The following is an 82,990-nucleotide window of genomic DNA, read 5'->3' on the forward strand; positions in this document are numbered from 1 at the left end:
TCGTCCGGGTCTGAGCCCGCCCGGACCGGGCGCCGTCCCGCGGCCGCGTCGGGGACGGCGCCCGGCTCAGGCGCCGGCCGGTTCCTCCGCGTCCAGGTCGCGGGCGAGGAGGGCGGTGAGCGCGTCCAGTGCCGCGTCGGCGCCGGGCCCGTCGTCGGCCTCCAGCGTGACCTCGGCACCGTGCCCCGCGCCGAGGGCGAGGACGGCGAGGATGCTGTCGGCGGGCGCGGACCGGTCGCCGGCCCGGATCCGGACCGGGACGTCCTGCGCGGCGGCGGCCTGGACGAACAGGTTCGCGGGCCGCGCGTGCAGGCCGGTGCGGGAGGCGATCGTCACGGTGCGCTGGGGCATGTCGGCTCCTGTCAGGGCTCGATGGTGACCTTGATCGCGGCGCCGCGGGCGACGGTCTCGATGCCGTCGAGGACGCTCGCGAGCGGCAGCCGGTGGGTGATCAGATCGGCGACCGGCACCGCGCCGGTCGCGATCAGCCGCAGGGCGCGGGCGTTGTGCGCGGGGCTGGACCCGTTGGCGCCCACGATGGTCAGCTCCCGGTAGTGCACCAGGTTGGAGTCGCAGGCGATGACCGGGTCGTCCTTCGGCAGGCCGCCGAAGAAGCTGATCCGGCCCTGCCGGGCGGCCATCTGGAGCGCCTGCTCCTGGGCGGCGCCCGAGGCCGCGGCGGTCACGACGACGTCGGCGCCGCGCCCGTCGGTCAGCTTCATCACCTGGTCGACCAGGTCCGGGCCGGTGAGCGCGGCGTCGGGGCGGACCCGCTCGGCCGACATCTCCAGGCGCTCGGCGTTGATGTCGGCGAGGAACACGCGCGCCGCGCCGCGCGAGCGCGCCAACCGGACGTGCAGGCAGCCGATCGGACCGGCGCCGATCACGACGACGTCGTCGCCGTCCCCGACCCGTGCGAGCTCCTGGCCGTTGAGGACGCAGGCGAGCGGTTCGGCCACGGACGCCTCGGCGAACCCGACCCCGTCCGGGATCCGGTTGAGCCCGCCGACGGCGAGCACCTTGGCGGGCACGACGGTGTACTCGGCGAAGCCGCCGTCGTAGTGGTACCCCATCGACTCCTGGTTCGGGCACACGGTCAGGTGCCCGCGCCGGCACTCCTCGCACCGCCCGCACGGGATGGCGGCGATCACCTGGACCCGGTCGCCCGGCGCCCAGCCGGTCACGTCCGCGCCGGTCGCGACGACCTCGCCGGCGATCTCGTGCCCCATGACGCGGGGCGGCCGGATGTGGTGGTGGCCGAACCGGGAGATCTTGACGTCGGTGCCGCAGGTGGAGCAGTTCCGCACCCTGATCTCGACGTCGCCGGGGCCGGGGACGGGCTCGGCGGCGTCCTCGACGCGGATGTCCCCGGGGGCGTGGAAGCGGGCGACCTTCACTGGGCGATCTCCTCTCCGTCCGGCCGCAGGAGCCGGATCACTTCGTCGGCGTCCGCGGCCTCGCGCAGCCTCCGCGCGCGGCCGGGGTCCAGCAGGATCTGCGCGAGCTCGGACAGGATCCGCACGTGGCCGTCGCCCCGGGCGGCGATGCCGACGCACAGGGCGACCCGTTCGCCGTTCCAGTCCACCCCGCTGGGGAAGCGCAGGACGCACAGCGCGTCGTGGTGCACCAGCTCCTTCCCGGCCAGGGTGCCGTGCGGGATCGCCACGCCCTCGCCCACGTACGTCGAGACGGTCCGCTCGCGGGCGAGCATCGCGTCGATGTAGCCGGGCTCGGCCGCGCCGGCCGAGACGAGCGCCCGCCCGCACTGCCGGACGGCGTCGTCCCGGTCGGCCGCGGCCGCGTCGAGGCGGACGGCGGAGCGGGCCAGCAGGTCAGGCACCGATCTCGCCGCCGTCCTTGATGGCCGCCACCAGGCGGGTCACCGCGGGGTCGCCGAGGAACACCTGGAAGGTGACGAGCGGCTTGTCCGGCGCGCTGGTCCGCGCGCGGGCGCCGAGGCCCTCGTGGCAGACGACGACGTCGGCGTCGCCCGGGATGGAGTTCACCGGGGTGTGCTCGACCGCGACGCCCGCCTTCCGCAGTTCCTTGCGGAGGCTGCTCGCGAGCATGACGCTGCTGCCCATGCCGGCGTCGCACGCCACGACGATCTTGCGGATGTCCTTGCCGTTCATGTGGTCACGCCTCCTGGGGTGAGGGGCTGGCGGTCTTCGCGGGCGGGACGCCGGCGCCGGCGGCGGGGTCGCCCGCGCCGGCGGCCGGATCCTCCGCGCCGGCGCCGGACGCCTCCGCGCCGGCCTCGCCGGGCTTCTTCTCGGCGAACCTCCCGAACCCGAGCAGCGCCGCGCCGACCGCGAACGAGACGGCCGCGGCGACGAGGACGCCCAGGTAGACGCCGACCCAGCCGTGCCTCGGGGTCTCGGCGACGTAGGCGAAGATGCTGCCGGGCGACGGCGTGGCGACCAGGCCCGCGTCCGTGGCCATGAAGGTGGCGATGCCGGCCGCGCCGCCGGCCATGGTCGCGAGGATGAGCCGGGGCTTCATCAGGATGTAGGGGAAGTAGATCTCGTGGATGCCGCCGAGGAAGTGGATGATGATCGCGGCCGGCACGCTCGGCCGCAGCGACCTCGGTCCGAACATCAGGTAGGCCAGCAGGACGCCGAGCCCCGGGCCCGGGTTCGACTCGAGCATGAACAGGATCGACCTGCCGTTCTTCGCCGCCTCCGCGAAGCCCAGCGGGGCGAGCACGCCGTGGTTCACCGCGTTGTTGAGGAACAGCACCTTCGCCGGTTCGATCAGCACCGAGGCCAGCGGCAGCAGGTGGTGGTGGATCAGCCACTCGACGCCGTTGCCGGCGCCCTTGGTCACCTGCCGGACGATCGGGCCGACGCCCCACACGCCGAACACGGCGACGGCGCCGCCGACGATCCCGGCGGTGAAGTTGTCGACCAGCATCTCGAACCCGGTTCGGGTCCGCTCCTGGATGTAGCCGTCGACCTTCTTGAGCAGGTAGGCGGCGAGCGGCCCGACGATCATCGCGCCGAGGAACATGGGGATCTTGGAGCCCACCACGACGCCCATGGTGGCGACCGCGCCGACGACCGCCCCCCGCTGGCCGTGCACCATCCGGCCGCCGGTGTAGCCGATGAGGATGGGCAGCAGGTAGGTGATCGTCGGGTCGACCAGCTCCCCGAAGTGCTTGTTCGGGAGCCATCCGGTCGGGATGAACAGCGCGGTGACGAGGCCCCACGCGATGAACGCGCCGATGTTGGGCATCACCATCCCGGCCAGATGGCCGCCCAGGCGCTGGACTCCGGCTTTCAGCCCGCTTCCGCTGACGGCTGGTGTGTACGCAGCGGCCATCTCGGCCTCCTCAGGGTTCGGGGGTCTGCGTGAGGATCAGGCGATGAGCGAACGGCCGAGGTCCGGCCGGGCGTCGATGCGGACGATGTCGCGCCGGATGTCGTCCGGGCGCGGCATCCGGCTGGCCGGCAGGCGCACGGCGGCGGCTCCCCAGGCCAGCCCTTCGGCCAGCGCCGGGGCGCCTCGCGCGCCCGCCGCGAGGAACCCGGCGAGCAGCGCGTCGCCCGCGCCCACCGTGCTCCTCGGTTCGGAGACGGGCGCCGTCCCGATCGTGACACCGTCCTCGTCGACGAGGACGGCGCCGTCGGCGCCCAGGCTGGCGAGCACGGTCCCCGCACCGCGCTCGCGCAGTTCCCGGGCGGCCTCGACCGCGTCGCCGACGCTGGCGACCGGCCGCCCGACGGCCTCGGCCAGCTCGTCCCGGTTCGGCTTGACCAGGTGCGGTCCCGCGCCGACGGCGGCCAGCAGCGCCGGGCCGCTGGCGTCGACGGCGACCCGCACCCCGGCGGAGGTGAAGAACTCGCACAGCCGGGCGTAGATGTCGGCGGGCACCCCCGGCGGGAGGCTGCCGCAGGTCACCGCCCAGCTGGCGCCCTCGGCCTCGTCGAGCACGACGTCGGCGACCGCGTCCAGCTCCTCGCGCGACAGCGGTTCGCCGGGCTCGTTGAGCTTGGTGACGACGCCGTCGGGCTCCACGATCGTCACGTTCGAGCGGGTCCGCCCGGCCACCGGCACGGCGTGGACGGCGATGCCGTCGCCCTCCAGCAGCCGGACGAGCTGCTCGCCGTCCGCGCCGCCGGAGGTGACCACCGCGACCGTCGGCACGCGGTTGGCCAGCAGCGCGCGGGACACGTTCACGCCCTTGCCGCCGGGGTCGATGCGCACCGACCTCGCCCGGGTCATCGTGCCCTTGACGAGCCGGTCGACGTCGATCGTGCGGTCGAGGCTCGGGTTCAGCGTCAGCGTGACGATCATCACGTGCCGCCTCGGCGCCGTTCGCAGCTCACTGTGGGTTCACCGCCGTTTCGCGTCTGTTTCCATTTGTTTACGCCTACATGTGTGGGAACGTCAAGAGATCGCCGCGAACCGGATGCGGGCGACGGACCCGGCGCCGTCCGGCGCCGGCGGGTTCCGAAGAGAGGGCGGCGGCTCGCCGATCACGCGCCGGCGGGCGCCAGGACGATGTCGAACCCGGTCCTCGACCAGGTGCCGTCGACGGCGCGGCCGTCGGGGGTGGGCGTGCCGGCCGGCAGCCGCTCGAAGTCCTTGACCAGCGATTCCCTGACGCCGAACACGGTGTCGGCGTCCAGCAGCGCGTCGCCGCGCACGAAGATGTGGGTCACCAGGGTGCGGTGGCCGGGGGCGGACACCCTGAAGTGCAGGTGGGAGGCGCGCATGGGAGAGCGGCCGACGGCGGCGAGCATCGCGCCGACCGGCCCGTCGTCCGGGATGGGGTAGGGCGTGGGCGTGACGGCCCAGAACCGGTAGTCCCCGTCCGGCCCGGTGAACAGGTGGGCCCGTCCGGCGGTGCGGTCGTCGCCGTACTGGACGTCGTAGCGGCCGTCGGCGTCGGCCTCCCACACGTCGACGCGGGCGCCGGGGACGGGGGCGCCGGCGGTGTCGCGCACCGTCCCCTCGACCCAGCAGGGCTCGCCGGGCGCACCGCCGCCGATGTCGCCGCCGAGCTCGATCCGGGGAGCGCCGTCGACGAAGAACGGCCCGAACACGGTCGCCTCGGTGGCGTCGCGGTGGGCCCGGTTGTTGATCGTGATGGTCTGCATCGAGGCGCCGAGGGTGTCGGAGAGCAGGACGAACTCCTGCCGCCGGTCGTCGGTGACGTGGCCCGTCCGGGTGAGGAACTCGATGGCCTTCCACCATTCGTCCTCGGTGAGCCGGACCTCGCGGAGGAAGGCGTGCAGGTGCCGCACGAGCGCGCGCATCAGCTCCCTGAGCCGGGGGTCGGCGCAGCCGTCGAACGAGCGCAGCACCCGTCCGAGGAGCTCCTCCTCGCGCCGGTCCTGCTCTGCGGCGGTGGCGTCGGGCGCGGTGCGGTCCGGGGTGCGGTCCTGGGTCATCGGGGCTCGGTCCCTTCCCATGCCGCCCGCAGCAGGGCGGTGAGGTCGTCGGCGGTGACGGGGCGCGGGTTGTTCGCGGGGACGGCGTCGAGGACGGCCGGGACGGCGGTCGCGATCCCGTCTTCGGGCATGCCCAGGTCGCGCAGGGCCGCCGGGGCGTGCAGCCGGGCGCGCAGCCGGCCCAGCCCGGCGAGCGCGGTGCCGCCGCCGAAGGCGGCGGCGATCCGGGCCTCGGCGTCCGGGGCTGCGGGCGCGTTGAAGGCGAGCACGTGCGGCAGGACGACCGCGTGGGTCTGCGCGTGCGGCAGGTCGAACATCCCGCCCAGCACGTGGCAGATCTTGTGGTGCAGACCGGAGCCCGCGGACGCGAACGCGACCGCGGCGAGATAGGCGCCGTAGAGGGAGTGCTCGCGGCCCGGGAGCCCGGCCGGGTCGGCCACCACCCGGGGCAGGCCGATCCGCAGGGCCCGGATGCCCTCGCCGGCCAGCGCCCGGTCGATCGGGTCGGCGCGCGGGCCCCACATCGCGTCCACGCAGTGCGCCAGCGCGTTGAGCCCGGACGCGGCGCTGAGGTCCACCGGGAGCGTGAGCGTGAGCGAGGCGTCGTAGACGATCGCACGGGGGAGGACCCGGTCGTCGGCGCCGGTGGTCTTGCGGCCGTTCTCGGTGATCCCCCAGACGTCGGTGGCCTCGGAGCCGGCGTAGGTCGTCGGGACCGCGACGATCGGCAGCCCGGTCGTGAGCGCGACCGCCTTGGCGAGCCCGGTGGTGGATCCGCCGCCGACGCAGACGAGCGCGTCGGCCCGGTGCTCGCGGGCCGCCGCGCGGGCGCGTTCGGCGACCGGCAGCGGCACGTGCATGGCGGTCTCGTGGTGCCAGTGCGCGACGGGCAGGCCGCCCGCGACCTGCCGGGCGACCTCCGCCTTGCCCGCCGCGGCGACCGCCATCACGCGGGACGCGCCGAGCGCGGTGATCTCCTCGGCGAGCGCGGCGGCGGCGTCGCCCGGGGCGAACCGGACCCGCTGGGGCAGGGTGCGGTGCTCGAAGCGCATCCGCTCGTCGGAACCGGGCGTGGTCGTCATAGGGGCGATCGTCTCCGCTAGGCGTCGTCAGGGTCGTACCCAAAGATCCGGCCGCCGGCCCAGCGGGCTCGCCTCGGGCAAATTTGGACAATTCTTGTAGGAAATATCAGCTAGGCTCAGGGGCATGTCCGACCATGTCGCTGACAGCGGAGACGAGCCACTGATCGCCGTGGTCGGCGGCGGTGCGAGCGCGACGCTGGTGGCCTCGCACCTCCTGCGGCGCACCGGGCCGGTGCCGCGGCTCCTCCTCATCGACGGACGGGGCCTGCACGGGCGCGGCCAGGCGTACTCCACCGAGGACCCGAACCACCTGCTGAACGCCCGCGCGGCGAACATGAGCGGCGTCGAGGGCGACCCCGGCCACCTGCTGGACTGGACGCGCGCCCAGGGGATCGAGGCGTCCGGAGAGGACTTCCTCCCGCGCTCCCTGTACGGCCGCTACCTGCGCGATCTTCTCGACACCTCGGCCGAGGCGCGGCCCGGCCACCTGACCGAGCTGACCGGCACCGTGCTCTCCCTCGACGCCGGGCCCGCCGCCCCGGGATGGACGCTCCGCCTCGCCGACGGCTCGTCCCGCGCGGCCGACGCCGTCGTCCTGGCCGTCGGCAACCAGGCGCCGGGCCACCTGCCCTGGGCACCGCCCGCGCCCCGGTACATCGCCGATCCGTGGCGGCGCGGAGCGCTGGACGCCATCGACGACGACGCGCCCGTCCTGATCGTCGGTACCGGGCTGACCATGGTCGACCTGGCCATCAGCCTGAGCGGCAGGTCTCCGGGCCGCGTCGTCCACGCCGTGTCCCGGCACGGGCTGCTGCCCCAGGCGCACCATCCGCCGCCGCGCCCGCCGGAGGCGGACCTCGTCCTGCCCGCCGAACCGATGAGCCTGCGGGAGCTGCTGCGCTGGGCCAGGCTCGCCGTCCGCGGCAACGGCGGGGAGTGGCACGGCTTCGTCGACGCCGTCCGGCCGCACGTCCCCGCCCTGTGGGGGCGGCTGTCGGACGCCGACCGGCGGCGCTTCCTCGCCCTGGTCGCCCGGCACTGGGAGGTGCACCGCCACCGGATCCCGCCGGCCTCCGCCGCCCGGATCGAGGCGCTGCGCGCCGAGGGCCGCCTGCGCGTTCACCGGGGCCGCGTCGACGACGTCCGGGCGGGTGCCGCTCACGGGCTCAGCGTGCGCGTCGGGACCGAAGGCGGGACCTCGGACCTGGAGGTCGGCTGGCTGGTCAACGGCACCGGACCGGCGGGCGCCCCGGGGACCGACCCGTTCCTGTCGGGCCTCGTCACCGCGGGGGTCGCCCGTCCCGGACCGCTCGGTCTCGGGCTGGACGCGGACCCCGACGGCGCCGTCCGCGACGCGGCGGGGCGGCCCCACGGCGACCTGTTCGCCCTGGGGCCGCCCCTGCGCGGCGTCCGCTACGAGACCACGGCCATCCCCGAGATCCGGGCCCAGGCCGCCGTCCTCGCCGGCCGCCTCGCGGCCCTCGGCCGCTCCCGCCGCCGGCGGATCGAACGGGTCCGCTGAGGCCCGCCGTCGGCTTCCGGGAACGTCCTCGTGTCAGCCGGCCGCGGCGGGAGCCGCGCCGCGCGCCAGGTCGCCGAGGAGCCGCCACGTCCGGGCCTGGTCCGCCGGGCCCGTGATGCCGGTCTGGGTGAGGACGACCTCGGTCGCACCGGCGTCGAAGTAGCGCCGGACCTCGGCGGCGACGGTCTCCTCGTCGCCCGCGACGAGCAGATCCGCCGCCTTGGAGGCGCCTTCCAGAGCGACGACCCGCTGGTAGGAGGGGACCCGGTCGTAGAAGGCGAGCTGCTCGGCGGCGGCCGTCCGCGCGGCCTCGACGTCGCCGGTCACCACCCCGGGGACCAGGGCGACGACGCGGGGAGCGGGGCGTCCGGCGCGTGCGGCGGCCGCGGTGATGGCCGGGACGATGTGCTCGCCGAGCGTCCGCGGACCGGCCAGGAACGGGAGCGTGCCGTCGCCCAGCTCGCCGGTGACGCGCAGGGCCTGCGGGCCCATCGCGGCGACCAGCAGCGGGACCGCCGGCTCCGCGCCCGGCAGCGCGGCGGGCATCGGCGGCGCGGCGGTCAGCGTCTCGCCGCGGAAGTCCGCGGTGCCGGTCTCGGTCAGGGAGCGCAGCACGGTGAGGAACTCGGCCAGCCGCGTGACGGGCCGCTCGTAGGGCACGCCGAACACGGGCTCGACGAACGCCCTGGCCCCGAGCGCGAGGCCCAGGTGGAACCGGCCGTGCGTCGCGGCCTGCGAGGTCTGCGCCTGGCTCGCGACCAGGATCGGGTGCCGGCCGAAGATCGGCACGGCCGACGTCCCCACGGCCAGTCCGGGCGCCTCCCGGCCGACCAGCCCCGCGAGCCCCACCGCGTCGTAGTCGAACCGCTGCCCGAGCCAGACGGAGCCCAGCCCCGCCGCTTCGGCCTCCTTCGCCGCCGCCACCACCTCGTCGACCGCGTTGCCGGACCCGCCTGGATGAAGCACTGCTCCGATCGTCATGCCGGCGGCAACCCGAGGCGGAGACCCATCATTCCCGTCGAGAAACTCGAAATCTCGCCGGGGCGGCGCGCTCCCCGGAGGCCGCGTCGGCGATGATCCGGCCGAGCAGCGGCGCGAACTTGGCGCCGTGCCCCGAGCAGGGCGAGGCGACGGTGATCCCGTCCACGCCGTCGATGACGAAGTCCTCGGTGGGGGTGTTGGTGAAGAGGCAGGTCGTCTCGGCGTACGGCTCGGGGACGAGGCCCGGCAGGGTCCGGCGGACGTACGCCGTGACCCGCGCGCGGTTGGCGGGGTCGATCTCCCCGCTCTGCGCCGCCGCGCCGCGGATCGGCCGGCCGCCGTTGTACTCGGCGACCTTCAGCCCGGTCCGGCCGCCGGGAAGGGCGGCGTCGCGCCCGCCGGGCAGGCCGTAGACCAGCATGGACGGGATCCCGTGGATGAACGTCGGCCACGATCCGTCCGAGCCGGCGCGGTAGGGGAAGTGGTAGGCGTTCTCCTGCATCACCTGCAACGGCGGGAACGCCGCCAGGAAGGACTCGGGCAGGGCCAGGTCGCCGAGCAGGCCGGGGAGCCAGCCGCCGGCGGTGACGACGACCTTCTCGGCCTCCTCGGCGCGCCCGTCCGCTCCGACCGCCCGGAGGCCGGCGCCGGCGCGCTCGACCGAGGCCACCGGCCGCCCGGTCTCGACGCGGGCGCCGCCGGCCCGCGCCAGCCGCAGCATGGCCGCGACCGCGGCCTCCGCGTCGATCACCCCGGCGTCCGGATGCCACAGCACGTCCGCGCCGCGGTCGCCGAAGTCGAACTGCGGCCAGCGCGCGGCCGCCTCGGCGCCGGTGAGCAGTTCGTGGTCGACGCCGACCTCCTCGAACACGGCCGCCAGCGCCGCCGGGTCCCGGTCGGCCCCGAAGTCCACCGACCCCGTCGAGGTGACGAGGCGTTCGCCGGCGAGGCGTTCCAGCTCGTCCCATTCGCGCCGCGCGTCGACGACCAGCCGGGCGTAGAACGGGTCGGGGTAGGCGTACCGGAGGATGCGCGCGGACCCGTGCGAGCTGCCCTCGCCGTTGGCCGGCGTGGAGCGTTCCAGCACGGTCACGTCGTGACCGCGCCGGGCCAGCTGCCAGGCGGTCGCGGCACCGGCGAGGCCGGCTCCGACGACGATGCAGGTGCTCATCGGGCTTCCTCCTCCGCGGCGAGGGCGCGCGCCGGTCGGTCCCGTGCCGGCGAGCCGCCGGACCGATCAAGGACACGATCTCAGAAGTCGGCGCCGGCCGCGCGACCGCCCGGCGCCGGCGGCCTACCGGGGTGCCCGGACCAGCACGAGCAGGACGCCCGCACCCGAGACCGCCATACCGGCGATCACGCTCGCGGTGATGCCCTGCCCGAGGATCGGCACCGCGAGCACGGCGGTCACCGGCGGCACCAGGTACAGCAGGCTGGTCGCCGCGCCGCCCGTGCCGCGCCGCAGCAGGACGAACAGCAGGACGAGCGCGCCGATCGAGTTGACGACCGCCAGCCACGCCAGCGAGCCGAGCGCCTGCCCGGTCAGCGGGACGCGCAGCCCGCCGTGCGCCATCGCCAGCGGGAACGTGGTGAGGGTCGCGCCGAGGAGCTGCACGGTGGTCCCCGTCCGCAGGTCCACCGCGCCTCCGAACCGCTTCTGGTAGAGCGTCCCGGCGGCGAGTCCGGCCAGGGCCAGGCCGGTGTAGGCGTACCCGGCGGTCCGTGCTCCGCCCGACAGGTTCCCGCTGACGCAGACGACGACTCCCGCCAGCCCCAGGGCGAGGCCGGCCCACTGCCGGCCGGTCAGCCGCTCGGAGAACATCGGCACCGCGGCCGCCGCGACGATGAGCGGGCAGGCGCTCAGGATCAGCGACGACAGCCCCGCCGGCACCCCGTGCGCCAGGCCGAAGAACACGCCGCCGAGCTGCACCGTCTGCAGCAGCACGCCCGTCACGAGCAGGTGCGCGTACGTGCGCCGCTCCTTCGGCCACGGCGCGCGGGTGGCGACGGAGACCGATCCCAGGACGGCGAACGCGACGAGGAACCGCCAGGCGACCAGGGCGAGCGACGCCCCGCTGCGCGCCCCGAGCGTCCCGGCGAGGTAGCCGCTGCTCCAGATCGGCACGAACACGACCGGCAGGGCGGCGGCCGCGAGCCTCCCGCCCGCACGCCGCCGGGCCGTGGCGGCGGGCTCCCTGCACTCGGGTGGCGCGGCCGCCGGTCCGGCGCTCACGCGTCGCGGCCGTCGGCCGGAAGGACAGGCGCCGCGACCGGCTCCGTCCCGGGGCGCCCGCCGGCCCGGGCCAGGGCCTCCTCGGCCTGCGCGGCGAGGGCGCCGACCAGGTCGGCGGCGGACGGCAGGTCCTCGATGAGGTCGACGCCTTCGCCGGCCCACCGCGGCAGGGCGGGGATCTCGCCTCGCGCCACGGCGTCCCGGTACGCCTGCCCGGCGTTGGGATCCGCTGCGAGCTCGTCCTCCCGGCCCCGCCATGCGTCCAGGAAGGGATGGCCGAGGGTGCGCGCGGTGTATTGCGCCGGCCACCGGGAGCCCCGGGCGATGTCCAGCACCCTGTTGCGCTCGGTGTCCTCCGCGCGCGCCTCGACGATCGCCTTGGCGGTCGCGGTGTCGACGAGGGCCTCGGTGGTGGCCTGGAAGCGGGTGCCCAGCAGCGCCCCGGCGGCCCCCAGCGCCAGGGCGGCCGCCACGCCGCGGCCGTCGGCGATCCCGCCGGCCGCCAGCACCGGCACCGGTGCCGCCAGGTCCACCACGACGGGGACGAACGGCAGCGTGGACCGCCCGTGCCGGGCGCCGTGCCCGCCGGCCTCGGTGCCCTGCGCCACGATCACGTCCGCGCCCAGGTCGGCCGCCCGGCGGGCCTCCTCCAGGTCGGTCACCTGGACGATCAGCACCGTGCCGGCGGCGCGGACGCGCTCCGCGAACGGTCCGGGGTCGCCGAACGACAGCATCACCGCGCTCGGGCGGTGCTCCAGCGCCCGCGCGATCGCCCCGTCGTCGATCGCCCACGTCTGGAAGCCGATCCCCCACGGGCTCCCGGCGGCCTCCTCGGCCAGGACCGGCAGTTCGCGGGCCAGCCAGTCCGAATCCCCGTTCCCGCCGCCCAGCAGTCCGAGGCCGCCGCCGCGCGAGACCGCCGCCGTCAGCGCGCCGCCGGCCGACCCGCCCATCGGGGCCGAGGCGATCGGGTGCCGCACACCGAACATGTCCGTGAACGCCGTCGACAATGCCATGTCCCGATCATCGCCCACCCGCGGCACCGGTCGCGACGCGACGGCTCCCTGCCGGGTGGACGCGTGACCTCGTCACCGGCCTGGGAATGGCGCGGCTCCTCGATCGGGCTAGAAGACGAACTCGATGCTGGACAGGGCGATTCCGAACTCGACGAGGGCGCATACTCCCAGCCCCAGCGTGCCGGACAGGAAGCCCAACGCGGTGGCCAGGGCGGCCGGTCTGGAAGGCGCCGCCAACGGCCCCCACACCCAGCCGAGGGCGGCGCCCAGCGGAGGCAGTCCGCCGATCACGAACGCGCGGAGCAGCAGGTGCACCTTGGTCCGGTGGTTGCCCTGCCAGTCGGTGGCGCTCAGGTGATGCGCGGCCGAGTAGGCGGCCTCGGCCCACCACGCGACGAACACCGCCCAGATGATCAGTGCGACGACCGCGAGGCCGACGGCGCCCTTCCGTGAACTGTCCACCGGCGAATCCCTGGTGCGGAACGGATGCTCGGGGGCGGCGACCGGTCTCGGCCGCCTCCGTTCACTACAGTTCAGCACGCTCCTTCCTTGATCGCGAGGAGGCCGTGCCGGACCGGCGGCCCGCCGGCGCCGGCGCCCGTTCCCGGCGCGGGGACCGGTTTCGACCCAGCCGCCCCGCAGTCGCAGAGCACCTTCGCAGGTGGGACCGGTCAGGCGGCGAGCCGGGCGGCGATGCGGGCCGCCGCTTCGGCGATCAGGGCGTCCTTGTACGGCGCGCCGTAACCGCGGCGGTCGGTCATGACGGCCATCACCAGCGGGGCGGCGCCCGGCGGCCACACGACGCCGACGTCGTTGACGCGGCCCCAGTCGCCGTTGCCGGTCTTGTCGGCGACCGTCCATCCTTTCGGCAGCCCGGCGCGGATGCGCGTGGCACCGGTCATGCTGCGCAGCATCCAGTCCTTGAGCAGGGCGCGTTTGTCCGCTGGCAGCGCGTCCCCGAGGACGAGTGCGCGGTAGTCGGCGGCGATGGCGCGGGGCGTGGTGGTGTCGCGCGGGTCGCCCGGGCCGATCTTGTTGAGTTCGGGCTCGTAGTCGTCCATGCGGCTCACGGTGTCGCCGAGGCCGCGCAGGTAGGAGGTCAGCCGGGCGGGGCCGCCGATGTCGCGCATCAGCAGGTTGCCGGCGGTGCCGTCGCTGTACCGGATGGCGGCGTCGCACAGCTGCCTGATCGTCATCCCCGTCGCGATGTGGTCCTTGGCGATCGGCGAGATCGAGTCGACGTCGGCCTTGGTGTAGGTGACGCGCTCGTCGAGATGGCCGAGCGGGTTGCCGTGCAGCACCGCCGCGGCGGCGAGCGCTTTGAAGGTGGAGCAGAACGCGAACCGCTCGTCCGCGCGGTAGGTCACCGCAGCGCCGGTGCCCGTGGCCACGGCGTAGACGCCAAGGCGGGCGCCGTGCTTGCGCTCCAGTGCGGCGAACCGCGCATCGTCCGGGGGAGCCGTCGTACGGCGCTGCGACGCCGCCGGCCTCGGGCTCGGACGGTGCCGGTCGTCGCATCCCGCCAGCGGCAGGAGCGCCGCGCCGATGAGCAGGGCGCGCCTGGACGGTCCGGACCGCTCGAAGGGCGTCAGGTGGCGGCCGCCATCGGATTCGCGAGAGGGGCGCAGGCTGGGCATGGCGGCCATGACAGCACGGCCGTTCCGGCGACGTCCAAGTCCGATATCGATCATCAACCGATAGCCGGACGCATATCTCCGCAGGTGGCCGAGAGGCGAGGGGCATTCCCGGGTTGGGACATCGCCCGTCTTTCTGGTGTGCTGCCGTGGATGATCGTCGATACTCCCGCCCCGGCAGGGGCTCGCTCCGCCGGGCGGCCGTCCGACCGCCGGCTGATCACGACCGTGGTCGCGATCCAGCTCGCCTCCAGCCTGGGCTTCTTCGCGGTGATGGCGCACCTGGTCGCCTATCTGCGGCACGACCTGGGGCTGCTCGCCGGTGCGGTCGGGCTGATCCTCGGCGTCCGGGTGGGCCTGCAGTCCGCGCTGCTGCTGCCGGTCGGCGCGATCACCGATCTGCTCGGGGCCCGCCGTACCGGCGCGATCGCCTGCGTCCTGCGCGCGCTGGGGTTCGTCCTGCTCGGCACGGTCGACGGCGTCGGGCCGCTGCTGTGCGCGGCGGTCGTCCTCGCCGCCGGGGGCGCGCTCTACAACCCCGCGGCGCAGTGTCTGCTGGCCGGGGTCGGCCCCGACCGGCGGTCGCGCGGGTTCGCCGGCTATGTCGCGACGCAGCACGTCGCAACGGTGTTCGGCCCGGTCATGGGCCTTGCCGTCCTCTCCGGCGGGCGAGGCTTCACCCCTCTGGCCGCAACGGCGGCCGCTCTCTGGACGATCGGCGGCGTGCTGTTCCTCCTCGTGCCCCATGGCGGACGGCGGCCCGCGGTGAGACGCCGGCGAGAGCTCTCCGCGGGCGTGCGCGCGGTGTTCGGCGACCGCTCCTTCCTGCTCTTCGCGCTGGCGGCCTCGCCGACGACGCTGCTGGCCAACGGCATGCTCACCGCCGTCCCGCTGCTGGACTTCACTCCGGCGGCGGCGACGCTGTGCTTCTGCGTCCTCGCGGCGGTCGCCGCGGCCGCGCAGCCCTTCGTGGCCGCCGGCCACCGCGGCGAACGTCCGTGGGTGCTGCGCCTCGGCCTGCTGTGCGCCGCCGCGGCGTTCTGCGTCCTCGCGCCCCTGGACGGCACCCAGACGGTCCCGCTGCTGATCGCGGCCGTCCTCAACGGCGTGTCGAACGGGCTGATCCAGCCGGCGGTCTTCCAGCGCACCGCCCGTCACGCTCCGGCCGGGCACTTCGGCGCCTACTACGGCGTCCTGCAGTCCGCCGCCGGGCTGTTCTCCTTCGCGGGCGAACTGCTCATCGGCCGGCTCTTCGACCTGGGCGCGGTCGCCGCGACCGCGGCCCTGACCGGCCTCGGCGCGTTCGCGCTCGCGGCCGCGATCGGCGTCCGCGACCCGTGAGGAGCAGCGCGCACGCCGCCGCGGGCCGCCGTGACGGCCGCGCCGCCACGCGGAACTGGCCCGGCTCGCCACCAGCATCGGACGGCTGGTCGACGAGGCGGAGCGTGCGCTGGCGGACGGCCGCCTCCGGGAGGCCCGCGAGCTCCTCACCAGTGCCTGCGCGGTCCCCGGCCACGAGCGGGCGCCCCGCGTCCTCGACGCCTGGTGGGCCCTGTCCCGCCGGACCGGCCGGACGCGGCCGCGCGGCGGGTGGGCCGCGCGCATCCTTCCTCGGACGAGCGCGCCCGGGACGGGCGCCCGGACCGTCCGTTCGGTCGGCCTGTCCCGAGACGGCAGGATCGCCGCGTACGGGAGCGGCATCGGCCGCCGCGTCGGCGCCCTGGCCGTCGCGCCCGGCGGACGGTACGCGCTCTCCGGGAGCGACGACGGAACGGCCCGCCTGTGGGGACCGGACTGGGAACTCGCCCCGCACGAGCCGGAGGAGCGCGGACCGAGGTAGCGGGCGGGACGGCCAGGTGGCCATCCGGGCATCGACCGTCGGCCGATTCGGCGTGCGGGTGCCCGTTCCTAGGCTCGCGAGCATGTTCCGTTCCGAGCGCCGCCGCGGGCTCCTGCCCGCCCTGGCGCTGTTCCTGCTCGCGCCTCTGGTGGGGGAGTTCCTGCTCGGCAACCAGCCGATCACCGAACTGCCCGGCCTGGTCATGCTGGCCCCGCTGTACGGCGGCGGCGCGCTGCTCGTGCGCGAGACGGCCCGGCGGACCGGGCGCGGCTGGCCGACGATGGTCGTCCTCGCCGTCGCCTACGCGCTGATCGAGGAGGGCCCGGTCGACCAGATGCTCTGGAACCCGCACTACGGCGGGTTCGACATGGGCTCGGCGTACGCGTCGACGCACGTCCCGCTGCTCGGCACCAGCGTCGAGATGCTGGAGGACGTCGTGTCGATGCACACGATCTGGAGCATCTGCGTCCCGATCGCGCTCGTCGAGGCGTTCGCGCGCGATCCGCGCCGGCCGTGGCTCGGGCGGGCCGGGCCGCCGGCCACCGGGCTGCTCTTCGTGGCCGCCTCGCTCCTGCTGAGCGTCTCGCAGGCGCAGTCGGAGCACTTCGTCGCCGCGCCGCGCCAGTTCGCCGTCGCGGGCGTCGCGATCGCCGGGCTGATCGTCCTGGGGTTCGTCCTCGGCCGCCGTCCGGAGGCAAGGCCGAGGGCGGACGCGGACGCGCCGAGCTCCTGGACGGTCGGCGCCGCGGCCTTCGCCGTCACGAGCCTCTACTGGTTGCGCGACCGGCTGCCCGAGGGACTCCCGGTCTGGTGGCCGGTGGCGGCGTGGTTCGTCGTGCTCGGCGCGGCCGTCGCGCTGTGCGCGCGCTGGTCGCGGAGCCGTGGCTGGAGCGCGTCCCATCGTCTGGCGCTGGCGGGCGGCGCGCTGCTCACCTACGTATGGGTGGGCTTCACGCACGCCAAGGAAATGGGCGTCCCCGTAGCGACGGCTCTCACCGGCAACGTCGTCTTCGGGGCGGGGGCGGTCCTCCTCCTGCTGGTCGCGGCCGCCCGCACCGGCGGCGCCCGCCGCCCGACGTGAGAGGGCCGGGGCTACCGGGTGGTGGGAGCGGGCAGGCTGCGGATCACGACGCCGACGAGCCGGTCTCCGGAGACGTACCCGTAGTGCCGGGAGTCCCAGCTCGTCGGCCGGTTGTCGCCCAGCACCACCAGGGAGCCGCGCGGCACGGTGGTGCCGGCGATCCCTTCCACGTCCGGCTCGGCCCATCCGGCGGGGAGCGTGTCGCCCTGCACGGCTACCACCCGCTTGAGGAGCAGGGTTCCGCTCCGGCCGGTCGCAGGCCCGTCCCCGTCCGGCCCGTCCGTGGCCCAGAAGAGCACCACCTGTCCGCGGCGGGCGCGCCTCGTCCTGCGGACGAGCACGCGGCCGCCGGACCGCAGGCCCGGTTCCATGCTCGCGCCGTCCACGGTCGTGACGACGAGGACGCGGCGGACCGCCAGCGCCAGCAGCCCCGCGGCCATCAGCGTTCCCGCGGCGGACCGCGCGAGCATCACGGCACCTCCTGCTGGTAGCCGGCGGCTTGCAGGCGGAACAGCCGGGCGTAGCCGCCGTCCGCCGCGAGCAGCGCGTCGTGCGTCCCGTGCTCGACGATCCGCCCGTCCCGCAGGACCGCGATGCGGTCGGCGTCGCGGACGGCGCTGAGCCGGTGGGAGATCAGCAGGCTGGTCCGGCCGTCGCGGTGCTCCCGCATGCGGGCGTGGACCTCCTGCTCCGCCTCGGGGTCGAGACCGGAGCCGGGCTCGTCGAGGATCATCAGATCCCGGCCCTCCCGCACCAGGGCGCGGGCCAGCGCGAGCCGCTGCCACTGCCCGCCGGACAGCACGACGCCGGTCACGGGGTCCTCCTGGTCCGACCCGAGCACGAACATCCGGGTGAGCGGCGTGTCGTAGCCGCGGGGCAGCGAGGAGAGCTTGCCGTCGATGCCCGCGCTGACGGCCGCCCGCCGGAGCCGGTCCCGGTCGCCGAGGGCGGTCAGGTCACCGAGCGCGATGTTCTCGCCGGCCGTCATGTCGTAGTTCATGTGGTCCTGGAACACCGCGCTGATGCGCTCGCGCAGCCGCGCGGGCGGGATGTCGCGCAGGTCGACGCCGTCCCAGAGGATCCGGCCCTTGGACGGGTCGTACATCCGGCAGAGCAGCTTGACGAGCGTGCTCTTCCCGGCGCCGTTGAGGCCGACGAGCGCGACGGCGCGTCCCTGCGGGATCGTCAGGTCGACGCCGCGCAGCACCCACGGATGGTCGTCGCTGTAGCGGAACCAGACGTCCTGCAGCTCGATGCCCCTCCGCAGCGGCGGCGCCTCCCCGTCCAGCGCCCTCGGAAGGTCGGGCTCGGCGTCGGTGACGGCGATGAAGTGGGTGAAGGCCAGCAGCCGGGCCTGCCCTCCCGAGATCGCCGCGGTGAGCGTGCCGAGCGCTCCCTGCACGCCGACGACCGCCGCGAGGAACATGGACACGTCCCCGATGCCGATCTCGCCGCGCCGCGCCGCCGTGACCGCCCACCACAGCCCGGCCCCGGCCGCCGCCGCGCTCATGACCGTGAGCCCGCCCTGCGTCCGGAGTTCGCGCAGGTCCATCCGGCGGCTCTCGGCGTTGGCGCTCCGCCGCTCCCGCATCATCAGGCCGCGCAGGAACGCGCCGATGCCGAAGAGGCGGATCTCGGTGGCGGCGGCGGTCCCGGTGAGGAGCTGCCCGTAGAAGTACTCGCGCCGGTGGTACCGCTCGATGCTCCACTCCATCGCCGACCGGCGCCGGGTCAGCAGGATCTCGGCGGCGAGCGCGGGAACCGCGGCCGCGAGGACGACGGCGGTCATCGCCGGGCTGATCAGGAGCAGCGAGCCGAGGAAGCCGAGCAGGGACGCCGCGCCGCCGAGGCCGCCGCCGATGCCGTCCACGATCTCGGGGACCCGGCCGACCCCCTCCTGGGCGAGCCTGAGCCGGTCCTGGTAGGCGGGGTCCTCGAAGTTGCGCAGCCCGACCTGGCGCTCGGCCGCGGCGAACAGCCGGTCGGTCCCCGCCAGGCCGGCGGACCGGCCGATCTGCGCCCTCAGGTAGTGGACGCCCACCGGCAGGGCCGCCGCGGCGAGCCCGGTGGCGGCCAGCCCGAGCGCCGGCCCGCCGACCGCGCCGTGCGGGGTCGTCAGCCGGTCGATCACCGTCTTGGTCAGCCACGCGGTCGCGATCGGCGCCGCGGACGCGGCGAGCGTCAGGGCGATGAAGACCGGCACGCCGGCCCTGGCCGACCGCCAGATGAGCGCGACGGCCCGCACGGCGGCGGCCCACAGGCCGGCGGCGCCGACGCGCATGCCGCCGGCGGGGGAGTCGCCCACCGCTCAGCCCCTGCCGGCGGCCTGACCGGACGGCCGCCGGGCGCCCGGCGGGTCGGGCAGGTCGCCGGCCCGCGCCGCCGTGGCGAGGATCCGCCGGTCGTCGACCAGGTACAGCGCCGGGGTCCAGGTGTTGCGGAACGCCCGCGCCACCGGCCCGCCGTCGGCCTCGGCCGCGACGACCCGCGCCACCGGGGTCAGCGCCCGCACGGTCTCCGGGTCGTCCCCGCCGACCACCACCAGCACGTCGTCGCGGTCGAGCCGGCGGGCCCGCTCGACGAGCTCGGGCAGCAGGTCGTGGCAGGACGGGCAGTCGGCGGACAGGAACGCCACGACCCCGCCGAGGACGTCGTGGTCCACCGGCTCGCCGTCCGTGGTCACGGCGGCGAACTCCCCGATGGACGCGCCCGGCCCCAGCTCGAACGGCAGGTCCGGTGCGGCGGGCCGGCCGGCGTCGGCCCGCATCCGCCGCAGGATCCCCATCGTGAGCAGCATGTTCAGCAGGCAGGCCACGCCGAGCAACACCACGGCCGCCACCAGGTAGGGCATCGGGAACTCCTCGCGAACAGGTCGATCGATCTCGTCGAAGGGGCGGACGGGAGCCCGCGTGCGCTCCGCGCGGACGGGAGCCCGCGGCCGCTCTGTGCCCCTTCCTTCCGGACGCCGGACGCCGCGCGTCGGGCCCGGGGCGCCGGGCGGCGGCGGTCCGCGGTGCGCGCCGCCGCCGCCCGGGCTCGTGCCGGGGTCGGGTCAGCAGGAGCTGCGGATCTTGGTCCACTGGCAGCCGCTGTCCAGGCAGCAGAAGCGGTACCAGTAGCCCGGGTGGCCGGCGGCGTTGCAGAAGTAGCCGCCGCTGCAGGCGGACGCGGTCGCCTTGGGCGCGATCCGGTCGAGAATCCGGTCGACGAGACGGTTCACGGTTTTCTCCCTTTCTTCGGGCATGCTGGGGACACGCATTGAAGCAATGGCTGAAACGGCTTTATCGAAACCGGCTGACCTGCGGCATCACGTCCCTTCGTAGGGAAGGCCCGGCGGGGGGCGGGAATGGAACCCGGCGACCAGTATCGCTCCAACCGTCACGCTCCCCGCAAGACCTTGATAATCAGAATTCGATCGGTTGTGAACTTTCGATGACGAACGCCTCGCCCATGATCGACTTTTCTCAGGTTTAGGGCCGGCCGGCTGCGATCGGGCCGCCGGGCGGTGCCCGACCGCACCCGGGGGAACGCGTTCCGTCATAGGCCGCCCGGAACGGGCCCGCCGGACGCGGCAGGGCAGAACCGCGCGCTCGTTTCCGGCGTCGTACGGCGTATGCGGCGGATCTTGCTCGGCGCGGCGGCGGCCTGCCTCGCGCTCCTCTTCCTCGCCCCGGCGGCGTCGGCGGCGCCCGCGCAGGAGCGCATCCGGTCGTACGCGGTCGAACTGACGGTGGACCGGGACGGCGCCCTCCACGTCCACGAAAGGATCGTCTACGACTTCGGGAACGCGCGCCGGCACGGCATCGAGCGGCACGTCCCGACCGGCCGCACGTCGATCGGGAACGTGCGCACCGCCAGCCCCGACGCGCCGGCCGGGCGGTCCGTCACCCGCTCCAAGGGGGCCGTGGACGTGCGGATCGGCGACCCGTCCACGCTGGTGACCGGCGTGCACACCTACACGCTCGACTACACCGCGAAGCACGCCGTCCGGTCGGACGTCCTGGACTGGAACGCGGTCGGCACCGAATGGGACGTCCCGATCGACGTGGCGACCGTCCTGCTCCAGGCGCCGGCCGCCTACCGGTCCCTGGCCTGCTACGCCGGTCCCCGCGGTTCGACCGCGCCCTGCGCCCTGGCGCGGAACACCGGCCAGGGCAACGCGGTCTTCGGGCAGCGGCTGGAAGCGGGGCAGGGCATCACCGTGCGCGCGACGCTGCCGCACGGCGCGGTGCGGCGGCAGCCGTCCGGCGAGGGCGGCCGGCGGGTCGGTGCGCTCGGCTGGCTCGCGGTCCCGGCGGCGCTGCTCGCCGTCGCGGCCGAGGTGGCGGTGTTCCTGCGCCCTCGCCCCTGGGCGGGCATGGACCCCGCCGCGCCGGTCCCCGCGGCCGTGCCCGCGGAACTGACCGTCCTGTGCCCCGACTGGGCCGATGACGCCGACGCCGACCTCGGCGCGATCGTCGCCCTGGACCTCGCCGCCCGCGGGCACCTGAGGATCAGCAGGCCGGCCGGGGACGGGCCGCGGCTCCGGCTGACCGGCCCCCGCGACGCCGCGGACCTGCGGCCCTACGAGAGGGCGTTCGTGGACGAGGTGTTCGCCGGCGGCGATGACGCCACCGCCGAGGACGTCGACGGTCTCGGGCTCGCCCGGCGCCTGCGTCCGCTGGTGGTGGAGGCCGCCGATGCGCACGGCTGGCGGCGGCCCTGGTCGGCGGGCGTGCCCCTGCTGCGGTTCGCGTCGGTGCTGCTGGGCGTGGCGGGCGTCCTGTGCGCGGTGTACGGCCCGGTCGCCGAAGGCGCGGTGACGGACGCGACGGCCTGGGGTGCGGCCCTGCTCGTGGCGGCCCCGGTCGTCTGGGTGCGCTCGCGGCGCATCGACCCCTTCACCCGAGGCGCGCAGCTGCTCAGGCACGAGGCGGAGCGCTACACCGGAGGTCTCGTGATGAAGGACGTGCCGGACGCCGAGGACCTCCCGTACGCGGTGGCGCGGGGATACTCGGGAATCCTGCGCAAATACATCGCGGCGCGGGGCGGCCCGCCCGAGTGGTACACCGACGACGGCCCGGACGAGGGACTCCAGGACCGCTTCGTCGAAGTCGCGACCATGTTCGTCGACGCGTCCGCGCGGAAGGCGAGGCGCGCGCAGGGGACGCTGCGCCGGACGCACTCCCCGACCCGGCGGACCACGTCCGGATGGGGCGGGTCGGGCCACGGCGGTTTCGGCGGTTTCGGCGGCGACGGAGGCGGGGGAGGAGTCGGCGGCGGTGACGGCGGCGGGGGAGGCGGCTCCTGGTGAACCGCCGCGCCGCCCGGCGCCGCGGCCGCCGGCTGACGGTGGTCAGCGTGGCGAGGCGCCGTAGACGACGCCGACGACGAACGGGTACGACGCGCCGGCGGCGTCCACGTTCACCGTCAGGACCGCCGGTTCCCGTACGTGGTACTCCGCGGGCAAGGGGCGGAACATCGCATCGCTCGCCCATGGCCTGTAGAGCCTGCCGACGGTCGCGCCGTAGTGCGGATGCATGAAGTCGAGCCCGCCGGACGGCATCGGCTCCAGGGCCATCCCCTCCGGCAGCGCGATCGTGAACCCGAACCGGGTCGGAGCGCCTGGCCCGTGGGCGACCGCGAGCCATGCCGCGCCGTCGGCGGTCGTGAAGGCGACGACGTCGGTGTCGGCGGCGGCACCGGTGAACACCCGTGCGGTGGGACGCGGCATCCGGGCGCCGGCGGCGGAGCCCGGCAGATCCATGCGCACGTGGATCGGCTGCCCGGTCTTCGCCGATACCCACACCCCCTCGTGAATGGACGCCCCGAGGACGACGTCGGGATTCCCCGCTTCCCGTGGCCGGCCGCCACGTCCCTCTATCGTCAGCGACGCGATTTGCTCCGCGGTGAGATTCGCCTGTTCACCGCCGTATTCACGACCCAGCATGTCTTTCCCCCCGCCGCGCGAATTCGTGGTCGTCGTGCCCGCTCCCGAGAGCCGGGGAAGTCCCCCGCCGCCGTGCGGTTCTCGCGGCAATGCGACTGTAACCCGGCATTCATCGCACTTCTGGGGCCTTTTCCTTGTTTCGGTATTTCTACCGAGCCGGGTCAGGGCGAGCCGGGAGGACCGTCGCCCTCGGTACGTTGACCGACGCGGGTGCTCCCGCCGTCACGACCGGCCGGAGTGGGGCCAGGTCCGGAGCGCCGTGTCGGCGATCTGCTCCAGGTCGCTCCGCGATGCGCCGTCACGGGCCTGGGCGGACATGCCTTGCAGGACGGCGGCATAGAAGGTGGCGAGGGCGCGGGCGTCGGTATGCGCGGGGAGTTCGCCGGCCAGGACGGCTGCCTGCAAGGTGTCTTCGAGCGCGCGGGCGCCCGCGTTGCGCAGCTCGCGCAGGTGGGCGGCGACGTCGGCGGACTGCGGGGAGCAGTTGGTGGCCGCGCTGATCAGCATGCAGCCGTGCGGGAGGCCGGGCCGGGTGTAGGCGGCGGCCGCCTCGTGCAGCAGGCGCCGGACGGCGTCGCGGGCGCCGGCCTCCTCGGCCAGCGCGCGCCGGGTGAACGCGGCGTAGGTGCCCAGGTACCGGTCGAGGGCCTCGACGAACAGGGCGCGCTTGTCGCCGAAGGCCGCGTACAGGCTGGGCGCGCCGATGCCGAGCGCCTTGGTGAGCATGGAGACCGAGGTCGCGTCGTAGCCGTGCTCCCAGAACACGGCGATCGCGTCGTCCAGTGCCCGGTCGCGGTCGAACGACCGGGGGCGTCCCGTTCTCATGCCACGCATTCTATAGCGATCGATACAGATGTGGAGTAGCGTACTTTTTAAACGATCACTACAGAAGTAAGGGGTGCTCCGATGGTCACCGTGGGACTGTTCATCCGCGTCGAGGCCCGGCCGGACAAGGCCGACGAGGTGGAGGAGAGGTTCAAGGACGTGGTGGAGATCGTGCGGAAGGAGGGGAAGGCCGTCGTCTGGTTCGCGCTACGGCTCGGGCCGACGACGTTCGCGATCTACGACGCGTTCGCCGACGACGCCGACCGCCGGGCCCACCTGGAGGCCAACCTGCCGGCCCTGCGCGCCGCCGGCGCGGACCTGTTCGCCGAGCCGCCCACCATCGAGCACATCGACGTCGTCGCCAGCCTGATTCCTGGTCCCTGACCCGTCAGGACGAACTCGGCGCGCGTCAACGGCCGCAGGCCCCATCTCCCTGCCGGGTGATGGGGCTCGTGGGGGCCGGGTCGCGGACGCGGCATTCCCGGGGTGTCAGCGGGTGCGGGCGGCGGGCAGGCGGCCGGCGACGAGCGGGACGACGATCGCCGCGGCCACCAGGTGGGTCAGCATGAGGAGCGCCCGGGTCGACGGTGCCGCCGAGACGAGGAGGTCGGGCACGACCGACAGCGCCGTGAGAGCGGCGGTGACCGCCAGGAACGTGCGCTTGGGGGTCGCGGCCCAGCGCCGCAGCGCCACGGCCAGGACGATGCCGATCGCTGAGCACAGAAGGGTCATCTGGGTGAAGCCGAGCAGCGGGATCGGTTCGCCGCTGATGTCCAGGGACATCCCCGCGCCGTCGGCGACGGCGGCGATGCTCGTCGTGGCCAGCGCGGCGGCGACGGCGGCGAGCCCGCCGGTGCGCCACAGCGGGACGGTGCGGGACGAGGTCGTGGCGGTCGTCGACGGAGCGGTGGTGTAGCCGGAGATGGTCATGCGCTTGCCCTTTCTCTTCGTACGAGGCGCGGTGTTCGTAAGGAGAGACCGGGCGGGCCGAGCGAACTCATCGCTCGGATCGGAGCGATCTGAGAATGTTCCCGGCCGCGGCGCACGTGCTCGCTCCGCGTGCGGCGCCGCCGCGGGCTCGGGCGAGACGCGGACGCACGTCGTCACCGGTGGCGCGGGCTGGGCCGGGCTGGGCCGGGCTGCGCCGGGCTGTGCCGTGCCCCTCCGGAGTCAGGCGGCGGCGGTGCGCATGGCCGCGCGCCTCAGTTCGCCCCGCAGCGCCGCGAGCGACACCGCCCCGACGAGGACGGTTCCGTCGGGGAAGCGGAAGACCGGCACTCGCGGGCCGGGCGGCGCGGGTTCCGGGTGGGGCCGATCAGCGTTCTTCCCGGCGTCCCAGGGCACGCCGAGGGCGGACGCCAGGTCCCGCAGCACGCTCGCGTCCGCGATGTCCAGGCCGTCGGTGAAGTGGGCGCGGTACAGGCGGGCGGCCATGTCCTCCGCCCTGCCGTGCGCGGCCGCCCGTGCGATGAGCCGGTGGGCGCGGGAGGTGTCGGCGGGCACGATCCGGTCCGGTCTCATCACCAGCCCGTCGGCCGCCGCCGCCCGCACGGTCTGCTGGGCGCGCGCGGTGGACGCGAGCGGAGACGGGCCGCCGTTCTGCGGCGTCCCCGCTGAGCGGGCCGCCGTCTGGTACGGCCTGAAGACCACCGTCAGCGCGCCGCCGCCGGCCCGGTGCTCCTCGGCCGCCCGGCGGAAGCGGGCGAAGCCGAGCGCGGACCAGCTGCAGGCGATGTCGTGGGTGATCTCAACCTTCATCGGCCCTTGTTCCTTTTCCGGCGGCACGGACCGTTCCGTGCCGCTTCAGCATGACGGGGCCCGTGGACCAAGTCAACACGGAACGTTCCGTATCGCCTGTTCGGTATGCTGGGCCCATGTCCCCCAGACGTCCCGATCGCCGCAGCGAAGAGGCGGCAAAAGCCGTCGTCCAGGCCGCCATGGAGCTGTGCCGGGAGGTGGGGTACCGCAAGCTCAGCATCGAGGGCATCGCCGCCCGCGCCGGCGTCGGCAAGAACACGATCTACCGCTGGTGGCCGTCCAAGGCCGCCGTGCTGCTGGACGGGCTGCTGACCACCTGGCGGACGGACGCGACCTTCCCCGACACCGGCGACTTCGTCGCCGACATCAAGACCCAGATGGCGGCGGCCTCGCGCATCCTCGGGGACCCGGACGTCTTCCCCCATTACCGCGCGCTGATCGGCGAGGCCCAGCACGATCCCGAGATCCACCGGGCCCTGTGGGACAGCTTCATCGGTCACCTGGCGGGCGCCGCCGCCGACCGGATCAGGATCGCGCAGCGCGAAGGCCAGGTCCGCGCCGACGCCGATCCGGACCTCGTCACCGAACTGCTCTACGGCGCCGCCTACTACCGGCGGCTGCTCACTCCCCGCACGGCCGACACCGACCACATCAACGCCATCGTCGACCTCGCCTTCACCGGCCTCGCCCCGCCCGCCGAGTAGACGCGGAGACCGTCGCGTCCAGCGGCACCCGGCATAGTGGGGAGGGACGGGGCCGTTCAGCGAGGACCCGATGGGAGCGAACGATGTCCGGACCGGGATCGCCGTCGCCTGTGCGGCATCCGATCTTCGCGCGCTTCTATGCGCGCATGTCACCGCTGATGGAGCACGGCCTCGCCCGGTACAGGACGAGGCTGCTGCACGGCCTGTCCGGACGCGTTCTGGAGGTCGGGGCCGGGGCCGGCGCCAACTTCGATCACTATCCCGCCGAGGTCACCGGCGTCCTGGCCGTCGAGCCGGAGGCCCACCTGCGCCGCGTCGCCACGGCCGCCGCGAGGCGGGCGCCGGTGCCGGTCGAGGTCGTCGACGGCCTCGCCGACCGGCTGCCCGCCGGCGACGGGTCCTGCGACGCCGTCGTGGCCTGCCTGGTGCTGTGCACGGTGCCCGACCCGGCGACCGCCCTCGCCGAGCTCTTCCGCGTCGTGCGCCCCGGCGGGCAACTCCGGTTCTTCGAGCACGTCCGGGCCGACGAGGCCGCCCGCCGGCGCATGCAGCGCCTCGCGGACGCCACCGTATGGCCGATCGTCAGCGGCGGTTGCCACGCGAGCCGCGACACCGCCGCGGCGATCGCCGACGCCGGGTTCGTCATCGACGACATCGCGATGCTCCAGCGGTCGGACACCGGCATGCCGTTCCCCGCCACTCCGCAGATTCTCGGCACCGCCCACCGGCCGGTCGGCGGATGACCGCGCTGCCCGGCACCGGCCGGGCAGCGCGGCCCGGCGGTGCCGGGTGCCGTTGATGGCGGCAGTGGCGGGTCAGGGGCGCGATGCGGCGGGCCGTGCCGCGGGTTGGAACACCTCGACGAGATTGCCGGCGGGGTCGCTGAGCAGGATCTGGCGCCCGCCCGGGCCGGAGACGACGTCGCCGCGGAACGCGACGCCGGCCGCGCGCAGGCGGGCGATCTCGGTGTCCAGGTCGTCGACGATCAGGTGGATGCGGTTGCGGCCGGCGCCGGCGTAGTCGGCGGGGGTGGCGCGGGCGCCGGAACTGGCGGGGCCGGACAGCAGCAGACGCAGCGGTCCGCGGACCACGTCGGCGAAGGCCGGCGCGGCGCTGTGGTGGAGGGTGAAGCCGAGGTGGCCGGTGTAGAAGTCGATGGCCGCTTGGACGTCGTCGACGAGGTAGCGGACGCCGGCGTACTGGTCGGGTGTCGTCATGGGCGAGCCTCCGATGCGAGAGCGAGGACGGGCAGCAGGTAGCGGACGCGCGTGTCTATGTCGGCGGCCGTGCGGGCGAAGGCGGCCTCCTCGGCCTCTTCCTCGGCCTCGCGGCCCCGGCCGTCCGGGCCGGGGGGATCGGACGGGGCGGCGGGGTCGGGGACGCTCCAGTGGATCCGCCGCGTAGGGCCGTCGAACTCGGGACAGACCTCCCGGGCCTTGTCGCACAGGGTGATCACGTAGTCGAACCGGCGGCCGTCCAGGGTGTCCAGATGGCGGGGCCGCCGGCCGGCGATGTCGATGCCGTACGTCTCGCGCAGGACCTGCACCGCGCCGGGATGCAGGGCGGGTTTGGGACGGGTGCCGGCGCTGATCGCGTCCACGCGTCCCTCGGAGTGGTGGCGGAGCAGCGCCTCGGCGATCGGTGAGCGCGCGCTGTTGCCCGTGCACACCACCAGCACCCCGCACCGGGGGCGGCGCGGCCCGGCGTCCGGGAGCGCCGGGGACGCGGCGAGGCCGCGCAGCGCCGGGTGCAGGGCCGCCCCGGTCGCGGCGAGGGTCTGCGCGCAGCGGTCCAGGTCGAGGCGGTAGTAGCTGTCGCGGCCGTCGAAGCTGCTGCGGGTGGCGGCGACGAGGCCGCCCTCGCGCAGCAGCCGCAGGTGGTACGACACCAGGTTCTGCGGTGCGTCGACCCGCGCCATCAGTTCCCGAACCCGCAGGTCGCCGGCGCTGAGAGCGGTCAGCAGCCGCCAGCGCACCGGATGGGCTGCCAGGCGCACGAACTCCGGTACGTCGTGACCCGTTCCGGCGGCCCGGCCCGCGCCGGGTGCGCCGTGGCCCGGGGCGGCTTGACTCGGTGGCACCACGCTCGAGACGATACATCAAACCAGTTTGATGGAATAGCGGGGGAGTGGCGATGCCGTCTGGACCACGCCCGGAACCCGGCGCCGCCGGGACGGCGGCGCCACCGCCCGGCGGCGAGGCCCTCGCGCGCCGGCTGGGGACCGGCGACGCGGTGGTGATCGGGCTCGGGTCGATGATCGGGGCGGGGGTGTTCGCCGCGTTCGGCCCGGCCGCGCGCGCCGCCGGGACGGGCCTGCTGCTCGGGCTGGTGATCGCCGCCGTGATCGCCTACTGCAACGCGGTCGCCTCCGCGCAGCTGGCGGCCGCCTACCCGACGTCCGGCGGCACCTACGTCTACGGCCGCGAACGGCTCGGCGACTGGTGGGGCTTCACCGCCGGATGGGGCTTCGTGGTCGGCAAGACGGCCTCGTGCGCCGCGATGGCGCTCACCTTCGCCTCCTACGCCGTGCCCGGGCCCTGGTGGGCGCAGCGCGCCGTGGCCGTCGCGGCCGTGCTGGGGCTGGCCGCGCTCAACTACCGCGGAGTGACCAAGACCGTCCTGCTCACCCGCGTGCTCGTCTCCGCCAGCCTGATCGCCCTGGCCGTCGTGGTCGCGGGCATCGCGGCGGGCGGCCACGCCGGCACCGCGCGGCTGGGCGGCTGGTCGTCGCTCGGCACCGGCGGCGCCTACGGCGTCCTGCAGGCCGCCGGCCTCCTGTTCTTCGCGTTCGCCGGGTACGCCCGCATCGCCACCATGGGCGAGGAGGTCCGCGACCCGCGCCGCACCATTCCCCGCGCGATCCCGATCGCGCTGTTCATCACCGTGGTGGTCTACCTGGTCGTCGGGATCGCGGCGCTGCTGGCCGCCGGGCCGCACCGGCTCGCCTCCGCGACCGCGCCGCTGGCCACCGCCCTCGACGCCGCGGGCGCCGGCGCCCTGACGCCGGTGGTGCGGGCGGGCGGCGCGCTGGCGGCGCTGGGCGCGCTGCTGGCGCTGATCGCGGGCATCGGGCGCACCGGCCTGGCCATGGCCCGCCGCCGCGACCTGCCGGGCCGGCTCGCCGCCGTCCATCCCCGCCACCGGGTCCCGCACCGCGCCGAGATCGCCGTGGCGGTCGTGGTCAGCGCGCTCGCGGCCACCGTCGACCTGCGCGGCGTGATCGGCTTCTCCTCGTTCGGCGTCCTCGTCTACTACGCCATCGCCAACGCCTCGGCGTTCACCCAGCCCGCGTCCGACCGCCGCTGGCCGCGCCCGCTCAACCTGCTCGGTGCCGGCGGATGCCTCGTCCTGGTCGCCACCCTGCCCTGGCCGTCGGTCGTGGCCGGGGTGGCCATGTTCGCGATCGGCCTGGCAGGACGATGGCTGATCCTGCGCCGCCGCACCGCCGCCCAGCCGCCTCCCGGGTAGGCGCGGCGTCCGGGCAGATCGGGAGCATCCGCTTCAGGGCCTTTCCCGGAGCCGCTTCATCGTCTATCGTCGATTAACGATGAATGAGGCGAAAGGGCCGCTCGACCGGCCGACGGCGACCGAGTACGCGTCCTGGTTCAAGGCGCTGGCGGACCCGACCCGCGTCCAGATCGTGTCCCTGCTCGCCCGGCAGGGACGGGCGATGAGCGTCGGCGAGATCGTCGACGCCGTCCACGTCGGGCAGTCGACCGTGTCCGCGCACCTCAAGGTGCTGGCCGAGGTCCGGTTCGTGCTGGTCGACCAGCACGGGACCTCCCGCTTCTACCGGATCAACACCGCGTGCGTGGAGTGCTTCCCCACGGCCGCCGACCTCGTCATGGGACGTCCCGCGCCGGCCGCGCCGACCTGCCCGTCCGAAGGAGACGACTGATGCCCGACTCCGGCACCGGCGGCACGCCCGCCACCGACGCCATCATCGCCCGCTACTCCGCCCGCGCCCGCGCCGCCCTGGCCGGCGACGCGCCGCGGAACGACGGCGGGGACGGCGATTCGTGCTTCGGCGCCGCCGCCTACCGGGCCGAGGACGAGGTGCCCGAGGCGGCGCTGCGCGCGAGCCTGGGCTGCGGCAACCCCCTCGCCGTCGCCGACCTGCGACCCGGCGAGACCGTGCTCGACCTCGGGTCGGGCGGCGGCCTGGACGTGCTGCTGTCGGCCCGCCGCGTCGGCCCGTCCGGGACCGCCTACGGCCTGGACGCCAGCGAGGACATGCTCGCCCTCGCCCGCGCCAACGCCGGCAAGGCCGGCGTTGGAAACGCCCGCTTCCTGCACGGGCGCATCGAGCACGTCCCGCTCGACGACGCCACCGTGGACGTGGTCATCTCCAACTGCGTCATCAACCTCGCCGCCGACAAGGCCCGCGTGCTCGCCGAGGCCTTCCGCGTCCTGCGCCCCGGCGGCCGCTTCGGCGTCAGTGACATCGTCGCCGAGGCCGGCCTCGACCCCGGCATGCGCGCGGCCGTCGAAAAGGACGCCGGCTGCCCCGCCGGCACCCTCACCGTCGAGGAGTACCGCCGCCACCTGCTCGCCGCGGGATTCACCACCGCCACCGTCACGGCGAACCACCAAGCGGCGCCCGGTCTGCACTCGGCGATCGTGCAGGCCGCGAAGCCGGCGTCCCCGCCCGGCACGCTCATCCGGCCCATGCGCTCCGAGGACGCCGCCCGCGTCCTGGAGATCTACCAGGCCGGCCTCGACACCGGCGATGCGAGCTTCGAGACCAGCGCACCGAGCTGGGAGCGGTTCGACCGCGCCAGACTGCCCGGCCACCGGTACGTCATCACCGACGCGGAGACGGGGACGGTGCTGGGATGGATCGCCGCCTCCGCCGTCTCCGACCGGTGCGTGTACGCCGGGGTCGTCGAGCACAGCGTCTACGTCCACCCCGGCCACCACGGCCGCGGCCTCGCCTCGGCGCTGCTGCGCGCCTTCATCGACTCCACCGAGACCGCCGGCATCTGGACCGTCCAGTCCGGCGTCTTCCCCGACAACGCCGCCAGCCTCCGCCTGCACGCCCGGGCCGGCTTCCGCACCGTCGGCACCCGCGAGAGGATCGGCCGCCACCACGGCCGCTGGCGCGACGTCGTCCTCCTCGAACGCCGCAGCCCGGACCGCGCCGACGCGTGCACCGCCGCGGGCGGTCAGGGTTCGAGGTCGACCACGCCCTTGCCGGTCGAGACGTCGAGCGGCACCGAGACCTGATCGTGCACGATCAGCCAGACCCCGTCGATCTTCTGGAGGCAGTAGGTGACCCGGACCCACATGCCGTCCACCGCCGTCCCGTCCTTGAGCGTGCCGCCGAGACGGGCGAAGGCGTGCCCGAACGCCACCCCGTCGCCGACGGTGAGCGCCAGGTCGCGAACCTCGTACGTGACATCGTCGAAGACCGCGAACACTCTCGCCCAGTTCCCGAGTTTCGCGTCCAGCCCCTCATGCCGCAGCGGCGGCTCGATGTCGAAGGACACGATGCCCGGCGCGTAGGGCCGCTTCAGCGCATCGAGATCCTTCGCGCGGAGCCCGTCGACGATCTTGTCGATCTGCCCGCGGATCTCGGCCTCTTCGGCCTCGCGCAGCGTGGGTGTCAGCACGTCGACCCCTCCTTCACGCTCGATGTGCGTCTCTCGCACAAGGGAACGCTATGACGTGCGAGGCATCATGTCGAAGATCAATATTGCTATGTCGCTATGACTTTCCAGGCATCGTGCCCTCGGTCCCGCGGCTCTTCGGGGCCCGGCCCCCGATTACGGGTGGTGCCAGGGGAGCCGGGTGGGCTCGCTGCCGCCGGGGCCGGTGAGCAGGGCGGTGAGCAAGGCGGCCAGCCGCAGCGGGTAGACGGGTTCGGGCGCGTTCTCCAGTTCGGCGATAGGCCACCAGCGGTACTCGCTGATGGCGCGGCGCTCCACGGCGGTGAACCCGGTGGTGTCGATGTCGGTCGCGGCCGTCCGGTACAGGAAGTAGTCGTCGCGGAACATGCCGCGCATCCATCCGGGGAAGTCGGCGTACCCGGACGAGAAGGCGACGGTGGGGCCCAGGTCGGCGGGCGCGGCCACCAGGCCGGTCTCCTCGAGGAGTTCGCGGGCGGCGGCCTCCGCGAGGGTCTCGCCGCCATCGACGCCGCCGCCGGGGGTGATCCAGCAGTGGCCCGCCTTAGGCTTGCGGTGGACGCGCGGGAACCGGAACAGCAGGACGCGCTCGGCGGCGTCCACGAGCAGGACCCGCGCCGTGCGCCGCCGGTACCGGCCGGTGCCGTCCTCGCCGGTGCCGTCGGCGGCCGTCGGTGATCGCATGCTGCCATCTTCCCGCATACCGGACAGAGGGGCGCCGGCACCGGGACCCGCGCTCGTCCCCGTCCCGGTGCCGATCACGACGGCCCCTCGCTCCCGCCCGGCCGCCGTCCGGCGGGATCAGCCGCCCGGGTTCTCCGATTCGCGCCGGGTGAGCACCAGGGGAGCGTCCTCGGTGATGGCGACCGTGTGCTCGGAGTGGGCCGTGCGCGAGCCGTCGGCCGACCGGATGGTCCAGCCGTCGGGGTCGTAGACGATCCGGTCGGTCGTCCGGGCGAGCCAGGGCTCGAGCGCGAGGGTCAGCCCCGGGCGGAGCGTCATGCCGCGGCCCGCCCGGCCCTTGTTGGAGACGTGGGGCTCCTCGTGCATGGTGCGGCCGATGCCGTGGCCGCCGAACTCGGTGTTGACCGGGTAGCCGTAGCCGCTGACCACCTCCCAGATGGCCGCCGAGATGTCGCCCAGGCGGTTGCCCGGACGCGCCGCCTCGATCCCCGCCTCCAGCGCCTCCTCGGTGGCGCGGACGATCCGCAGGTCCTCCTCGGCGGGGGTGCCGACGATGACCGTGCGCGCGGAGTCGGCCACCCAGCCGTCGACGCCGACGGCGATGTCCGCGCTGAGCACGTCCCCGTCGCGCAGCGTGTAGTCGTGGGGGAGGCCGTGGAGGACGGCGTCGTTGACCGACAGGCAGATGACGTTGCGGAACGGGCCGCGGCCGAACGACGGCGCGTAGTCCCAGTAGCACGACTCCGCGCCGCGCCGTTTGATCATGCCGCGCGCGTGGTGCTCCAGGTCCAGCAGGTTCACGCCGACGTCGGCGACGCGGCCGATCTCGGAGAGCACCTCGGCGACGAAACGCCCGGCCGCGTGCATGCGTTCGATCTCCGCCGGCGTCTTCAGTTCGATCACGAGTACCTCACGTCACAGGGTGCTGGTATTACTATACCGCGACCTTAGCACTTGCCGGTATAGTAATACCAACCCTATCCTGGGGGCATGGTCCGCCAACCGCTCACACCGGAGCAGATCGAGGCCGGCAGGCGCCTCGGCGCCCTGCTGCGCCGCGCGCGAGGAGGACGCGACCTCGCGGAGGTCGCGGACGCGGCCGGCATCTCGCCGGAGACCCTGCGCAAGATCGAGACCGGACGGCTGCCGTCCCCCGGATTCGGCACGATCGTCTGCCTCGGCGAGGCGCTCGACGTGCCGATCGAGGAACTGGCGGCCACCTGGCGCGGCACCGGCCTGCCGCTGGAAGCCGTCTCCTAGCCACTGCCGCGCCGGGTCGCCGGCCATGATGCCCAGGGCATCTACACCGTTCGGTCAGGGGCGGCGCGGGAGATGGGCATGTAGGTCGGGGCGGGGTCGGTGGCCAGGAAGGTCCGGACCATGGCGCGCACCGTTTCGGGGTGCTCCATCAACAGCAGGTGGCTGGCGTTGGGCACGATGGCCAGTTCGGCGGTGGGCAGCGCCCGGTAGAGCGCGATCGTGTGGTCGAGCGTGACGAGGTCGTCGTCGCCCCGCCAGGACCAGGGTGCGGGCCGTCACCGCGCGCAGGTCGGACGGGTCGGGGGCCGGCTCGGTCGCGGCCGCGTCCGCGATCTTCCGGACGACGACGGGGAAGTGGTCGCGGCCGTCGGGGGACACCTCGGCGTAGGCGTCGACGATCGGTGGCGGCATCGGCCCGTCCGCCGACGGTTTGAAGATCATCCCGTCGACGTCGTAGGCCGTGCTGATCAGGACGAGGCGTTCGACCAGGTCGGGACGGAGTATCGCGGCCCGCAGGGCCACGCTGCCGCCGGCGCTGTAGCCCACCAGGCGGGCGGGGCCGCCGACCACCCGGTCCAGGAACGCGATCGTGTCGCGCGCCATGACATCGATGGTGATCGGGCCGGGCGCGTCGGGCGTGCGCCCGTGGCCGCGCCGGTCGGGCCGGTAGACGCGGAAGGCGTCGGCGAGGCCGTCGAGGTTGCCGGTGAAGCAGCGGCCGTCGGTCATCCCGCCGTGCAGCAGCACCACGGGTGAGCCTGTGCCGTGCTCGGCATGCCACATGTGAACGGTGTCGGTCATGCACTACATACGGGACGGCGGCTCCGGAGTCATCGGCAGTCCGAACATCGGGAACAGCGAGGTGTCGAGATAGGTGGTGATGGCGGTGACCAGCCCGTCACGGACGTCGATGAGGACCAGGCCGAACGCCCGCCCGTCCCGGTACTGCGCGAAGGCGGCCGACCCGTTGGCCGCGGTGCGGACCAGCCGGTCGCGGGCGCACGCTCCGCCCGCGCCGAGCAGGGCCGTGCGGATCGCCTCCCGGCCGCGGAGCCACCAGGCGAACGGCGGCATCGACATGGTGGCGTCCCGGTGGAGCAGCGCCACCAGGCCGTCGACGTCGTACGAGGTGAACGCCGTCACGTACCGGTCGAGCAGGTCCTCGTCGATCTCACCGCCCCCGGCCGCTGCGCGCCGTCCGGACATGGTCGCGCGTGCGCGTTGCAGGGCGCTGTTGACCGCCGCGGGGCTGCTGCCGAGCAGCGCGGCCGTCTCCTCGGCCGACCAGCTCAGCACCTCGCGCAGGATGAGGACCGCCCGCTGGCGCGGCGGCAGGGACTGCAGGGCGGCGACGAACGCCAGCCTGACCGTGTCGCGCCGGACGGCGAGCTCGGCCGGGTCGCCGTCGGACGGCAGCACGAGCCGGTCGGGGACCGGCCGCACGAACGCGCCGGGGTCCAGCGGCGCGCCGAGCGCGCTCCCGACGGACGCGGCCGGGCCGAGATCCATCGCGAGCGCGCGCCGCTGGACGGCGCGGGCCATGTCGAGGCAGACGTTGGTGGCGATCCGGTACAGCCAGGTGCGCAGCCCGGCCCGGCCCTCGTCGAACCGGTCGGCGTTCTTCCAGGCCCGCACGAAGGTCTCCTGGACGGCGTCTTCGGCCTCGGCCGCGCAGGCGAGCATCCGGTAGCAGTGGGCGGTCAGCTCGACCCGGTGCGCCTCCAAGCGATCCTCGAACCCCATCCGGCCACCTTAGGACCGTCCGCAAGTCGGTCAGGCGATCCGTCGGCGGCTCGCCGGGGGCGGGCCTTCCGCCGCGTCGATGTCAGTGATTCGCCGGCTTGGCCGCCGGGAGGGCGAGGGCGGGGACGACCGCGGCGACGGTGATGCCGATCGCCCACCAGAAGGCGCCGTGGAAGGCGGCGGTCGCGCCGCGGCCGAGGAGCGACTGGAGGGCGACGGCGACGATCGCGGTGCCGAACGAGGCGCCGACCTGCTGGGCGATGCGGGTGTTCATGGTGGCGTGCGGGACGTCCGCCGGCCGGGTGTCCTGGTAGGCGACGGACATCGGCGGGATCAGCACCGCCCCGATGCCCAGGCCGCGGACCAGCAGCACGGCTCCCAGCCACCACGGGTCCGTGTGCGGCCCGGCGAGCGCGAACGGGACGGTGGCGACGGCGGCGAGGAGGAAGCCCGCGATGGTCGCGGCGCGCGCTCCGAACCGGTCGACCAGCCCGCCGACGGCGAAGCGCGAGGCGAGCGCGCCGACGCCTTGCGGGATCAGCAGCAGCCCGGCGTCCAGCACGCTGCCGCCGCGCAGCTGCTGGTAGTAGAGCGGCAGCAGGAACATGCCCGCGTACATCGCCGCGCCGGCGGTGAACAGCACCGTGGAGGCGCTGCCGAGCGACCGCAGGCGCAGCAGCCGGATGTCGACGATCGTCTGCCGCCCGTCCGGCCGGGCGGCCCAGGCGATGAACGCGGCCAGCAGGACGGCCCCGGCCGACAGCGGCGCCAGCACCCCGGCGTGGCCGATCCCGCCGTCCTCGGACAGCCGCGAGAGGCCGAGCAGGATGCCCGCCAGCGCCGGCGCGAGAAGCGCCAGCCCGATCCAGTCCAGGCGGGCGCGGCCGTCCGGGGACGCGGGGCGGTCGTCGGGCAGGAAGCGCCGCGCCAGCAGCAGCCCGGCGGCGATCAGCGGCACGTTGATGAGGAACAGCCAGCGCCAACTCAGCCAGTTGAGGACGACCCCGCCGATCACCGGGCCGAGGATCGGGCCGAGCGCGATCGGCAGGCTGACGGCCGCCATCAGCCGGCTGCCGACCCGCCCGCCCGCCGCTCGCACCGCGAGCGTCTGCATCAGGGGGAAGATCAGCCCGGCGCCGAAGCCCTGCAGCGCCCGGAAGCCGATCAGGGCGGCGTCGTTCCACGCCACCGCGCACAGCACCGAGGCGAGCACGAACAGCATCAGCGCGGCCATCCACACCCGTTTGCCGCCCCAGCGGCGCTCGGCCCACCCGGTGACCGGGATCGCGACGGCCATCGCCAGCAGGAAGCCGGTGGTGACCCACTGGATCGTGCCGGCGGTCGAGTGCAGTTTCACCGCCAGCGTGCGGATCGCCAGCGTCACCATCGTCGAGTCGAGGATCGCGGCGATCCCGCCGACGAGCAGCGCCAGCAGCGCGGCCCTCGTCTGCGGTGACAGCGTCGCTTCGGGGGTCTCCACCATCGTCTCGTTAAGAGAGGTATTCATCTCTTAAGACGGTACGCGCGGTTCGCTAAGGAATGCAAACCTTCCTTATACTGGAGGCGTGACCACAACCGGCGGCACGCCCTCGCGCCAACGCCGGCGCGGGCCCGCGCTCGAGGCCGCGCTGCTGGACGCGGCCTGGGCCGAGCTGGCCGAGGCCGGCTACGCGAAGCTGACCATGGAGTCCGTCGCCTCCCGCGCCGGGACCGGCATCGCCGTGCTGTACCGCCGCTGGGCCAACAAGGACGAGCTCGTGCTCGCCGCGCTGGAGCACTACCGGAACAGTCACCCGGTCGATGTCCCCGACACCGGCACCCTGCGCGGCGACCTCCTCGCCGCGCTGACCGGCATGGGCGAGGCCCGTGCCGCCTTCTTCGCCGTCACCGCGGCCGCGGCCTTCTCGGGGCTGCTGGCCGGCACCAGCCTCACCCCCGCCCAGGCGCGCGACCGCATCCTGGGCGACCAGCGGGTCTCCCGCGTCCAGGCCCTCTACCAGCGCGCCCACGACCGCGGCGAGATCGACCTGGAACGGATCCCTCCCGCCGTGCTCGCCATGCCGTTCGATCTGGTGCGCCACGACCTGCTCATGGACCTGGAGCCGGTGAGGCCCGCACGCATCCGGTCGATCGTCGACGAGCTCTTCCTGCCCCTCGTCGCGGGGGTCACCTCCCGCTGAGGAAGATCCTCTCCACGGCGCGCTCCGCCGCGCGGCCGTCGTCCCAGGGGCAGAACCGGGCGCGGAAGGCGTCGCGGGCCTTGGCCGCCGTGTCGCTCCACGGCGCGCCGGTCCGGAACGCCTCGATCAGCTCGTCCTCGGTGCGGGCGAGGACGCCGGGCGGAGCGGCGGTGATGTCCAGGTTGACGCCCCTGGTGAGCCGGTAGGTCTCCCAGTCGTTGGCGAGGACGGCGATCGGGCGGTCCTCCAGGACGGCGTAGTCGAACATGATCGAGGAGTAGTCGGTCAGCAGCGCGTCGGAGGCGATGCAGAGGTCCTCGACCGACGGGTGGCCGGAGACGTCCATGACCCGGTCGTCGTCCTGACCGTCGTCCGCCGCCGGATAGTAGTAGTGCGGGCGGAGGAGCAGGACGTACTCGTCGCCGAGTTCGCGCGCGAACCGGTCGACGTCGAACATGGGCCGGTAGCCGTTGCGGTACTCCCGGTGCGTCGGGGCGTACAAGACCGCCTTCTTGCCCTCGGGGACGCCGAGCCGGGCGCGCAGCCGGGCCCGCTCGTCCGGGGTCGCCGCCGCGAGCCGGTCGTTGCGCGGGTAGCCGATCTCCAGCATCTCGTAGCGGCAGGGGAACCCGCGATGCCAGGCCTCGCTGGACAGCGGGTTGGACGACAGCAGAAAGTCCCAGCGGTCCGCGCGGGCGATCTGCGCCTTGAAGTCGAGGCCCTTGGCGCCGACGGGGAAGTCCATCTGGTCCAGCCCCATCTTCTTCAGCGGGGTGCCGTGCTGCGTCATCACGTGCACCTGCCCGGGACGCTTGATGACCGCGTTCGGGAACGTGACGTTGTTGACGAGGTACTTGGCCCGCGCCAGCACCCTCAGATACCGCAGCGTGCCGGGCGCCACGGTGTCCACGCCGTCCGGGACGGGGCCCCGGGCTCCGGGCTTCACCACCCAGACGCCGCGCAGGTGCGGCGCCATCTCCGCGGCCTTCTCGTAGATGGCGGCCGGGTTGCAGGCGACGCCGCGGTACCAGTACGCGGCGTACACCACCAGGTTCTCGTCGATGGGCATGCGCAGTTGCACGCGGTAGTAGAGGCGGCCTGCCAGCCGCCTGCCCGTGCGCCCGCCGCGCCGCGCGAACCTCACGGCCGTCCGCGGCAGCGCGCCGGCGCGCCGCCGGACCTTGGTCAGCGTGACGGCCAGCCGGTACGGCGCGTAGGCGCCCCGGTCGATCAGCCGGTACTTCACGGCCTTCAGCCGCCCGCCGGGAACGCCGTGCCCGGACGGCCGGCGGCGCCGGGAGAACGCGGTGATCCGGCCGAAGAACTCGCGGCGGTCGGGCCGGGAGATCCGGTCCTCCCGTTCCAGGATCATCAGCGCGTGGCCGATCACCCGGTCGAACATCAGGCCGCGGAACGGCTCGGTGCCGGGATGGGCGTCCATGAACGCGAAGATCCGCTCGTACTGGTCGAAGGCGTCGAAGTGGCGGCGGCTCGCGCTGCGGGTGATGCCGCCCGAGCGGCGCTGCCGGTAGACGTAGCAGACCCGGTCCAGCAGGCTCAGCCGTCCGGCCGCCATCAGCAGCGGGAACGTGACGTTGAGGTCCTCGTAGTAGCCGGGGCTGAAGCGGAGCCCGAGCCCGAGCAGGTACTCGCGGCGGATCACCTTGTTCCAGGCCGCCATCATGATCCGCAGGACGTCCGGGCGCTCCGCGCAGGTGAACACCGGGGGCGCCGGCGGCTCCCGGAAGTGGCGGCCGCCGGAGTTCGGCACGCGCGTGCCGTCCCACAGCTCTCGCTCGTGGTCGACGAGCAGCACGTCGGGCCGGGTCTTCGCCAGCCGGTCCAGGACCGCGCGGACGGCGCCCTCGGTGGCGTGGTCGTCGCTGTCGAAGAACCAGACGTACTCTCCCGCCGCCATATCGAGCCCGGTGTTGCGGGCCTGCCCCAGCCCGGTGTTGCGGTCCAGGTGGCGGACGCGGAGCCGGGGGTCCGCCGCGGCCATCTCATCCAGGATCGCGCCGCAGTTGTCGGGCGAGCGGTCGTCTACGGCGATGACCTCGAGGTCGGCGGCGGACGGGTCGAGGATCGACTCGAGGCACTGGCGGACGTAACCCTCGACCCCGTAGACGGGCACGATGATGCTGAGGAGAGGGGAGTCGGAGCGGGGGAGGTTCTCAGGTGAGGGCATCGCCGGTCCCTGGTGACGACGGTCGTCCGGCCGGCTCTCCGGCCGGACGCGGTCGGCCGGCGGATCGTCTGCACGCTGGGAGTCCTCTGCGTTCACAGCCTGGATATGCGCTGCTCAGCCGGGTGCAAACGTGTCCTGCCGACCGTTCACGACAATCTACTATAGCGATAGTAGATTGTCCCGCCCGCGGGCGCGGCCGGCGCGGCATCGCCGCGGCGGCCGGTGGTGCGCCGGTCACGAGGGGCCGGTGAAGCCGCTCATCCAGGTGCTGGGGGAGGGGTCTGCGAATCGCGGTCCCGCCGCAGCCGGGCGTTGATGCGCTGGGCCTCGGCGAGCTGGTCTTCGAGGATGATGATGCGGCAGGCGGCGTCCAGCGGGGTGCCCTCGTCGACCAGGTCGCGGGCGCGCTGCGCCAGCCGCAGCTGGTAGCGGGAGTAGCGGCGGTGCCCGCCGGGGGAGCGCTGCGGGACGATCAGCCGGGCGTTGTCGAGGCTGCGCAGGAACGCGGGGGTGACGCCCAGCATCTCGGCGGCGCGGCCCATGCTGTAGGCGGGGTAGTCCTCGTCGTCGAACTTGTCCTCGAGTCCGGCGGAGGCGTCCTGCCCGGTCGCTCGCGGGTCGTGCTGGTCGTGCCGGTCGCCGGCCTTGGCCGGCTGGGATGACTTCATGAACCTTCCGTACTGCCCTTGGTCGGCAGCGACGACAAACGGGGGCCCCGGCGCCAGACTGCGGCGCCGGGGCCCGAAGGTACAACACCATCTACCGGCTCTGAAGAGCCGGTCTTCCGCGTGAACCACTCAGATCTCCGTGGAACCGCGGGGATCGCGGATGCGTGACCGTAGACCACCTTCCAATCCGTGGAACTGCGGTACCCGCGCGGCGTGACTGGAGCCTGCAGCGGGCGATCCCGATGGCGTCGAACCCTCCTTTCCTCGACATCACTACCTGTACTGCGTTTCTCGGTACTGCGTGTTTCCTTGCGTACTGCTGTTTCCTGCGTTGTATCGCTCCCGGCGGCCCGTTGGCCACCGGGTCGGCCGGCTGCCGGAGCCCCTTGCACTGCGTTGGCCCCGGCACGCCCGGCCGGTGTCATCCATACCTTCCGGCAGTTCGTCCTCTGCCGCTTCTCATGGACTCGTCTCTCTTCGATGACAGGAACAATACCCGCCGCTCTCTCGAAAATCTACCTCGGTCACTACAGAGTTTCGTAGATCACAAAGCGGGCTTCTCTGCGCCGACCGCGAGTGCCCCGGTCGCCGCCGGGTAGACCGCCGGGCGACACGCGCTTCGCAGCGACCCCGGGGAGTGACGGCCGTGGGTTTGATCATGGAGAGCCGGTTCGCGCCGGCGGGCGGCGGCCTGGCCATCGTGACCCTGACGGGGGAGCTGGACGTCGCCTCCGCGGCCGAGTTGCGCGGTCACCTGGCCGCACTGATCGGCGACGGCGCCGGCCACCTCATCCTGGACTTCGCCCGGGTCGAGTTCGTCGACTCCAACGGCCTCAGCGTGCTGGCCGGCGTTCACCACCTCCTGAGACACCCGCGCCGGCCGGGAGCGGACGAGCACGCCGCCGACGCGGGCGCACTCGCCGTCGCGTCGGTGAACCAGCGCGTCCGCCAGGTCCTGCGGACCAGCGGCTTCACCCGGATCATCCCGATCTACCCCTCGGTGGAGACGGCGATCGTGGTCCACGAGGCAGGGCCGCACCACCGGCCCGCACCGGGGGAGCGATGAGCGGTCAGGCCGCCACGCTCACGCCGGCCAGCACGATGCCCGCGGCGGCTGCGGCCGTCAGCGCGCCGGCCGCCACCAGCAGCGCGTACTCCTGGCAGACGAACGCGAACGCCTGCCCGCGGGTCGTCCCGATCCTGCGGAGCAGGACCAGTTCACCGCGCCGGCCCGAGATCGCCGTGGCGGCCGTGGTGACGGCGCCGATCGCGCCGTAGGCGGCGGCGATGCCGATCATCACCAGCAGGCCGACGCGGGTCTGTTCCGCCTGCCGGTCGGTGACGGCGCCGGCCCACCGGGCGGCGGGGACGACCGTGGCCTCGGCGGCGGACCGCTGATCAGGACCCAGCGCGGCCGTCACGGCGGCGAGCGCGGTGGCGTCGCCGCGCACGTAGGCGCGGGCGGGCCGGGCCCGGCCGCCGCGGTGCGGGCCGAGGACGAGTCGCGGGCCGCCGGGTTCGGCGTCGAACACGGCGGTGATCCGCAGGGTCGCCGGGGTGCCGTCGGCGAGCCACAGGCGGACGGTCTGCCCGACGTGCCTGTGCCACGAGCGGTCGAGCGCCACGGTCGCGTCGTTCAAGCCGTCCAGGGAGCCCTGGCGAATGCGCAGTCCGAGCACCGCCGGGGAGTCGACGGCGATGGCGGGGAACGGGACCGGCGCCGGCGCCTCCAGGTGAAACGGTGTCAGGGCGGGTTCGCGGGCGAGCACGCTGGTGTCGGTGACTGCGGTCGCCGCCGCGCCCGGCACGGCGCGGACGCGGGCGACCAGCGATGCGGGCAGCCCGGAGGCCCCGGACGGCAGGACGACCAGGTCGGCGGGCGCGGCCTGGTGACGCAGGCCGCGGTCCTCGGCCGCCTGGACGGTGCCCGTCGCGCCGAGGACGGCCAGCGCGAGGCCCAGCGTGATCATCACGGGGGCGACCGTGGCGGCGGCCTGGCGGGAGCCGGCGGCCACCCGTTCGCGGGCCAGCAGGCCGCCCGGCCCGGCACCGCGGGTGAGCGGCCAGGCGAGCACCCTGATCAGCGGTGGGAGGAGGGCGGGGGCCAGCAGCACCGCGCCGCCGACGATCAGCAGCGCCATCTCGACGTCGGTCTTGGGGTCCAGGGCGGCGTCCGGCATCACCACCGCCACCCCGAGCAGCAGCACCGCGCCGGAGCCGAGCGCGGCCAGGCCCAGCAGTCGCCGGGGCAGCCCCGTCCCGCGAGGTTCGGCGTCCGCCGCGCGCAGTGCCTCGGCCGGACGGATGGCCGCGGCCCGGACGGAGGCGGCGACCACCGCCAGCACCGCCACCGCGACACCGGCGGCGAACGCGAGCGTCAGCGGCACCGTGCACGCGGTGGTGCGCGGGACGGTGAACCAGGACGGGGCCATGGCGTGCCGGGCGAGCCAGCGTGCGAGCAGCGGCCCGCCGCCCAGGCCGAGCACGCATCCGGCGGCCGATCCCGCCACACCGATCAGCACCGCCTCGACACCGACCGACCGGACGACCTGCAGCGGCGTCGCGCCGAGGGTCCGCAGCAGCGCCAGTTCGCGCCGGCGGCGCGCGACCGACAACCCGAAGGCACTGGCGGTGACGTACAGCGACACCGAGGCCGACAGCAGAGCGGCGATGCCGAGGAAGGAGGTCAGCGAGACCAGGTCCGCGCGGTCGCGGAGCGCTCCGGGATCGGCCAAGGCCCGGTCGCGGCCGGTCAGGACCCGCACGCCGGGGAGGGCGGCGGCGCGCCGGGCGGCGGCCGGGCCGGCGGGCACCAGCGCGTCGACCGGGGGCGACAGCCGGGCGGCCTCGGCGTCGGAGAAGAAGACGGCGTGCTCGACCTCGGCCGCGCCCGCGGGAGCCCGCGCGGTCCCCACGACGGTGTAGAGGCCGTCCCGGTCGGCGGCGTGCACGAGGACCCGCTGCCCCGGCCGCCCGCCGGCGGTCGTGACGATCTCGCCGGGACGTGCGGGGGCACGGCCGGAGGTCAGGGCGTAGGGGGCGAAGGCGGCCGAGGACCAGCCGTGGCCGACCTGGTCGGACGGCCCGCCGGGCAGCCGGGCGGGGAAGGTGCGGTCGAGCGCGGCGCCGGGGAAGGCGGCCAGGGCCGCGGCGGGCAGGGCGGGCTGCTCGGCGAACGGGACGGCGGTCGGCGTCCCGTAGCGGTCCCGCAGCCGCAGGTCCGGGTCGGCCTGGACGACGGCGGGGGCGGCGGCGAACCGCCGCGGCAGCCGGTGCGGGTCGTCGGAGGCGGCCCCGAGCACCAGCGCCATCGTGGCGATCACCGCGACGCCGAGGGTGAGCGCGGCCAGCGGTCCGGCGAGGCAGGCCCAGCGGGCGCGCAGGCCCGCGGCGGCGACGCTCAGCATGCCGCCGCCTCCCCGGCCGCCGCGCCCGCCGCGCCCTCCAGCCGGGCCAGCCGCCCGGCGACGGTCACCGCGTCGGGACCGTCCAGTGTGCCGGCGATGCGGCCGTCGGCCAGGAACACGACGCGGTCGGCGTGCGCGGCGGCGACCGGGTCGTGGCTGACCATGACGATCGTCTGGCCGTGCTCGGCGACCAGCGTCCGCAGGACGCCGAGCACGGTGCGCGATGCCGCGCTGTCCAGGGCTCCGGTCGGCTCGTCGGCGAACAGCACGCGCGGCGCGGTGACGAGGGCGCGGGCGATCGCGACGCGCTGCTGCTGACCGCCCGACAGTTCGGCGGGCCGGTGCCGCGCTCGGTCGCCGAGGCCGACGGCGTCCAGCGCGGCCCGCACCGCGCGCTTGTCGGGGCGGTGCCCGGCCAGCCGCAGCGGCAGCCCGACGTTCTGCTCGGCGGTCAGCGCGGGCAGCAGGTTGTAGGACTGGAAGACGAACCCGATGGTCTCGCGCCGCAACCTGGTCAGCGCGGACTCGCGCAGCCGCGACAGGTCCCTGCCGTCCAGCGAGACCGCGCCCGCCGTCGGCCTCTCCAGCCCCGCGGCGCATTGCAGCAGCGTCGACTTGCCCGACCCCGACGCGCCCATGACGGCGGTGAACGAACCTTCCGCCAAGCCCAGCGTGACCCCGTCCAGGGCGGTGACGGCGCCGGGCCCCGTCCCGTAGGTCTTGCTCACCGCGGTGAGCCGAACGATGTCCATGCCCCCAGGCAACCGGTCCGGCGGCGGTCGGGTCGATCAGCCGTGCCACCGTGTTGGGGGTAGGCCCAGCCTTACCCCCGGCCCTCACCCCTGCCGGATGGGCGGCTCCCGGAAACCGCCCCTATCCTGGCGCGATGGAGGCGATCACGGCACTGCGGCGGCGGGGTCTCGCACTGCGGCGGCGGAGCCTCCTGGCGTCGGCCCGGCCGTGGCGGAGCCTGGCGTACCTGGTGACCAGCTCGGTGCCCGGCGCGCTCGTGCTGACCGTCGTCGCGGCGGTGCTGCTCGTCGGCGGGACGCTCGCCTCGGCCGTCATCGGGCTGCCGATGCTGGCGGCGCTGGCCTTCGCGGGCGTGCCCGTCGCCGCGTTCGAGCGGTGGCGGCTGCGCCTGGTGGACTCCGGGCCGATCGCCGACCCGCACCGTCCCCCGGACCGTCCGGGCGTGGGCGGCTGGCTGGCCACCCGGGTGCGCGAGGCCGCGACCTGGCGGGAACTGGGCTTCGCGGTCCTGCTGGCCACCGTGCTGTGGCCGCTCGACCTGGCCGTGGCCGCCGTCGGGGTCGCGCTGCCCGTCGCGCTGCTCACCGCGTGGATGCCCGTGCTGTCGGGCGGCCGCCGCGGGCTGTGGCCGGGCGTCGCGATCCACACCCCCGCCCAGGCGCTGGTGGCACTGCCCGCCGGCATCGTGCTGCTGGTGGCCGGCGCCTACCTGATCACTTTGGCGGCGGCCGCGCGGGCGGCGCTGACCTGGCGCCTGCTCGAGCCGCGTCCGGACGAGGCCGCGCGGCTTCTGGCGGAGGTGGCCGGGTCCCGCGCCCGGCTCGTCGACGCCTTCGAGGCCGAGCGCCGTCGCATCGAGCGCGACCTGCACGACGGTGCGCAGCAGCGGCTGGTCGCGGTCGCCACCAGCCTCGGGCTGGCGCTGCTCGACCTGCCGCCGGGACCCGCCGCCGACCACGTCGCGCACGCCCACGGCCAGGCCCGGCTGGCGCTCACCGAGCTGCGCGAGCTGATCCACGGCATCCATCCGCAGGTCCTCACCCAGCACGGGCTGGCCGCCGCGGTACAGGACGCCGCGGACCGCTCGCCGGTACCGGTGGACCTCGACCTGGGCCTCACCGGCCGGCTGCCCGCACCGGTGGAGGCCACCGGGTACTTCGTGGTCTGCGAGGCGCTGGCCAACATCGTCCGGCACAGCGAGGCCGGCCGCGCCTGGATCACCGGCGACCGCCGCGGCGACACCCTGCTCCTGGAGATCGGCGATGACGGCGCCGGCGGCGCCGACCCGGCCGCCGGCAGCGGGCTGACCGGCCTGTCGGACCGCCTCGCGGTCGTCGGCGGCACCCTCACCCTGTCCAGCCCGCCCGGGGGCCCGACCCTGCTGACCGTGGAGATGCCATGCTGCGAGACCGTCACCTCCGCGTCGTCCTCGCCGAGGACGGCGCCCTGATGCGTGACGGTCTGGTCGCCGTGCTCACCCGGTTCGGGCACCAGGTCGTCGAGGCGGTCGCGGACGCGCCCGCGCTCACCGCCGCGGTCGAGGCGCACGGGCCCGACATCGTCGTCACCGACGTGCGCATGCCGCCGACCCAGACCGACGACGGCCTGCGCGCCGCCATCGCCCTGCGCGAGCGCGACCCGGATCTGCCCGTGCTGGTGCTCAGCCAGTACATCGAGACGGCCTCGGCCGGCGAGCTGCTCGACTCCACCGACGCCCGAGCGGTCGGCTACCTGCTGAAGGACCGCGTCATCGACGTCACCGACTTCGCCGGGGCCGTGCGGCAGGTCGCCGAGGGCGGCACCGTCATCGACCCCGAGGTGATCCGCCACCTCCTGGGCCGCCGCCGCAACCCGCTGCGCCGCCTCACCCCGCGCGAACGCGAGGTGCTGGCCCTCATGGCCCAAGGCCACTCCAACGCCGCCATCGCCCAGGCGCTCACGGTGTCGCCCGCCGCCGTCGGCAAGCACATCAACGGCCTCCTGGCCAAGCTCGACCTCCCGCCCGACGCCGACGTGCACCGCCGCGTCCTGGCGGTCCTCACCTACCTCCGCTCCTGACCCCGGCGAACGCCATCGCCGCCGAAATGTCGTCGGGCTTCTCTACACTCGCCGCATGGGACGTGACGCGTCGCCGCATGGGGCAATGGCAATTGCGGTAGAGAAACAATTCTAGACGGAAATGGTCGCCGACCTTTCTGTGGATCCTCCGCATACGCTGTCGCCGCGCGGGCGGACCGTCGTGCTGTTGACCTGCTGCCTGAGCGTGGTCGTGGCGGGGCTGGACACGACGATCGCCAATGTGGCGCTGCCCTCGATCCAGAAGGCCTTGCACGCTCCCGTCAGCGGCCTGCAATGGGTGGTCGACGCCTACACGCTGGTCATCGCGTGCCTTCTGATGTTCTCGGGTTCGCTGGCCGACCGGTTCGGCCGGCGCCGGGTGTTCCAGATCGGACTAGGATTCTTCTCGCTCGGTTCGCTGCTGTGCGGCGTCGCGCCGTCCCTCGGGGCCCTGGTCGCCTTCCGCGCGCTCCAGGCGGTGGGCGGCTCGATGCTGAACCCGGTCGCGATGTCGATCATCGCCACCACCTTCACCGACCCGAAGGAGCGCGCCCGCGCCGTGGGCGCGTGGGGAGCGGTGGCGGGACTGGGCGGGGCGAGCGGTCCCGTGCTCGGCGGCCTGCTGGTCAGCGGCCTCGGATGGCGGTCCATCTTCTGGGTCGACGTGCCGATCGGCGTCCTGGCCGTCTGCCTGGCCCAGAGGTTCGTCCCCGAGTCCAGGGCGGCGCGCGGCAAGCGGTTCGATCCCCTCGGCCAGTTGCTCGTCGTCACCTTCCTCGGGCCGGTCACGGCCGCCGTCATCGAGGGCCCCCGGCACGGCTGGAGTTCGCCGTTCATCATCGGGCTGCTCGTCCTGGCCGCCGTCTCGCTCGTCGCGCTGGTCGTGACCGAGTCCCGACGCGCCCAGCCGCTGGTGGACGTCCGGCTCTTCCGCAGCCCGGCGTTCTCGGGCGCGGCGGTCATCGCGCTGGCCGCCTTCATGACCCTGGGCGGGTTCCTGTTCCTCAACACCCTCTACCTGCAGGACGTCCGCGGCTACAGCGCCCTGCACGCGGGGCTGCTCACCATCCCGATGGCCGCCGCGCTGGCTGCCTGCGCGATGGTCTCGGGGCGCATCGTGGCCGTCCGGGGTCCCAGACCGGCGCTCGTGCTGGCCGGACTGCTGCTGGCGGCAGGAGCGGGCCTGCTCCTCGGGGCCGGGCGCGAGACGGGGGCCTGGTACCTCGTGCTCGCCTATCTGCTCTTCGGCGCGGGGTTCGGCCTGGTCGGCACCCCGACCACCAACACCGCCCTCTCCGGGATGCCGCGCGATCAGGCGGGGGTCGCCGGAGCGATCGCCTCGACCTGCCGCCAGACCGGCGCCGCGATCGGCGTGGCGGTGTGCGGCTCGATCGTCGCGGCCGGCTCGGCCGGGTTCGTCGCGTCGAGTCGCATCGCCCTGGCCGTTCTGGCCGGCTGCGGAATCGCGACCGTGCTGCTCGGCCTGATCTCGACCGGGCGCTGGGCCCGAGCCCAGGCCGAACGCAGCGGCCGGCAGCTCGGCACGCACGCTGTGGAGGCGACTCCATGAACCCTCTCCGAGCACGTGATGCCCTGGTCATAGCCTCGACCGCCAAGAATGGCTCCCGCTTCCACCGGCGCGGGCCGCACGGGGCGATGCAAAGGACCGGCCAGAGCCCAAGCGGTTTCGCGCCGATACGTCGCCCCGCACGGAGTGATCCTGTATCTTTGACTCGGTCAATGAATCCTTCGCCGGAGTCAGCGATGCCCGAGCCGAAGCGCGAACATCGGCAGCCGGCTTGCGGAGCCGCCCCGCGGAGCACGGCTCCGGATCAGCGAGTCATTTCGAGGTCCAGGTGAGATTGCGGAGCTCTGATGTGCCGCCGGCCGATCGGGTCGACTGGTGGCGCGAGATCACCTCTCGCGATCTCGTTCCCACCGCGATCACCGTCGGTGACGCGGGGGGCTTCCAGGCGGCGGCGGACCATCTGCAGCTGGGAGCGGCAGGGATGTCCGCTCTCGAGTTCACGTCGCTGCGGTCGGATCGGACCCGCCGTCTGATCCGCAGCTCGGACCCCGAATGGTGGGAGTTCGGGTTCGTGCGGGCCGGGACGATGCTGCTGGAGCGCGACCGCACCCGGACGGTCGCGGGAGCCGGTGACATGCTCCTCTTCGGCACTTCCCACCCCTACGAGGCGCATGCGTTCGCCGATGCGGAGCCGGCCCGCCTGTTGCTGCTGCACATTCCCAGGAGCTGCGTCCCGTTCCCGGAGAGGCGACTGCTCGGTTCGGCGTCGAGGCCGTTCCCCTCGCAGTCCGGGCCGGGAGCGCTTCTCGCCCGCTTCATGGCCGGGTGCGCCGAGCAGATGGCAAGCCTGGACGCGTCCGTCGCCCGCCATCTGGAGCCCGCGGCGATCGGGCTCGCGACGGCCTTCGCCGCGAGCCTGATGGGCGAGGAGGACCGGATGCCTCCGACGCGGCAGGAGGCTCTCGCGCTCCAGGTCAGGACGTTCGTGCTCGACCACCTCCACGAGCCCGGCCTCTCTCCCGCGGTGATCGCCGCCGCGCACGGGATCTCCGTGAGATATCTGCACCATCTCTTCCACGGGAGCGGCGAAAGCGTCGGCGAATTCATCCGGTCCCGACGACTCCGGAAGTGTTGCGCGGACCTGCTCGACCCCGCGCTCAAGAACGTGACCGTCTCGGAGGTGGGAGCCCGGTGGGGCTTCCAGGACGGCTCCTCCTTCAACAGGGCGTTCAAGGCCAGATACGGCATCCCTCCAGGCGAACACCGCCGCCTGGGGGGCCCGAGGCCGCACAACGGCGGCTGACGGCCAAGCCCGCCGGCACCGCCGGCACCGGCACGCATGGACGTCGGCCGGGGTGCTACTGGAGCGGGATGTCGATCCCGCGTTCGTCCTCGGGACGGGGGCCGTGGATGCGCCTGTCGGCTTCGGCGATGGCGACGTCGTTGATGCTCGCCTCGCGGCGTCGCATGAGGCCGTGCTCGTCGAACTCCCAGAGTTCGTTGCCGTAGCTGCGCCACCACTGGCCTTCCGCGTCGTGCCACTCGTACTGGAACCGGACGGCCATGCGGTTCTCGCGGAATCCCCAGAGGCTCTTGCGCAGCGCGTAGTCCAGCTCGCGCTCCCATTTGCGGGTCAGGAACGCGACGATCTCGTCGCGGCCGCTGATGAAGGCGTCCCGGTTCCGCCAGACCGAGTCCGGTGTGTAGGCCGACGCCACGCGTTCGGGATCACGGGTGTTCCAGGCGTCCTCGGCCGCCTGGACTTTCTGCAGGGCGGTCTCCCGCGTGAAGGGCGGGTAGGGCGGGCGATCTTCCGGCATGGTGGCCTCCTCGCGTTGAGAACGGTCGTTCTCTGTCGATGGGCGCTACGCTAGAGAACCATCGTTCTCAATGTCAAGGAGGCGCGGTGCCCGCCCCGATCACCGAGGAGCAGACGCGGTCGGACCGTGAGGCCCTGCTCGACGCGGCGGAGAAGCTCTTCTACGAACGAGGGATCCAGGCGGTCGGCATGGACGACGTCCGCGCCGCCTCCGGCCTGCCGCTCAAGCGGATCTACCGGATCTTCGCCGCCAAGGAGGATCTCGTCGTCGCGATGCTCCGGCGGCGCGACCGGCGGTGGAGAGGAACCCTGGCCGCCCACGTGGACCAGGTCCCCGATCCGCGCGACCGGGTCCTCGCGGTCTTCGACTGGCTCGCCGAGTGGTTCGCCGAGCCGGGCTTCCGCGGGTGCGCCTGGATCAACGCCCACGGCGAGCTCGGCCCCTCGTCCCCGGCGGTGCTCGCCGAGGTCCGAACGCACAAGCAGGCGTTCCACGACCAGATCGCCGCGTGGGTCCGGGCCGCCGGATCGTCGGCGGTCGAACCGGTCTTCCTGCTCGCCGAAGGAGCCATCGTGACCGCCGGCATCACCGGCGACCCCGCCCCCGCCCGCCACGCGCGCACGGCCGCCGCGATGCTGCTCAGGACGTAGGTCCCCACCGCGCCAGACGACTGGTCAGCGCCCTTTTCCTTCGCAGCGGGTAGGACCATCGGCCACAGCGGCCCCACCGGAATAACGCCGGCGCGATGCCCGCTGTAACCATCGACAGAGGACACGAGGGAGAGAACATGGCAACCGAGAGGGCCCTGCTCGCGGGCGGCTGCTTCTGGGGGATGGAAGAGCTGTTCCGCCGGCAGCCCGGAGTGGTCTCCACGCGGGTGGGCTACAGCGGCGGCGACGTGCCCAACGCCACGTACCGCAACCATGGGTCCCACGCCGAGACGATCGAGGTCGTCTACGACCCCGACCGGACCGACTTCCGGGCGCTGCTCGAATTCTTCTTCCAGATCCACGACCCCACGACCCTGAACCGGCAGGGCAACGACATCGGGACGAGCTACCGCTCCGCGATCTTCTACACGTCGGACGAGCAGCGGAAGGTCGCCGAGGACACCATCGCCGACGTCGACGCGTCCGGCCTGTGGCCGGGCGAGGTCGTCACCGAGGTGACCGCCGCTGGCGACTTCTGGGAAGCCGAGCCGGAGCACCAGGACTACCTGCAGAAGTATCCGAACGGCTACACGTGCCACTTCCCCCGCCCCGGCTGGAAGCTGCCGAAGCGGACCGAAGTCTGACACCACGGGACGGCGCGGGCGTCAGCCCGCGCCGTTCTCGCATGCGACAGCGGACATCCTCCGACCGCGAACGAGATCGCCTCCGCGTGCGTCATAGCGAGGGCCGGGGCTCCCCTCGCATGAAGGACACGCATGTCACAGCGGAGAATGAGCCTTGCCGGCGCCCTCGTCACGATCGTGGGCTGGCTCGCCGTCGCCCTCCTGCCCCTGCTCTTCGGCCTTTCCGACGCCCGCCTGGCGTTCGGTCTCACCGGCACGCCCGGTACGGCGACGGTGGAGCGGTGCGTCGACTACGGCTCGGGAGACGACGAGCGGACCGAGTGCCGCGGACGCTTCGTCCCCGACGACCGCGGGACGGCCGCCCGCACCGTGGGGCTGCCCCCCGAGTCGGACGAGGGCGAGAGCTTCCCGGCCCGGCTGCAGCCCGATGGCGAGCGGGCTCGGCCCGCCGACCTCAAGGGCCGCCTGTCCGCGCTGATCCTGCCCGCTCTGGGCCTGCTCTTCCTGATCCCCATGCCCCTGGGGCTGAACTACCTGCTCGCCGACCGCCGGCCGGGGCGGCTCCTGCGCTACCTGACGGCGGGCGCGGCGGCGGTGCTGGGCGGCGTCTGCCTGGCGGGCCTCGTCGCCTCCAACCTCTGAAGGCGAACGGGTGACCCTCCCATGGGAGGACACGCGTTTTCGTCATGATCGGACTTGCCCATCTCCATGACTGAGGTAATGCGCGGCTTCCCGGGCGAATTCGTGGTCACATGATGACGGTGGCAGGGGCGGCGGTGTGAACCTCGCACAGGGGAGTCGGCGATATGAGAAATGGGGCGCTTCGCGTCGTGGCGTCGATCGCGGTCGCCATGACCGCGACGGCCGCCGCGTCGGCCGGACACGTCTCGGCGGCCCACCGGAAGCCGGGATCGCTACTGGTGGGCGAGTCGTTCACCGGCGCGCGCGCCGACCCGCGTTTCATCGGGTACGGGGCGGCGTGCCTGACGGGCGCGCCGCGCGGGAAGGCGCCGGCGGAGGCCACGAACCATCCTCTGGGAGGGTGCCGCCGGGATCCGGCCGGCCCCGTGCCCCCGGGCGGCGCGGCGCGGCACGGGTACCTGCAGCTCACCGATGCCCATGTCGAGCAGACCGGCGCCGTGCTGTTCGACTCGCCGATCCCGGCGAGGGAGGGGCTGGAGGTGACCTTCGAGCAGTGGCAGTACGGGAACACCACGCGTGCGCCCGCGGACGGGATCTCGTTCTTCCTCACCGACGGCGCGGCGCGGCTCACCACGCCGGGCGCCTTCGGCGGAAGCCTCGGCTACGCCCAGAAACTGCCGGACGATAGCAGCGATGGCCAATTCGTCCCTGGCGTCAACGGCGGATACCTCGGTATCGGGCTCGACGTGCTGGGGGATTACTTCGGCGACGGAGAAAGGCGCGGAAACGGCTGCGAGCGGCGTTCTCCGGCCGGAACGGCGCTCCGCCGGCCCGCTCCGGGACCCAATGTCGTGAGCGCCCGCGGCCCCGGTAGCGGGAACGACGGCTACTGCCTGCTCGCCGCCACGACGGGGAACGCGACGACCGAGGGCCGCTGGCCGTCGACGCTTCCCGGCCGGCTCCACGGCGATCTGAAGAGGATGCCTTCCGGTGCGACGCCCGGACGGGCCGAACGGCTGCTGGAACCGGTGAAGAGGACCGTCCGTGTCAGCGTGTCGTCCTCGCCGGAGCCGATGGCGACGGTCGACGTCGACTTCCGGGACGGACGGGGCTTCCGGCGGGTGCTCCGATTCCCCGCACCCCGGCCTGTCCCGGACACCGTGAAGCTCGGGTTCGCCGCGTCCACGGGACCGCTCACCGACGTGCAGCTGATCCGGCGCCTCACCGTGCGGACGAGCCGCTCGAACTGAGGCCCGGGCGGAAGCACGAGCCGAGCCGCCCGCGTGCCGACCGGCCCTGCGCGCGGGCCCACAGGCCCGCTGCTCGTGCCGGTACGACCGGCACGAGCAGCGGAGGCGGCGTGGCCGTGTCACGCGACGGCGGTCCCCTCGAGCTCGACCATGAGGTCGGGGACCGCCAGCCGTGTCACCCCGAGCATCGTGGTGGACGGTGCCGCCCCGGCGGCGCCCAACCGCGACGCCAGCACGCCGTAGTGCTGGAACAGGAGATCGACGTCGGTGGTGTAGACGTTCACCCGGACGAGGTTCACGAGCGACATGCCGGCCTCGCCGAGAACGGCCTCCAGGTTGTCGAGGCTCAGCGCCAGCTGCGCCGCCATGTCACCGGGGTGCCGGGGCCTGCCGTCGCCGCTCATGGCGGCCTGCCCCGAGCAGTACAGAGTCCGGGTGTGCCCGGAGACGATCTCGCCCTGGTGGTATCCCATCTCCACCGACCACGCCCACGGGTTGACCGCCGTTCGTTCCACTGCCACATCGGCTCCGTTCGACTCGTCGAGTGCGCGGACGCCGACCGGCTCGGTGGCCGCCCGGCGCCGGCGCCGTGCCGATGACCCTCCCAACGAATCACGACATCCTGTGTCGTGTATTTCAGTAGGGTTCACGCATGCGCGCCGACCGGTTGGTCTCGCTGGTGCTGCTGCTGCGCCAGCGCGGTCGGCTGTCCGCGGCCACGCTGGCCCGCGAGCTGGAGGTGTCCACCCGCACCGTCCTGCGCGACATCGAGGCGCTCTCGGCGGCCGGCGTCCCGGTCTACGCCGAACGCGGCCGGCACGGCGGGTTCGCGTTGCTGCCCGGTTTCCGGACGGAGCTCACCGGACTGAACCACGACGAGGCCCTCGCCCTGCTGATCGCCGGATCACGGCGCGGCGCGCAGGCGTTCGGGCTCGGCTCGGCGCTCGCGTCGGCCATGCTCAAGGTGGTCGACGCGCTCCCCGAAGGCCATCGGGACGCCGCGGCCGGAGCGGTCCGGCGACTGCTCATCGAGCCGGAGACCGACCTCCTCTCGCGCCGGCTGGCCGCCGAGGAGGTGCCCGACGCCGTCGTCGCCGAGGTCCGGCGCGCGGTGTTCGCCGGGCACAGGCTGCGCATCCACTACGCGGCCGTGGGCCAGGCCCCGAAGTGGCGCACGGTGGACCCGATCGGCCTGGTCACCGTGCGCGGCCAGGGCTACCTGCTGGCCACGAGGTCCGGCGAGGACCGTACCTACCGGCTGTCCCGGGTCCTGGCGGCCGAGGAACTCGCCGAACCCGCGCAGCGATCGGACCGGGTCGATCTGGACCGGGCCTGGCAGGAACGCAGCACGCGGTTCCGGACCGGCGGCGACCAGGTCGCCGTCCTGGTGCGGGTGGATCCGGCGCGGCGAGAGGAGTTGGCGGCCACCGCGCTGACCGTCCGCGCCGAGGAGGCCGACTCGGACGGCCGGCTGCGCATGGAGGTGACCTTCCAAGATCCGAGGCACGCCGAATGGGCGTTGTGGCAGCTCGCCACGGACGCGGAGACCCTGGCCCCGCGGTGGTTGCGGAACTCCCTGCGCGACCGCGCCGCCGCGATCGCCGCATGCCACGGAGCATAGGAGACTCGTGACCGGGACCGACACCGAGAAGCACCCATGGGATCCTTTCGGCACGCTCCGCCGGGTCCTGTGGATCAGCGGCGGGCAATGGGCCGGTAAGTCCACCGTCGCCCGGCTGCTGGCCCTCCGGTACGGGCTGACCGTCTACCACTACGACCACCACGACGCCCGCGGCCACAACGACCGACGGATCGCTCGCCGCGTCAGGCTCGGCCAGTCTCCCGCCGGCCCGGACCCCGACCGGATGTGGGTGAACACCACCCCGGAGGACATGGCCGCCGAGACACTGGCCGGCTTTCCGATCCGGTTCGAATGGGCCTTGGACGACCTCCGCTGCCTGGTGTCCGGGCGCCCCATCATCGCCGAAGGCTGGGGGCTCCGCCCCGAACTGGTCGCCCCGATCGTCGGCTCTCCCCGGCAGATGGTCGTCATGGTGCCCACTCACGCTTTCCGCGACCGCCAGCTCCACGAGCTCCCGCGAGCCGCCACCATGGGCAGTGGCGTCAGCGACCCCGTACGAGCCCAACGCAACCGGCTGGAGCGGGACCGTCTCGTCGCCGACGACGCCGTCCGCTCCGCCCAACGCCTCGGGATCCGCGTGATCGAGGTCGACGGATCCCGCGACGCCGCGGCCATTGCCGACATCGTCGCCGACCACTTCAGCCCCTACCTGCCGCCGCCCGAGGACCACAGCGCTTGAGAGCACGCGCAGGGCCGGGGGAGGGTGCGCCCGAGCCGTGTTCACCGACGAGCGGCCAGCACTGCCGCGAGGCCTTCTTGGAGGTCCTTGACGAAGAACTCGGGGACCTCGAGCGACGGGAAATGCCCCCCGCTCTCGGGTGACCTCCACCGGACGATCTGTCGGTACCGCTCCCGTGCCCACGGGCGCGGACACTTCTCGATGTCGCGGGGATACATGCTGATCGCCGACGGGACGTCGACCCGGAGTTCGGGGTCGAGTGAGTTGTGGCTCTCGTAGTAGATGCGGGCCGCCGACGCGCCGGTCCGCGTCAGCCAATAGAGGGTGACGTCGTCGAGAACGCGGTCCCTGGACACCGTCTCGAACGGGCCGTCCTCGGTGTCCGACCATTCGGCGAACTTGTCGAGGATCCAGGCGAGAAGCCCGACCGGTGAGTCGACGAGCGAGTAGCCGATGGTCTGCGGTCGGGTGGCCTGCTGCTTCGCGTACGCCGCGCGGTGCCGCCAGAAACCGCGGGTCTCCTCGGTCCACCTGCGCTCGGCCGCCGTCAGCCCGTCCGTCGTCACCCCGGGCGGTGCCTCCGCGAACGTCGTGTGGATACCGAGGACATGCGCCGGGAACCTGCCGCCGAGAACCGTCGTGATGTTGCCTCCCCAGTCGCCGCCGTGGGCTACGAACGTTCCGTAGCCGAGCCTTCCCATCAGTTCCACCCATGCGGCCGCGATCTTTTCGGTTCCCCATCCGGTGGCGGCCGGCTTGTCGCTGTAGCCGAAGCCGGGTAGCGAGGGGGCCACGACGTGGAACGCCGGGGCGTCCGCATCCTCCGGATCCGCCAGTTCGTCGATGACGTCGACGAACTCGGCAATGCTGCCCGGCCAGCCGTGCGTCATGATCAGAGGAGTGGCGTCCGCACGCGCGGATCGACGGTGCAGGAAGTGGATCCCCAGGTCATCGATGGTCGTGCGGAACTGGCCGAGACGGTCGAGGCGCTCTTCGAACGACCGCCACTCGTACCCGGTGCGCCAGTAGTCCACGACGTCGACGAGGTCGGCGAGAGGAACGCCCTGGTCCCATCGGCCAGGGCCCGGCGCGGCGCCACGGACCGTCTCGGCCTCCGGTAGCCGCGCAGCGGCCAGTCGCGCGCGGAGATCGTCGAGGTCGGCGTCGGTCGCATGGGCTTCGAATGCGTGCACGTCGCTGGTCGGACGGGACATCGAACCTCCTGGACATAACGGAACCGTCTAAGACGGTTCTACATGCGCTCGCGCCGACGTGCAACCGGCTAAGGTGGTTCCATGCGTGCTGGGTTCCCTGACTTCCGCCTCGGCAGCGTGCTGGCGACCAGCTTCACGGCGACGCTGACGGAGCGCCGCGGCGACGCCGTCGAGCGCATTCCCACACCGCAGCGACTCGTCGACTGGCTGGCGGTGAACGGCCTCGCCGTGGACTCCTGCACCACTGCCCAGCTCGACCTCGCCCGGGAACTGAGGGAATCGATTCACCTCGCAGCGACGGCGGCGGCGATCCAGGAGGCTCTCCCCGCGTCTGCCGTCCACGTCATCAATGACTGCAGCGTTCAGGGCCGGGCCGCTGCGATCCTGACGCCCGAGGGGAAGCGGCGGTGGCGGCTCAGCTCGGCTTCCCGGGTGGAGGATGCGCTCGGCGTGATCGCCGCCGACGCGATCGACATCATCGCAGGTGAACGAGACGGGAAGTTGGCTCTGTGCGCATCACCGACCTGCCGGGCCGCCTTCTTCGACACCAGTCAGAGCCGCACCCGCAAATGGTGCGACATGAACACGTGCGGAAATCGCCAGAAGAAGGCGCGCTTCAACGCAAAGCAGCGGAAGCTCCCCGGCTCGGCGGAGTAGCGTCCACGGCAGGCCGATCGGCCAGGGTCACGCCACGGTGGTCGCCGGGGCACGGAAGGGCCGGTCCCCACCCGGCACCGCGGGGAACGTCCGCCGCGGTCCTCCCTCCAGATCACCCATGTGGCCAGTGTGTCCGGACCAGTGGCCGAAGTCGTGATCATCGCCGCGTGTCCTTCGATCACCTTCGGTGAGACCGTGCTGTCCAGCCGGTCGAGCTGTGCGGCGACCTGCGGCAGCGTTCCCGTCGCCTGGTGGCTCAGCCGACGGAGAAGGTGGCCCCGGGCGCGGCGTATTCGATCGGACCGTCGAAGCGTGTCGAGGCACGCGCCACGGCCTGCTGCGGGGTGAGGAAACGCCCGACGTGCGTGACGACCAACCGTCCCGCCTTGGCCTCGCGGGCCGTGTCGCCCGCCTCCTCCGGCGTGTGGTGGACCTGTTCGCCCGAAGCCGGGGCCCGGACGCTTTCGGCCTCGCACAGCAGCACGTCGCACCCCTCGGCCAGACTCGTCAGGCCGGCGCAGGGGGCCGTGTCCCCGGAGTAGACCAGCGACCGGCCTTCGGCCTCCACGCGCAGGCCGAAAGCCGGGATGCCGTGCGCGACCGCCCGGCTGGTCAGCGTGAGCGCACCGACCCGCACCTCATGCCCGTCGTGCAGTTCCTCGATGGCGAAGGCGGATTCGACCGGGCTGCGGGTGGAGGTGTTGGTGAGGAAGTGCGCCAGCCGGTCGGCGATGCCCGGCGGACCGTAGAGGGGGATCGGATCGGCGAGTTCGATGTCGGCGTAGAGCGCGCCGTAGTAGGCGGTGAGCAGGTCCGCGCTGTGATCGGCGTGCAGATGCGAGATCCAGATCGCGTCCAGCTCGTCCAGCCGGGCGTGCCGCTGCAACTGAGCCAGCGTCCCGCTGCCCGCGTCCACCCACACCCGTGTGCCTCCGCCGGACACCAGGTAACCCGAACAAGGATTGTCCACGGTCGGGTACGGCGTCGCACAGCCAAGGACCGTGAAACAGAGAGGATCGCTGGTCATCCGCGAAGTCTAGGACGCGTGATCCGCAGGTCTCGACGAGCGCTCCCGCAGCTCTCATTGACGCGGCGCTTTCGGCGCCGTCGGTGACGAAGGTGTGATGTCGCCCGGCGTAGCGCGATCATCGAGATGGGTGCAGCATTTCGATCATGCAGGACGTCTACGAACAGGGCGAGGCCCTGTACTTCGGCGGGGAGTACGCCGAGGCGGAACCCTTGCTCCGCCGCGCTGCCGAGGAGGGGCACGCGCACGCCCCGTACCGGCTGGGCCGCTGCTGTCAGGAACTCGGCCGCCTGGAGGAGGCCGTGCGCTGGCTGCGTGTCGCCGCCGAGCACGGCGACACCCTTGCGATGAACGATCTGGCGCTCTGCCTGGAGGATGGGAACCGAGCCGAAGCCGTCGTCTGGATGCGCCGTGCAGCCGAAACGGGATCCCAGGCCACCGCCGCCTACAACCTGGGCATCTTCCTTGAGGAGGACGGGAATCTGCAGGAGGCGGAGCGCTGGTACCGAGAGGGCGCCGATTGCCTCTACTTTCCGGCGGCCCGCAACCGGCTGGCGTTGCTGTTGGAACTGACGGGCCGTGACGATGAGGCGGAGACCTGGTATCGGACGGCCCTGGAAGAAATGGCCGCGCACGAGGATCCCGACGAGCAGGACGACGACTACCAGGCCAACACGCAGATCCTGCTCGACCTCGCCGGCCTTCTGGAACGCACCGGCTGGCCCGGCGAAGCCCGCGATCTGCGCTGGCAGGCCGCCGGGCGCTCCTGAAGGATCAGCGGGCGGGCGGCTCAGGTCTCGCGGACGAAGGTCGCGCAGTCCGGGCAGTCGTCGAGGTAGCGATGCCGGCACTCGGCGGTGTGCCGCAGGAAGGTGATCGCCCGCTGCCGCTGGACGACTTCGCTCTCGAGTTCGGCGATCTTCGCCTCGACGACCGCCTGCGCCGCCGATTTCGTCGGCGCCATGGCGGCGGTTACCTCGGGCAATGAGAGCCCGACGCGCCGCAGCTTCAGGACCGTGCGCGCCTGCTCCACGGCGTTGTCGTCGTAGACGCGGTAGCCGTTGCCGTCGCGGCGCACGGTGAGCGCCCCGACGTCCTCCCAGTGCCGCAGCACGTGGGCTTCGATCCCGAGTTCCGCGGCCACTTCTCCGATCGTCTTCACCACGCGCGCCTTGCCTTCATGTCGACCTGAACCCCTAGCGTCTCGATCATGCCTGACACCACCGGCCCGACGGGCCCCGCACGCCGTTCATCGATCCTGGTCACCGGCGCGGCCGGCAACCTCGGCCGTGAGGTCGTCGCACGTCTCCGAGCACGCGGTGCGCGCGTACGAGGCCTTGTACGGGACCAGGGCGGACCGCGCCCCGGAGCCGAGTGGGCGGTCGGCGACCTCACGGACCCCGCTGCCATGCGCGCGGCGCTCGCAGGCGTCGACGCCGTCTTTCTGATCTGGCCCCTGCTCGACTCCGCGCCCGCCCAGGACATGGTCGCGGAACTCGGCGCGGCGGCACCCCGCGTCGTCTACCTGTCCTCGACGGCGATCGACGACCGAGCCGTACGCCAGAGTGATCCCATCGTTCAGGTGCACGCGGACATGGAAGCCCTGCTCCGCGAGGCCGGCCTGCGGCCCGTGGTGCTGCGGAGCGACACGCTGGCGTCCAACGCCCGCGGCTGGGCGCCGCAGGTGCGGGCGGGCGACGTGGTGTCGGGCCCGGAGATCGCGCGCACGGCCGTCGTCGACGAGCGCGATGTCGCCGATGCTGCGGCGGCCGCGTTGCTCGGGCACCACGACCGGCACGAGCCGTACCTGCTGACGGGGCCCGAGGTACTGAGCCGCGCCGACCAGGTCGCTCTCCTCGGTGCCGCGCTCGGGCGCCGGCTGCGCTTCCGAGCGGTCACCGCCGACCTCGCGCGGTCACGGATGCTCGCGGACGGTCGTCCCGAGCGGCTGGTGGAAGCGCTGGTCGCCGCCTCGCTGCGCCGGCCGGAGTCGGACCGCGTCACCGATCACGTCGAGCGCCTCACCGGCCGGCCCGCCGGCACCTTCGCGAGGTGGGCCGTCGACCATGCCGCCGAGTTCGGGTGACGAGGAGCCGCGGTACGGCCCGCCCGCCGATCACGGAAGGGACGGCGCGGCCTATGGGGTGGTGATGGGAGGCGGAGGGCTCCACCGGCCGGTGGCGGGGACGCCGTGGGCGGGTTCGAGGTCTTCGGGGAGGGCGTAGTGCATGACCCGGCCGCGCGTCAGGGAGGTCAGTTCCAGGCGGGTGATCAGGCGTCCGAGCCGGTCGGAGACCTGGGCGGCCCAGGGGCCGCGGTCCTCGAAGCGTTCGAGGACGCCGAGCAGCGCGGGGGCGATCTTGATGATGTCGTCCCAGCGGGACCGGGGGACCTGGAGCCAGTCGGCGGCGGTGTCGCCGACCAGGAACCGGATCAGGGCCGGCACCACGGGGTCGAGCAGGGTGCCCGGGACGACCTCTTCGTACAGCTCGATCAGCTGGCGGGTCAGGTGCGCGCCCTCGTCGGAGGGGCCCATGTGGCGCAGCATGTAGCGGTCGGAGAACTCGCGGGCGGCCCGCAGGTCGGGCGGGATGACGGCCGGGTCGCAGCCCAGGATCGCGCCGACCACGTACCAGGCGTAGTAGTAGGCCTCGGCGCCCTGCTGCGTCATGTGGACGCCGAGGCGGTCCAGGGCGTCCAGGACCTGGATGCTGAACATCATCAGCCCGCCGAGCATGTCCTCCTGGCAGATCGCCACGGGCTCCGGCCAGCGGCCGGCCTCGCGCAGGTGGCGGCGGATGGAGGCGTGCAGCAGCCGCACCTTCTGCGCGGACGGCAGGAACCGCCCGCCCGCCTCGAAGGCGTCCGGCTGCATGAGGTAGATGGTGAACTGCCCGGTCTCGGCCATCCGGCGCGACGGGTAGTCCAGCGAGTGCGTCGCCGACAGCAGCCTCGCCACGTGCGGGACCATATAGCAGGCCGGCATCGACGCGAACGACAGCGCGGTGGAGATGTGCACGTCGTTGTCGATGAAGAACCGCCGGGCCTCTTCCATCACCGTCCAGTCGACCCAGTCGGGCGCGGTGGCGGTGGCGCGCAGGTAGTCGCGGGCGGGCTCGGGCAGCCCGTCGGGGAGCGGCTGCCCGGACGTGGTGAACCAGCGCATCAGCGTGTTGAACCGCGCGACGTGGCCGCCGGTGAACAGCGCCTCCACGGTCGCGTCGGCCGGCTCGTCGCCCTGGAGCCGCAGGGCGTCCATGAAGGCGTCGTCGTAGCGGCCGGTGCCCGGCAGGTCGGGGGAGGCCGGAGCGTCAGGCATCCGCGGTCACCTCATCGATCAGAAGGGTCAGGGCAAGGGTGGTCTCGGGCGCGAGCCGGACGCGGGCCAGCGCCGTCCGCGCGGCGCCGGCCCGTTCGCCGATCATCCGCCGCACCTGGTCGGCGGCACCGGAACGGCGCATGATCTGCCGGACCCGGTCGGCCTCGGCGCCGCCGACCGCCCCGCGCAGCAACTCCCGCAGCTCGTCGCGGTCGGCTCGGCCGGCGCGTTCGAGGGTGAGGGCCAGCAGCGCGGTCGGCTTGCGGCCCGCCAGGTCGTCGAGGTCGGACTTGCCGGTGACGTCGGGGTCGCCGAACACGCCCCACAGGTCGTCGCGGAGCTGGAACGCCTCGCCCAGCGGGCGCGTGTACCCGGCCAGCGCCTCCAGCGTCGCCGGGGCGGCGCCGCCCAGCACCGCGCCGATCCGCAGCGGCCACTCCACGGTGTAGGAGGCGGTCTTGAACCGGACGATCCGCAGCGACCGCCGGACGTCGGCGGGCCCGCCGGTGCTCAGCAGCTCCAGGCACTCGCCGGCGATCAGCTCCCGGCCCATCGCCGTCCACATCGACACCGCCCGCGCCAGGAACGCGCGCGGCAGTCCGGAGGCGTGGAACAGATGCCCGGCCCAGCCCAGCAGCAGGTCGCCGACCATGATCGCCAGGCCGTCGCCGAGCCGCTCGTGGGCCGTGGTGCGGCCCCGCCGCAGCGAGCTGCGGTCGATGACGTCGTCGTGGACGATCGCCGCCGCGTGCACCAGCTCCAGCGCCGCGGCGGCCCGCACCATCGACTCGGCGTCGGGCTGCCCGGCCGCCCGCCACCCCCAGTAGCAGAACGCGGGACGGATCCGCTTGCCGCCCGCCACCGACACGCGCGCCTGCTCGGCGACCGGCGCCAGGTCCGCGTCCAGCGCCACCAGTTCGGCGACCTCGGCATCGAGGAACGTCTCCAGCGCCAGGTCGACCCGGGTCCGGAGCTCGTTCATCGGCTTCGGTCAGGGGCCGCGTCCCGGTCGCCGGGAGCACCGCGTTCGCCGACCCGCCGGGCCAGGACCTCCATGTGGGACTCGGACCTCGGCGCCGCCCGGCCCCACGCCAGCTCGCCGCGCGCCCGCAGCTCCCGGCGGACCTCGCCCAGCCCCGGCAGCCGCCGCAGGACGCTCCGCGCGCCGTCCAGCACCACGTCGGCGACCCCCGCGACCAGATACACCACCTCGTCGCGCGATTCGGCGGTCTCATCACGACTCATCGGCACTCACCGTTCCGTTGACGACACCGAAAGTAGTAACACGAGGTCGTCGGGCACGTCCCCGGAACGGTCACTCAGGAACAAGCGGCTGTCCCCGAGGCGATATGGGCCGGACCGCGGCCCGGTCCGCCGCGCTAGCTCGCGACGAGGCGGCTGAGCGGGACGCCGTCGAGCTGCTTGCGCGAGGTCACGTTCAGCTTGGTGAAGACCTTGCTCAGGTGGTACTCCACGGTCCGGGGGCTGATGAACAGCTGGGCGGCGATCTCGGGGTTGGACAGGCCGTCGCGGGCCAGCCGGGCGATCTGCGCCTCCTGGGCGGTGAGCTCGCCGGCGGCGTCCGCGCCGCGCCCGCGAGCGGTCGCCCCGGTGGCCAGCAGCTCGCGGCCGGCCCGCCGGGCGAACGCCCGCATGCCGATGTCGGTGAACATGTCGTGGGCCTCGCGCAGGTGCGTCCGCGCGTCGGTGCGCCGCCCCTCGCGGCGCAGCCACTCGCCGTACAGCAGGTGCGCGCGGGCCAGCTCGGACCGGAAGCCGGTACGGCGGAGCCGGTCGACCGCCTCGCGGTACCCGCGCTCGGCGTCCTCGCCCTCGCTGAGCAGCGCCCGGGACCGCGCGTAGATCCCCTGCGCCCAGTCGGTCCGGGCGATGGCGGTCACCTCGGTGAGCCGGCCGAGCGCGTCCATGGCCGGCCCGGTCCGCCCGCTCCTGCAGGCCGCCTCGATCAGCTCGGGGAGGGCCCACATGGAGACGTACAGTTCAGGTGCCTGCTCCGCGGCCTGACGTGCCTTCACCAGCGCTTCCTCGTAGGAGCCGAGCCCGTTGAGGAGGACGGCGGATATCCACTGCGCCATCTGGACCCCGCTCCCTTGGCCCGCGGCCTGGGCGGCGGCGGCCACGGCCTCGATCGTCGAGGGGTCCTCGGCCTCGTCCCCCCGGTAGCCGGCAAGGATCAGGGCCGCGTGGCGGACGAAGCCCGCACCCGTCGCCGCCGCGAGCTCCTTCTCCTCAGCGGCCAGCGAGACGGCCGCCGCGAAATCGCCCCGCCAGATCGCCATCAGGGCCATCGGACCCAGGTAGAGCGCCAGCTGCGTGAGCATGCCGGTCTCCCGGCAGAGCTGGACGTCGCGGGCCAGGATCGCGCGCCAGTGCTCCTCGTCCCACACCAGTGCCGCGGCGGCCAGGGCCACCCGGCTGCACTGAAGGCGCTCCGCCAGGGGGATGTCGTCTTCGGCGACGACCCGCGCCGCCTCCCTCAACGCCGGTGCCGCCTCCGCGCGTCCCTCGGTGACCAGCAGGGACAGCCCGTCCACCAGCAGGTCCAGCGGACGGGGCCCGCCCGCGGGCGAGGGGGCGGACTGCGCGGCCCGGGAGACTTCGTGCAGGTCGCCGGCGCCCGCGGACCGGCCGGCGTAGACGGCGGCGAACCACGCGTCGAGGTAGGTCTGGCGTGCGAGCGCGACGTCCAGCGTCTCCAGCTGCTTGGCCGCCTTCAGCAGCAGCCCCGGGGCATCGCTGCCCCGGCCGGAGGCGAACGCGAGCCGTCCGCGCAGCAGGGCGGCGCGGGCTTGCTGGAGTTCGTCCAAGGGACCGGCCGTCGTGAGGGCGAGCAGCTCCGCCGTGACGTCCAGCGCACCGGCCTGGAAACTCGCCTGTGCCGCCTCCAGGGCGCGTTCGGCCCGCGGGGCGGGCTCCTCCGTCAGCTCGACCGCGCGCCGCAGGAACGACGCCGCCGCGGCGACGCCGCCGCGGGCCCGTGCCCGGTCCGCCGACCGCTCGAGCTCCGCGGCCACGTCCTCGTCGGAACCGGACGTGGCCGCCGCCCGGTGCCATGCCCACCGGTCGGGATCGCGGTCGCGGTCCGTCACCTCGGCCAGCGCCCGGTGCGCCGCCCGCCGCTCCGACGGCGACGCCGCCGAGTACACCGCCGACCGCACCAGCGGATGCCGGAAACGGACCAGCGTCCCGGCCTGCAGCAGCCCGTCGGCCTCGGCGGGCTCCACGGCGGACGCCGGGACGCCGAGGCGCTCGGCCGCCCGCCGGATCAGCGCCGGATCGCCGGCCGCCTCCACCGCCGCGACCAGCATCAGCGACCGCGTGTCGGCCGGCAGCGCCTCCAGCCGGCGGCGGAAGCCCCGCTCGATCCGCTCCGGTACCGGCTGGGCCCCGGCCGGCCCGAGCGCGCCCGCCAGCTGCGCCGGGTCCAGCCCCCGCGGCAGCTCCAGCAGCGCCAGCGGGTTGCCCTTCGTCTCGGCCAGGATCCGGTCCTGGACCGGCTCGTCGAGCCGGAAGCGGACGACCGACCGCAGCAGCACGCGGGCGTGCTGGTCCGGAAGCCCCCGCACCTCCAGGTCGGTGAGCCCCCGGTACTCCTCGCCCGGCTCGCGGGCGGCGAAGATCAGGCCCACCGGCTCGGCCAGCAGCCGCCGCGCCGCGAATCCCAGTGCCTGCGCCGACGCCTGATCCAGCCAGTGCACGTCATCGATCACGCACAGCAGCGGTCGCTCCTCGGCCGCCTCCGCCAGCAGCGTCAGCACCGCCAGGCCGACGAGGAACCGCGCCGGCGCAGGGCCCTCCCGCAGCCCGAACGCGACGCTCAGCGCGTCACGCTGCGGACCCGGGAGGGCGTCGAGCCGGTCCAGCAGCGGAACGCACAGCAGATGCAGCCCGGCGTACGTCAGCTCCATCTCCGATTCCAGCCCCGCCGCCCGGGCGACCCGCATGTCCGCCGCCGCGCCGACCGCGTACTCCAGCAGCGCCGACTTGCCGACCCCCGCCTCGCCCCGCATCACCAGCGCCCGGCCGCGTCCCGACCGGAGATCCTCCAGCAGGCCGTCGAGGGCCGCGCGCTCAGGCAGCCTGTCCAACAGCGCCGGCGCCGGCTCAGGTCCCGTCCGCATGCCGTTCTCCCTACGCAGTTCAGAGTCGGCCCGTCAGGTGGCCGAACAGAGGAGGCCCTCCGGCGGTCGGGGCTGCACGCGTTGGCGCGTCCGTGCAGGCCAAACCACCCGGAACAAGTTATAGCCCCTGATGTCACCGTTGCCTGGAGACGACCCGGCGGCTCCTCAGAACCGGCGGGGCATGACCGGCGTGCGCCGCCGGCCTCGCGGACGGCACTCGGGCAGATCTTGGGTGGTCGGCTGCCGGTCGCCGGCTCAGGGGAGGAGGCCCTGCCTCCTGGAGATGACCACTGCCTCGTGCCGGGTCCCGGCCCCGAGCTTGGACATGATGGACTTCATGTAGCTCTTGACCGTGTAGGTCGTGAGGCCGAGCGCCGCGGCGATCTGCGGGTTCGCCAGGCCGCCGGCGACCAGGGCCAGGACGTCGGCCTCGCGGCCGGTCAGCGCGACCCGCGGTCCGGATGCGGCCGGGTCGCGGCCGGAGAGGCGCTCGGCCTCGCGCAGGAGTTCCTCCCGCATCCACGGGTCGGCCGTCCGGGCGGCGAGGAGCCGGAGGCGGGCATAGGCGTCGCGGGCGGACGCGCGCAGCCGCCGGTTCTCCTCGCGGACCTCCTCGCCGGTCCGGGGCTCCTCGGCCGCGTCGATCACCTCGGCGGCGACGAGGGCGTGTTCGAGGGAGCGGGTCTCGCCGACGACGGCGTCGTAGATCCGGTCGCCGATGATCCGGTCCCCGCGGAACGCGGCGTAGACGACGGCGACGGTCCGTCCGGCCACCACGACGGGCACCGCCGCCATGGAGCGCAGCCCTTCGGCCTGGATGATGCGGTCGTAGTCATGGGTGATCTGCGGGGTCCGGCAGTAGTCGTTGACGACGATCGGCCGGCGGATCGAGGCGGCCTTGCCGCCGAGCCCGTGCCCGACCGCCAGCTTCACGCCCGCCAGCGGTCCCACCAGGGGACCGTCGAAGTGCTTCAGCAGAACACCGGCCTGATCGACGCGCCCGCCGAAGGCCAGGGACACCCCGGTGGCGGACCTGACCCGGGCCACGGTCGCCTGGAGCCGCTCGGCCAGCGGCCTTCCCGCAAGCATCAATGCCCTCTTCGGAGGGTAGGCGTGTCGCGCACCACAGCGCAGAGTATGGCTCATGCCCACCTCGGATGACACATCACGGACCGCCGCGGACCCCGCGGGCGCCGCCGCACGGACGGCCGCGCAGATCGAGTCCTGGCTGGCCGACTTCGACGCGGCCGGGGCGTGCGCCGCGCATCTGCTGTGCGACCGCCATGACCCGTCCGCCATCGCGTTCACCTTCGTCGAGCCCGATCTGAGCGCCCGCGATCTCACCTACGGGGACCTGGCCGAGGCGTCAAAGCGCCTGGCCGCGGCGCTCGCGGCGCGCGGGGTGGCCGCCGGCGACAACGTCGCGGTGCTGATGGGCAAGCGGTTCGAGCTGGTGGTGACGCTGCTGGCGATCTGGCGGCTGGGCGCGGTGCACGTGCCCCTGTTCACCGCGTTCGCCACTCCGGCGATCGAGATGCGGGTCAGGGCCGCCGGCGTCCGGCTCGTCGTCACCGAGCCGAGCCAGCACGGCAAGATCGAACGCCTGCTCCGGGACGGCGTGACCGCGCTCGTCACCGGACCGGACTTCGACGCGCTCGTCACCGGCGGCGCGCCGCCGGCCGAGGACGCGGCGGTCGGCGGGAGCGGAACCCTGATCCGGCTGTTCACCAGCGGCACCACCGGCGAGCCCAAGGGGGTCCCGGTGCCGCTCAAGGCGCTGGCCGCCTTCTCCTGCTACATGCACTACGGGCTCGACGTCACCGCCGAGGACGTGTTCTGGAACGCCGCCGACCCGGGCTGGGCCTACGGGCTGTACTACGGCATCGTCGGACCGCTGGCGCTCGGGCGGCGCAACCTGCTGCTGAACGCCGGATTCACCGCCGAGAGCACGATCGCGGTGCTCAGGGCGTTCGGGGTGACGAACTTCGCCGCGGCACCGACCGTGTACCGGGCCCTGCGCCGGGAGAGCACCGACGGTGTCCGCCTGCGCCGCGCCTCCTCGGCCGGGGAGCCGCTGACCCCCGACGTCCCGGCCTGGGCGGCCGGCGCGCTCGGCGCCGAGGTCCGCGACCACTACGGGCAGACCGAGCACGGCATGGTGATCGCCAACGCCTGGCACCCCGACCTGGCCGCGCCCGTCAAGCCCGGCTCCATGGGCAGGCCGCTGCCGGGGTTCACCGCCGGCGTCGTCGGCGACACGATCGCCCTCGACGCCACCGCCAGCCCGCTGATGTGGTTCGGGGGCTACGACGGCGCGCCGGAGAAGACCGCCGAGCGGTTCACGCCCGACGGCCGCTGGTACCTGACCGGCGACGTCGGCACCGCGGACGCGGACGGGCACTACTTCTTCTCCGCCCGCGACGACGACCTCATCCTGATGGCCGGCTACCGGATCTCCCCGCTCGACGTCGAGAGCGCGCTGATCACCCACCCGGCCGTCGCCGACGTGGCCGTGGTCGGACGCCCTGACGAGCTGCGCGGAGAGGTCGTGGAGGCCTTCGTCGTCCTGGCCGGCGGCGCCGCGGGCTCTCCCGACCTCGTCGCCGACCTGCAGCAGCGGGTCCGCACCGGCTACTCCGCCCACGCCTACCCCCGCCGCGTCCACTTCGTGGACTCCCTGCCCAAGACCCCCAGCGGCAAGGTCCAGCGGTTCCTCCTCCGCCGCCTCGACGGCTGACGCACGAAGGCGGCTATCGGGTGACAGAGGGGTCGTCGGCGACCGGGAGCGAGGAGATGGCGGGTCCTTGCAGGACCGACCCGTCCGGGGCGAACCGGCAGCCGTGGCAGGGGCACTCCCAGACCCGTTCGGTGTCGTTGAAGCGCACCAGGCAGCCCGAGTGCGGACAGTGCGGCGACAGGACGTGCGCGTTGCCCTTGTCGTCCTTGTAGATCGCCTGGAGCCGGCCGTCGTGGCGAATGACGGCGCCCGACCCCCTCCGGAGGTCGTCGGCGGACCTGGTCATGGCGTGCAGATGATCGATCACCGTCCGCTTCGCCTTGGTCGCCACGGTCTGGGAGACCGTGCTCACCTCTTGCCGGGGGTGGTCCCGAGTGGGGGAGTAGAGGTCCGCCCACGGGGAGTCCTCTCCGCAGATGAGACGCGTGAGCAGACGACCCGACATGACCCCGTGGCTCATGCCCGAGCGGGCGTATCCCGTGGCGACGTACAGGTGGTCCTCGACCCGCCCCACGTAAGGGATCTTGTCGGCGGTGTCCAGGTCCTGCGCCGACCACCAGTAGGCGACGTCGTCGATCCGGAAGTGCCGGCGGGTCCACTCGACCAGGCGCCGCTGCCGGTCGGCGACGTCGGTGGTGCCCGGCGGGAACGACTCGCCGGTGACCAGCAGCAGCCGCCGCCCGTCCCGGTACGGCGCGGTCCGCACCGATCGCGTGTTCTCCTCCCGGGTGATGTACAGGGCCCCCGGGTCGGATTCGGCCGCGATCGGTGCGGCGACCACCAGCTCGCGAAGCGGCGTCAGCCGCGAGTCGAGCGCCCGCGTGCCCAGCGCCGGGAAGAGGGTCGCCACCACCACGTCGCGGGCCCGTACCGTCGCGCCCGTATCGGTCGCCACCCGTGACGGCTGGCCCTGGGCCAGCTCGACTGCGCGGCTGCGTTCGTAGATCCGTCCGCCCGCTTTCGTGAACCTTTCGGCCAGGGCCAGGAGGTAGCGCCGCGGATGGAACTGCACCTGGTCCTCCACCCGCAGCGCGCCGGCCACCGGGTAGGGCAGGTCGGTGCTGGTCACGAAGGATGCCGGCAACCCCGCCTCCCGCGCGGCCTCCGCCTCGGCCCTCAGGTCCTCGACCCGGTCCGGACGTTCCACATAGACGTGGGACGGGCGCCGCTCGATGTCGGCTTCGATTCCCAGCCGCTCCGCGGTGGCGACCACGTGGTCGACCGCCTCCTGCTGCGAACGGGCGTACAGCCGCGCGGTGTCCGCGCCGTGAGCGTCGCGCAACTGCGCGAAGATCCAGGGGTGCGCCGCCGACAACCGGCCGGTGGTGTAGCCCGTGACGCCCGCCGCGATCCGGTCGGCCTCCAGCAGGACGACCGATCGGCCGGCCTCGACCAGTTCCCAGGCGGTGGCGATTCCGGCGATCCCTCCGCCGATGACCGCCACGTCCGCGTCGACGTCCTCGTCGAGCACCGGGTAGGACCTCGGGCGTGTCGACGCCATCCAGTACGACTGAGCGGTTCCCTCGACCATGCGGCTCCCTCGTCTTCGACGTGCAGAACTTTGCCCTGCCATTGCTCGTCAAACACGGGAAGGTGAAACCGGCGGCATCGAGATGGCGCTTACCGGCCCGGCCGTTACGGAACGGTCGCTCAGGTGCGGCGGGCGGTGATCCAGGTGAAGGGCTGCACGCCGCCCGCCGGAGTGCGGTGCTCGTGACGGCGGCTGTGCAGGAGGGTGAAGCCGCCGCCGAGTTCGGCGGCCAGTTCCTCAGCGGTCCAGCGGGTGACGGGCAGTCCGGAGCAGTGGGTGGGGCCGTCGGCGGCGAAGGTGCCCAGCACCACGATGCCGCCGGGTTCGGTGGCCTGGCGCAGGGCGGCAAGGTAGGCGGCCCGGCCGGCGGGATCGGCGAGGAAGTGGAACACCGCCCGGTCATGCCACACCGTCCACGTGCGTGCGGGCTGCCAGGCCAGCAGGTCGGCGCGGACCCAGGTGACGGCTCGCGGTGCGGCCCCCAAGGCCGTCTCGGCGGCGCGGCGGGAGGCGTCCAGTGCCCGGCCGGACACGTCCAGCACCGTGATGTCGCCGAAGCCGGCCTCGACCAGCCGGACCGCCAGCGGGGACGCGCCGCCGCCCACGTCGATCACCCCGGCGCGCCGGTCGCCGGCGGCCTGCAGGATCAGGTCCAGGGACGGCTGCGGCTGCCGCTGGAACCAGCTCACCCGGTCCGCGCCGCGGTCGCGGTACACGTCCTCCCAACGCGCGGCGGATCCGGGATCCGTGCTCAATGTCCGCCTCCGATGGTGATCCGTGACGGCCCGCACCGTCCTCACTGGCTACGATATTCCAAGAAGTATTGGAATAGCCTGGTGGGGTGGGTATGTCGAGCGCGAAGGCGCGGGTGTACGCGGGGTTCGCGAGGATCGGGAAGGCGCTGTCCAATCCGGCCCGGCTGGAACTGCTGGACCTGCTGGCCCAGGGGGAGCGCGGCGTGGAGGAGCTGGCGGCCGCCGCCGGGATGAAGGTGTCCAACACCTCCGCCCAGCTCAAGGAACTCGCCGGGGCCGGGTTGGTGGCCTCGCGCCGGTCCGGCACCCGGGTCGTCTACCGCTTGGCCGACGCCCAGGTCGGGGTGTTCGTCGAGCAGGCCAAGCAGCTCGCGCACGCGCGACTGCCCGAGGTCCGCGACGCCGCCCGCGCCTGGCTGGGCGAGGTCGACCATCTGGAGCCGGTCACCCGCGACGAACTGGCCCGCCTCGTGGACGGCATCGGCGGAGGGGAGGGGGACGGTGGCGGGGTGGTGGTGCTGGACGTCCGCCCGTCCGCCGAATACGCCGCCGCGCACCTGCCCGGCGCGCGCAGTATCCCGGTCGACCAGCTCGCCGACCGGCTGGACGAACTCCCCGCCGAGGCCGAGATCGTGGCCTACTGCCGGGGACGCTACTGCCTGATGTCGCTGGAGGCGGTCCGGCTGCTGCGCAGCCACGGCCGCAGGGCCCGTCCGCTGCTGTCCGGCGTGACCGAATGGCGCGCCGACGGCCGCCCCGTCGCCGCCGGTGCCCCAGCCGGTGCCGGCGATCCGGTCGGTGGATCCTGATCCGGTGCGCGATCCCGCATTCCTCTCGCGAGGTGTCGGATCGGGGGCGTCGCCGTTCGTCTTGGTGGTGACACGAGATCCGCCTACGCAAAGGAGCCGGAGATGCCTCCGACGCTGAACACGATCGACGTCATCGTGTCCGACATCGACGCGGCGATCGCCTTCTACCGCCGTCTCGGCGTGGACTTCACCGTCGACCCCGCCCACCCCGACCACGCGGGCTGCGACCTGCCGAACGGGCTGCACCTCATGCTGGACACCGAGAAGTTCCGCGCCTCGGCCCAGACCTCGGGCTGGACGCGTCCCGAGGGCGACCCCCGCGCCTTCCTGGCCTTCCAGTTCCCCGCGCCCGCCGACGTCGACGCCGTGTACGCCGAGCTGACCGGCGCCGGCCACCGGGGGATCCAGGAGCCCTGGGACGCGTTCTGGGGAATGCGGTACGCCACCGTCGCCGACCCCGACGGCAACGGCGTCGACCTGTACTGCCCCCTGTCCGCCGGCCGGTAGCCGCCGGACGAGCCGAGACCAGCGGCCACCGGGAAGGATCGAGACCGTGAAGTACGTGCTGATGTTCGTCGAGACCGAGCAGTTCGCGCGCGAACTGGAGGCGATGACCGAGAGCGAGCGGCAGGCGGCGTTCGAGCGGGTCGGGCGGTGGTTCGCCGATCACGCCGCCCACATCACCCACCACGCCCACCTGCGACCGGCCGAGACCGCGACCACGGTGCGGCTCGAAGGCGCCGGGCCGATCGTCACCGACGGGCCGTTCGTGGAGGGCAAGGAGGTCGTCTCCGGCTACGCCGAGGTCGACGTCGAGGACCTCGACCAGGCGCTGGCCATCGCCCGCGACTGGCCGGCCTGCCCCGTCGTCGAGATCCGTCCCATCGACTGACCGCCGTGCCCGAAGACCGTCCCGGCCCGCGCCGCCAGGCGCATGACGATGCGCACGGCGATGCGCGCGACGAGCTGGCCCGCGTGGTGCGCGAGCACGCGGGCCGGCTCACCGCCTGCCTGGTGCGGGTGCTGGGCGACTTCGCCGCCGCCGAGGACGTCGTCGCCGACGCGGTGGAGACCGCGCTGCGCCGCTGGCCCGCCGAGGGCGTCCCCGACCATCCCGACGCATGGCTGCTGACGGTCGCGCGGCGGCGCGGCATCGACGTGCTGCGCCGCCAGGCGAACTACCGCGACAAGCTCGCCCGGCTGCGGTGGCCGCCGCAGCCCGATCCCGACGACCGGCTGAAGCTGATCTTCACCTGCTGCCATCCCGCCCTGCCCCGGGAGGCGCAGATCGCGCTGACGCTGCGGACCGTGTGCGGCCTGACCACCGCCCAGATCGCCGCCGCGCTCGTGGTCGGCGAATCGGCGGTCGCCCAGCGCATCTCCCGCGCCAAACGCAAGATCGCCGCCGCCGGCATCCCCTACCGGATCCCCGGCGACACCGAACTGCCCGACCGGTTGGACCAGGTGCTGACCGTGGTCTACCTGCTGTTCAACGAGGGCTATCTGACCACCGCCGGCGACCGGCCCCAGGCCGCCCACCTGGCGGACGACGCCGAATGGCTCGCCGCCCAGCTCGCCTGGCTGATGCCGAAGCAGCCCGAGGTCCTCGGCCTGCTCGCCCTCGTCCGCCTCCACCAGGCCCGCGCCGCCGCCCGCTTCACCTCCGCCGGCGACCTGGTCCCGCTCCGCGACCAGGACCGGAGCCGCTGGGACCACGCCGCCATCGGCGAGGCCATCGGCCTGCTGGAACGCGCCGCCACCGCCAAGCGCCCCGGCCCCCACCAGGTGCGGGCCGCGATCGTCGCCTGCCATGCCGAAGCCCCCACCTGGGACGACACGGACTGGGCCCAGATCCTGGTGCTCTACGACATCCTCCTCGCGCTGGCCCCGTCCCCGGTCCACCGCCTGCACCGCGCCGTCGCCGTCCACCACGCCCCGCCGCCTCGGGGCGGCCCGTCCAACGCCCTGGCCGCCCTCGACGCCCTGTCCGCGGCCGACCGGCGCATCCTGGAGCGCTACCCGCTCTACCACGCCACCCGCGCCGAACTGTTGCGCGCCGTCGGCGACAACGACGCCGCCCGCACCGCCGACCAGCACGCCCTGGCGCAGACACGCAACCCCGCCCAGCAGACCCTCCTCCGGCACCGACTCGACCAACCCCTCACCTGAACCAGGGCAGCCAACGGCGGACACGGCCTCTCACCGAACGCCGGCCTTACGACTCACCGGCCCTTCCACACGGGCTTGCGCTTTTCCATGAAGGCGGCGGCGCCTTCTCTGGCGTCCTCGCTGGAGAACACCGACCGCTGGAGTTCCTTGTTGCCTTGGGCCGCCCGCGCAGGGTCGGTGACGCCGAGCCGCACGAGTTCCTTGACGGCCGCCAGCCCCAGCGGTGCGTTCCCGGCGATGCTCTCCGCGAGGCCGAGGGCGGCGTCGAGCACCTGCTCCGGCGGTACGACCGCGTTGATCAGGCCCACCTCGTAGGCGCGCGCCGCCTCGATCGGTTCGCCGGTCATCGTCATTTCGAGGGCGACGGCCAGCGGGATGCGGGTGCCGATCGCGGTGCCGCCGCCCGCCGGGTACAGCCCTCTCTTGACCTCGGGCAGGCCGAACCTGGCGGTCTCGGCGGCCACGATGACGTCGCAGCCGAGAAGCAGTTCGAGGCCGCCGCCGACCGCCGTGCCGTTGGCGGCCCCGACCACCGGAACGGTGAGCTCGCCTCGCAGCAGCCGATCGAAGCCCGCCATTCCCTCGGACGAGCCGCTCGCGCCGCCTCCCGAGGCGAACTCCCGCAGGTCCATTCCGGAACAGAAGATGCGGTCGCCGGCGGCGGTCAGCACGATCGCCCGGATCCGCGGGTCGTTCTCCGCGCCGGTCACCGCGCGGCCGATCGCGTCGATCAGCGCGGCGTTGAGGGCGTTGCGCGCGTCCGGGCGGTTCAGCCGGGCGATCAGGACGGCGCCGTGTCGCTCGGTCACCAGCTCGCCGGTCATGCGGTGTATCCGCTCGACTCGGCCAGGTCGGCGGCGCCCGCCATCAGGTCGAGCACGATGGGGCCGAACGCCAGCAGCTTCGCGTCGTCCCCGGCGCGCTGGTAGCCCTGCTCCAGCACCACCCCGAGTTTCCACTTGGCGAGGACGAGGTAGTAGTCGATGTCGTCGACCTGCCGGCCGGACACCTCGGCGTAGTGGCCGAGCATCTGCTCTCTGGAGGGCATTCCCCGCAGGTCGACGTAGCTGGCCTCCGCGGCCTCCGGCGCGCCGGTGTCCTCGGGCCAGGACTGCAGCATCCAGCCGAGGTCGAGCTTGGGGTCGCCGATCGTGCCCATCTCCCAGTCCACCAGCGCCGCGAGCCGGGCGGGGGCGCCGTCCCGGTACATGACGTTGGCGAACTGGTAGTCGCCGTGCATGATGCCGGGGACGTAGTCCAGCGGCCGGTGGGCGCGCAGCCATACCGCGGCCACGTCGAAGCCGGGCAGGTCGCGGCCCTTGATCCGGTTCAGGAACGTGGTCCAGCGCTCGACCTGGCGTTCGTGACTACGCCAGCGACGCCTCCTCGTACACGACGGGCTCCCTGCTGAGAGTCGATGGCCTGGGCCCCGTCTGACCCCTGCGGGATTCCTATGAGTGAGATTCCGGTTTCCGGTCGAACGGACGACGTGGCGAGCCGCATCGCCCGGCGTGCCCTGGCCAAACGGGGCGCCGGGTACACCAGCGAGGTGCGCTGCCTGCTGGACGCCGCGCTCGAGGTCATGAAGCGGTGCGGCACGTCGTCGCGTCCGCGCGTGGCCGACATCGTGAGGGCGGCCGGGCTGTCGAACGAGGCGTTCTACCGGCACTTCCCCTCGAAGGACGCGCTGGTCGCCGCCCTTCTCGAGGACGGGACCGAGCGCTTGTACGGCTACGTGGCGCACCAGATGTCCAAGGAGCCGACGCCGGAGGGCAGGGTGCGCCGCCGGGTCCGGGGCGTGCTCTCCCAGGCCTGCGAGGAGAGCGCCGCGACCACGCGTGCCGTGCTCTGGAACGCGGGGGCGGTGAGCGAGGTGAGCGGTTCCGCGTCCCCGATTCCGAGCGACCGGCTCGCCGAACTGCTGGCGGAGCCCTTGCGCGAGCTCGGCAGCGCCGATCCGGCCTTCGACGCCTCGCTGGCCGCCTACGCGACCTTCGGCAAGCTCGGTGGCCATCTCTGGAGCGGGAATCCTCCGACGGACGGCGACGTCCGCCGCGTCACGGCGTTCTGCCTCCGCATGGTCACCCCGGTGAACGGCGAATCGGCATAGCGGCGCGGCCGGCCGCGCCGCGCGCCCCGTCCAGGCGCAGAGCCTCGACGCCGGGGGAGGCGGGTCTTCTCAGGCGAAGGGCGGCGGACCGCTTCCGACCAGCGTGATGACGTCGGACCAGGCTTCCGAGCCGCCGAGCGTGACCTGCGCCTCGCGGCCGTCCGGAAGGCGCAGCGTCCGGTCGTGGGGGTCGTCGGCATCGAAGTCGGCGATGGTCGCGGTTCCGGACCACTCCCGCTGCTTGGCGCGCAGATCGACGTAGACCTCGGTCTCGATCCCGCCGCTGCTGATCAGGGTGGCGGGTCCCCGGTAGCGGCTCATGGCCGGACCTTCTCGTCGGGTCCCGCGTGGAGTGTCCTCATGAAGACGCACCCTAGCGGTCGGGTCGGACGTTCCCGGCCGTGCCGCTTCCCCTGGAGCATCGGTGGAGGACGCTGGTCACCTTCGGGTCGGTCGCGACGAGGGCGCCACGGTGCCGGCCCTGTCGTCCGCCCTGGCCTGCTGTCAGGCGGCTGCCTTGAGGCGGGCCGGGAGGGTCCGGTGGCCGTTGGAGATGAAGGAGTCGAGCGGAAGGAGCTCGCTCGGCTGCACGGCGAGACCCAGCTCGGGGAACCGGGTGAACAGCGCGGGCAGCGCGATCGCCGCCTCCAGCCTGGCCAGCGGCGCGCCGAGGCAGTGATGGACGCCGTAGCCGAACGCCATGTGCTCCTTGTCGGCGCGGGTGACATCGAAGAGGTCGGCGTCGGCGCCGTGCGCCTGCGGGTCGCGGCCGGCCGCCGCGTAGCAGGCGAGGATCGCTTCGCCCTTGCGGAGTGCGGTGCCGTCCTCCAGCTTGATGTCCTCGACGGCGAAGCGCAGTGGCAGGTTGGCGATCGGGGGCTCGGCGCGCAGCGTCTCCTCGATGACGTCGGCCCAGGTGGCGTGTCCCGCTCGGACCAGAGCCAGCTGCTCGGGACGGGTGAGCATGGCGTGGACGGCGTTGTCGAGGAGGTTGACGGTCGTCTCGTGCCCCGCGCTCAGGAACAGGACCAGCGTGTCGACCAACTCCTCCTCCGACAGCGGTGAGCCTTCGTCGCGGGCCGCGATGAGGGCCGAGGAGAGGTCGTCCGCGGGACGCGCGCGCTTGTCCCGGACGACGCCGCGCAGGATCTCCTGCATCCGCGGAAACGCCGCGGCGGCCTCCTCCGGCCCGGTCGTGGTGCGGAAGAACGCGTCGACGCAGCGGCGCATCTCGTCGCGCGCGTCCGGGTCCCCGATCCCGAACAGCTCGCAGATCACGGCGATCGGCAGTGGGTAGGCGTAGCGGTCGCGCAGGTCCACCGCCTCGCCGGGGGCGGCGGCGTCGAGCTCGTCGAGCAGCGCGGCGACGATCGCCTCGATGCGGGGACGCAGTGCGGCCGTGCGGTGCACGGTGAACGCGCTGGAGATCAGCCGCCGCAACCGCCGGTGGTCAGGGCCGTAGGCGGTGAGCATGTTGCGCACCGCGACCCAGGCGAACAACTGCCAGCCCGGGCCGACCTCCCCGTTGATCAGGGGCGGCCAGTGCAGGGAGGCGTCCTTCGAGACGCGGTCGTCGGTCAGCAGCCGGCGCAGCAGCGCGGGGCTGCTCACCGCCCACGCCTCGACGCCACCGGGGAGGACGACGCGCGCCGCGGGGCCGCGCGCGCGTATGCGGGCGGCGTCGCCCTGGACGTCGCGCCCGGTGGGATCGATGGCGAACGGCTCGTCGTTCCTGGAAGTGCGCATCGGACCCTCCGTCTGTTCGATGGTGCCGAACGGTCATCAGGACGCACGAACCGTTGCCGCCGTCGTCGCGCCGCCCAGCGGCCGGCCACGGCCTGCCGAGGATCGGCGATCGCCGGCACCGCGTTCGACCGAGCGTCTCCCTCCCAAGGTCCGTCAGGCCGCGTTCGTCCGCAAGAGGCGCCGGCGCCGCGGCGCCTCTCGCGGACGCCGGTCAGGACAGGATGAGCACCAGGCCGCCGGCGAAGACCAGGTAGAAGGCTCCGGCGACGGTCAGGCGGGCCGGGGTGAGGCGGTGCGCGCGCATGGTGGCCAGCAGGTACGCGATCGCGGCCATGGTGACCAGTCCCGACCAGGCCAGCGCGTGGTCGAACTTCCAGGAGGTGAACAGCAGGCCGAGCCCCGAGGGGACGGTCGCCTGGATCATCATCGCGCCGGAGATGTTGGCCAGCGCCAGCTTCGTCTTGCCCTGCCGGACCCAGATGATCGCGTTCATGATCTCCGGCAGCTCGGTCGCGATCGGTGACAGCAGCAGCGCGGTCACCGCCGCGGGCAGGCCGATCATCGGCCCGATCGCGTCCAGCTGGTGCACGAACAGCTGCGACGACACGAAGATCACCGCGAGCGTGGCGAGCGTCTGCGCCGCCACCGCCCAGGTCGCCGGAACCTGCCGGCGCGGCTGGAGCTTCAGCGGCTCCAGCTCGTCCTCATCGTCGGCACCGGCGTCCTGCGCACCGGGGGCCGTGTCGCCGGCGGCGTGGTCGGCCGCGTGCGGCGCCGCCGAGCCGGCGGACATCTCGCGCCAGAAGTACACCGCGTACACCGCGAAGAACGCCAGGCCGAGGACGGGTTTGAACGCGAACGCCACCAGCCCCAGCGCGACCTTGGCGACGAACACCGCCAGGAACCATCGCTGGTCCTTCACCAGCCGCGCCAGCTCTCCCGGCCCGGTGAGGATCTCCTGGTGCCCGTCGGAGGCGCCCGCACCGCCGTGACCCGCGGCGGTGCCGGCACCCGCATGCGCCCCGCCGACGGCGGCCCCGGCCAGGACGGCGGCGGTCTCAGCGCCCGCCAGCCTGCGGCGGCGCAGCAGCAGCGCCGCACCGGTCACCGCGTACGCGACGGTCGCCAGCGCCAGCGGCCCGCCCATCGCCGCGCCGACGCCGATGTCCCGGGCCTCGGCGGTCCCGCCGGTCGTCACCGCCACCAGCGTGACCACCGACTCCGGCAACGCGGTTCCGAAGGCGGCGAGGATGGTGCCCACCGCCATCTTCCCGACATTGAGCCGCCGGCCCAGCCACTCGACCGCGTTGACGAACCACTCGCACGACAGGTAGATCACGACCGCGCACGCGATCAGCAGCACGAAATGCCACACGACCCGTCACCTCAAGCCTTCCCGCGCTAGCCGTGCCGGGGGCGAGGACCATCAGGGGCGCGAATCCGGGGAGCCCACGACCTCGACCCTCCGACGACGCGCATGCGCCATCGTCAAAGGACCGAAGGTCTCGTCCACCCGCCTCAGCGGCGGGCCCGGCCACCGGGAACCATCAGGTTCCAGCATGTCGACGACCGGTTCGCAGGACTACTCCCCTTCGCAAACCCCAGGAGATTACCGCATCCCGCCCCGCCACGCGTGGTCGTCGTAAGGGGCGGGCGCCCTCGGCGCTCGGGAGCCGCACGGATCAGACATGAAAGTATGAACTATTGTTCATGTGTTCCTGCTACGGTGGATCGAGGCGGGCCCCGGGCAGGGCCCGCCTTCGACCGACGGCTCCCGAAGGACCCACCGATGTCATTCGCCTTGACCCGTCCGGCTCGCACCGCGGCCGACGGCGTGCCGTCCGGCGGACCGCCACGCCGCCGCCGCACTCAGGTGCTCGCGCTGCCAGAGGCGCGATGGGCGGCGGCCGCGCTGGTGCTGTCCGCGGCCGGGCTGCCGGTCTACCTGCTGGACGGACCGGCCTGGGCATGGGGTGCGCTGTTCGCCGCGACCTACGTCACCGGCGGATGGGAGCCGGGCTGGGCCGGGCTGAAGGCACTGCGCGGCAGGACGCTCGACGTCGACCTGCTGATGGTGGTGGCGGCGCTGGGCGCGGCGGCGATCGGGCAGGTGCTGGACGGAGCGCTGCTGATCGTCATCTTCGCCACCTCCGGCGCGCTGGAGGCGGTCGCCACCGCCCGCACCGCCGACTCGGTCCGCGGCCTGCTCGACCTGGCTCCCGCGACCGCAACCCGCCTGGACGACGACGGCACCGAGCACACCGTGCCCGCCGACCGGCTCGCCGTCGGCGAGACGATCCTCGTGCGGCCGGGCGAGCGGGTCGGCGCCGACGGCCGCGTCCTGGACGGGGCGAGCGAGGTCGACCAGGCCACGATCACCGGTGAGCCGCTGCCGGTGGCCAAGCAGGCCGGGGACGAGGTGTTCGCCGGCACCCTCAACGGGACCGGTGCGCTCCGGGTGAAGGTCGAGCGGGATCCGTCGGATTCGGTGATCGCCCGTATCGTGGCGATGGTCGAGGAGGCGTCCGAGACCAAGGCGCCGACCCAGTTGTTCATCGAGAAGGTCGAGCAGCGCTACAGCGCGGGGATGGTCGCGGCGACGCTGGCGGTGTTCGCCGTCCCGCCGGCCTTCGGTGCGGATCCGACCGCATCGCTGCTGCGCGCCATGACGTTCATGATCGTCGCGTCCCCGTGCGCGGTGGTCCTGGCCACCATGCCGCCGCTCCTGTCGGCCATCGCCAACGCCGGACGGCACGGCGTGCTGGTCAAGTCCGCGGTGGTGATGGAGCGGCTCGGCCAAGTCGACCAGGTTGCGCTCGACAAGACCGGCACCCTGACCGAGGGCGTCCCGCACGTCGTGGACATCCGTGCGCTCAGGGGCGCGGGCCTGACCGAGGACGCCCTGTTGCGGCTGGCGGCGGGAGCCGAGCACCCCAGCGAGCACCCATTGGGCCGCGCCATCGTCGAGGCCGCCCGCAGCCGCGGTCTGGACGTGCCCGCCGCGGCCGACTTCTCCTCCGCCCCCGGGACCGGAGTCACCGCCACCGTCGACGGCCACCGGGTCGCGGTCGGCAGCCCGGCCCGGCTTCGGACCGGACGCGGCGCCCATCCCGCGCTCGCCGTGGCCGAGCGGCTGGAGGAGCGGGGCCGCACCGCGGTGCTGGTCGACATCGACGGCGCCCCGGCCGGCGTGCTGGGCGTCACCGACCGGCTCCGGCCCGACGCCGCCGCCACCGTCACCGCCCTGACCGCCCTCACCGGCACCGCGCCGGTCCTGCTCACCGGCGACAACGCGCGTGCCGCCGCCCACCTGGCCGATCAGGCCGGCATCGGCGACGTCCGCGCGGGGCTGCTCCCGCACGACAAGGTCACCGCCGTCCAGGAACTGGAACGCTCCGGCCGCAACGTGCTCCTTGTCGGAGACGGAGTGAACGACGCGCCCGCGCTGGCCGCCGCCCACACCGGCATCGCCATGGGCCGCGCCGGATCCGACCTCGCGCTGGAGACCGCCGGCGCCGTCATCGTCCGCGACGAACTGGCCGCCGTCCCCGCCGTCGTCGGCCTCTCGCGGCGGGCGCGCCGGCTGGTGGCGCAGAACCTGGCGATCGCCGCCGTGTTCATCACCGGCCTGGTGATCTGGGACCTGGCCGGGACCCTGCCGCTGCCCCTCGGCGTCGCCGGACACGAAGGCTCCACCGTCATCGTCGGCCTCAACGGTCTGCGCCTGCTCTCCGAGCGTGCCTGGCGGCACGCCGGCCGCCCCGGACACCGGTGAGTGCCTCCGCCGATGGCGACGGACGCGGTCCCAGCGGACCCGCCACGCATACATGAACATTGGTTCATGTATGCGTGGCGCGGCGTACGATGGCGGCATGGGCCACGGAGCTGATCGATCGGCCGGCGGCGTCCCACGCCGACGCCTGGACGCGGCCGGTGCCGCGAGGGTGGCCACCACGCTGCAGGCCCTGGCCACCCCCTCCAGGCTGCTGATCCTCTCCCGGCTCCGGGAAGGTCCGCTCCCGGCCACGGAACTGGCCGCCGAGGTCGGCATGGAGCAGTCCGCCTGCTCCCACCAACTCAGGCTGCTGCGCAACCTCGGCCTGGTCACGGGCACCCGGAAGGGGCGGTCGGTCGTGTACACCCTGTACGACGACCACGTCGCCGAACTGCTGGACCAGGCCCTCTACCACGTCGAGCACCTGCAGCTCGGCCTGACCGATGCCCCGGGTTCCCGCGAAAGCGTCACGGACGACGCGTCCGTGACGGCCGTCCCTTAGCCCTCAACTGCAAGCTCGCCCTCACCCCCCGCTGGTGTCGCCGGAGCGATGAGTCCGCCGGCGTCCCCAGGTCCACCTCTCAACCGAGACAGCCGATCCAGCGGGAGTGACCATGGGCCTCATCCACATCGAGATGTTCGCGACCCTCGACCTCGTCGGGCAGTCGCCCGGCGGTCCCGACGAGGACCCGGTGGGGTTCCCGTTCGGAGGCTGGCAGGCGCCCCTGCTGGACGACGTCGCCGGGGCGCAGATCGGTGCCGCGTACGAGGGCACGGACGCGCTCCTGCTCGGCCGGCGGACGTACGACATCTTCGCCGCCTACTGGCCGCACCAGGAGGGCGGCCAGGACAACGAGATCGCCGCGCTCTTCAACAGGGTGCCCAAGTACGTGGCCTCCCGCGGCAGGCCCGACCTCTCCTGGGCCGGGTCCTCGCAACTCGGCCCGGACCTGGCCGCCGCGGTGCGCGAGATCCGCGACAAGCACGAGAACGTCAAGGTCGTCGGGAGCCTGAACCTGGTGCAGACGCTCCTGCGCGAGAAGCTCTTCGACCGTCTCGACCTCTGGGTGCACCCGATCGTGCTCGGCGTCGGGAAGAAGGTGTTCGACGGCGGTGCGGTGCCCGCGAACGTCTCGCTCCTCGAGCCGCCGGTGGCCAGTCCGAACGGCACCGTGTACCTGCGCTACGGGCTCTCCGGCGGCACGCCCGCGACGGGGGATATGACCGCCCCCGATCGCGGCACCGGGCGCAACGCCTGAAGACGCCCGGCGCGAGGCGGATCCGCGGCGCCTCCCGCGACGCGGCCTTCCGCGCCGATTGGGCCAGGTCCGAGACGTCCCCTTTTCACCGTGAGTCGGTTCTCCGGCACAATGTGGGGAGGACGGAGGTGGCCGTGTGGCCGGGTTGGCTGGATCGCTTGAGCGTTCCGTCATGGACGTGCTGTGGGGGGCGCCTGGTCCGCTGCGGGTCCGTGAGTTGCTGACGAGGCTGAACGAGGACGCGGGGAAGAAGCTCGCGTACAACACGGTGCAGACGGTGGCCGAGCGGCTGGCGCAGAAGGGGATGGTGCGGCGC

Annotated in this window: 87 protein-coding genes and 1 pseudogene (1 of these 88 running past the window's edge); 37 read left to right on the plus strand and 51 right to left on the minus strand. The window is 73.7% G+C overall.

The window, feature by feature from the left end:
• Positions 1-14 carry the end of a DeoR/GlpR family DNA-binding transcription regulator gene (locus tag J4557_RS17570; RefSeq protein ID WP_190851621.1) on the plus strand. It extends 748 nt beyond the left edge of the window, so the window shows 14 of its 762 coding nt (coding positions 749-762); the start codon falls outside the window, past its left edge; it ends in the stop codon at positions 12-14.
• 52 nt (positions 15-66) lie between these two features.
• Here J4557_RS17570 and J4557_RS17575 read toward each other — a convergent pair whose 3' ends face one another.
• From J4557_RS17575 to J4557_RS17610, 8 genes are all read right to left on the minus strand, one after another.
• Positions 67-351, minus strand: coding sequence for an HPr family phosphocarrier protein (locus tag J4557_RS17575; protein ID WP_208267682.1), 285 nt, complete (start codon positions 349-351; stop codon positions 67-69).
• Between the two features lie 11 nt (positions 352-362).
• A complete protein-coding gene (locus tag J4557_RS51670; protein ID WP_208267684.1) occupies positions 363-1,397 on the minus strand; it encodes a zinc-dependent dehydrogenase in 1,035 nt (344 codons plus the stop codon).
• Positions 1,394-1,840, minus strand: a complete 447-nt coding sequence (locus J4557_RS17585) for a PTS mannitol transporter subunit IIA (protein ID WP_208267686.1) — start codon at positions 1,838-1,840, stop codon at positions 1,394-1,396. The genes J4557_RS51670 and J4557_RS17585 overlap by 4 nt, the downstream gene beginning before the upstream one ends.
• On the minus strand, positions 1,833-2,132 hold the full coding sequence (locus J4557_RS17590) for a PTS lactose transporter subunit IIB (protein WP_208267688.1): 300 nt from the start codon (positions 2,130-2,132) through the stop codon (positions 1,833-1,835). The genes J4557_RS17585 and J4557_RS17590 overlap by 8 nt, the downstream gene beginning before the upstream one ends.
• A gap of 4 nt (positions 2,133-2,136) precedes the next feature.
• Entirely contained in the window at positions 2,137-3,321 is a 1,185-nt protein-coding gene (gene mtlA / locus J4557_RS17595) for a mannitol-specific PTS transporter subunit IIC (protein WP_208267690.1), read from the minus strand.
• Between the two features lie 36 nt (positions 3,322-3,357).
• Complete coding sequence (gene pfkB / locus J4557_RS17600; protein ID WP_208267692.1) at positions 3,358-4,296, minus strand: 1-phosphofructokinase; 939 nt, start codon at positions 4,294-4,296, stop codon at positions 3,358-3,360.
• 182 nt (positions 4,297-4,478) lie between these two features.
• Positions 4,479-5,396: a hydroxyquinol 1,2-dioxygenase gene (locus J4557_RS17605; RefSeq protein WP_208267694.1), complete on the minus strand. Its 918-nt coding sequence runs from the start codon at positions 5,394-5,396 to the stop codon at positions 4,479-4,481.
• A complete protein-coding gene (locus tag J4557_RS17610; RefSeq protein ID WP_208267696.1) occupies positions 5,393-6,478 on the minus strand; it encodes a maleylacetate reductase in 1,086 nt (361 codons plus the stop codon). Before J4557_RS17610 ends, J4557_RS17605 begins: the two co-directional genes overlap by 4 nt.
• Before the next feature lie 124 nt (positions 6,479-6,602).
• Here J4557_RS17610 and J4557_RS17615 point away from each other — a divergent pair, with 124 nt between their 5' ends.
• Entirely contained in the window at positions 6,603-8,000 is a 1,398-nt protein-coding gene (locus J4557_RS17615) for an FAD/NAD(P)-binding protein (protein WP_208267698.1), read from the plus strand.
• 33 nt (positions 8,001-8,033) lie between these two features.
• On the opposite strand, the gene J4557_RS17620 is transcribed toward J4557_RS17615, so the two are convergent.
• The 6 genes from J4557_RS17620 to bla form a co-directional block, all read right to left on the minus strand.
• Positions 8,034-8,981 (minus strand): TIGR03564 family F420-dependent LLM class oxidoreductase, encoded by a 948-nt coding sequence (locus J4557_RS17620; RefSeq protein WP_208267700.1) that lies wholly within the window; start codon positions 8,979-8,981, stop codon positions 8,034-8,036.
• Between the two features lie 28 nt (positions 8,982-9,009).
• Positions 9,010-10,152, minus strand: coding sequence for an FAD-dependent oxidoreductase (locus J4557_RS17625; protein WP_208267702.1), 1,143 nt, complete (start codon positions 10,150-10,152; stop codon positions 9,010-9,012).
• 123 nt (positions 10,153-10,275) lie between these two features.
• On the minus strand, positions 10,276-11,214 hold the full coding sequence (locus J4557_RS17630; RefSeq protein WP_208267704.1) for a DMT family transporter: 939 nt from the start codon (positions 11,212-11,214) through the stop codon (positions 10,276-10,278).
• Positions 11,211-12,230 (minus strand): NAD(P)H-dependent flavin oxidoreductase, encoded by a 1,020-nt coding sequence (locus J4557_RS17635; protein WP_208267706.1) that lies wholly within the window; start codon positions 12,228-12,230, stop codon positions 11,211-11,213. Before J4557_RS17635 ends, J4557_RS17630 begins: the two co-directional genes overlap by 4 nt.
• A gap of 108 nt (positions 12,231-12,338) precedes the next feature.
• On the minus strand, positions 12,339-12,692 hold the full coding sequence (locus tag J4557_RS17640; protein ID WP_208267708.1) for a hypothetical protein: 354 nt from the start codon (positions 12,690-12,692) through the stop codon (positions 12,339-12,341).
• 209 nt (positions 12,693-12,901) lie between these two features.
• A complete protein-coding gene (bla, locus tag J4557_RS17645; RefSeq protein WP_208267710.1) occupies positions 12,902-13,867 on the minus strand; it encodes a class A beta-lactamase in 966 nt (321 codons plus the stop codon).
• Between the two features lie 150 nt (positions 13,868-14,017).
• Here bla and J4557_RS17650 point away from each other — a divergent pair, with 150 nt between their 5' ends.
• Positions 14,018-15,205 carry an MFS transporter gene (locus tag J4557_RS17650; RefSeq protein ID WP_208267711.1) on the plus strand — a complete coding sequence of 396 codons (1,188 nt, stop codon included), beginning with the start codon at positions 14,018-14,020 and terminating at the stop codon, positions 15,203-15,205.
• A 581-nt stretch (positions 15,206-15,786) separates the two neighbouring features.
• Positions 15,787-16,785, plus strand: a complete 999-nt coding sequence (locus tag J4557_RS17655; RefSeq protein WP_208267714.1) for an AF_0692 family protein — start codon at positions 15,787-15,789, stop codon at positions 16,783-16,785.
• 11 nt (positions 16,786-16,796) lie between these two features.
• Here the strand turns inward: J4557_RS17655 and J4557_RS17660 are convergent, their stop codons facing one another.
• The 4 genes from J4557_RS17660 to J4557_RS17675 form a co-directional block, all read right to left on the minus strand.
• Positions 16,797-17,255 carry a S26 family signal peptidase gene (locus J4557_RS17660; RefSeq protein WP_208267716.1) on the minus strand — a complete coding sequence of 153 codons (459 nt, stop codon included), beginning with the start codon at positions 17,253-17,255 and terminating at the stop codon, positions 16,797-16,799.
• Positions 17,255-19,090, minus strand: a complete 1,836-nt coding sequence (locus J4557_RS17665) for an ABC transporter ATP-binding protein (protein WP_307799924.1) — start codon at positions 19,088-19,090, stop codon at positions 17,255-17,257. The genes J4557_RS17660 and J4557_RS17665 overlap by 1 nt, the downstream gene beginning before the upstream one ends.
• A gap of 3 nt (positions 19,091-19,093) precedes the next feature.
• Complete coding sequence (locus tag J4557_RS17670) at positions 19,094-19,636, minus strand: peroxiredoxin family protein (RefSeq protein WP_208267718.1); 543 nt, start codon at positions 19,634-19,636, stop codon at positions 19,094-19,096.
• Positions 19,637-19,837: 201 nt separating this feature from the next.
• Positions 19,838-20,005, minus strand: coding sequence for a hypothetical protein (locus J4557_RS17675; protein WP_190851661.1), 168 nt, complete (start codon positions 20,003-20,005; stop codon positions 19,838-19,840).
• 393 nt (positions 20,006-20,398) lie between these two features.
• On the opposite strand from J4557_RS17675, the gene J4557_RS17680 reads away from it, so the two are divergent.
• A complete protein-coding gene (locus J4557_RS17680; RefSeq protein ID WP_208267720.1) occupies positions 20,399-22,078 on the plus strand; it encodes a DUF2207 domain-containing protein in 1,680 nt (559 codons plus the stop codon).
• A gap of 42 nt (positions 22,079-22,120) precedes the next feature.
• Here the strand turns inward: J4557_RS17680 and J4557_RS17685 are convergent, their stop codons facing one another.
• Positions 22,121-22,531: a hypothetical protein gene (locus J4557_RS17685; RefSeq protein ID WP_208267721.1), complete on the minus strand. Its 411-nt coding sequence runs from the start codon at positions 22,529-22,531 to the stop codon at positions 22,121-22,123.
• A gap of 405 nt (positions 22,532-22,936) precedes the next feature.
• Positions 22,937-23,539, minus strand: coding sequence for a TetR/AcrR family transcriptional regulator (locus tag J4557_RS17690; RefSeq protein ID WP_208267723.1), 603 nt, complete (start codon positions 23,537-23,539; stop codon positions 22,937-22,939).
• Positions 23,540-23,620: 81 nt separating this feature from the next.
• On the opposite strand from J4557_RS17690, the gene J4557_RS17695 reads away from it, so the two are divergent.
• On the plus strand, positions 23,621-23,923 hold the full coding sequence (locus J4557_RS17695; RefSeq protein WP_208267724.1) for a putative quinol monooxygenase: 303 nt from the start codon (positions 23,621-23,623) through the stop codon (positions 23,921-23,923).
• 105 nt (positions 23,924-24,028) lie between these two features.
• Here the strand turns inward: J4557_RS17695 and J4557_RS17700 are convergent, their stop codons facing one another.
• Both J4557_RS17700 and J4557_RS17705 read right to left on the minus strand, forming a co-directional pair.
• Entirely contained in the window at positions 24,029-24,469 is a 441-nt protein-coding gene (locus J4557_RS17700) for a DUF6069 family protein (RefSeq protein WP_208267726.1), read from the minus strand.
• Positions 24,470-24,709: 240 nt separating this feature from the next.
• Positions 24,710-25,297, minus strand: coding sequence for a DsbA family oxidoreductase (locus tag J4557_RS17705; RefSeq protein ID WP_208267733.1), 588 nt, complete (start codon positions 25,295-25,297; stop codon positions 24,710-24,712).
• A 116-nt stretch (positions 25,298-25,413) separates the two neighbouring features.
• Between J4557_RS17705 and J4557_RS17710 the strand changes: the two genes are divergently transcribed.
• Complete coding sequence (locus tag J4557_RS17710) at positions 25,414-26,001, plus strand: TetR/AcrR family transcriptional regulator (RefSeq protein ID WP_208267735.1); 588 nt, start codon at positions 25,414-25,416, stop codon at positions 25,999-26,001.
• Between the two features lie 146 nt (positions 26,002-26,147).
• Positions 26,148-26,744: a class I SAM-dependent methyltransferase gene (locus J4557_RS17715; RefSeq protein ID WP_243775906.1), complete on the plus strand. Its 597-nt coding sequence runs from the start codon at positions 26,148-26,150 to the stop codon at positions 26,742-26,744.
• 72 nt (positions 26,745-26,816) lie between these two features.
• Here the strand turns inward: J4557_RS17715 and J4557_RS17720 are convergent, their stop codons facing one another.
• Both J4557_RS17720 and J4557_RS17725 read right to left on the minus strand, forming a co-directional pair.
• Positions 26,817-27,218, minus strand: coding sequence for a VOC family protein (locus J4557_RS17720; RefSeq protein WP_208267739.1), 402 nt, complete (start codon positions 27,216-27,218; stop codon positions 26,817-26,819).
• Positions 27,215-28,084 (minus strand): arsenate reductase/protein-tyrosine-phosphatase family protein, encoded by an 870-nt coding sequence (locus tag J4557_RS17725; RefSeq protein WP_307799926.1) that lies wholly within the window; start codon positions 28,082-28,084, stop codon positions 27,215-27,217. The genes J4557_RS17720 and J4557_RS17725 overlap by 4 nt, the downstream gene beginning before the upstream one ends.
• Positions 28,085-28,134: 50 nt before the next feature.
• Here J4557_RS17725 and J4557_RS17730 point away from each other — a divergent pair, with 50 nt between their 5' ends.
• From J4557_RS17730 to J4557_RS17740, 3 genes are all read left to right on the plus strand, one after another.
• Positions 28,135-29,469, plus strand: a complete 1,335-nt coding sequence (locus tag J4557_RS17730; RefSeq protein WP_208267741.1) for an APC family permease — start codon at positions 28,135-28,137, stop codon at positions 29,467-29,469.
• Positions 29,470-29,548: 79 nt separating this feature from the next.
• On the plus strand, positions 29,549-29,899 hold the full coding sequence (locus tag J4557_RS17735) for an ArsR/SmtB family transcription factor (RefSeq protein ID WP_208267743.1): 351 nt from the start codon (positions 29,549-29,551) through the stop codon (positions 29,897-29,899).
• On the plus strand, positions 29,899-31,227 hold the full coding sequence (locus J4557_RS17740; RefSeq protein WP_208267745.1) for a GNAT family N-acetyltransferase: 1,329 nt from the start codon (positions 29,899-29,901) through the stop codon (positions 31,225-31,227). Before J4557_RS17735 ends, J4557_RS17740 begins: the two co-directional genes overlap by 1 nt.
• Here J4557_RS17740 and J4557_RS17745 read toward each other — a convergent pair.
• The 3 genes from J4557_RS17745 to map form a co-directional block, all read right to left on the minus strand.
• The gene (locus J4557_RS17745; RefSeq protein ID WP_307799928.1) at positions 31,167-31,613 is read right to left on the minus strand and encodes a YybH family protein; all 447 of its coding nucleotides are present in this window, start codon (positions 31,611-31,613) and stop codon (positions 31,167-31,169) included. The genes J4557_RS17740 and J4557_RS17745 overlap by 61 nt on opposite strands.
• Before the next feature lie 153 nt (positions 31,614-31,766).
• A complete protein-coding gene (locus J4557_RS17750) occupies positions 31,767-32,312 on the minus strand; it encodes an NUDIX hydrolase (protein WP_208267747.1) in 546 nt (181 codons plus the stop codon).
• Between the two features lie 117 nt (positions 32,313-32,429).
• On the minus strand, positions 32,430-33,215 hold the full coding sequence (map, locus tag J4557_RS17755; RefSeq protein WP_208267749.1) for a type I methionyl aminopeptidase: 786 nt from the start codon (positions 33,213-33,215) through the stop codon (positions 32,430-32,432).
• An 87-nt stretch (positions 33,216-33,302) separates the two neighbouring features.
• Here map and J4557_RS17760 point away from each other — a divergent pair, with 87 nt between their 5' ends.
• Complete coding sequence (locus J4557_RS17760) at positions 33,303-33,572, plus strand: helix-turn-helix domain-containing protein (RefSeq protein WP_208267751.1); 270 nt, start codon at positions 33,303-33,305, stop codon at positions 33,570-33,572.
• A gap of 54 nt (positions 33,573-33,626) precedes the next feature.
• Here the strand turns inward: J4557_RS17760 and J4557_RS17765 are convergent, their stop codons facing one another.
• The 3 genes from J4557_RS17765 to J4557_RS17775 all read right to left on the minus strand — a co-directional run bounded on the left by J4557_RS17765 (position 33,627) and on the right by J4557_RS17775 (position 36,822).
• Positions 33,627-34,373: an alpha/beta fold hydrolase gene (locus J4557_RS17765; RefSeq protein ID WP_243775907.1), complete on the minus strand. Its 747-nt coding sequence runs from the start codon at positions 34,371-34,373 to the stop codon at positions 33,627-33,629.
• Between the two features lie 3 nt (positions 34,374-34,376).
• A complete protein-coding gene (locus J4557_RS17770; protein WP_208267753.1) occupies positions 34,377-35,315 on the minus strand; it encodes a sigma-70 family RNA polymerase sigma factor in 939 nt (312 codons plus the stop codon).
• 82 nt (positions 35,316-35,397) lie between these two features.
• Positions 35,398-36,822 carry an MDR family MFS transporter gene (locus J4557_RS17775; RefSeq protein ID WP_208267755.1) on the minus strand — a complete coding sequence of 475 codons (1,425 nt, stop codon included), beginning with the start codon at positions 36,820-36,822 and terminating at the stop codon, positions 35,398-35,400.
• Positions 36,823-36,880: 58 nt separating this feature from the next.
• Between J4557_RS17775 and J4557_RS17780 the strand changes: the two genes are divergently transcribed.
• The gene (locus J4557_RS17780; RefSeq protein ID WP_208267757.1) at positions 36,881-37,495 is read left to right on the plus strand and encodes a TetR/AcrR family transcriptional regulator; all 615 of its coding nucleotides are present in this window, start codon (positions 36,881-36,883) and stop codon (positions 37,493-37,495) included.
• Here J4557_RS17780 and J4557_RS17785 read toward each other — a convergent pair.
• On the minus strand, positions 37,482-39,683 hold the full coding sequence (locus J4557_RS17785; RefSeq protein ID WP_208267759.1) for a bifunctional glycosyltransferase/CDP-glycerol:glycerophosphate glycerophosphotransferase: 2,202 nt from the start codon (positions 39,681-39,683) through the stop codon (positions 37,482-37,484). The two genes, J4557_RS17780 and J4557_RS17785, sit on opposite strands and share 14 nt — an antisense overlap.
• Before the next feature lie 257 nt (positions 39,684-39,940).
• Positions 39,941-40,225 carry a MerR family transcriptional regulator gene (locus tag J4557_RS17790; protein WP_243775957.1) on the minus strand — a complete coding sequence of 95 codons (285 nt, stop codon included), beginning with the start codon at positions 40,223-40,225 and terminating at the stop codon, positions 39,941-39,943.
• A gap of 772 nt (positions 40,226-40,997) precedes the next feature.
• On the opposite strand from J4557_RS17790, the gene J4557_RS17795 reads away from it, so the two are divergent.
• Complete coding sequence (locus J4557_RS17795; protein ID WP_208267763.1) at positions 40,998-41,417, plus strand: STAS domain-containing protein; 420 nt, start codon at positions 40,998-41,000, stop codon at positions 41,415-41,417.
• A 4-nt stretch (positions 41,418-41,421) separates the two neighbouring features.
• Here the strand turns inward: J4557_RS17795 and J4557_RS17800 are convergent, their stop codons facing one another.
• The gene (locus tag J4557_RS17800) at positions 41,422-43,758 is read right to left on the minus strand and encodes an FtsX-like permease family protein (RefSeq protein WP_208267765.1); all 2,337 of its coding nucleotides are present in this window, start codon (positions 43,756-43,758) and stop codon (positions 41,422-41,424) included.
• On the minus strand, positions 43,752-44,510 hold the full coding sequence (locus tag J4557_RS17805) for an ABC transporter ATP-binding protein (protein ID WP_208267766.1): 759 nt from the start codon (positions 44,508-44,510) through the stop codon (positions 43,752-43,754). Before J4557_RS17805 ends, J4557_RS17800 begins: the two co-directional genes overlap by 7 nt.
• Positions 44,511-44,644: 134 nt before the next feature.
• Between J4557_RS17805 and J4557_RS17810 the strand changes: the two genes are divergently transcribed.
• The 4 genes from J4557_RS17810 to J4557_RS17825 all read left to right on the plus strand — a co-directional run bounded on the left by J4557_RS17810 (position 44,645) and on the right by J4557_RS17825 (position 49,400).
• Positions 44,645-45,961 carry a sensor histidine kinase gene (locus tag J4557_RS17810; protein ID WP_208267768.1) on the plus strand — a complete coding sequence of 439 codons (1,317 nt, stop codon included), beginning with the start codon at positions 44,645-44,647 and terminating at the stop codon, positions 45,959-45,961.
• The gene (locus J4557_RS17815; protein WP_208267770.1) at positions 45,910-46,569 is read left to right on the plus strand and encodes a response regulator; all 660 of its coding nucleotides are present in this window, start codon (positions 45,910-45,912) and stop codon (positions 46,567-46,569) included. The genes J4557_RS17810 and J4557_RS17815 overlap by 52 nt, the downstream gene beginning before the upstream one ends.
• Positions 46,570-46,750: 181 nt before the next feature.
• On the plus strand, positions 46,751-48,139 hold the full coding sequence (locus tag J4557_RS17820) for an MFS transporter (protein WP_307799942.1): 1,389 nt from the start codon (positions 46,751-46,753) through the stop codon (positions 48,137-48,139).
• A gap of 307 nt (positions 48,140-48,446) precedes the next feature.
• On the plus strand, positions 48,447-49,400 hold the full coding sequence (locus J4557_RS17825; protein ID WP_208267774.1) for a helix-turn-helix domain-containing protein: 954 nt from the start codon (positions 48,447-48,449) through the stop codon (positions 49,398-49,400).
• 55 nt (positions 49,401-49,455) lie between these two features.
• On the opposite strand, the gene J4557_RS17830 is transcribed toward J4557_RS17825, so the two are convergent.
• Complete coding sequence (locus J4557_RS17830; RefSeq protein ID WP_208267776.1) at positions 49,456-49,917, minus strand: nuclear transport factor 2 family protein; 462 nt, start codon at positions 49,915-49,917, stop codon at positions 49,456-49,458.
• 86 nt (positions 49,918-50,003) lie between these two features.
• Between J4557_RS17830 and J4557_RS17835 the strand changes: the two genes are divergently transcribed.
• The 4 genes from J4557_RS17835 to J4557_RS17850 all read left to right on the plus strand — a co-directional run bounded on the left by J4557_RS17835 (position 50,004) and on the right by J4557_RS17850 (position 53,103).
• A complete protein-coding gene (locus J4557_RS17835; protein ID WP_208267778.1) occupies positions 50,004-50,567 on the plus strand; it encodes a TetR/AcrR family transcriptional regulator in 564 nt (187 codons plus the stop codon).
• Between the two features lie 137 nt (positions 50,568-50,704).
• The gene (msrA, locus tag J4557_RS17840; protein WP_208267780.1) at positions 50,705-51,211 is read left to right on the plus strand and encodes a peptide-methionine (S)-S-oxide reductase MsrA; all 507 of its coding nucleotides are present in this window, start codon (positions 50,705-50,707) and stop codon (positions 51,209-51,211) included.
• 132 nt (positions 51,212-51,343) lie between these two features.
• Positions 51,344-51,853 carry a hypothetical protein gene (locus J4557_RS17845; RefSeq protein WP_208267782.1) on the plus strand — a complete coding sequence of 170 codons (510 nt, stop codon included), beginning with the start codon at positions 51,344-51,346 and terminating at the stop codon, positions 51,851-51,853.
• A 164-nt stretch (positions 51,854-52,017) separates the two neighbouring features.
• Positions 52,018-53,103, plus strand: a complete 1,086-nt coding sequence (locus J4557_RS17850) for an L-type lectin family protein (RefSeq protein ID WP_208267783.1) — start codon at positions 52,018-52,020, stop codon at positions 53,101-53,103.
• A 119-nt stretch (positions 53,104-53,222) separates the two neighbouring features.
• Here J4557_RS17850 and J4557_RS17855 read toward each other — a convergent pair whose 3' ends face one another.
• Positions 53,223-53,618: a RidA family protein gene (locus J4557_RS17855; protein WP_208267877.1), complete on the minus strand. Its 396-nt coding sequence runs from the start codon at positions 53,616-53,618 to the stop codon at positions 53,223-53,225.
• A gap of 137 nt (positions 53,619-53,755) precedes the next feature.
• Between J4557_RS17855 and J4557_RS17860 the strand changes: the two genes are divergently transcribed.
• Together J4557_RS17860 and J4557_RS17865 are read left to right on the plus strand one after the other, a co-directional pair.
• The gene (locus J4557_RS17860; protein ID WP_208267785.1) at positions 53,756-54,724 is read left to right on the plus strand and encodes a helix-turn-helix transcriptional regulator; all 969 of its coding nucleotides are present in this window, start codon (positions 53,756-53,758) and stop codon (positions 54,722-54,724) included.
• A 7-nt stretch (positions 54,725-54,731) separates the two neighbouring features.
• On the plus strand, positions 54,732-55,424 hold the full coding sequence (locus J4557_RS17865; RefSeq protein WP_208267787.1) for a hypothetical protein: 693 nt from the start codon (positions 54,732-54,734) through the stop codon (positions 55,422-55,424).
• 41 nt (positions 55,425-55,465) lie between these two features.
• Here J4557_RS17865 and J4557_RS17870 read toward each other — a convergent pair whose 3' ends face one another.
• Positions 55,466-56,638 carry an epoxide hydrolase family protein gene (locus J4557_RS17870; RefSeq protein ID WP_208267789.1) on the minus strand — a complete coding sequence of 391 codons (1,173 nt, stop codon included), beginning with the start codon at positions 56,636-56,638 and terminating at the stop codon, positions 55,466-55,468.
• An 81-nt stretch (positions 56,639-56,719) separates the two neighbouring features.
• Here J4557_RS17870 and J4557_RS17875 point away from each other — a divergent pair, with 81 nt between their 5' ends.
• Entirely contained in the window at positions 56,720-57,295 is a 576-nt protein-coding gene (locus J4557_RS17875) for a CGNR zinc finger domain-containing protein (protein ID WP_208267791.1), read from the plus strand.
• 256 nt (positions 57,296-57,551) lie between these two features.
• On the opposite strand, the gene J4557_RS17880 is transcribed toward J4557_RS17875, so the two are convergent.
• Positions 57,552-58,322, minus strand: a complete 771-nt coding sequence (locus tag J4557_RS17880; protein ID WP_208267793.1) for an MBL fold metallo-hydrolase — start codon at positions 58,320-58,322, stop codon at positions 57,552-57,554.
• A 146-nt stretch (positions 58,323-58,468) separates the two neighbouring features.
• Between J4557_RS17880 and J4557_RS17885 the strand changes: the two genes are divergently transcribed.
• Positions 58,469-59,092, plus strand: coding sequence for a tetratricopeptide repeat protein (locus J4557_RS17885; RefSeq protein ID WP_208267795.1), 624 nt, complete (start codon positions 58,469-58,471; stop codon positions 59,090-59,092).
• A gap of 20 nt (positions 59,093-59,112) precedes the next feature.
• On the opposite strand, the gene J4557_RS17890 is transcribed toward J4557_RS17885, so the two are convergent.
• Entirely contained in the window at positions 59,113-59,484 is a 372-nt protein-coding gene (locus tag J4557_RS17890; RefSeq protein WP_208267797.1) for a MerR family transcriptional regulator, read from the minus strand.
• A gap of 48 nt (positions 59,485-59,532) precedes the next feature.
• On the opposite strand from J4557_RS17890, the gene J4557_RS17895 reads away from it, so the two are divergent.
• On the plus strand, positions 59,533-60,408 hold the full coding sequence (locus J4557_RS17895) for an NmrA family NAD(P)-binding protein (RefSeq protein ID WP_208267799.1): 876 nt from the start codon (positions 59,533-59,535) through the stop codon (positions 60,406-60,408).
• Between the two features lie 51 nt (positions 60,409-60,459).
• On the opposite strand, the gene J4557_RS17900 is transcribed toward J4557_RS17895, so the two are convergent.
• The 5 genes from J4557_RS17900 to J4557_RS17920 all read right to left on the minus strand — a co-directional run bounded on the left by J4557_RS17900 (position 60,460) and on the right by J4557_RS17920 (position 66,872).
• The gene (locus tag J4557_RS17900; RefSeq protein WP_243775910.1) at positions 60,460-61,641 is read right to left on the minus strand and encodes an oxygenase MpaB family protein; all 1,182 of its coding nucleotides are present in this window, start codon (positions 61,639-61,641) and stop codon (positions 60,460-60,462) included.
• The gene (locus tag J4557_RS17905) at positions 61,634-62,623 is read right to left on the minus strand and encodes a polyprenyl synthetase family protein (RefSeq protein WP_208267801.1); all 990 of its coding nucleotides are present in this window, start codon (positions 62,621-62,623) and stop codon (positions 61,634-61,636) included. The genes J4557_RS17900 and J4557_RS17905 overlap by 8 nt, the downstream gene beginning before the upstream one ends.
• Positions 62,620-62,886, minus strand: a complete 267-nt coding sequence (locus tag J4557_RS17910; protein WP_208267804.1) for a hypothetical protein — start codon at positions 62,884-62,886, stop codon at positions 62,620-62,622. The genes J4557_RS17905 and J4557_RS17910 overlap by 4 nt, the downstream gene beginning before the upstream one ends.
• A 134-nt stretch (positions 62,887-63,020) precedes the next feature.
• Positions 63,021-65,783 carry an ATP-binding protein gene (locus J4557_RS17915; protein WP_208267806.1) on the minus strand — a complete coding sequence of 921 codons (2,763 nt, stop codon included), beginning with the start codon at positions 65,781-65,783 and terminating at the stop codon, positions 63,021-63,023.
• A 255-nt stretch (positions 65,784-66,038) separates the two neighbouring features.
• Positions 66,039-66,872: a LuxR C-terminal-related transcriptional regulator gene (locus J4557_RS17920; RefSeq protein WP_208267808.1), complete on the minus strand. Its 834-nt coding sequence runs from the start codon at positions 66,870-66,872 to the stop codon at positions 66,039-66,041.
• A 55-nt stretch (positions 66,873-66,927) separates the two neighbouring features.
• Here J4557_RS17920 and J4557_RS17925 point away from each other — a divergent pair, with 55 nt between their 5' ends.
• Positions 66,928-68,520, plus strand: coding sequence for an AMP-binding protein (locus tag J4557_RS17925; RefSeq protein ID WP_208267809.1), 1,593 nt, complete (start codon positions 66,928-66,930; stop codon positions 68,518-68,520).
• A 13-nt stretch (positions 68,521-68,533) separates the two neighbouring features.
• Here the strand turns inward: J4557_RS17925 and J4557_RS17930 are convergent, their stop codons facing one another.
• Positions 68,534-70,051, minus strand: coding sequence for an FAD-dependent oxidoreductase (locus tag J4557_RS17930; RefSeq protein WP_243775911.1), 1,518 nt, complete (start codon positions 70,049-70,051; stop codon positions 68,534-68,536).
• A gap of 119 nt (positions 70,052-70,170) precedes the next feature.
• Complete coding sequence (locus J4557_RS17935) at positions 70,171-70,806, minus strand: class I SAM-dependent methyltransferase (protein ID WP_208267811.1); 636 nt, start codon at positions 70,804-70,806, stop codon at positions 70,171-70,173.
• Positions 70,807-70,898: 92 nt separating this feature from the next.
• On the opposite strand from J4557_RS17935, the gene J4557_RS17940 reads away from it, so the two are divergent.
• From J4557_RS17940 to J4557_RS17955, 4 genes are all read left to right on the plus strand, one after another.
• The gene (locus tag J4557_RS17940) at positions 70,899-71,615 is read left to right on the plus strand and encodes an ArsR/SmtB family transcription factor (RefSeq protein ID WP_208267880.1); all 717 of its coding nucleotides are present in this window, start codon (positions 70,899-70,901) and stop codon (positions 71,613-71,615) included.
• Between the two features lie 102 nt (positions 71,616-71,717).
• The gene (locus J4557_RS17945) at positions 71,718-72,122 is read left to right on the plus strand and encodes a VOC family protein (RefSeq protein WP_208267813.1); all 405 of its coding nucleotides are present in this window, start codon (positions 71,718-71,720) and stop codon (positions 72,120-72,122) included.
• A 46-nt stretch (positions 72,123-72,168) separates the two neighbouring features.
• Positions 72,169-72,507 carry a YciI family protein gene (locus tag J4557_RS17950; protein WP_307799934.1) on the plus strand — a complete coding sequence of 113 codons (339 nt, stop codon included), beginning with the start codon at positions 72,169-72,171 and terminating at the stop codon, positions 72,505-72,507.
• 5 nt (positions 72,508-72,512) lie between these two features.
• The gene (locus tag J4557_RS17955) at positions 72,513-73,784 is read left to right on the plus strand and encodes an RNA polymerase sigma factor (RefSeq protein WP_208267815.1); all 1,272 of its coding nucleotides are present in this window, start codon (positions 72,513-72,515) and stop codon (positions 73,782-73,784) included.
• Positions 73,785-73,837: 53 nt separating this feature from the next.
• Here the strand turns inward: J4557_RS17955 and J4557_RS17960 are convergent, their stop codons facing one another.
• Together J4557_RS17960 and J4557_RS17965 are read right to left on the minus strand one after the other, a co-directional pair.
• The gene (locus J4557_RS17960; protein WP_208267816.1) at positions 73,838-74,608 is read right to left on the minus strand and encodes an enoyl-CoA hydratase/isomerase family protein; all 771 of its coding nucleotides are present in this window, start codon (positions 74,606-74,608) and stop codon (positions 73,838-73,840) included.
• Positions 74,605-75,192 (minus strand): annotated as a pseudogene (locus J4557_RS17965) (phosphotransferase family protein); the annotation flags it as partial. The pseudogene J4557_RS17965 and the gene J4557_RS17960, both read right to left, overlap by 4 nt.
• Before the next feature lie 81 nt (positions 75,193-75,273).
• On the opposite strand from J4557_RS17965, the gene J4557_RS17970 reads away from it, so the two are divergent.
• Positions 75,274-75,894, plus strand: a complete 621-nt coding sequence (locus tag J4557_RS17970) for a TetR/AcrR family transcriptional regulator (RefSeq protein ID WP_344407380.1) — start codon at positions 75,274-75,276, stop codon at positions 75,892-75,894.
• Positions 75,895-75,963: 69 nt separating this feature from the next.
• Here J4557_RS17970 and J4557_RS17975 read toward each other — a convergent pair whose 3' ends face one another.
• From J4557_RS17975 to J4557_RS17985, 3 genes are all read right to left on the minus strand, one after another.
• Entirely contained in the window at positions 75,964-76,215 is a 252-nt protein-coding gene (locus J4557_RS17975; RefSeq protein ID WP_208267819.1) for a DUF4873 domain-containing protein, read from the minus strand.
• A gap of 183 nt (positions 76,216-76,398) precedes the next feature.
• Positions 76,399-77,640 carry a cytochrome P450 family protein gene (locus tag J4557_RS17980; RefSeq protein WP_208267820.1) on the minus strand — a complete coding sequence of 414 codons (1,242 nt, stop codon included), beginning with the start codon at positions 77,638-77,640 and terminating at the stop codon, positions 76,399-76,401.
• 211 nt (positions 77,641-77,851) lie between these two features.
• Positions 77,852-79,015 (minus strand): sodium:calcium antiporter, encoded by a 1,164-nt coding sequence (locus J4557_RS17985; RefSeq protein WP_208267822.1) that lies wholly within the window; start codon positions 79,013-79,015, stop codon positions 77,852-77,854.
• 414 nt (positions 79,016-79,429) lie between these two features.
• Here J4557_RS17985 and J4557_RS17990 point away from each other — a divergent pair, with 414 nt between their 5' ends.
• From J4557_RS17990 to J4557_RS52180, 4 genes are all read left to right on the plus strand, one after another.
• Complete coding sequence (locus tag J4557_RS17990) at positions 79,430-81,415, plus strand: heavy metal translocating P-type ATPase (protein WP_208267824.1); 1,986 nt, start codon at positions 79,430-79,432, stop codon at positions 81,413-81,415.
• Between the two features lie 97 nt (positions 81,416-81,512).
• A complete protein-coding gene (locus tag J4557_RS17995; protein ID WP_208267826.1) occupies positions 81,513-81,917 on the plus strand; it encodes an ArsR/SmtB family transcription factor in 405 nt (134 codons plus the stop codon).
• Positions 81,918-82,029: 112 nt separating this feature from the next.
• Complete coding sequence (locus J4557_RS18000) at positions 82,030-82,674, plus strand: dihydrofolate reductase family protein (RefSeq protein WP_208267828.1); 645 nt, start codon at positions 82,030-82,032, stop codon at positions 82,672-82,674.
• A gap of 136 nt (positions 82,675-82,810) precedes the next feature.
• Positions 82,811-82,990: BlaI/MecI/CopY family transcriptional regulator (locus tag J4557_RS52180; RefSeq protein WP_372442497.1), on the plus strand; the 180-nt coding region annotated here is incomplete at its 3' end.

Origin of the sequence: Actinomadura nitritigenes (genome assembly GCF_017573545.1) — a bacterium.
GTDB classification, from domain to species: Bacteria; Actinomycetota; Actinomycetes; order Streptosporangiales; family Streptosporangiaceae; genus Spirillospora; species Spirillospora nitritigenes.

Excerpts from the sequence above, each read along its gene's own strand:
- J4557_RS17575 (WP_208267682.1), bottom strand. The coding sequence starts at position 351 with ATGCCCCAGCGCACCGTGACGATCGCCTCCCGCACCGGCCTGCACGCG.
- J4557_RS17590 (WP_208267688.1), bottom strand. The coding sequence starts at position 2,132 with ATGAACGGCAAGGACATCCGCAAGATCGTCGTGGCGTGCGACGCCGGC.
- mtlA (WP_208267690.1), bottom strand. The coding sequence starts at position 3,321 with ATGGCCGCTGCGTACACACCAGCCGTCAGCGGAAGCGGGCTGAAAGCC.
- pfkB (WP_208267692.1), bottom strand. The coding sequence starts at position 4,296 with ATGATCGTCACGCTGACGCTGAACCCGAGCCTCGACCGCACGATCGAC.
- J4557_RS17605 (WP_208267694.1), bottom strand. The coding sequence starts at position 5,396 with ATGACCCAGGACCGCACCCCGGACCGCACCGCGCCCGACGCCACCGCC.
- J4557_RS17610 (WP_208267696.1), bottom strand. The coding sequence starts at position 6,478 with ATGACGACCACGCCCGGTTCCGACGAGCGGATGCGCTTCGAGCACCGC.
- J4557_RS17615 (WP_208267698.1), top strand. The coding sequence starts at position 6,603 with ATGTCCGACCATGTCGCTGACAGCGGAGACGAGCCACTGATCGCCGTG.
- J4557_RS17620 (WP_208267700.1), bottom strand. The coding sequence starts at position 8,981 with ATGACGATCGGAGCAGTGCTTCATCCAGGCGGGTCCGGCAACGCGGTC.
- J4557_RS17625 (WP_208267702.1), bottom strand. The coding sequence starts at position 10,152 with ATGAGCACCTGCATCGTCGTCGGAGCCGGCCTCGCCGGTGCCGCGACC.
- J4557_RS17635 (WP_208267706.1), bottom strand. The coding sequence starts at position 12,230 with ATGGCATTGTCGACGGCGTTCACGGACATGTTCGGTGTGCGGCACCCG.
- bla (WP_208267710.1), bottom strand. The coding sequence starts at position 13,867 with ATGCCCAGCCTGCGCCCCTCTCGCGAATCCGATGGCGGCCGCCACCTG.
- J4557_RS17650 (WP_208267711.1), top strand. The coding sequence starts at position 14,018 with ATGATCGTCGATACTCCCGCCCCGGCAGGGGCTCGCTCCGCCGGGCGG.
- J4557_RS17655 (WP_208267714.1), top strand. The coding sequence starts at position 15,787 with ATGTTCCGTTCCGAGCGCCGCCGCGGGCTCCTGCCCGCCCTGGCGCTG.
- J4557_RS17660 (WP_208267716.1), bottom strand. The coding sequence starts at position 17,255 with ATGCTCGCGCGGTCCGCCGCGGGAACGCTGATGGCCGCGGGGCTGCTG.
- J4557_RS17670 (WP_208267718.1), bottom strand. The coding sequence starts at position 19,636 with ATGCCCTACCTGGTGGCGGCCGTGGTGTTGCTCGGCGTGGCCTGCCTG.
- J4557_RS17680 (WP_208267720.1), top strand. The coding sequence starts at position 20,399 with ATGCGGCGGATCTTGCTCGGCGCGGCGGCGGCCTGCCTCGCGCTCCTC.
- J4557_RS17685 (WP_208267721.1), bottom strand. The coding sequence starts at position 22,531 with ATGGATCTGCCGGGCTCCGCCGCCGGCGCCCGGATGCCGCGTCCCACC.
- J4557_RS17690 (WP_208267723.1), bottom strand. The coding sequence starts at position 23,539 with ATGAGAACGGGACGCCCCCGGTCGTTCGACCGCGACCGGGCACTGGAC.
- J4557_RS17695 (WP_208267724.1), top strand. The coding sequence starts at position 23,621 with ATGGTCACCGTGGGACTGTTCATCCGCGTCGAGGCCCGGCCGGACAAG.
- J4557_RS17700 (WP_208267726.1), bottom strand. The coding sequence starts at position 24,469 with ATGACCATCTCCGGCTACACCACCGCTCCGTCGACGACCGCCACGACC.
- J4557_RS17705 (WP_208267733.1), bottom strand. The coding sequence starts at position 25,297 with ATGAAGGTTGAGATCACCCACGACATCGCCTGCAGCTGGTCCGCGCTC.
- J4557_RS17710 (WP_208267735.1), top strand. The coding sequence starts at position 25,414 with ATGTCCCCCAGACGTCCCGATCGCCGCAGCGAAGAGGCGGCAAAAGCC.
- J4557_RS17715 (WP_243775906.1), top strand. The coding sequence starts at position 26,148 with ATGTCACCGCTGATGGAGCACGGCCTCGCCCGGTACAGGACGAGGCTG.
- J4557_RS17720 (WP_208267739.1), bottom strand. The coding sequence starts at position 27,218 with ATGACGACACCCGACCAGTACGCCGGCGTCCGCTACCTCGTCGACGAC.
- J4557_RS17730 (WP_208267741.1), top strand. The coding sequence starts at position 28,135 with ATGCCGTCTGGACCACGCCCGGAACCCGGCGCCGCCGGGACGGCGGCG.
- J4557_RS17735 (WP_208267743.1), top strand. The coding sequence starts at position 29,549 with ATGAATGAGGCGAAAGGGCCGCTCGACCGGCCGACGGCGACCGAGTAC.
- J4557_RS17740 (WP_208267745.1), top strand. The coding sequence starts at position 29,899 with ATGCCCGACTCCGGCACCGGCGGCACGCCCGCCACCGACGCCATCATC.
- J4557_RS17750 (WP_208267747.1), bottom strand. The coding sequence starts at position 32,312 with ATGCGATCACCGACGGCCGCCGACGGCACCGGCGAGGACGGCACCGGC.
- J4557_RS17760 (WP_208267751.1), top strand. The coding sequence starts at position 33,303 with ATGGTCCGCCAACCGCTCACACCGGAGCAGATCGAGGCCGGCAGGCGC.
- J4557_RS17765 (WP_243775907.1), bottom strand. The coding sequence starts at position 34,373 with ATGACCGACACCGTTCACATGTGGCATGCCGAGCACGGCACAGGCTCA.
- J4557_RS17770 (WP_208267753.1), bottom strand. The coding sequence starts at position 35,315 with ATGGGGTTCGAGGATCGCTTGGAGGCGCACCGGGTCGAGCTGACCGCC.
- J4557_RS17775 (WP_208267755.1), bottom strand. The coding sequence starts at position 36,822 with ATGAATACCTCTCTTAACGAGACGATGGTGGAGACCCCCGAAGCGACG.
- J4557_RS17785 (WP_208267759.1), bottom strand. The coding sequence starts at position 39,683 with ATGCCCTCACCTGAGAACCTCCCCCGCTCCGACTCCCCTCTCCTCAGC.
- J4557_RS17790 (WP_243775957.1), bottom strand. The coding sequence starts at position 40,225 with ATGGGCCGCGCCGCCGAGATGCTGGGCGTCACCCCCGCGTTCCTGCGC.
- J4557_RS17800 (WP_208267765.1), bottom strand. The coding sequence starts at position 43,758 with ATGCTGAGCGTCGCCGCCGCGGGCCTGCGCGCCCGCTGGGCCTGCCTC.
- J4557_RS17805 (WP_208267766.1), bottom strand. The coding sequence starts at position 44,510 with ATGGACATCGTTCGGCTCACCGCGGTGAGCAAGACCTACGGGACGGGG.
- J4557_RS17810 (WP_208267768.1), top strand. The coding sequence starts at position 44,645 with ATGGAGGCGATCACGGCACTGCGGCGGCGGGGTCTCGCACTGCGGCGG.
- J4557_RS17815 (WP_208267770.1), top strand. The coding sequence starts at position 45,910 with ATGCTGCGAGACCGTCACCTCCGCGTCGTCCTCGCCGAGGACGGCGCC.
- J4557_RS17830 (WP_208267776.1), bottom strand. The coding sequence starts at position 49,917 with ATGCCGGAAGATCGCCCGCCCTACCCGCCCTTCACGCGGGAGACCGCC.
- msrA (WP_208267780.1), top strand. The coding sequence starts at position 50,705 with ATGGCAACCGAGAGGGCCCTGCTCGCGGGCGGCTGCTTCTGGGGGATG.
- J4557_RS17845 (WP_208267782.1), top strand. The coding sequence starts at position 51,344 with ATGTCACAGCGGAGAATGAGCCTTGCCGGCGCCCTCGTCACGATCGTG.
- J4557_RS17850 (WP_208267783.1), top strand. The coding sequence starts at position 52,018 with ATGAGAAATGGGGCGCTTCGCGTCGTGGCGTCGATCGCGGTCGCCATG.
- J4557_RS17860 (WP_208267785.1), top strand. The coding sequence starts at position 53,756 with ATGCGCGCCGACCGGTTGGTCTCGCTGGTGCTGCTGCTGCGCCAGCGC.
- J4557_RS17870 (WP_208267789.1), bottom strand. The coding sequence starts at position 56,638 with ATGTCCCGTCCGACCAGCGACGTGCACGCATTCGAAGCCCATGCGACC.
- J4557_RS17875 (WP_208267791.1), top strand. The coding sequence starts at position 56,720 with ATGCGTGCTGGGTTCCCTGACTTCCGCCTCGGCAGCGTGCTGGCGACC.
- J4557_RS17880 (WP_208267793.1), bottom strand. The coding sequence starts at position 58,322 with ATGACCAGCGATCCTCTCTGTTTCACGGTCCTTGGCTGTGCGACGCCG.
- J4557_RS17885 (WP_208267795.1), top strand. The coding sequence starts at position 58,469 with ATGCAGGACGTCTACGAACAGGGCGAGGCCCTGTACTTCGGCGGGGAG.
- J4557_RS17895 (WP_208267799.1), top strand. The coding sequence starts at position 59,533 with ATGCCTGACACCACCGGCCCGACGGGCCCCGCACGCCGTTCATCGATC.
- J4557_RS17900 (WP_243775910.1), bottom strand. The coding sequence starts at position 61,641 with ATGCCTGACGCTCCGGCCTCCCCCGACCTGCCGGGCACCGGCCGCTAC.
- J4557_RS17905 (WP_208267801.1), bottom strand. The coding sequence starts at position 62,623 with ATGAACGAGCTCCGGACCCGGGTCGACCTGGCGCTGGAGACGTTCCTC.
- J4557_RS17910 (WP_208267804.1), bottom strand. The coding sequence starts at position 62,886 with ATGAGTCGTGATGAGACCGCCGAATCGCGCGACGAGGTGGTGTATCTG.
- J4557_RS17915 (WP_208267806.1), bottom strand. The coding sequence starts at position 65,783 with ATGCGGACGGGACCTGAGCCGGCGCCGGCGCTGTTGGACAGGCTGCCT.
- J4557_RS17920 (WP_208267808.1), bottom strand. The coding sequence starts at position 66,872 with ATGCTTGCGGGAAGGCCGCTGGCCGAGCGGCTCCAGGCGACCGTGGCC.
- J4557_RS17925 (WP_208267809.1), top strand. The coding sequence starts at position 66,928 with ATGCCCACCTCGGATGACACATCACGGACCGCCGCGGACCCCGCGGGC.
- J4557_RS17930 (WP_243775911.1), bottom strand. The coding sequence starts at position 70,051 with ATGGTCGAGGGAACCGCTCAGTCGTACTGGATGGCGTCGACACGCCCG.
- J4557_RS17940 (WP_208267880.1), top strand. The coding sequence starts at position 70,899 with ATGTCGAGCGCGAAGGCGCGGGTGTACGCGGGGTTCGCGAGGATCGGG.
- J4557_RS17945 (WP_208267813.1), top strand. The coding sequence starts at position 71,718 with ATGCCTCCGACGCTGAACACGATCGACGTCATCGTGTCCGACATCGAC.
- J4557_RS17960 (WP_208267816.1), bottom strand. The coding sequence starts at position 74,608 with ATGACCGGCGAGCTGGTGACCGAGCGACACGGCGCCGTCCTGATCGCC.
- J4557_RS17975 (WP_208267819.1), bottom strand. The coding sequence starts at position 76,215 with ATGAGCCGCTACCGGGGACCCGCCACCCTGATCAGCAGCGGCGGGATC.
- J4557_RS17980 (WP_208267820.1), bottom strand. The coding sequence starts at position 77,640 with ATGCGCACTTCCAGGAACGACGAGCCGTTCGCCATCGATCCCACCGGG.
- J4557_RS17990 (WP_208267824.1), top strand. The coding sequence starts at position 79,430 with ATGTCATTCGCCTTGACCCGTCCGGCTCGCACCGCGGCCGACGGCGTG.
- J4557_RS17995 (WP_208267826.1), top strand. The coding sequence starts at position 81,513 with ATGGGCCACGGAGCTGATCGATCGGCCGGCGGCGTCCCACGCCGACGC.
- J4557_RS18000 (WP_208267828.1), top strand. The coding sequence starts at position 82,030 with ATGGGCCTCATCCACATCGAGATGTTCGCGACCCTCGACCTCGTCGGG.